The 114,403-nt window shown below is 69.6% G+C and carries 105 protein-coding genes and 2 pseudogenes; 40 read left to right on the forward strand and 67 right to left on the reverse strand.

The window, feature by feature from the left end; all coding sequences use genetic code 11:
* Positions 1-484 precede the first annotated feature (484 nt).
* From tyrS to ABZ552_RS23980, 3 genes are all read right to left on the reverse strand, one after another.
* Positions 485-1,774 (reverse strand): tyrosine--tRNA ligase, encoded by a 1,290-nt coding sequence (gene tyrS / locus ABZ552_RS23970; RefSeq protein WP_281874284.1) that lies wholly within the window; start codon positions 1,772-1,774, stop codon positions 485-487.
* A 659-nt stretch (positions 1,775-2,433) separates the two neighbouring features.
* Positions 2,434-3,075, reverse strand: a complete 642-nt coding sequence (locus ABZ552_RS23975; protein WP_281874285.1) for a DNA-3-methyladenine glycosylase — start codon at positions 3,073-3,075, stop codon at positions 2,434-2,436.
* Positions 3,076-3,276: 201 nt separating this feature from the next.
* Complete coding sequence (locus ABZ552_RS23980) at positions 3,277-4,422, reverse strand: low temperature requirement protein A (protein WP_281874286.1); 1,146 nt, start codon at positions 4,420-4,422, stop codon at positions 3,277-3,279.
* Between the two features lie 202 nt (positions 4,423-4,624).
* Here ABZ552_RS23980 and ABZ552_RS23985 point away from each other — a divergent pair, with 202 nt between their 5' ends.
* The 4 genes from ABZ552_RS23985 to ABZ552_RS24000 all read left to right on the forward strand — a co-directional run bounded on the left by ABZ552_RS23985 (position 4,625) and on the right by ABZ552_RS24000 (position 8,375).
* Entirely contained in the window at positions 4,625-6,139 is a 1,515-nt protein-coding gene (locus ABZ552_RS23985) for a multicopper oxidase domain-containing protein (RefSeq protein WP_281874287.1), read from the forward strand.
* Between the two features lie 87 nt (positions 6,140-6,226).
* Positions 6,227-6,958: an ABC transporter ATP-binding protein gene (locus tag ABZ552_RS23990; RefSeq protein WP_281874288.1), complete on the forward strand. Its 732-nt coding sequence runs from the start codon at positions 6,227-6,229 to the stop codon at positions 6,956-6,958.
* Positions 6,955-7,749 carry an ABC transporter permease gene (locus tag ABZ552_RS23995; protein WP_281874289.1) on the forward strand — a complete coding sequence of 265 codons (795 nt, stop codon included), beginning with the start codon at positions 6,955-6,957 and terminating at the stop codon, positions 7,747-7,749. Before ABZ552_RS23990 ends, ABZ552_RS23995 begins: the two co-directional genes overlap by 4 nt.
* Positions 7,746-8,375 carry a TetR family transcriptional regulator gene (locus ABZ552_RS24000; protein WP_281874290.1) on the forward strand — a complete coding sequence of 210 codons (630 nt, stop codon included), beginning with the start codon at positions 7,746-7,748 and terminating at the stop codon, positions 8,373-8,375. The genes ABZ552_RS23995 and ABZ552_RS24000 overlap by 4 nt, the downstream gene beginning before the upstream one ends.
* 15 nt (positions 8,376-8,390) lie before the next feature.
* On the opposite strand, the gene ABZ552_RS24005 is transcribed toward ABZ552_RS24000, so the two are convergent.
* From ABZ552_RS24005 to ABZ552_RS24030, 6 genes are all read right to left on the reverse strand, one after another.
* Entirely contained in the window at positions 8,391-8,705 is a 315-nt protein-coding gene (locus ABZ552_RS24005) for a L,D-transpeptidase (protein WP_281874291.1), read from the reverse strand.
* A 405-nt stretch (positions 8,706-9,110) separates the two neighbouring features.
* Positions 9,111-9,338, reverse strand: coding sequence for a Trm112 family protein (locus ABZ552_RS24010; protein WP_281874292.1), 228 nt, complete (start codon positions 9,336-9,338; stop codon positions 9,111-9,113).
* Between the two features lie 9 nt (positions 9,339-9,347).
* Positions 9,348-9,884, reverse strand: a complete 537-nt coding sequence (locus ABZ552_RS24015; protein WP_281874294.1) for a GtrA family protein — start codon at positions 9,882-9,884, stop codon at positions 9,348-9,350.
* On the reverse strand, positions 9,881-12,133 hold the full coding sequence (locus ABZ552_RS24020) for a hypothetical protein (RefSeq protein WP_281874296.1): 2,253 nt from the start codon (positions 12,131-12,133) through the stop codon (positions 9,881-9,883). Before ABZ552_RS24020 ends, ABZ552_RS24015 begins: the two co-directional genes overlap by 4 nt.
* A 71-nt stretch (positions 12,134-12,204) precedes the next feature.
* Positions 12,205-12,696 carry a GtrA family protein gene (locus ABZ552_RS24025; RefSeq protein ID WP_281874298.1) on the reverse strand — a complete coding sequence of 164 codons (492 nt, stop codon included), beginning with the start codon at positions 12,694-12,696 and terminating at the stop codon, positions 12,205-12,207.
* Positions 12,693-14,864, reverse strand: a complete 2,172-nt coding sequence (locus ABZ552_RS24030) for a hypothetical protein (protein WP_281881046.1) — start codon at positions 14,862-14,864, stop codon at positions 12,693-12,695. Before ABZ552_RS24030 ends, ABZ552_RS24025 begins: the two co-directional genes overlap by 4 nt.
* Positions 14,865-15,133: 269 nt before the next feature.
* Between ABZ552_RS24030 and ABZ552_RS24035 the strand changes: the two genes are divergently transcribed.
* Positions 15,134-16,234: a glycosyltransferase gene (locus ABZ552_RS24035; protein WP_281874300.1), complete on the forward strand. Its 1,101-nt coding sequence runs from the start codon at positions 15,134-15,136 to the stop codon at positions 16,232-16,234.
* Entirely contained in the window at positions 16,224-17,363 is a 1,140-nt protein-coding gene (rffA, locus tag ABZ552_RS24040) for a dTDP-4-amino-4,6-dideoxygalactose transaminase (RefSeq protein WP_357439843.1), read from the forward strand. Before ABZ552_RS24035 ends, rffA begins: the two co-directional genes overlap by 11 nt.
* On the opposite strand, the gene ABZ552_RS24045 is transcribed toward rffA, so the two are convergent.
* Positions 17,364-17,963, reverse strand: coding sequence for a class I SAM-dependent methyltransferase (locus ABZ552_RS24045; RefSeq protein ID WP_281874303.1), 600 nt, complete (start codon positions 17,961-17,963; stop codon positions 17,364-17,366).
* Between the two features lie 57 nt (positions 17,964-18,020).
* Positions 18,021-20,972 (reverse strand): acyl-CoA synthetase, encoded by a 2,952-nt coding sequence (locus tag ABZ552_RS24050; RefSeq protein ID WP_281874305.1) that lies wholly within the window; start codon positions 20,970-20,972, stop codon positions 18,021-18,023.
* 790 nt (positions 20,973-21,762) lie between these two features.
* On the opposite strand from ABZ552_RS24050, the gene ABZ552_RS24055 reads away from it, so the two are divergent.
* The 5 genes from ABZ552_RS24055 (at position 21,763) to ABZ552_RS24075 (ending at position 26,826) form a co-directional block, all read left to right on the forward strand.
* Positions 21,763-23,169, forward strand: coding sequence for a family 2B encapsulin nanocompartment shell protein (locus ABZ552_RS24055; protein WP_281874306.1), 1,407 nt, complete (start codon positions 21,763-21,765; stop codon positions 23,167-23,169).
* Positions 23,170-23,185: 16 nt separating this feature from the next.
* Positions 23,186-24,694 (forward strand): family 2 encapsulin nanocompartment cargo protein terpene cyclase, encoded by a 1,509-nt coding sequence (locus tag ABZ552_RS24060; RefSeq protein WP_357439848.1) that lies wholly within the window; start codon positions 23,186-23,188, stop codon positions 24,692-24,694.
* Between the two features lie 55 nt (positions 24,695-24,749).
* Positions 24,750-25,622, forward strand: coding sequence for a geranyl diphosphate 2-C-methyltransferase (locus ABZ552_RS24065; protein WP_357439851.1), 873 nt, complete (start codon positions 24,750-24,752; stop codon positions 25,620-25,622).
* The gene (gene idi, locus ABZ552_RS24070) at positions 25,619-26,194 is read left to right on the forward strand and encodes an isopentenyl-diphosphate Delta-isomerase (RefSeq protein WP_281874310.1); all 576 of its coding nucleotides are present in this window, start codon (positions 25,619-25,621) and stop codon (positions 26,192-26,194) included. The genes ABZ552_RS24065 and idi overlap by 4 nt, the downstream gene beginning before the upstream one ends.
* Before the next feature lie 281 nt (positions 26,195-26,475).
* Complete coding sequence (locus ABZ552_RS24075; protein WP_195087953.1) at positions 26,476-26,826, forward strand: hypothetical protein; 351 nt, start codon at positions 26,476-26,478, stop codon at positions 26,824-26,826.
* Positions 26,827-26,833: 7 nt separating this feature from the next.
* Here ABZ552_RS24075 and ABZ552_RS24080 read toward each other — a convergent pair whose 3' ends face one another.
* The 3 genes from ABZ552_RS24080 to ABZ552_RS24090 form a co-directional block, all read right to left on the reverse strand.
* Positions 26,834-27,562 carry an aspartate/glutamate racemase family protein gene (locus tag ABZ552_RS24080; RefSeq protein WP_281874314.1) on the reverse strand — a complete coding sequence of 243 codons (729 nt, stop codon included), beginning with the start codon at positions 27,560-27,562 and terminating at the stop codon, positions 26,834-26,836.
* Positions 27,562-29,049, reverse strand: coding sequence for an NCS1 family nucleobase:cation symporter-1 (locus ABZ552_RS24085; RefSeq protein ID WP_281874316.1), 1,488 nt, complete (start codon positions 29,047-29,049; stop codon positions 27,562-27,564). The genes ABZ552_RS24080 and ABZ552_RS24085 overlap by 1 nt, the downstream gene beginning before the upstream one ends.
* An 87-nt stretch (positions 29,050-29,136) precedes the next feature.
* Complete coding sequence (locus tag ABZ552_RS24090) at positions 29,137-29,859, reverse strand: GntR family transcriptional regulator (RefSeq protein WP_281874318.1); 723 nt, start codon at positions 29,857-29,859, stop codon at positions 29,137-29,139.
* Positions 29,860-30,046: 187 nt separating this feature from the next.
* On the opposite strand from ABZ552_RS24090, the gene ABZ552_RS24095 reads away from it, so the two are divergent.
* Both ABZ552_RS24095 and ilvA read left to right on the forward strand, forming a co-directional pair.
* On the forward strand, positions 30,047-31,216 hold the full coding sequence (locus tag ABZ552_RS24095) for a serine hydrolase domain-containing protein (RefSeq protein ID WP_281874319.1): 1,170 nt from the start codon (positions 30,047-30,049) through the stop codon (positions 31,214-31,216).
* A 30-nt stretch (positions 31,217-31,246) separates the two neighbouring features.
* Positions 31,247-32,467 (forward strand): threonine ammonia-lyase, encoded by a 1,221-nt coding sequence (gene ilvA, locus ABZ552_RS24100; protein WP_357439857.1) that lies wholly within the window; start codon positions 31,247-31,249, stop codon positions 32,465-32,467.
* 96 nt (positions 32,468-32,563) lie between these two features.
* Here ilvA and ABZ552_RS24105 read toward each other — a convergent pair whose 3' ends face one another.
* Positions 32,564-32,887, reverse strand: coding sequence for a multidrug efflux SMR transporter (locus ABZ552_RS24105; protein WP_281874322.1), 324 nt, complete (start codon positions 32,885-32,887; stop codon positions 32,564-32,566).
* Positions 32,888-33,010: 123 nt separating this feature from the next.
* On the opposite strand from ABZ552_RS24105, the gene ABZ552_RS24110 reads away from it, so the two are divergent.
* Positions 33,011-34,273, forward strand: a complete 1,263-nt coding sequence (locus ABZ552_RS24110; RefSeq protein WP_357439860.1) for a hypothetical protein — start codon at positions 33,011-33,013, stop codon at positions 34,271-34,273.
* 31 nt (positions 34,274-34,304) lie between these two features.
* Here the strand turns inward: ABZ552_RS24110 and argH are convergent, their stop codons facing one another.
* The 9 genes from argH to ABZ552_RS24155 all read right to left on the reverse strand — a co-directional run bounded on the left by argH (position 34,305) and on the right by ABZ552_RS24155 (position 44,693).
* Positions 34,305-35,714: an argininosuccinate lyase gene (gene argH / locus ABZ552_RS24115; RefSeq protein WP_281874325.1), complete on the reverse strand. Its 1,410-nt coding sequence runs from the start codon at positions 35,712-35,714 to the stop codon at positions 34,305-34,307.
* A 489-nt stretch (positions 35,715-36,203) separates the two neighbouring features.
* Positions 36,204-37,406 carry an argininosuccinate synthase gene (locus tag ABZ552_RS24120; RefSeq protein ID WP_281874326.1) on the reverse strand — a complete coding sequence of 401 codons (1,203 nt, stop codon included), beginning with the start codon at positions 37,404-37,406 and terminating at the stop codon, positions 36,204-36,206.
* Positions 37,407-37,689: 283 nt separating this feature from the next.
* On the reverse strand, positions 37,690-38,205 hold the full coding sequence (locus ABZ552_RS24125; RefSeq protein WP_281874327.1) for an arginine repressor: 516 nt from the start codon (positions 38,203-38,205) through the stop codon (positions 37,690-37,692).
* Positions 38,206-38,515: 310 nt separating this feature from the next.
* Positions 38,516-39,460 (reverse strand): ornithine carbamoyltransferase, encoded by a 945-nt coding sequence (gene argF / locus ABZ552_RS24130; RefSeq protein ID WP_357439864.1) that lies wholly within the window; start codon positions 39,458-39,460, stop codon positions 38,516-38,518.
* Positions 39,457-40,659 carry an acetylornithine transaminase gene (locus ABZ552_RS24135; protein WP_281874329.1) on the reverse strand — a complete coding sequence of 401 codons (1,203 nt, stop codon included), beginning with the start codon at positions 40,657-40,659 and terminating at the stop codon, positions 39,457-39,459. Before ABZ552_RS24135 ends, argF begins: the two co-directional genes overlap by 4 nt.
* The gene (gene argB / locus ABZ552_RS24140; RefSeq protein WP_357439868.1) at positions 40,656-41,591 is read right to left on the reverse strand and encodes an acetylglutamate kinase; all 936 of its coding nucleotides are present in this window, start codon (positions 41,589-41,591) and stop codon (positions 40,656-40,658) included. Before argB ends, ABZ552_RS24135 begins: the two co-directional genes overlap by 4 nt.
* The gene (argJ, locus tag ABZ552_RS24145; protein WP_281919074.1) at positions 41,588-42,805 is read right to left on the reverse strand and encodes a bifunctional glutamate N-acetyltransferase/amino-acid acetyltransferase ArgJ; all 1,218 of its coding nucleotides are present in this window, start codon (positions 42,803-42,805) and stop codon (positions 41,588-41,590) included. The genes argB and argJ overlap by 4 nt, the downstream gene beginning before the upstream one ends.
* Positions 42,802-43,860 (reverse strand): N-acetyl-gamma-glutamyl-phosphate reductase, encoded by a 1,059-nt coding sequence (gene argC / locus ABZ552_RS24150; protein ID WP_281874333.1) that lies wholly within the window; start codon positions 43,858-43,860, stop codon positions 42,802-42,804. The genes argJ and argC overlap by 4 nt, the downstream gene beginning before the upstream one ends.
* 125 nt (positions 43,861-43,985) lie before the next feature.
* Positions 43,986-44,693, reverse strand: a complete 708-nt coding sequence (locus tag ABZ552_RS24155) for a winged helix-turn-helix domain-containing protein (protein ID WP_281874334.1) — start codon at positions 44,691-44,693, stop codon at positions 43,986-43,988.
* Positions 44,694-44,757: 64 nt separating this feature from the next.
* Here ABZ552_RS24155 and ABZ552_RS24160 point away from each other — a divergent pair, with 64 nt between their 5' ends.
* The 4 genes from ABZ552_RS24160 to ABZ552_RS24175 all read left to right on the forward strand — a co-directional run bounded on the left by ABZ552_RS24160 (position 44,758) and on the right by ABZ552_RS24175 (position 47,873).
* The gene (locus tag ABZ552_RS24160; RefSeq protein ID WP_357439871.1) at positions 44,758-45,576 is read left to right on the forward strand and encodes an isocitrate lyase/phosphoenolpyruvate mutase family protein; all 819 of its coding nucleotides are present in this window, start codon (positions 44,758-44,760) and stop codon (positions 45,574-45,576) included.
* A 113-nt stretch (positions 45,577-45,689) separates the two neighbouring features.
* Positions 45,690-46,274 carry a dihydrofolate reductase family protein gene (locus ABZ552_RS24165; protein WP_357439874.1) on the forward strand — a complete coding sequence of 195 codons (585 nt, stop codon included), beginning with the start codon at positions 45,690-45,692 and terminating at the stop codon, positions 46,272-46,274.
* Between the two features lie 12 nt (positions 46,275-46,286).
* Positions 46,287-46,625, forward strand: a complete 339-nt coding sequence (locus ABZ552_RS24170; RefSeq protein WP_281919076.1) for a YciI family protein — start codon at positions 46,287-46,289, stop codon at positions 46,623-46,625.
* Complete coding sequence (locus ABZ552_RS24175) at positions 46,626-47,873, forward strand: RNA polymerase sigma factor (protein ID WP_357439877.1); 1,248 nt, start codon at positions 46,626-46,628, stop codon at positions 47,871-47,873. It abuts the gene before it with no gap.
* Between the two features lie 76 nt (positions 47,874-47,949).
* Here ABZ552_RS24175 and ABZ552_RS24180 read toward each other — a convergent pair whose 3' ends face one another.
* Positions 47,950-48,441 carry a pyridoxamine 5'-phosphate oxidase family protein gene (locus ABZ552_RS24180; protein ID WP_281874342.1) on the reverse strand — a complete coding sequence of 164 codons (492 nt, stop codon included), beginning with the start codon at positions 48,439-48,441 and terminating at the stop codon, positions 47,950-47,952.
* 63 nt (positions 48,442-48,504) lie between these two features.
* On the opposite strand from ABZ552_RS24180, the gene ABZ552_RS24185 reads away from it, so the two are divergent.
* Positions 48,505-49,536 (forward strand): WYL domain-containing protein, encoded by a 1,032-nt coding sequence (locus ABZ552_RS24185; RefSeq protein WP_357439881.1) that lies wholly within the window; start codon positions 48,505-48,507, stop codon positions 49,534-49,536.
* Positions 49,537-49,741: 205 nt separating this feature from the next.
* On the opposite strand, the gene ABZ552_RS24190 is transcribed toward ABZ552_RS24185, so the two are convergent.
* Positions 49,742-50,926 (reverse strand): epoxide hydrolase family protein, encoded by a 1,185-nt coding sequence (locus ABZ552_RS24190; RefSeq protein WP_281919079.1) that lies wholly within the window; start codon positions 50,924-50,926, stop codon positions 49,742-49,744.
* 62 nt (positions 50,927-50,988) lie between these two features.
* On the opposite strand from ABZ552_RS24190, the gene ABZ552_RS24195 reads away from it, so the two are divergent.
* Positions 50,989-51,957 carry a WYL domain-containing protein gene (locus ABZ552_RS24195; RefSeq protein WP_357439885.1) on the forward strand — a complete coding sequence of 323 codons (969 nt, stop codon included), beginning with the start codon at positions 50,989-50,991 and terminating at the stop codon, positions 51,955-51,957.
* 53 nt (positions 51,958-52,010) lie between these two features.
* Here ABZ552_RS24195 and ABZ552_RS24200 read toward each other — a convergent pair whose 3' ends face one another.
* The 9 genes from ABZ552_RS24200 to ABZ552_RS24240 form a co-directional block, all read right to left on the reverse strand.
* The gene (locus tag ABZ552_RS24200) at positions 52,011-52,274 is read right to left on the reverse strand and encodes a hypothetical protein (protein WP_357439888.1); all 264 of its coding nucleotides are present in this window, start codon (positions 52,272-52,274) and stop codon (positions 52,011-52,013) included.
* Between the two features lie 3 nt (positions 52,275-52,277).
* Positions 52,278-53,576: an amino acid deaminase gene (locus ABZ552_RS24205; protein WP_357439891.1), complete on the reverse strand. Its 1,299-nt coding sequence runs from the start codon at positions 53,574-53,576 to the stop codon at positions 52,278-52,280.
* Positions 53,577-53,612: 36 nt separating this feature from the next.
* Entirely contained in the window at positions 53,613-56,372 is a 2,760-nt protein-coding gene (gene ppc / locus ABZ552_RS24210; protein WP_357440062.1) for a phosphoenolpyruvate carboxylase, read from the reverse strand.
* Positions 56,373-56,450: 78 nt separating this feature from the next.
* Positions 56,451-56,870, reverse strand: a complete 420-nt coding sequence (locus ABZ552_RS24215; RefSeq protein WP_281874355.1) for a VOC family protein — start codon at positions 56,868-56,870, stop codon at positions 56,451-56,453.
* 108 nt (positions 56,871-56,978) lie between these two features.
* A complete protein-coding gene (locus ABZ552_RS24220) occupies positions 56,979-57,548 on the reverse strand; it encodes an ATP/GTP-binding protein (RefSeq protein WP_281881049.1) in 570 nt (189 codons plus the stop codon).
* A 16-nt stretch (positions 57,549-57,564) separates the two neighbouring features.
* Positions 57,565-57,909: a DUF742 domain-containing protein gene (locus tag ABZ552_RS24225; RefSeq protein WP_281874357.1), complete on the reverse strand. Its 345-nt coding sequence runs from the start codon at positions 57,907-57,909 to the stop codon at positions 57,565-57,567.
* On the reverse strand, positions 57,906-58,334 hold the full coding sequence (locus tag ABZ552_RS24230; protein WP_281874359.1) for a roadblock/LC7 domain-containing protein: 429 nt from the start codon (positions 58,332-58,334) through the stop codon (positions 57,906-57,908). Before ABZ552_RS24230 ends, ABZ552_RS24225 begins: the two co-directional genes overlap by 4 nt.
* The gene (locus ABZ552_RS24235; RefSeq protein ID WP_281874360.1) at positions 58,331-60,697 is read right to left on the reverse strand and encodes a nitrate- and nitrite sensing domain-containing protein; all 2,367 of its coding nucleotides are present in this window, start codon (positions 60,695-60,697) and stop codon (positions 58,331-58,333) included. The genes ABZ552_RS24230 and ABZ552_RS24235 overlap by 4 nt, the downstream gene beginning before the upstream one ends.
* A gap of 418 nt (positions 60,698-61,115) precedes the next feature.
* Positions 61,116-61,718 carry an ATP/GTP-binding protein gene (locus ABZ552_RS24240; RefSeq protein WP_281919083.1) on the reverse strand — a complete coding sequence of 201 codons (603 nt, stop codon included), beginning with the start codon at positions 61,716-61,718 and terminating at the stop codon, positions 61,116-61,118.
* A gap of 267 nt (positions 61,719-61,985) precedes the next feature.
* Here ABZ552_RS24240 and ABZ552_RS24245 point away from each other — a divergent pair, with 267 nt between their 5' ends.
* Positions 61,986-62,486, forward strand: a complete 501-nt coding sequence (locus ABZ552_RS24245) for a DUF3558 domain-containing protein (protein WP_357439897.1) — start codon at positions 61,986-61,988, stop codon at positions 62,484-62,486.
* 13 nt (positions 62,487-62,499) lie between these two features.
* Here ABZ552_RS24245 and ABZ552_RS24250 read toward each other — a convergent pair whose 3' ends face one another.
* The 6 genes from ABZ552_RS24250 to ABZ552_RS24275 form a co-directional block, all read right to left on the reverse strand.
* Positions 62,500-63,522 (reverse strand): hypothetical protein, encoded by a 1,023-nt coding sequence (locus ABZ552_RS24250; protein ID WP_281874364.1) that lies wholly within the window; start codon positions 63,520-63,522, stop codon positions 62,500-62,502.
* A 42-nt stretch (positions 63,523-63,564) separates the two neighbouring features.
* Positions 63,565-64,083: a hypothetical protein gene (locus tag ABZ552_RS24255; RefSeq protein WP_281874366.1), complete on the reverse strand. Its 519-nt coding sequence runs from the start codon at positions 64,081-64,083 to the stop codon at positions 63,565-63,567.
* A 33-nt stretch (positions 64,084-64,116) separates the two neighbouring features.
* The gene (locus ABZ552_RS24260; protein WP_281874368.1) at positions 64,117-64,884 is read right to left on the reverse strand and encodes an alpha/beta hydrolase; all 768 of its coding nucleotides are present in this window, start codon (positions 64,882-64,884) and stop codon (positions 64,117-64,119) included.
* 531 nt (positions 64,885-65,415) lie between these two features.
* Positions 65,416-67,923, reverse strand: coding sequence for a phenylalanine--tRNA ligase subunit beta (pheT, locus tag ABZ552_RS24265; RefSeq protein WP_357439902.1), 2,508 nt, complete (start codon positions 67,921-67,923; stop codon positions 65,416-65,418).
* A 33-nt stretch (positions 67,924-67,956) separates the two neighbouring features.
* Positions 67,957-69,018: a phenylalanine--tRNA ligase subunit alpha gene (pheS, locus tag ABZ552_RS24270; protein WP_281874371.1), complete on the reverse strand. Its 1,062-nt coding sequence runs from the start codon at positions 69,016-69,018 to the stop codon at positions 67,957-67,959.
* Positions 69,019-69,447: 429 nt separating this feature from the next.
* On the reverse strand, positions 69,448-70,875 hold the full coding sequence (locus tag ABZ552_RS24275; RefSeq protein WP_357439905.1) for a DHA2 family efflux MFS transporter permease subunit: 1,428 nt from the start codon (positions 70,873-70,875) through the stop codon (positions 69,448-69,450).
* A 101-nt stretch (positions 70,876-70,976) separates the two neighbouring features.
* On the opposite strand from ABZ552_RS24275, the gene ABZ552_RS24280 reads away from it, so the two are divergent.
* Positions 70,977-71,552, forward strand: a complete 576-nt coding sequence (locus tag ABZ552_RS24280; protein ID WP_281874373.1) for a TetR/AcrR family transcriptional regulator — start codon at positions 70,977-70,979, stop codon at positions 71,550-71,552.
* A 499-nt stretch (positions 71,553-72,051) separates the two neighbouring features.
* Here ABZ552_RS24280 and ABZ552_RS24285 read toward each other — a convergent pair whose 3' ends face one another.
* The 4 genes from ABZ552_RS24285 to infC all read right to left on the reverse strand — a co-directional run bounded on the left by ABZ552_RS24285 (position 72,052) and on the right by infC (position 74,283).
* Positions 72,052-72,843, reverse strand: a complete 792-nt coding sequence (locus tag ABZ552_RS24285) for an RNA methyltransferase (protein WP_281874374.1) — start codon at positions 72,841-72,843, stop codon at positions 72,052-72,054.
* Positions 72,844-72,883: 40 nt separating this feature from the next.
* Positions 72,884-73,264 carry a 50S ribosomal protein L20 gene (gene rplT, locus ABZ552_RS24290; protein ID WP_039797323.1) on the reverse strand — a complete coding sequence of 127 codons (381 nt, stop codon included), beginning with the start codon at positions 73,262-73,264 and terminating at the stop codon, positions 72,884-72,886.
* A gap of 111 nt (positions 73,265-73,375) precedes the next feature.
* Entirely contained in the window at positions 73,376-73,570 is a 195-nt protein-coding gene (gene rpmI, locus ABZ552_RS24295) for a 50S ribosomal protein L35 (RefSeq protein ID WP_159845652.1), read from the reverse strand.
* 62 nt (positions 73,571-73,632) lie between these two features.
* Positions 73,633-74,283 (reverse strand): translation initiation factor IF-3, encoded by a 651-nt coding sequence (gene infC, locus ABZ552_RS24300; protein WP_157111996.1) that lies wholly within the window; start codon positions 74,281-74,283, stop codon positions 73,633-73,635.
* Between the two features lie 352 nt (positions 74,284-74,635).
* Between infC and ABZ552_RS24305 the strand changes: the two genes are divergently transcribed.
* The 3 genes from ABZ552_RS24305 to ABZ552_RS24315 all read left to right on the forward strand — a co-directional run bounded on the left by ABZ552_RS24305 (position 74,636) and on the right by ABZ552_RS24315 (position 76,724).
* Positions 74,636-75,163, forward strand: coding sequence for a DinB family protein (locus tag ABZ552_RS24305; protein WP_357439909.1), 528 nt, complete (start codon positions 74,636-74,638; stop codon positions 75,161-75,163).
* A 4-nt stretch (positions 75,164-75,167) separates the two neighbouring features.
* Positions 75,168-75,509: a DUF1844 domain-containing protein gene (locus ABZ552_RS24310; RefSeq protein ID WP_039797319.1), complete on the forward strand. Its 342-nt coding sequence runs from the start codon at positions 75,168-75,170 to the stop codon at positions 75,507-75,509.
* Positions 75,510-76,013: 504 nt separating this feature from the next.
* Positions 76,014-76,724: an alpha/beta hydrolase gene (locus tag ABZ552_RS24315; protein WP_281874376.1), complete on the forward strand. Its 711-nt coding sequence runs from the start codon at positions 76,014-76,016 to the stop codon at positions 76,722-76,724.
* 55 nt (positions 76,725-76,779) lie between these two features.
* Here the strand turns inward: ABZ552_RS24315 and uvrA are convergent, their stop codons facing one another.
* Complete coding sequence (gene uvrA / locus ABZ552_RS24320) at positions 76,780-79,731, reverse strand: excinuclease ABC subunit UvrA (RefSeq protein WP_281874377.1); 2,952 nt, start codon at positions 79,729-79,731, stop codon at positions 76,780-76,782.
* Between the two features lie 622 nt (positions 79,732-80,353).
* Positions 80,354-80,515, reverse strand: coding sequence for a hypothetical protein (locus ABZ552_RS24325; protein WP_357439913.1), 162 nt, complete (start codon positions 80,513-80,515; stop codon positions 80,354-80,356).
* Positions 80,516-80,519: 4 nt separating this feature from the next.
* On the opposite strand from ABZ552_RS24325, the pseudogene ABZ552_RS24330 reads away from it, so the two are divergent.
* Positions 80,520-80,642 (forward strand): annotated as a pseudogene (locus ABZ552_RS24330) (hypothetical protein); the annotation flags it as partial.
* A gap of 21 nt (positions 80,643-80,663) precedes the next feature.
* Positions 80,664-81,812, forward strand: a complete 1,149-nt coding sequence (locus ABZ552_RS24335; RefSeq protein ID WP_357440067.1) for a histidine kinase — start codon at positions 80,664-80,666, stop codon at positions 81,810-81,812.
* Positions 81,813-81,815: 3 nt separating this feature from the next.
* Here the strand turns inward: ABZ552_RS24335 and ABZ552_RS24340 are convergent, their stop codons facing one another.
* Positions 81,816-82,526 carry a sigma 54 modulation/S30EA ribosomal C-terminal domain-containing protein gene (locus ABZ552_RS24340; RefSeq protein ID WP_357439916.1) on the reverse strand — a complete coding sequence of 237 codons (711 nt, stop codon included), beginning with the start codon at positions 82,524-82,526 and terminating at the stop codon, positions 81,816-81,818.
* Between the two features lie 235 nt (positions 82,527-82,761).
* Positions 82,762-83,910 carry a beta-ketoacyl synthase N-terminal-like domain-containing protein gene (locus tag ABZ552_RS24345; protein ID WP_357440070.1) on the reverse strand — a complete coding sequence of 383 codons (1,149 nt, stop codon included), beginning with the start codon at positions 83,908-83,910 and terminating at the stop codon, positions 82,762-82,764.
* A 276-nt stretch (positions 83,911-84,186) separates the two neighbouring features.
* Between ABZ552_RS24345 and ABZ552_RS24350 the strand changes: the two genes are divergently transcribed.
* From ABZ552_RS24350 to ABZ552_RS24360, 3 genes and pseudogenes are all read left to right on the forward strand, one after another.
* Positions 84,187-85,536 (forward strand): diguanylate cyclase, encoded by a 1,350-nt coding sequence (locus ABZ552_RS24350; protein WP_281874383.1) that lies wholly within the window; start codon positions 84,187-84,189, stop codon positions 85,534-85,536.
* A gap of 11 nt (positions 85,537-85,547) precedes the next feature.
* Positions 85,548-85,832 (forward strand): annotated as a pseudogene (locus ABZ552_RS24355) (antibiotic biosynthesis monooxygenase); the annotation flags it as partial.
* Between the two features lie 170 nt (positions 85,833-86,002).
* Positions 86,003-88,300, forward strand: coding sequence for an ATP-binding domain-containing protein (locus tag ABZ552_RS24360; RefSeq protein WP_357439919.1), 2,298 nt, complete (start codon positions 86,003-86,005; stop codon positions 88,298-88,300).
* Positions 88,301-88,385: 85 nt separating this feature from the next.
* Here ABZ552_RS24360 and ABZ552_RS24365 read toward each other — a convergent pair whose 3' ends face one another.
* From ABZ552_RS24365 to ABZ552_RS24375, 3 genes are all read right to left on the reverse strand, one after another.
* Positions 88,386-88,838, reverse strand: coding sequence for a universal stress protein (locus tag ABZ552_RS24365; RefSeq protein ID WP_159845679.1), 453 nt, complete (start codon positions 88,836-88,838; stop codon positions 88,386-88,388).
* Between the two features lie 489 nt (positions 88,839-89,327).
* Positions 89,328-89,765, reverse strand: coding sequence for a DoxX family membrane protein (locus ABZ552_RS24370; RefSeq protein ID WP_350356340.1), 438 nt, complete (start codon positions 89,763-89,765; stop codon positions 89,328-89,330).
* On the reverse strand, positions 89,766-90,665 hold the full coding sequence (locus tag ABZ552_RS24375; RefSeq protein ID WP_281874388.1) for a helix-turn-helix domain-containing protein: 900 nt from the start codon (positions 90,663-90,665) through the stop codon (positions 89,766-89,768).
* A 52-nt stretch (positions 90,666-90,717) separates the two neighbouring features.
* On the opposite strand from ABZ552_RS24375, the gene ABZ552_RS24380 reads away from it, so the two are divergent.
* Positions 90,718-91,188: a VOC family protein gene (locus ABZ552_RS24380; RefSeq protein WP_357439924.1), complete on the forward strand. Its 471-nt coding sequence runs from the start codon at positions 90,718-90,720 to the stop codon at positions 91,186-91,188.
* A 62-nt stretch (positions 91,189-91,250) separates the two neighbouring features.
* Here the strand turns inward: ABZ552_RS24380 and uvrB are convergent, their stop codons facing one another.
* Positions 91,251-93,440 carry an excinuclease ABC subunit UvrB gene (gene uvrB / locus ABZ552_RS24385; RefSeq protein ID WP_281874392.1) on the reverse strand — a complete coding sequence of 730 codons (2,190 nt, stop codon included), beginning with the start codon at positions 93,438-93,440 and terminating at the stop codon, positions 91,251-91,253.
* Between the two features lie 534 nt (positions 93,441-93,974).
* Between uvrB and ABZ552_RS24390 the strand changes: the two genes are divergently transcribed.
* Together ABZ552_RS24390 and ABZ552_RS24395 are read left to right on the forward strand one after the other, a co-directional pair.
* On the forward strand, positions 93,975-94,625 hold the full coding sequence (locus tag ABZ552_RS24390) for a hypothetical protein (protein WP_281917140.1): 651 nt from the start codon (positions 93,975-93,977) through the stop codon (positions 94,623-94,625).
* A gap of 56 nt (positions 94,626-94,681) precedes the next feature.
* A complete protein-coding gene (locus ABZ552_RS24395) occupies positions 94,682-95,206 on the forward strand; it encodes a DUF402 domain-containing protein (protein ID WP_281874397.1) in 525 nt (174 codons plus the stop codon).
* Between the two features lie 30 nt (positions 95,207-95,236).
* Here the strand turns inward: ABZ552_RS24395 and coaE are convergent, their stop codons facing one another.
* The 3 genes from coaE to ABZ552_RS24410 all read right to left on the reverse strand — a co-directional run bounded on the left by coaE (position 95,237) and on the right by ABZ552_RS24410 (position 98,736).
* On the reverse strand, positions 95,237-96,448 hold the full coding sequence (coaE, locus tag ABZ552_RS24400) for a dephospho-CoA kinase (RefSeq protein WP_281917139.1): 1,212 nt from the start codon (positions 96,446-96,448) through the stop codon (positions 95,237-95,239).
* A 1,065-nt stretch (positions 96,449-97,513) separates the two neighbouring features.
* Positions 97,514-97,771, reverse strand: a complete 258-nt coding sequence (locus ABZ552_RS24405) for a hypothetical protein (protein WP_281874399.1) — start codon at positions 97,769-97,771, stop codon at positions 97,514-97,516.
* A gap of 263 nt (positions 97,772-98,034) precedes the next feature.
* Positions 98,035-98,736, reverse strand: a complete 702-nt coding sequence (locus tag ABZ552_RS24410; protein ID WP_281917137.1) for a TetR/AcrR family transcriptional regulator — start codon at positions 98,734-98,736, stop codon at positions 98,035-98,037.
* A gap of 85 nt (positions 98,737-98,821) precedes the next feature.
* Between ABZ552_RS24410 and ABZ552_RS24415 the strand changes: the two genes are divergently transcribed.
* Together ABZ552_RS24415 and ABZ552_RS24420 are read left to right on the forward strand one after the other, a co-directional pair.
* Positions 98,822-99,499 (forward strand): NAD(P)H-binding protein, encoded by a 678-nt coding sequence (locus ABZ552_RS24415; RefSeq protein ID WP_357439929.1) that lies wholly within the window; start codon positions 98,822-98,824, stop codon positions 99,497-99,499.
* 362 nt (positions 99,500-99,861) lie between these two features.
* On the forward strand, positions 99,862-100,404 hold the full coding sequence (locus ABZ552_RS24420) for a hypothetical protein (RefSeq protein WP_281874403.1): 543 nt from the start codon (positions 99,862-99,864) through the stop codon (positions 100,402-100,404).
* Positions 100,405-100,476: 72 nt separating this feature from the next.
* On the opposite strand, the gene rpsA is transcribed toward ABZ552_RS24420, so the two are convergent.
* Entirely contained in the window at positions 100,477-101,943 is a 1,467-nt protein-coding gene (gene rpsA / locus ABZ552_RS24425; protein ID WP_063022430.1) for a 30S ribosomal protein S1, read from the reverse strand.
* Positions 101,944-102,183: 240 nt separating this feature from the next.
* Here rpsA and ABZ552_RS24430 point away from each other — a divergent pair, with 240 nt between their 5' ends.
* Positions 102,184-103,035 carry a class I SAM-dependent methyltransferase gene (locus tag ABZ552_RS24430; protein WP_281874408.1) on the forward strand — a complete coding sequence of 284 codons (852 nt, stop codon included), beginning with the start codon at positions 102,184-102,186 and terminating at the stop codon, positions 103,033-103,035.
* Here ABZ552_RS24430 and ABZ552_RS24435 read toward each other — a convergent pair.
* The 4 genes from ABZ552_RS24435 to ABZ552_RS24450 form a co-directional block, all read right to left on the reverse strand.
* On the reverse strand, positions 103,013-103,321 hold the full coding sequence (locus tag ABZ552_RS24435; protein ID WP_281874410.1) for a hypothetical protein: 309 nt from the start codon (positions 103,319-103,321) through the stop codon (positions 103,013-103,015). The genes ABZ552_RS24430 and ABZ552_RS24435 overlap by 23 nt on opposite strands.
* Before the next feature lie 100 nt (positions 103,322-103,421).
* Positions 103,422-103,580 (reverse strand): hypothetical protein, encoded by a 159-nt coding sequence (locus tag ABZ552_RS24440; protein ID WP_168434213.1) that lies wholly within the window; start codon positions 103,578-103,580, stop codon positions 103,422-103,424.
* Between the two features lie 12 nt (positions 103,581-103,592).
* Positions 103,593-104,477 carry an SPFH domain-containing protein gene (locus tag ABZ552_RS24445; RefSeq protein ID WP_281874412.1) on the reverse strand — a complete coding sequence of 295 codons (885 nt, stop codon included), beginning with the start codon at positions 104,475-104,477 and terminating at the stop codon, positions 103,593-103,595.
* 79 nt (positions 104,478-104,556) lie between these two features.
* Positions 104,557-105,918, reverse strand: coding sequence for an FAD-binding oxidoreductase (locus ABZ552_RS24450; RefSeq protein ID WP_357439934.1), 1,362 nt, complete (start codon positions 105,916-105,918; stop codon positions 104,557-104,559).
* Between the two features lie 70 nt (positions 105,919-105,988).
* Between ABZ552_RS24450 and ABZ552_RS24455 the strand changes: the two genes are divergently transcribed.
* Complete coding sequence (locus tag ABZ552_RS24455; protein WP_357439937.1) at positions 105,989-106,888, forward strand: LysR family transcriptional regulator; 900 nt, start codon at positions 105,989-105,991, stop codon at positions 106,886-106,888.
* A 420-nt stretch (positions 106,889-107,308) separates the two neighbouring features.
* Here ABZ552_RS24455 and ABZ552_RS24460 read toward each other — a convergent pair whose 3' ends face one another.
* The 4 genes from ABZ552_RS24460 to ABZ552_RS24475 form a co-directional block, all read right to left on the reverse strand.
* Positions 107,309-108,061 (reverse strand): amino acid ABC transporter ATP-binding protein, encoded by a 753-nt coding sequence (locus tag ABZ552_RS24460; RefSeq protein WP_063022517.1) that lies wholly within the window; start codon positions 108,059-108,061, stop codon positions 107,309-107,311.
* Between the two features lie 32 nt (positions 108,062-108,093).
* Positions 108,094-109,053: an amino acid ABC transporter permease gene (locus ABZ552_RS24465; RefSeq protein ID WP_357439940.1), complete on the reverse strand. Its 960-nt coding sequence runs from the start codon at positions 109,051-109,053 to the stop codon at positions 108,094-108,096.
* A 3-nt stretch (positions 109,054-109,056) separates the two neighbouring features.
* Positions 109,057-109,977: an ABC transporter substrate-binding protein gene (locus tag ABZ552_RS24470; protein WP_281874418.1), complete on the reverse strand. Its 921-nt coding sequence runs from the start codon at positions 109,975-109,977 to the stop codon at positions 109,057-109,059.
* 263 nt (positions 109,978-110,240) lie between these two features.
* The gene (locus tag ABZ552_RS24475; protein ID WP_357439944.1) at positions 110,241-111,335 is read right to left on the reverse strand and encodes an isocitrate/isopropylmalate family dehydrogenase; all 1,095 of its coding nucleotides are present in this window, start codon (positions 111,333-111,335) and stop codon (positions 110,241-110,243) included.
* 79 nt (positions 111,336-111,414) lie between these two features.
* Between ABZ552_RS24475 and ABZ552_RS24480 the strand changes: the two genes are divergently transcribed.
* Both ABZ552_RS24480 and trxA read left to right on the forward strand, forming a co-directional pair.
* Positions 111,415-111,945 (forward strand): 2'-5' RNA ligase family protein, encoded by a 531-nt coding sequence (locus ABZ552_RS24480; protein ID WP_281917131.1) that lies wholly within the window; start codon positions 111,415-111,417, stop codon positions 111,943-111,945.
* A 47-nt stretch (positions 111,946-111,992) separates the two neighbouring features.
* Entirely contained in the window at positions 111,993-112,364 is a 372-nt protein-coding gene (trxA, locus tag ABZ552_RS24485) for a thioredoxin (RefSeq protein WP_063022420.1), read from the forward strand.
* A 131-nt stretch (positions 112,365-112,495) separates the two neighbouring features.
* Here trxA and ABZ552_RS24490 read toward each other — a convergent pair whose 3' ends face one another.
* Positions 112,496-112,933: an alpha-isopropylmalate synthase regulatory domain-containing protein gene (locus ABZ552_RS24490; RefSeq protein ID WP_281874423.1), complete on the reverse strand. Its 438-nt coding sequence runs from the start codon at positions 112,931-112,933 to the stop codon at positions 112,496-112,498.
* A gap of 426 nt (positions 112,934-113,359) precedes the next feature.
* On the opposite strand from ABZ552_RS24490, the gene ABZ552_RS24495 reads away from it, so the two are divergent.
* Complete coding sequence (locus ABZ552_RS24495; protein WP_281874425.1) at positions 113,360-113,674, forward strand: DUF6191 domain-containing protein; 315 nt, start codon at positions 113,360-113,362, stop codon at positions 113,672-113,674.
* Between the two features lie 72 nt (positions 113,675-113,746).
* On the opposite strand, the gene ABZ552_RS24500 is transcribed toward ABZ552_RS24495, so the two are convergent.
* Positions 113,747-114,241: a carbonic anhydrase gene (locus ABZ552_RS24500; RefSeq protein WP_281874427.1), complete on the reverse strand. Its 495-nt coding sequence runs from the start codon at positions 114,239-114,241 to the stop codon at positions 113,747-113,749.
* Positions 114,242-114,403: the final 162 nt, after the last annotated feature.

The raw sequence follows: 114,403 nt of genomic DNA on the forward strand, positions 1-114,403 counted from the left end.
CCGAAAACCTAGCAAAACAATCGCCAGCCGGAAAATTAGCTGACAAAAAATGCCCGACCCTCCACACGGGGAGCGGAAGAGCCGGAACCAAAAAAACATTTGGCACTGACATTCATCGACACACTATTGAGTTCTCAAAGAACACACGCACACACATCCGGGCCAGTGTTGACCGGACCTTCTGTGAGGCAACTTTCCCAGCCTAACCAAGCAGCCTACCGAAGTCAAGACCATCGGAAGATCCGCGTTGAACTGGGCTACCAGGCGCTCCTCGTCCTACCTCGTTTCCCGGTCCTGCTCGGCGTCTCCGCCTCGCTTCGGCTCCGGGTTGGTGTCCGTGTCGCTCTGACTTGGACTAAGTTACGCGGCGGAAAACGCTACGTCAAATCGCCTGAACGAACCGGCGTTTCCGCAGGTCAGCGGCGCGCTCTCGCAGTGAAGAAGGGCTTGAATCACACGGATGTGATTCAAGCCACCGGGATCGTCACGCACCTGCCCGCAGCACGCCGGCGAGGTTCTTCTTGCCGCGCCGCAGCACGAGCCAGCGTCCGTGCAGGTAGTCGGCGTCCTCCGGGGTCCATTCGATATCGGAGATCTTCACGTTGTTCACCGCGGCGCCGCCTTCGTTCACCGCGCGCCGAGCGGCGCCGCGGCTCTCGGACAGACCGGTCGCGACGAGCAGATCCACGATGGTGTTCGGCTCGCCGGCCTTGATCTGCGCGACCTCGCCGTCGATCGCCGCTTCGCGCAATGCCGCGCCGAGGGTCGCCTCGTCGAGTTCGCGCAGTTCACCGCGACCGAACAACGCCTGGCTGGCCCGTTGGACCGCGCGGGTGTGGGACTCCCCGTGCACCAGGGTGGTCATCTCGGCGGCGAGCCTGCGCTGCGCCTCCCTGGCGTGCGGGCGCTCCGCGGTCGCGCGCTCGAGTTCGTCGAGTTCCGCGCGGGACAAGAAGGTGAACCAGCGCAGGTAGCGCACCACGTCGGCGTCCGCCGTGTTCACGAAGTACTGGTACCAGGCGTACGGGCTGGTCATCTCGGGATCGAGCCACAGGCTGCCGCCGCCGGTGGACTTGCCGAACTTCTTGCCGTCCGCGGAGGTCACCAGTGGAACGGTCAGGGCGTGCACGGACGCGCCGTCCACCCGGCGGTTGAGTTCGACCCCCGCGATGATGTTGCCCCACTGGTCGGAGCCGCCCACCTGCAGGGTGCAGCCGTAGTTGCGGCGCAACTGCAAGTAGTCGTTGGCCTGCAGCAGCATGTAGCTGAACTCGGTGTACGAGATGCCCTCGCCGTCCAGACGCCGCTTGACGGTGTCGCGCGCCAGCATGACGTTCACCGAGAAGTGCTTGCCGATATCGCGCAGGAAGTCGACGGCGCTCAGCGGGCCGGTCCAGTCCATGTTGTTCGCGATGACCGCGCCGGTCGGCGAGTCGTCCAGGTCCACGAAACGCTCCAGCTGGGAGCGAATGCGATCGGCCCAGCTCGCCACCGTGTCGGTGGAGTTCATGGTCCGCTCGCCGACGTCGCGCGGGTCGCCGATGAGCCCGGTGGCGCCACCGGCCAGCACGATCGGGCGGTGGCCGGCGCGCTGGAACCTTTTCAGCGCGAGCAACGGCACCAGGTGACCCGCGTGCAGGCTGGCCGCGGTGGGATCGAAACCGGCATACAAGGTCAGCGGCCCGGCGGCCGCCGCCGCACGCAAGGCATCCAGGTCGGTGGACTGCGCGATCAGACCGCGCCAGGTCAGTTCGTCGATGATGTCGCCGCTCACGATGTCCTATCTTTCCGCACGAGGTCCGGGGCCTCGTGTGCACCTCAGTGTCGTGGTGCGGTGCGGGTGGGTCGAACGATTTCGGCGAGTCGTTCCGCGAGGTCGGCAGGAATCGTTCGCACAGTCGACACGAGGGCGCGATCGCGCTCGAGGACAGCCGTCGAGACGGCGCAAGGCTGCCAACGAGCGGGACAGCAGCGATCAGGACATCGGGACACTGTTGCGCGAGCCGAAGTGCGCCGGTGGACGACAACCTCGGTCACCCGTCGCGGCCTCGTCTGGGCAGGTCGCGGCCATGCGCTCGCCCGGGTTCGATACGACCGAGCGCCGAACAGCGAGCTCGGCGCACGACCTCCACGAGTGCTCGGCAGGCACACCGACCCGAACGTCCCAGGTGTCTGCGGATCGCCCCGCAACGCCGGTGACCGAAGTCCACCGGCCGTCCGCGGTGCACGTGCGGTCAGTCAGCTCGACAGCGTTTCCCCCACCACAGACAGGCCGTAAGGGTGCGATCGAGCACCCTGCCGGGACGAACTACTGCGATGCGTTTCCGGCGATGGCGGGTCATCCCTCAGTGCTTCAGGTCGATGGCGCGTTCCTCCGATGGAACGGGCCGCCGGGGAACACTCGTCGCGCGGCGGCGGAGTTCCTCCGCGTCGTCAGGCCGACTTCGTGGCGGGCAGCGGAGCGCGCGGGCTGCGCCGGTAGACCGACACCGCCCGCGAATCCGGCAGCCAGAAACGCCACGGCACATCCGCCGCGCTGCTGACGCCGACCCGCGGACCGCTGGCGATCTCGGCCGTCCGCACCGGACTGCGCAACTCCAGCCGGATCGGTGACGACGGGTCGAACAGGCGAGTTCCGTAGTCGTTCAACGTGATGCCCAGCGCACTGCCGAGATTGCCCGGCCCCCGGGCCAAGTCGAGATCGGATCGAGCGCCCGGCCGTCGCGCACGCACCGCTTCCAGGCCCTCGATGACCTCGCCGGAGCGGATCAGCGCCGCACTGGCGACTCCGTCCGGCCCGCTGGTCACATTGATGCAGGTGTGCATGCCGTAGCTGAGATAGACGTACAGCACACCGGCCGGGCCGAACATCACGTCGTTGCGCTTGGTCCGGCCACGACCGGAATGCGAAGCCGGATCGGGCCACGGCCCCGCCGGGTCTCCCCCGTAGGCCTCTACTTCGACGATCCGCACGCCGACCGGACCCGACCACAAGGTCGCCCCGAGCAAGCGCCGGGCGGCGGCTGGAGGTTCGACGGCAAGTTCCTCGACAGAGTGGGCACACACAGCCGCCATTGTCCTCGACGGCTACGACAAGGGTTCGCCCAGCCGTTCGGCGACCGCTCCCCTTTCGGCGCGGCCGGTCGCGCATCGAGGCGCGACGCCGGGGTACGACGCACCCGTGGTCGACCTCTGCTGTCGGCATGATCGGTCGCGCCACGAGAAGCGACGCCGCACCCGTGTTCGATCTCGCTACCGGTACATCGGCGAAACCGGTCAGAAGTACGCGCTGTGCTCACCGGATCGCAGCGTGAGCAGATCGTCGGCGATCACGGCGACGTAGCCCACGACGACGATCGCGGCCAATTGCGCCCAGGACACCCAGTAGACGCCGATCGGAGTGGTCGCCGCCACCGCGAGTGCGGCGAGCAGGCGTGCCCAGGGGCGCGGCAGCCGCAGCACGAGGCGGAACGAGAACTGGCCGACGAAGTACAGCGCGACGCCGCCGGAGAGCGCCGCGGCCACGGCGACCGAGGTCGCTTCGTGACCGTGGGCGATGCTCATCTGGATGCCCGCCGCGGCCACGATGACGCCGATCAGCAGCGGGTACAGGGCGTAGCCGTAGGCCAGCACGGCAGGCCGGGAGCGTTCCCGGTCCGGCACCGCGGCCAGTGCGTGCTCGCCCCGCTCGTCGTCGACGCCGAAGTACGCCCACCACAGGACGTAGGCCAGGCCGAGGCCCAGCCCCACCGTGGCGATGAGCTGCACGGTGATCTGTTCGCCGGCCAGACCGGCGCCGATGGCGACGATGGATTCACCGATCGCGACGATCACGACCAGTCCGTGCCGCTCGCAGAAGTGACTGGCGCGGACCACGAAGTCCCCAGTGTCGACGAGGTAGGGGCTGATCACCTGGACCGCGAAGGCGGCCCCCCAGCACGCGTACTGCGCCCAGCCGTGCACGAATCCGCCCGCCAGCACCAGCGCGGCGGCCACCGCGTTCAGGGGACCGATCCGCCGGATGGCGTTCGTCGCCGATGCGCCGCCCGCCGAGGCGAACAGCGCGGTATGCACGGCGTTGACCAGGACGTATCCGAACCCGAAGGCGATGCCGGTGCCGTGGAACGCGTCGGGGATCGCCAGGGCCAGCACGAAGAACGCGAACATGCCGACCAGCAACCAGGTGCGCCGAGTCGTACTGTTCGGCGCGACCTCGTTGGTGAGCCAGACATAGCCGGAGTACATCCACCAGATCAGCCCGAACAACAGCGCCACCTGCCCGAGCGCCGGCCAGCCCGGATGGTGTGTGTAGACATGCGACAGCTGAGTGATGGTGAGGACGAAGACGAGATCGAAGAACAGTTCGAGCGTCGAGGCCCGCACCTGACCACCGTCGGCGGACAGGGTGCTCTGGTTGGTCACGGCTGGAGCCTAGAGCGGCCACCGCCACGCCGCTGGAAGACCGGCCAGTCTGTTCCATTTGGCAGGAGATCACCCGACGGTGCCGGCGGTTCGGCCGCCCGCACACCCTGAAGGTCACGACACCGGCCTCGGGGGCGGATCGGGGAGGAAATCGGGATGGTTCCGGATGTGTTGCGGCACTGCGGATTTCTACCGTCGGTCCATGTCTTCGGATGCCCGGCCGCGCAGGCGGCTGCTCGTGGTCGCCGTCTGCCTCGCGACTTTGCCGGTCCTGATCATCGGAGGGGTCGCCTGGATATACGCCGGTGCGGTCGTATCCACCGTCGGCAAGACGGAATTCCGGGACGAACTCGCCATCCCTCCGCTGGCGCCGTCGCGGGTCGGCGCCGACGGCACGCGCACGTTCGAACTCGACATGCGCGCCGGGCAGCGCGAATTCCTACCCGGCCGCGCCACGCGGACCTGGGGGTTCAACGGCGACTACCTCGGTCCGACGCTGCGGGCGCGGCGCGGGGAGACGGTGGCGGTCACCGTGCGCAACACGCTGCCGGAGGCCTCCACCGTGCACTGGCACGGCATGCATCTGCCCGCGGCGATGGACGGCGGCCCGCACCAGATGGTGGCGCCGGGCGCCGCTTGGACGCCGCAGTGGACCGTCGACCAACCCGCCGCGACCCTGTGGTATCACCCCCATCCGCACGGCGCGACCGAAGCCCACGTGCGCCGCGGGCTGGCGGGCATGTTCCTGCTCGACGACGACGTATCCAGCACGCTCACCCTTCCCTCGCATTACGGGGTGGACGATCTGCCGGTGATCGTGCAGGACGTGAAATTCGACGGCGCGGAGTTCGACTCCACGCACGGGATTTTCCGCGACATCGGATTCCTCGGCGATCGGACCATGGTCAACGGAACGCTCGCGCCGTACCGGAACGTCGGCGACGAGCTCGTCCGGCTGCGCCTGCTCAACGCATCCACCGCACGGGTCTACACCTTCGAATTCGCCGACGGGCGACCGTTCGCGCTCGTCGCCACCGACGGCGGCCTGCTGGAACGGCCGAGCACGCAGGACCGGTTGCGGCTGTCGCCGGGTGAGCGGGCCGAGATCGTGGTACGGATGCGCCCGGGCGAGCGCACCGTGCTGCGCAGCGGCGAACTCGACGCCGGGCTCGATTTCTGGACCCAGCGTTTCGCCGGCGGCGACGACACCTTCGACGTCCTCGAATTACGCGCGGCCGATACGTTGCGTCCCTCACCGGAACTGCCCGCGTTCCTGGCCTCGTCCGCGACGCCGGACGGCGGCGACGCGGTCCGGGAACGGCATTTCGACCTGGATCTCGGCGGGATCAACGGCACCCCGATGGCCATGGATCGCATCGACTTCGCGGTCACGCGCGGCACCACGGAGATCTGGGTGGTGCGCAACAACGACGGCATGCCGCACAACTTCCACATCCACGACGTGCGATTCCGCGTGATCGCGGTGGACGACGGCCCGGTACCCGCGGCGTCGACCGGTCCGAAGGACACCGTTTTCCTGCCGCCGAACAGCACGGTGCGACTGGCCATGCGGTTCGACGGCCCGGCCGATCCGGACGCACCGTACATGTATCACTGCCATCTGCTCTGGCACGAGGACCTCGGAATGATGGGCCAATTCGTGGTGGTGGAGCCCGGGCAGACCGCGGGAACGCCACCCGCGCACCACGGTCACTGATTCCACGCGCACCGCTCTTGCCTGTTCCGGGTGGGCGCGCTAAATTCATCACACAGTGAATTCAACACTCGATGAATTGAGGCGACCGTGTCGCAATCCACCCCATCTCCCGCCGTCGAGGTAAGGAATCTGCGGGTCCACCGCGGCGGCCGCGAAGTACTGCACGACGTCTCGCTCACCATCCCGCGCGGATCGATCACCGGTCTGCTCGGCCCGTCCGGATGCGGCAAGACCACGCTGATGCGTGCCATCGTCGGCACTCAGATCATCGAATCGGGCGACGTCAGCGCGCTCGGGCGCCCGGCGGGCTCGGCCGCGCTGCGCCACTTGATCGGCTATGTCACCCAGGCGCCGAGCATCTACAACGACATCAGCGTCCGTGAGAACGTCGCGTACTTCGCCGCGCTCTACGGCCGCGACCGCGCCGACGTCGACGACGCGATCACGGCGGTCGGTCTGACCGACCACGCCCAGCAGCGCGGTGACGAGCTGTCCGGCGGGCAGAAGACGCGCGCGTCCCTGGCGTGCGCGCTGGTCGCCCAGCCGCAACTGCTGGTGCTGGACGAGCCGACGGTCGGCCTGGATCCGGTGCTGCGCGTCGAGCTGTGGAAGCAGTTCCACGAGCTGGCGGCGAACGGGACGACGTTGCTGGTGTCCAGTCACGTCATGGACGAGGCCGAGCACTGCGACCGGCTGCTGCTGATGCGCGAGGGGCAGTTGCTCGCCCAGCTCAGCCCCGACGAACTGCGCACGCGGACCGGTGAGCAGAACCTGGAGACCGCCTTCCTCACCCTGATCACGATGGGACAGAACGCATGACCGCCCTTTCCGAAGCCACGCCCCGGCGGACGCCGACGGTGCGCCCCTACGCCGCGACCACCGGCCGCATCCTGCGGCAGCTGCGCAACGACCACCGCACCGTCGCCATGATCCTCGTGGTCCCCGCACTGCTGATGGCGCTGCTGTATTTCATCTACAAGGACACTCCGACCAATCCGCTGAACCCCGTCTCGCTGTTCGACCGGGTGGGCATCAGCATGCTCGGCATCCTGCCGTTCATCGTGATGTTCCTGATCACCGCGATCGCGATGCAACGCGAACGGACCTCGGGCACGCTGGAGCGGCTGCTGTCCACGCCGCTGACGAAACTCGACCTGCTCGCCGGATACGGCACCGCGTTCTCGCTGGCCGCCGCCGCGCAGGCGATCGTCGCCTGCCTGGTCTCGTTCGGGTTGCTCGGGCTCGACGCTGCGGGCAGCCCCAGCTGGGTGGTGCTGATCGCGGTGATCGACGCGGTGTGCGGTGTGGCGCTGGGGCTGCTGGCAAGCGCGTTCGCGCGCACCGAATTCCAGGCCGTACAGTTCATGCCGGTCGTGGTCGCGCCGCAAATCTTCCTGTGCGGCTTGCTCGTTCCCCGCGGCCAGCTGCCCGATTGGCTGGAGGTGATCAGCAACGTGATGCCGCTGAGCTACGCGGTCGACGCGCTGCAACAAGTTTCGACGCATCCGGAGGTCACCGGCGAGATGTGGCGCGATCTGGCCATCGTCGCCGGATTCGCGATCGTCGCCTTGTGCCTGGGCGCGGCCACGCTACGACGGCGGACCACGTGACGGCAGGAAACGGTTCCGGCGGCGCCGAGCGGCCTGCCCGCACCGGCCGCCGACCGGGGCAATCGGGCGCCCGCGAGGCCATCCTCGCGGCCGCCCGCGCGCGTTTCGCCGACGCGGGCTTCGACAAGACCTCGGTGCGCGCCGTCGCCACCGACGCCGGGGTCGATCCCGCCCTGGTGCACCACTACTTCGGCACCAAGCAACAGCTCTTCGCCGCGGTGGTGGAGCTGCCGGTCGATCCGGAGGCGACCCTGCGCATCATCGAGGCCGCGCCACTGGATCAGCTGGGCGAGACGATCATTCGCGCGGTGATCGGGGTGTGGGACTCCCCCGCAGGACCCGGTGTGGTGGCGGTGGTGCGCAGCATCCTGGCCGGCAGCGACGACCCGTCTCTGGCCAGGACATTCTTGTTGGAAGTGGTGCTGGAACGCGTGCGCTCGCGTATCGCCACCCCGCAGGACGACGGCCGGGTCCGGATCGGCCTGGTCGCGTCCCAGATGATCGGCGTGCTGGTGGGACGCAAGATCGTCGGGGTGGAACCCCTGGCCTCGATGCCCGCCGCCGACCTGGTCGCCGCCGTGGGCCCGACGCTGCAGCGCTATCTGACCGGCGACATCGGACAGTGAACGCCGACCGGGCCGTCACTCCACGACTTCGACGACGTCGCCCGGCCACAGATACTCGTAGAAAGCCTTGGCTCCCTCGTGGGTCATCCGGACGCAGCCGTGCGACTTCTTCTCGATCGGGCCGACGTGGAAGGCGATGTCACCGTTGAAGAAGGTCGCGTACGGCATCGGAGCGTTGTGCATGGTGCTCCAATGGAACTCCTTCTTGAACGACACGCGGAAGACTCCCGGCGGCGTCTCGTATCCCGGCATCCCGTGCGAAATCGGCGTGGGGCCGTAGACCACCTTGCCCTCGTCCATCAGCCACGCTTCGTCGGTGGACAGCCGCATGCACGCACGGGCCGCCGTGGAGCACGGCGCGACGGGAGGCGGGGGCGGAATCAACGCGGGCATCCCGGGGATGTCCGGACCACCGGGCCAAAGAGGTTCGGCCTGTGCGGGCGCCGCCATGGTGAATCCCGCCGCCGCGACTCCGAAGGCAATCGCACACCGAGCTGTCCAGTTACGTAAACGCGTATCGCTCATTACGTTCCCGACCTCTCTCCCATACGCCACTCGGTGCCGCTCGTCAGGCCGGCCGCGTCACCCCTTCGCTGGAGCGAGCGGACCGTTCCGAGGTGCAAATGATCATGGCGGAGCCGGTTCGGAACGGTCAATGGAGGCAAAACGACCGTGACGGATCCGTTGCCGGGCGACGGGCGAGTCGTGCGGAAGCCGGACGGCAGGGCGGGTAGGTCAGGCGTCGGCCTGCGCGGTGAACACGTCGTGCTCGGCGTCGGTGACATCCCTGGCCTCGTCGACGAGCAGGACCGGGATGCCGTTCTCGATCGGGTATGCCCGGCGCAGGCGCGGGTTGTAGAGCAGCGCGCTGCCGTCGGCGGCACGGACCAGGCGCAGCGGGCCTTTGTCCTGCGGGCAGGCCAGCAGGCTCAGCAATGTGGCATCCAAGGTGGGCTCAGGCATACGAGAAACCTACCTTCCGGCCGGGCCGGGCCGGGAACCGTCCGTATCGAGTGCGGGTGTCCGGCGGAACGAGATGTGGCGATGACCGAAGAAGCTCGCGCCCGCCACCAGCGCCATCACCGCGACCGCCGACGGAATGCTCGGCAGGTGCAGCAGCGAGACCCCCAGCTGGAGCAGCACCATGTTCAGCACCAAGCCGCCGGAATTCACCGCGACGAACGCGAGGAAGTCCCGCGCCAGGCGGCCGCGCACCCGGAACACGAGGGTTCGGTGCAGGACGAACGCCACGACCACGCTGATGCTGTAGGCCAGGGCGGGCGCGAGCGCGGCGGGCGCCCGGTTGCCGAGCACCGCCAGCCACAGCACCGTCAGGGCCATGCCCAGGCCGGTGTTCACCACGCCGACGATCGCGAACGCGATCTCCTGGCGGCGCACCACGCGCAGCAGCGGGCCGGGGTCGGCGGGAAGCGCCGCGGACTCCACGCCTTCGGCATCCGTCTCGAAGGCCCGGGCCGCACCCGGTCGATCCGCCGCGCCCGCGCTCATCGGACGGCGTCGGCCAAATCGGTGTCCGGGGTCACGGCCGGGTCGGGCGGCGACGGCGCGTCACTCGGTTCGGCCGACCCGTCGAGCCGCCGCCTGCCGCGCAGGTAGGCCCACTCCAGCGCACCGACGCCGAGCAGCCCGGCCAGTGCCGCTGCGACGCCGATCCGCCAGCCCGGGGGTTGCCAGGACAGTACCAGCTCACCGGAGCTACCGGCCGGAATATCCACAGCCACAAAGGTTTTGGCGACCAGCGTGGAGGGGATCGCACGGCCGTCGATGGTCACCCGGTAACCGGGCCAGCCGAGCCGGGCGAACACGACCCGCCCACCTTCCGGGGAGTTCACCCGTACCCGGCTCGTCGTGTCCGATTCGGCGACCGACGTGGCCGTCACTCCCTGGGTGGCCGCGATCCGGCCGTCACGCGCCGAGATCAGGCCGTCGACGCGTTCGAGCACGGAGATGTACTTCTCGTGCCCCGGGTAATCGACCCACCTCCAGCCGGAGGGCGCGGGTCGGTCGCGCGCGTCCGGGTGCAGAGCGCGCTGCAGCACGACCCGGTCGACCTTCATCAGGTCGACGATGGTCCGGCCGGTGGTCGGCTCGGTCGCGAACGCCCGCCGGTAGGCATCGGGGCAGACACTGGTGTCCCAGCGCATGCACAACGTCTCGCCGAACCAGTAGTGCCCGTTGGGGGTGTACCCGCTGACGTAGGTCAGCTCGAGATCTTTCGCGTAGTTGCCGAAGACGAGCGATCCGTACGCGCCGGAAAGATTGCGTTCCGCCGGCGGGATCAGCATTCGGTCCGCCAGTTGCAGCGTAGTGCCGGGGAAATCGGGGAACGCGGCCTTCATCTCCGACCGGTTCTCCGGCAGATTCCAGCCCATCGGGGTCGGTTGCGCCGCCCACACCTGCAGATACGCGATCGGGAACACCGAAACGACGATCAGCGCGCACGCGGCGGCCGCGCCACGGCTGCGCCCCAGCCATACCGCGACGGCGCCGAGCGCCGCCACACCGAGCGCCGCCACGACATGCCAGATCACCTCGTGCGGCGCGGCCGAGAAGGAACGCGCCCACAACAGACCGATGAGCACCGCGGCCGCGACGCCACGCCGCCGCCAGTCCTGGACGGTGGCGAAGCGGCCCAGCAGCACGCACACCAGCACCAGCAGGCCCAAAGCCACCATCGGGAGCACCCGCGCAGGCCAGCGCAACGGGCCGACAGCGCCGGGACCGGCCGTCCACATCAACGCCATCACCGCGAACAGCGCGGGCGCGACGAACTCGCGCGCCGAGCCGAGCGCCTTGCGCCAGTCGACGAAGGCCAGCGCCGGGACCAGGAACCAGGCGATGTAGACCACCGGCATCGGCTGCACGTAGCCCCACCAGGAGCTGAACGCGGGCAGTGTGCTGGGCAGGCTGGCGTTCAGCGACTCCGACCACGGCACCGTGAGGAACTGGTCGTTGTTGATCTGCGCGGTGCCTCGCCAGGTCACCTTCGCCGACAGCATCGACGGCAGGTAGGTCGCCAACCCGGCCAGCGCGGCACACGCGGCGACCGTCAGCAGGCGCAGCGCCGGACGCCACGCCTTCTGATACACGAGTTCGCCGATCACGACGGCGCCCACCATCAGACCGGCTTCCACCGCGGGGAAGATGTACTGCACCGAGATGGCCAGATAAAGGAAGACGAAGGTGGGGATCGGCCCGCTGCGCCCACGGGCGTAGCGCACGCCGGAGGCCCACGCGTGGGCCAGCCAGGCGGTGCCGGTGAAGGCGGTCATCCAGCTGGCCTCGTCGAAGAACAGCAGCCATCCGGTGAACGGTATGGCGGCGCCCGCGACCGCCGCCCAGGGCGCCTTCGCGCCGTAGGCCAGGCAGATCCGGTAGACGCCGAGCGCGAGGACGATGGCGAAGATCAGTTTCACCACCGTGGCGTACAGCGCGAGGTTGTCCACCGACGGCGCGATCAGATCGATCAGCAGTTGCGGTGGATTGAGCAGTCCGGCTTCTTCGATGGTGTAGTTGCCCGCCATCCAGTGCTCGGGCACGAGTGCCGGGAGCCGTCCTTCGCGCAGGTACCGGCCGAGCATCACCCACAGCGGCGCGTACTGCGATTCGGTGTCGTCGGTGTAGAAATGCCGGACGTTGGCGAGTAGCACCGCACCGTATCCCGCGACCACCCCGAGCGCCGTGATGACGCCCCATGTCCAGACTTCGCGTGAAGGGAAGGTGCTACGTTCGGCCACGAGTCCCAGACCCTACCGTCAACGCGGTGCCGCGCGGGCATGCCAGTGCCGGAACGCCGTCCGGGAAGGCGCTATCGCGCGGCGCCTCGGGCCCCGGCCTCGGGCTCACGGTGGAACGAGATGTAGCGGTGGCCGAAGAAGCTGGCGACGGCCACCAGGCCCATCACCACGACCGCCGACGGAATCCGCGGCAGGTGCAGCACCGCGACGGCCAGCGACAACAGCACCGTATTCAGCAGCAGCCCACCCGAATTCACCACCACGAAGCCCGCGAAGTCGCGCAGCAGGCGGCCACGGACCCGGAACACGAGCGTGCGGTGCAAGACGAAGGCGACGACGATGCCGACGGCGTAGGCCAGCACCACCGCGACCGCGGGCGGCCACGCGTCGCCCAGCACCGCCAGCCACGCGACGGTCAGCGCGATGCCGAGCAGGGTGTTGCCCGCGCCGACCACCGCGAACGCGACCTCTTGTCGCCGGAACACCCGCACCAGGAGTCCCGGCGCGGGCCCGTCACCCACGGCCGCGGCCGCCGCGGCGTCCGGGCGCGCGTTCGTCTTCACGAAACGACGTCCGCCAGCTCACGATCCGGCTCGGTGCGCTCGGCGTCGCCCGCCTCCTCCGGCTCCTCGCGGCGCCGGGACCGGACATGCAGCCACTGCAGCACCCCGAGCCCGAGCACGCCCGCCACGGCGGCGGCGATGCCGATCTTCCAGCCGGGCGGACGCCAGGTCAGCACGAGTTCGGCGTTCTGGGTGCCCGCGGGGACGTCGACGGCGATGAAGGACTTGGCGACCGTGGTGATCGGAAGCGACTTGCCGTCCAGCGTGACCCGGTATCCAGGCCAGCCCAGCCGAGCGAACACCACCCGGCCGCCTTCGGCGGAGGACACGCGCACCCGGCTGGTGGTGTCGGTTTCGGAGATCGAGGTCGCGCTCACCTTCTCGGCATCGGTGACGCGGCCGTTCGTGGTCGAGATGAGTCCGCCCACGCGTTCCAGCACCGCGATGTAACGCTCGTGCCCGGGGTAGTCCACCCACTTCCACCCCTCGGGCGCCGGTTGGCCGGGCGCGTCGGGGAACAGCGCCCGCTGCAGCACCACGCGATCCAGATTCATCAGATCGACCAGCGGCCGCCCGGTGGTCGGCTCGGGCGCGAACATCCGCCGGTAGGCGTCGGGGCAGACGCTGCCGTCCCAGCGCATGCACAGCAGTTCACCGAAGTAGAAGTGGCCGCTGGGGGTGTACCCGTTGACGTAGTCGAGCTCGAGACCCCGGGCGTAGTTGCCGAAGACGAGCGAGCCGTACGCGCCCTCGATGCTCTTGTCCTGCGGCTGCAGCAGTCCTCGATCGCCCAGCTGGATGGTGTTGCCCGCGAAATCCGGGAACGCCGCCTTCGCTTGCGAACGCTTCGCGGGCAGATTCCACGACATCGGCGTCGGTTGCGCCGCGTCGACCTGGAAGTAGGCGATCGGGAACATCGCGACGATGGTCAGCGCGCACGCCGCCGCGGTTCCCTTGGTGCGCCCGAGCCACACCGCCGCCGCGACCAGCGCGGCCAGCGCGAGGGCCGCGATCACGTGCCAGATCACGTCGTGCGGGTCGGCGGAGAACGAGCGCACCCACAGCAGCAGGATCAGCACGCCCGCCGCGATGCCGCGGCTCTTCGGATCCCGCACCGTGCCGTACCGCCCCAGCAGCACGCACACCAGGATCAGCAGGCCGATGGCCAGCATCGGCAGCACGCGCGCGGGCCAGCGCAGCGGACCGACCGAACCGGGGCCCGCGGTCCACATCAGCATCATCATCGCGAAGATTGCGATCGCGCTCAGCTCCCGCCACGCCTCCCGGGCGCGACGCCAATCGACGAACGCGAGGGCGGGGATCAGGAACCACGCGATGTAGGTGACCGGCAGCGGCTGCACGTAACCCCACCACGACGTGAAGGCGGGCAGCGAGCTGGGCAGGCTGGCGTTCAGCGACTCCGACCACGGCACGGTGAGGAACTGGTCGTTGTTGATCTGCGCGGTGCCCCGCCAGGTCACCTTCGCCGACAGCATCGACGGCAAGAAGGTCAGCAGGCCCGCTAGCCCCGCGCAGCCCGCCGCGAGCGTCAGCCGCAGCACCGGCTGCCACTTGCGCTGGTACACCAGCTCGCCCACGGCCACGGCCAGCAGCATCAGCACGGCTTCCACCGCGGGAAAGATGTACTGCGTCGAGATGGTCAGGTAGAGGTAGACGAACACCGGGATCGGCCCGCCGAGACCTCGCGTGTAGCGCACCGACGCGGCCCAGGCGTGCACCATCCAGGCGGTGCCGGTGAGCGCGGTCATCCAGCTGGCTTCGTCGAAGAAGAGGAAGAAGCCCGACAGCGGCAGCGCGATGCCCGCCACCGCCGACCAGGCGGGCCTGCCGCCGTAGGCGAGGCAGACGCGATACACGCCGAGCGCGGCGATGATCGAGAAGATCAGCTTCACGACGGTCGCGTACAGCGCGACGTTGTCCACCGAGGGCGCGATCAGATCGATCAGCAGCTGCGGTGGGTTGAACAGGCCCGCGTCGTCCATGGTGTTGTTGCCCGACATCCACTGCTCGGGCACCATGACCGGGAACTCGCCCGCGCGCAGCGCACGGCCGAGACCGACCCACAGCGAGGTGTACTGGGATTCGGTGTCGTCGGTGAAGAAATGCCGGGCGTTGGCGAGCAGGACAGCGAGGTAACCCGCGATCACTCCGAGCGCGGTGATGACCCCCCACCGGTAGACATCTCGCCGCGAATAGACATCCGGCCGCGAGCCGGGCACTGCACTGTCCGTCACGAGTTCCAAACCCTACAGGGCAGCCCTCCGCTTGGCATCGGTCGCGGACGCCACCAAGATGAGGGCATGATCAGCTGCTCCGGTAGCCGCCCTGCGCCCCGTGCTAGAGTCCACACCGGTTCGGGCTCTGCAGTCCTGCGCCGAGTACCGGCACGCACCGTCATCGAAAGTCGAACCAGCTGATGCCGATTCCCCCCGCCCGCACACTCCGTTCCGGCGCCCCCGCGACGAACGGTGCATCGGCGCGGCCCGGCGTGGACCGGCCGCACACGGTGTCGGTGGTCGTGCCGGTGTACCGGGGCGAGGACACGATCGCCGGCCTGGTCGCCGAGCTGCACGATCTCACGCGCTCCTCCGAGACTCCCGGCGGCACGGCGTTCACCGTCACCGAGATCATCCTGGTGCACGATCACGGCCCGGACCGCTCCGATGTGGTCCTGCAGGAATTGCAGCGGACCTACCCCGCGGTGCGCACCGTCTGGCTCAGCCGGAACTTCGGCCAGGATGCCGCCACGATCGCCGGAATGTCGGTCGCCGCCGGTGACTGGATCGTCACCATGGACGAGGACGGCCAGCACGATCCCCGCTTCATCAGCACGTTCCTGGACACGGCGCTGGCGCAGCGCGCCGATCTCGTCTACTCCAAGCCCAGCAACACCCGGCCGCACGGATTCCTGCGCAATCTGACCTCGCGCGGAGCGAAGCTGGTGCTCGCGACGCTGTTCGCGTTCCCGGATTCCACCCGGTTCGAGAGCTACCGGCTGATCCGCGGGGACATCGGCAGGCAGCTCGCCGAGGTCGCCTCCAACGGCGTCTACCTGGACGTCGCGCTGACCTGGGTGGTCGGCGCCGTCGCGCAGGCGCCGGTGGTGCTGCGCGCCGAAGGCCGGGAGGAGTCCGGCTACAACTACCGCCGCCTGTTCTCCCTGTTCTGGAAGATGGTGCTGTGCAGTGGCACCCGCGGTCTGCGGTTGGTCAGCCTGCTCGGCGTCACCCTGGCGCTGGCCGGCGGGGTGATGGCCGCGATCGTCGTCTTCGAAGCGCTGACCACCGACGGCTGGGCGCCCGAAGGCTGGGCCTCCACCATCGTGGTACTGCTGCTGTGCTCCGGCGCCATCCTGTTCTCACTCGGGCTCATCGCCGAGTATCTGGGCGTGGCCCTGCACATCCTGGTGGGCAAGCCCCTCTATCTGACCGTCGAGACGCCGACACCGCGTCCGGCGGACGCTTCGGAACCGACCGCCACCACCGCCAGCAGGGGGACCGACCGGGTTGAGCACTGACCGCGTCATCTTCAGCCGCCCGTACCGGGCGCGCCGGGAACTAGCGAACCTGGAGGCGGTGCTGGCCTCCGACCACAGCCATGGCGACGGACAGTTCACCGCGTCGGCCACCGCGAAGCTGAAGGCGATCACGGGCGCGCCGCACGCCCTGCTCACCACGTCCTGCACGTCCGCGCTGGAAATGGCGGGCCTGCTGCTGGAGCTGGGCCCCGACGACGAAGTGATCGTGCCCAGTTTCGCCTTCACCTCCACCGCCACCTCGATGGCACTGCGCGGAGCGATCTGTGTCTTCGCCGACATCGATCCGGCCACCGGGAACCTCGATCCGGAGTCGGTGGCGGCCGTGCTCACCGAGCGCACGAAGGCCGTGGTGGTCATCCACTACGGCGGCGTCGCCGCCGACATGGCCGGACTGCTGGAGTTGGCGAACGCGCACGGTGTCGCCGTCGTGGAGGACAACGCGCACGGGCTCGGCGGCACCTGGCGCGGCCGGAAGCTCGGCACCATCGGCACGATGGGCACGCTCAGCTTCCACGACACGAAGAACGTGCACTGCGGCGAGGGCGGCGCGCTGCTGCTCACCGACGAGATCCTGATGGCGCGCGCCGAGATCATCCGGGAGAAGGGCACCGACCGGGCCCGGTTCCTGCGCGGAGCCGTGGACAAGTACTCCTGGCAGGACATCGGTTCCAGCTACTTGCCGAGCGAGCTGAACGCGGCCGTGCTGGACGCGCAGCTGGACGAGTTCGACGCCATCCAGGCCGGACGGCACCGGGTGTGGGACGCCTACGCCGCCGCCCTGCCGGACTGGGCCCGGCGCAACGACGTGCGCCTGATGTCGGTGCCCGCCGATCGCGAGCACACCGCGCACCTGTACTACCTGCGCACCCCGACCGAGCGCCGCCGCGACGACCTCATCGCATACCTGGCCGAGCAGGGCATCTCCGCGCCCTTCCACTACATTCCACTGGATTCCAGCCCGGCCGGCTTCAAGCTCGGCCGCACGCCGCGCGCGTGCGCCCGCAGCGCCGAGTTCTCCGCGACCGTCGTGCGCCTGCCGCTCTGGCCGGATCTCACCGACGCGCAGGTGGCCCGGGTGGTGGACGCGGTCACCGCGTTCACCGTCTGATCACGCGGTGAGCACGTAGAGCTTCTCCCGGCCGCCCGCGATCAGCGACCGCCGGGCCACCCGTGGTCCGTACGCCGTGAAGAGCTCGTCCAGCGTCCGCTCGGTGAAGCGGTGCGCCTGCTCGCCGTCGCCCGCGTCGGTGAACCGTCTGCCGATCGTCGCGAGAACCGGATTGTCGCTGGTCGCCAAGTTGCGAACGGGCTCGGCGACGATGACCTGTTCGGTGGCCGCCGCGAGCATCCGATCGAGGAGGGGGCGCGGCTCGGGCAGGAAGTGATAGAGACTGGCCTGCATGATGACGTAGTCGGCCTCGGGCAGCGCGTCGCCGGAACGCAGGTTCCACACTCTGCCTCGCCCGCCCGCTTCGTTCACGCGCGCGACGAAACGCTCGTTCAGATCGAGCCCCGTGTAGTCGACCGACTTGTGGCGCAAGTAGCGGGTGTAGAGCGTCGCGGGCCCGCAGCACAGATCGACCACACTCGCACCCGCGGGCACGAGTTCCGCGATCGCGCGATACCGAGCCGTGTAGTGCCTGCCGTACAACCCGCGCATCAGAACCTCGTAGACGGTCCCGTTGCGGTAGATGAGGCTCGTTCTCACAGGCACTCACTATGCCATCGGTCGGTGAATCCGGTGCTTCGGCAATGTGAATCGCGTTCAGTCACCGAACAGCGTGCGCGCCTGGTCCGCGGTGAGGATCTCGTAGGCGTCCGACGCCCGGTTGTACCACCACGTGTCCGGTCCCGGCTCCGGCCGCCCGGCCGCCTGCACCGCGCGGGACGACGGACGGAACGACGGGCTGCGCGGGATGTCGTCCACCACGTACACCACATCAGGGCGCTGATCCGGATCCAGTACCCGCAACGCCTCGGTGACGTCCTTGGGGTCGAGACGGAAGCCTTTGCGCACGCTCACCGCGGCCACCGCTATGCAGTGGTCGCCGACGTTGAGCCCGTAGGCGACTTCCATGTCGACGGCGGTGACATCGTTGAGCACGTCGACCATCGGCTGGCCGAAGACCGGCCCGCGCCGGGTGTGGATCACCGTGTCGGTGCGATCGATCAGCCAGTAGTCGCCGTCACTGTCGCGACGGAACAGGTTCTCCGTCGGCATCCAGGAGTCACCCGCCGCGAAGACGCCGCGCAGCCCGCCCGCGGAGAGGTCGACGCCGTCGGACGCTTTGCCGATCAGTAGGCCCACCTCGTTGTCCGCGCAGCGGCGGGCGAAGCCGGAGCCGTCGACCAGGATGCGTTCGGTCAACGGATCGAAGGCGACCAACTCCACCTTCGCGGTGCCGGGGACCGGCCTGCCTTTGCAGCCGCGCTTCACTCCGGCCACATTGGCCAGTACCACGTCGCCCTCGATCGAGGCGTAGAACTCCACCACGCGGGCCGGGTCGAACTGCTCGACGGTGCGCCGCCACAGTCCGGCGGGCATACCGGAGCCGATGAACAACCGGATCGGGTGGCGATGACCGGCCGGGAACACCTCGGCGTCGAGAATGTCGCGCAACATGGTCCAGGTATAGGTGACCACGGTGACGCCGTAGCGGTGCACCTCCTCGGCGAAGCGCTCCGGATCCAGCGACCGGGCCAGCGCGATCCGGCTCCCGCCCGCGACCGCCCCGCCGAGACTGACCAGCAGCCCGGACGAATGGTGCAGCGGCGCAAGGCAGTACACGGTGTCCCTACGGTTGAGATCGGCCGTGGTCGCGGTGCCGAACGCGGACAGCGCCCAGCGATGGTTGCTGATGTACTTGGTCTCCAGCCGCTCGCCGGTTCCGGTGACGAGCACGAACGCCAGCTCCCGGGCGAGGCCGGGGTCGGGCCGGTACCACGCGGGCACGTGCACCCGCGCCGGATCGATCTGTTCCAGGTCGATCAAGCGGTCGCTCATCGGCAGCGCCAGCTCGCGCGTGTCGCCACCGCCGAGCACCAGCACCCTGGCGCCGGTCGCGGCGGCCTGCCGCAGGTTCTCCGGATCGGAGATCAGCGTCTCCACGCCGGTCAGTTCGATCGCACGGCTCAAATCGCTGTTCGGGGCCAGCAGGACCGCCACCGCGCCCAGCCGCGACAGCGCCGCGACGGAGGCCAGCGCGCTCGGCCGGGTCTCCATCACCACGCCGATCCGCATGGCGGGGCGCACACCGACCGAGATCAGGCCGCGCACCACGTTGTCGATGCGCTCGTTGACCGCCGCGTTGGTGTGCACGCGGTCGTCGAACAAGAACAGGTCCCGCTGCGGCGCGCGCCGCGCCTGCTCGGCGAGCAATCGGCCGAGCGAAATGCGTGTGTGCGGCTGGATCATGCCCAGCCGGGTCAGCCTGGGCAGCGCCCGCGCCGCTTCGCCTGCCAGTTCGATCGAACCCCGCACGGTGTTGTTCGCGATGCCCTCGAGCGCCTTGCCCACCCCGGTGCCCGCCTCCGCCAGTGTCGCGGCCGTGTGCACCACCCGGGTCGCCGCCGACCGAGGGCGATTGTTCGCCACGTGCTCGGCCATCGGCACGATCTCCGGGGGAAGCGGTTTGTCGCCGTTCATCCACTCGACCCACTGCCGCACCAGCGGCCAGGTGTGGTTGGTGGCCATGCTTCCGGCCACCAAGCCGAAGTGGCCCGCGACCAGCGTCGCCTCGTAGACCTCCGCGTTCGGCGCGGCCCGCACGATACCGCGCACCGCGGCGGGTTGCCCGATGTCGTCGACCTCGCCGACGAACGCCAGGATCGGGCACTTCAGCTCGGCCAGCGAGATCGGGTGGTCCCGGATCACGAAACCGCCGAGCATCAGCCGGTTGTGCGCGACGAACTGCTTGAGCAGGTCCGCCGCGGCCGGTCCGGCGTAACCGACCCAGCCGTCGCTGTTGAGGAAGCGACGCTGCCGCTCCTTCGGCAGCAGCGCCTCCCGGTCGTGCAGCTGACGGAGGAAATCGATCCTGGACTTGGCCGTCTTCACCGGGTCGAGCAGCTGGAAGCCGATCCGCACCATCGAGTCGGTGATCGGCAGCCGGGTGACCACGTGATCGGCCAGGAAGTCCGCGACGTCGGAGACCATGCCGTAGGGCAGCCCGAACGGCATGCCCGCGACGATGTCGACCGGGCTGCCGAAGGTGACGATGCTGTCCACGCCCTTGCCGTAGCGGTAGGCGGCGGTCTGATAGGCGAACATCCCGCCCTGCGAGTAGCCCATCAGGTGCACGCCGGAGCCGGTGGCCTCGTTGACGGTGTCGATGGCGCTGTTGACGGCCAGCACGTGGTCGGCGAGGTCGCGCTGCCAGCCGCCCTCCTCGCTCGCGGGCGAGCCGAAGTCCACCACCCAGCAGTCCACGCCGCCGCGGTGCAGGATCCCCACGGCGCCGTCCTCGGCGTTCACGTCCCAGATGTCGGCGTTGACCATGAGCGGCGGGACCAGCAGGGCCACCGGCCGCCCCGGGGTCGCGTCGTCGGGGAAGTAATGGCGCAGCCGGTACATGCGTCTGCGCTCCACGACCTCGAACGGCGAGGACGCGACGTCATGGGTCAGGCCGCCGAAGCGGATGACCTCCAGGCCGTTCTGCGCGGTCGCCATCAACCGCTGCACCGAGCCCACCACAACCTTCGCATTCAACTTCACCATCGCTCCTGGCCCTACCCTAGAACGTGACCCGCATCACACACCGCGAGGTGTTCGAACGAGCTTCCCACACCATCTGTCCATTATGTGTCCGCTGTGACACGTCACATGCCAGGATGCCGCGGTCGGCTTCCCGGACGTCCACCTATCGGCTCGAGTACGTCGTCGGTCGATGCTCCGGCAACGAGAAGCCGAGCAGCCCGATCCCCGACGTCGACCGCACCACCTGGCACAGGCGTCCGGGGCGGACATGGTCGTGCCTCCGATCGGAGTCACGGCACGGAGTTCCTCCGCTCGGCTCAGCGTAGGCGACCCGGCGCGGAACACAGCGCGCCCGGCACGGCGGCGTCGGCGAACATCGGTCGCGGCGCAGCCCGGTTCCGGTGGATGAGGGCGGCCCCCGGCCGCGGTGAACGCACGAGGAGCACCGAACCGCCCGGCGCGAATGAGCACCCCGGGACAGCTAATCCTTCGCGACCAGAAGGCAATCCGAAGACCGCCCCAGCGACGCCACCCACCGTTTCCGGAATCGACCGCGTGTCGTGACCATCCGCCGGGCCACGGGACGATCTTCGAAATTTTCCTGCGCTCAGCCGCTTTCGGCGTCTACCATCGATCGTGTCTGGAACGCCATGGCGCGTAGGCAATTTCGTTCGATGAGCTCTGTGCGGGCATACCCGCTGCTGTTTGATGTGAACACCCAGCGACTCTGAACTATCGGCGACCCTCAATTCCACCCTGCTCCACAACCCGTCACCATGTCCCGGTGGCCGTCTCGAGGTGAGGACCACGCATGACCATTGAAATGCCAGTCCAAACGGAAAACAACGTGCGCAAGAGCCTGAGCACCAGCACGGCGGGGCTGCTCGCGCACACCACCAAATCCGAACCGCAGATGCAGGGCATCAGCTCCCGGTGGCTCACTCGCGCCCTCCCGTGGACGCAGGTCAACGGCGGTGTGTACCGGGTCAATCGCCGCCTGACGCACACCGTGGGCAACGGCGAGGTGGAATTCGTCATCGACGGTTCCACCGCGCGGGTGATTCCGCTGGAATTGCAAGAACTTCCGGCACTTCGCGGATTCGACGACGAGGAAGTCCTGCGCGGCCTCGCCGATCGTTTCGAACAACGCGATCTCGGACCCGGCACCGTGGTGGCGGAATTCGGTAATGCCATGGATCAAGTCGTGCTGATCGTGCACGGCAAATTGAGCAAGATCGGATCGGGTGAATACGGCGAGCAGACGAAGCTCGGCATCCTGGGCGGTGGCGATTTCTTCGGCGACACCCTGCTCACCGAGCCCTCGGCGATCTGGCCGGTCACCATCAAGACGGTCACGCGGACGACCGTCCTGGCCCTGCCGCGGCAATCGCTGACGGAATTCCTCGACAACACTCCGGCGCTGCGGGAGCAACTCGACCGCGTCGCCGCAGCGCCCAGTCGTCCGCAGAACAACAAGGGCGAGGCCGACATCACGATCTCCTCCGGCCACGCCGGCGAACCGCTGCTGGAAGGGACGTTCGTCGACTACGACGCCGCGCCGCGCCAATACGAACTCAGCCTCGCGCAGAGCGTGCTGCGGGTGCACACCCGGGTCGCCGATTTGTTCAACGACCCGATGAATCAGGTCGAGCAGCAATTGCGCCTGACCATCGAAGCTCTCTACGAACGGCGCGAATACGACCTGGTCAACAATCCTGATTTCGGTCTGCTGCACAACTGCGATCTGAAACAGCGCATCTACACCGAGTCCGGCGCGCCCACCCCGGACGACTTCGACGAACTGCTCAGCATGCGCCGCAGCACGAAATTGTTCCTCGCTCACCCGAAGGCGATCGCCGCGTTCGGACGCGAATGCACCAAGCGCGGGATCTACCCGGATCCGGTCGAGGTGGACGGGCACCGTGTGCCCGCATGGCGTGGCGTACCGATATTCCCGTGCGGCAAGATCCCGGTCAGCGACACCCAGACCACCTCGATCCTGGCCATGCGCACCGGCGAGAAGGATCAGGGCGTGATCGGCCTGCACCAGACCGGGATCCCGGACGAGTACGAGCCGAGCCTGAACGTGCGCTTCAAGGGCATCGATGACCAGTCGATCATCTCCTACCTGATCAGCTGCTACTACTCGGCGGCCGTGCTGGTGCCGGATGCCCTCGGAGTGCTCGACAACGTCTCGGTCGCCCGGCAAGCCGACTGACCCGGGGGTGATGGGCATGTCGGTGCTCTCCCGCGCCGGGGCGGCGCATGCCACCGATGAGGTGGCCGCCGCCGTCGTGGCGCTACTCACCAACACCCGGACGTCCGCTCCGGCCGAGCTTTTCACATCCGAAAAGGTTGAGGCGCACGGTATTTCGCTGCCGCGCGAAAAGGGCGGGAAGCCCGGCCGGTTGCTCGGGCCCTCCGGGCTGGGTGCCGCAGCACTACTGCTTCCGGATCGTGGAACCACGTCCACCAGCGCGACATCCTCCCCCGCCCATGGCGGCACCAGCACTCCGTCGCCTACCTTCGGCAGCGCTCGAGTGCCGACCCCGGCGGCGGGGAGAACGCAGTCGCCGACAGCGTCACGCGTCCCCGCCGGACCCACCGGGCTCGGCACGGCGTCGGCGTTATCGGGAATCCACGGCTTGGCCACGCTGCCACGCACGCCCGAGCCCATGCCGCTGCAGCGAACCCGATCGGACGGCGCGGCTGTGGTGGCCGGATCGGGCACGGCCACCGAGTACCGCGATCGCGAGGACCCGATCCCGCCGCTGTACTGCCCGCCGCCGCTGCGCGACGATCCGGCGCTCGCCGAGGCCGTCAACACCGGCATCGTCGAGTGGGCCAGGGACATCGGGCTGTACGAAGGCCGGCTGGACGAATTGCGCGACGCCGATTTCGGCCGGTTGATCATGCTCGCCCACCCGGACTGCGACAACGCCGACCTGCTGCTGGCGGCGGCGAAGTGCGCGGTCTCGGAATGGTCCGTGGACGACTACTACTGCGAGGAGGACGCCGACGACCGGGCTCCGGACGGCACCCCCTCCAGCGCCGAGGCGGAGCTGGGTCCCCGGCTCGAATTGGCGGCCGCCGCCATGGACCCGGTGCACCTTCCCGCGCGGTACGTCGCGCAGCTCGAGGCGGCCCTCGACGCCGACCCGATCCTGCGCGCTTTCCGCACGTCCTTCGAGCATCTCGCCCGCTATGCGCGTCCGGCGCAACTGGCCCGGCTGCGCACCGAGATCGCGGGCTGGTTCATCGCGCTCGGCGCGGAGGCGGGCTGGCGGGCCGCGGGGCGGATGCCGCCGGTATGGGAGTACCTGACCAACCGGCAACCGCACAGTTTCCTGCCGTGCATGGCGCCGACCGACGTGGTCGGCGGCTACGAGTTGCAGGCCGCGGAATACACCGACCCCGCGGTCCGCCGCGTGGTCACCACGGCGGCGCTGGCCAGCCAGATGGTGAACGACCTGTACTCGATGGCGCGTGAGGACCTCTCCAACGGCAGAGAGTTCAATCTGCCGACCGTCCTGGCCGCAGAGGAGCGCTGCTCGCGCCGCGAGGCCGTGCTGCGCACCGCCGAGGTACACGACGAACTGGTGCACCGGTTCGAACGGGAGGCGGCGCCCTTGGCCGCGCTGGGCTCACCGGAATTACGCCGCTTCCTCACCGGCCTGTGGGCCTGGATGGGAGGCAACCGCGCCTGGCACGCCGACAGCAAACGCTATCGCGACCCGCACTGAAGCTACCCGCAAGTGAGCAATGAAGCAGTACCGCACCGAGAGAGGATGATCGCGCATGACCATGCTCAACCCGGAGACCGGGACCGTTCTGCGTACCAGCTACCAGAAATCCGTCGCCGCGTACTGGAACAACAACCCGAACGACGACCGGGTCAACACCAAACTCGGTGAAGTCGACGGGCTCTACCACCACCACTACGGCATCGGCGACCCGGACCCGTCCGTGCTGACCGGCCCGGAGGACACCCGCGAGGAGCGCATCGTCACCGAACTGCACCGGCTGGAGACCGCGCAGGCGGATTTCCTGCTCGACCACCTCGGCGACATCCGTCCCGGCGACCGGCTGATGGACGGCGGCTCCGGTCGCGGCGGCACCAGCTTCATGGCCAACCAGCGCTTCGGCTGCCAGGTCGACGGCGTCACCATCTCCGAGTACCAGGTCGGCTTCGCCAACGATCAGGCCGTCCGCCGCGGCGTCGCGGACAAGGTGCGGTTCCACTTCCGCAACATGCTGGACACCGGATTCGAGAGCGGCTCCATGCGCGGGATCTGGACCAACGAGACCACCATGTACGTGGACCTGTTCGACCTGTTCCGCGAGTTCTCCCGCCTCTTGGAGCCGGGCGGGCGCTACGTGTGCATCACCGGTTGCTCCAATGACGTGACCGGCGGCCGCTCGTCCTCGGTGAGCTGGATCGACGCGCACTACGGCTGCATGATCCATCCGCGCAGCGAGTACTTCCGCGCCATGGCCGAGAACGACCTCGTGCCCATCGCCGTGACCGAACTCACCGCGGCGACCATCCCGTACTGGGAGCTGCGCACGAAATCCGAGCTCGCCACGGGTGTCGAGAAGCCGTTCCTGACCGCGTACCGGGAGGGCAGCTTCCACTACCTGCTCATCGCCGCCGATAAGGTGGGCAGGTGACCGACACCCTCGTCCAGCCGTACACCGACCGCGAGGCCCTGCCCGTCGAGCTCGTCGACGACGCGGGCCGCGCGGTCGGCGCGTGCTCGGTCGCCGAGGCCCACCTGGCCCCGGGACTACTGCACCGCGCGTTCTCCGTGTTGCTGTTCGACTCGGCCGGCCGGGTCCTGTTACAGCAGCGCGCGGCGGTGAAGACCAGGTTTCCGTCGCTGTGGGCCAACACCTGCTGCGGCCACCCCGCCCCGGGCGAACCCGTCGCAACCGCGGCGGGGCTGCGCTTGGCCGAGGAGATGGGCCTGACGATCGCGCTCACCGAGGCGGGCGTCTACCGCTACCACGCGGCGGACCTCCGCACCGGCCGCGTGGAGTCCGAATGGGATCACGTGCTGATCGGGCGGCTGGACATCGGCACGCCTCGGCCGGACCCGGCCGAAGTCGCCGACTTCGCCTGGATCCAACCGGACGCACTACGCGACGCCCTGGCCGACAATCCGGATGCCTACACGCCGTGGCTGGCGGGTGTGCTCGACATCGCGGAGCACGCGCACGTCACCCGCGCTACGGCACCCTGAGCGTCGCGTTCGCTCGATCTCCCTGGAGCGAGGCGGCGAAGCGCAGCATCGACTGCACCGCTGCCTCGATCCGGCCCGCAATGGGTTCTCTTCTCGGCTGTAGTGCGGCTCGACATACCTGCTCGTCACTGCGGTCACTAGTGGATCACATGATTGGATGCGCATATCCATGTAACACCATGGAGCCAACCTGAGAGAACTCATAGGAACGGCACAGGCTGCGGCCAGGACCGTTCTGCATCGTTGATGTTGTAAGAGTTCTCGGTGAAGTGAGGTGCGTGATGGTCGAATTCGAGGTCACCGGAACGAGGGTGACGGTGCACGTGCTCGGCGCACATCAAGTGCTGGCACTGCGCGACCACCTGACCTTCGATTTGTCGGACATCACCGCGCTCGGCCTGGCCGGGGTAGACCGCCGCCCGCCGTGGGTGCGCGCGCCCGGCGCCTTCTTCCCCGGCGTGATCGCGGCCGGGACATTTCGCGGCAAGGGCCGCAAGGAATTCTGGGACACACGCTTCGACGGACACGCCATCCGTATCGACTTGGCGGGCGCCGATGTCACACGCCTGGTGGTCGACGTCGCCGACCCGGACGCCGAGCTGCGCAAGCTCGCCATCGCGGTAGCCGCCTGAGCCTCGCTCAGGTGCCGAACGATCGCAGCGAGCCGGTGAACGGCTTCGGCGGCGGCGCGGCGAATTCGCCCCGTCCGGACTTGCGCAGACCGAGCGTGAGCAGCGATTGGACGGTCAGGGTCGCCGCCGCAACACCGTCCACCACCGGCACGCCGACCTTGGCGCGCACCTGCGCGGACAGATCGGCCATCCCCGCGCAGCCCAGAACGATCGCATCGGACCGATCCGCCTCGACCGCTTCCCTGCACGCTTCGGTGACGATCTCGCGCGCGTCCGGATCGCTGTCGAGGGCGAGCACGGGAATCTCACAGGCGTGGATACCGCGGCAGAAGCGCCGCATCCCGTAGCGCTCCGCCAGATCGGCCGCCCGGCCGACGGTCCGGCCCAGGGTGGTGACCACGCTGAACCCACGACCGAGATGAGCGGCGGTACGCATGGCGGCCTCGGCGATCCCGATCACCGGTCCCCCGGCCAGCTCGCGCGCGGCGTCGAGACCGGGGTCGCCGAAGCAGGCCAGCACGTAGCCGTCGACCCCCTCGGCCTCCCCGCGCCGGATCGCGGCGAGCAGGCCGGGAACGCTGAGCGCTTCGTCGTAGTGACTTTCGATCGAGGCCGGTCCCATCTCCGAGGTCACCGCGTCGAGCAGGGTGCCAGGACCAGCGACGGCCCTGGCACACCGCTCGATCGTGTCGGTCATCGCCCGGGAGGTATTGGGGTTGACCACGCGAATACGCATCAGGCCGCGCTCTCCCGCACCGCCGGCCGGGTGCGCGTGGCCAGGACGTAGTAGGCCACGAAGCCGAGTCCGCAACCGACGAACCAGCTGTACTGGGCCGCGGTGTACATACCGGTGACGTCCTTGGCCAGCACGGGGATCACCGCGACCAGCGCGCCGACGACCGTCGCGATCACCGCGGCCGGGTTGTATCCGCCGCGATACCAATAGCGCCCGCTGCTGGACATCGTGAACAGGTCGTCCACCGCCACGCGTTGCTTGCGCACGAGGTAGTAATCGGCGATGAGCACCCCGAACAGAGGGCCGATGAAGGCGCCGAGCACCTCCAGCGTGTAGTGGATGACCTCCGGGTTGTTGTAGAGATTCCACGGCGTGATCAGCACCGAGCCCACCGCGGCGATCATGCCGCCCGCGCGCCAGCTGACGCGCTGCGGACTCACATGCGAGAAGTCGAAGGCCGGCGAGATGAAGTTCGCGACGATGTTGATGCCGATGGTGGCGACAGTGAAGGTCAGTGCGCCGAGCACGATCGCGAAGGTGCTGTCGATGCGCGCCACCGTGGCGACCGGGTCGGTGATCAGCTCGCCGTAGACCGGCACCGTCAGCGAGGCGGTGATCACCACCAGCAACGAGAACAGCAGGAAGTTCAGCGGGAGACCGAGCAGGTTGCCCCGGCGAACCACGGCGAAGGACTTGCCGTACCGGGAGAAGTCGCCGAAATTCAACATCGGCCCGGAGAAGTAGGAGACCACGAGCGCGATGGCGCCCAGCATCACCGGCACCGAGTCCCATCCGGTGTACCGCACCGCGCCCAGGTTCAGATCGATCGCGCCCCAGCCGGCCTTCGCGATCAGGTAACCGCACAACAGGAACATCACCACGTACACCGCGGGCCCGCAGAAGTCGATGAACCGGCGAATGGACTCCATGCCCTGCCAGAAAACACAGGCCTGCACCACCCACAGCGTCAAATAGCTGCCCCAGCCGAGCAGCGACAGACCGAGGAACCCGTAGTCGCCTGCCACCGCGTAGGGCCCGAGGGACGGAAACAGCTTCACCAATACGACATCCAGTGCCGCCGAAGCGAGAAACGTCTGAATGCCGTACCAGGCCACCGCGATCAGCCCGCGGATGATCGCGGGTATATTGGCGCCGAGCACGCCGAACGCACTGCGGCAGATGACCGGGTACGGCACGCCGGTCATCTGACTCGGCTTGGCGACCAGATTGCAGAAGAAATACACCAGGGTGATCCCGATCAGCAGGGCCACCAGTACCTGCCAGCTGGCCAAGCCGAGCGCGAACAAGCTGCCCGCGGTGACATAGCCACCGACGCTGTGCACGTCCGACATCCAGAACGCGAAGATGTTGTAAGAGCCCCAGTTCTGCTTGCGCAGCGGCGCGAGATCGTCGTTGGTCAGCCGTGGGTCGTAGCCGACGGGGGCGATCCGCTCGGGAGCGGCTGCCGCGGCGATGGTTTCGGTCATGGTGTTTCCCATCCGAAGGGTGAAAACGGTGATCGAAACGACGGTAGGAATCTGCTATTGCCCGTCCATTGCGCGGTTATTGCCCGGCTATTGCGCGGCAGATATATCTTCCGGCGCGAGCAGACCAGTATCGGTGGGCAAGGTCGCGATCACGGACTCCAGCCTGCGATGGTGATGTTCGGCGACGAGCAGCAGGCGCTCGACATCCCGGGCCAGGAACGCGTCCAGCATCAACGCGTGGTCGGTGTGCAGCCGCACTCGGTCGGCCCGGCCGATGTGCACCATCGACTGCACCGGCTCGGTGACGTTCCACGCCGCTTCTAACATGTGCAGCAGTCGAAACATGCGTGACGGCCGGGTCAGCGCCACATGGAAGGCACGCGACCCACGGTGGTAGGCGGCCGGGTCGTCGTCGCGAATCGCCTGTTCCAGGGCCTCGGTCACATCCAGCAGTTCGGCGCGGTCGGCGGCGGAGTGGTTCATGGCGGCCGCGGCGAGCGAGGCCGTCTCCAAGGTCTGCCGCGCGATGTACATCTCGCGCAACTCGGCGGCGGTCAGTTGCGCCACCGTGTACCCCGCGTGCGGCTCGTGGGTGACCAGCCCCTCCCCGATCAGTGTCTTGAGCGCTTCGCGCACCGGAATATGGCTCACGCCGAACAGTTCCGCCACCTCGCGCAGCGGGATGACGGTGCGGGGCGGCACCGCCCCGTCGAGGATCACCCGGCGCAGTTCGCCGAGGATGATCTGCGGGCGGCCGGGTGTGTCGACGACCAACCTCGCGAGCAGCGCCGAACGTCGTCTCGGGGGCATGGCAACACGCTAGGGGCAGCGTGTTGCGTTCCCGGTCACCCGTGTGACGGTCAGGAAACGTCTTCTCACAGTACCGACCGGTCGCGTGGTGGGTGCGGGTCCCGGCCACCGGTCTCGAGCGAAACGAGACACCTAGCATGGGATTGTTCGCGACGCCGCAGGCGCTGAAAGACAGGCACAGGTTCCGATGACAGTTTCGGCAGGGCAGTTCGTAGATCGCCGTTTCGCGCGACTGGTGGCGGAGTTCGACCGGCTGTTCCGGCGTCCGTCCGACGGCGGCGGCGCGCTGGCGGTCTACCTGCACGGCGAGCCGGTGGTCGACGTGTGGGCCGGATACGCGCACCCCCACGTCCCGTGGGCGCACGACACGATCGCGATGGCCTACTCCACCGGCAAGGGGATCGCCAGCACACTCGTGCATCGTCTGGCCGAGCGCGGCCTGATCGACTACGACGAGCCGGTCGCGACGTACTGGCCGGAGTTCGCGGCGGCGGGCAAGGAACACATCAGCGTGCGAGCGATGCTGACGCACCGGGCCGGGCTGCACCGGCTGCGCGGTCTGCTGCCCGGGCCCGTCGAGCGATTCTTCGACGACGCCGCGGTCACCGCGGCGCTCGCGGCCGCCGCGCCCGATCCGCGCCACAGGGTGACCAGCGGCTACCACGGCATCACCTATGGGCACCTCACCGCCGAACTGGTGCGGCGGGTGACCGGAGCGGAATTCACCGATGTGCTGCGCACCGAGATCGCGGAGCCGCTTGCGGCCGAGGACCTCTGGTTCCGGGTCCCGGCCTCCGAACGCGGGCGTATCGCCACCAATTTCCCGCGCCTGACGGTGGCGGGCATGAGCTGGGAGCGCAGCTCGCGGCTGCTCGCCCGGACCCGTTTCGCGGCCGCCGCCGATACCACCCCGGTGGGATTCGCCGAGCTGGTAGCGGATCCGCGCCTGTACGACTCGGTGATGCCCGGCCTCAACGGCGTCTTCTCCGCCCGCGCGCTGGCCCGCGTGTACGGCGCGCTCGCCAACGGCGGCCGGCTGGACGGCTACCGGCTGCTGAGCCCGGACACCATCGAGCGGATGACCCGGCGGCAGGTGTTCACCCCGGACTACGTGCTGGCCTTCCGCATCCCTTGGGCCCTCGGTTACCACGGCGTGCCGATGAAGCCGTCCAAGGCCGAACCGATCTCGGCTTTCGGCCATTTCGGCCTCGGCGGCTCCGGCGGTTTCGCCGACCCGGTGACCGGGATGTCGCTCGGCTTCGTCACCAATCGCCTGGGCAGCAGGATCACACCGCTCGGTGACGCGCGCCTGGCACGATTGGGCGCGCTGGCGCACAACCTCGCCAGAGCGGCCTGACCTCCCCGGCCCGAGTGGCAGCATGGCGGTATGGAATCGGTCGACATGGTCCGGATCGAGGCGGCCGCGCGGCTGCTCGCCCCGGTGATCCGGCGCACGCCGCTGCTGGCCTCGAGGGTGCTGTCCGAACGCGTGGGCGCCGAGGTGTGGCTGAAGTGCGAGAACTTGCAGCGCACCGGTTCGTTCAAGCCACGCGGCGCCTACAACCGGATCGCGAATCTGCCGCGGGAAGCGCGGGAGCGCGGCGTCGTGGCCGCGAGCGCCGGTAACCATGCGCAGGGCGTCGCGTGGTCGGCGGCGTCGCTCGGCATCGCCTCGACGGTGTTCATGCCGGTCGGGGCGTCGCTGCCGAAACTGATGGCGACCAAGGCGTACGGCGCGCAGGTCCGCCAGGTCGGCGAAACCATCGACGAGTCGCTGGAGGCCGCCTTGGATTTCGCCGACCGGACCGGGGCGACACTGATCCACCCGTTCGACCATCCCGATATCGTGGCCGGTCAGGCCACCGTCGGCACGGAGATCGCGGAGCAGTTGCCCCAGGTGGGCACGGTGCTCGTGCCCACCGGCGGCGGAGGGCTCTTGGCGGGAGTCGCGGTCGCGCTGCAGCAGCTGGCGCCGGACGCGCGCGTCATCGGGGTGCAAGCGGCGGAAGCCGCCGCCTGGCCGGACTCGCTGGCGGCCGGCCGCCCGGTGCGGGTCGATCGGATGGCGACGATGGCCGACGGCATCGCGGTCGGGCGTCCCGGCATCGTGCCGTTCGATCATGTGGCGCAGCATGTTTCGCGCATCGTCACGGTGGACGAGGAAGCGCTGTCGCAGGCGTTGCTGCTGTGCCTGGAACGCGCGAAGCTGATCGTCGAGCCCGCGGGCGCCGCCGCGGTCGCCGCCCTGACCAGTCACGCGCCGGAGGAACTCGGCCTGCGCGGGCCGGTCTGCGCGATCCTGTCCGGCGGCAACATCGACCCGCTGCTGCTGACCCGGGTGATCGGGCACGGCCTGAGCGCGGCAGGCCGTTATCTGGCCGTGCGGGTGACCATTTCCGATCGCCCCGGCGCACTGGGGGCGCTGCTCGCGGTGATCGGGAAGACGGGCGCCAGTGTGGTCGACGTGGCGCATTCGCGGACCGGGACCTGGCTGGCGGTCGACGAGGTCGAGGTGGCCCTCACCCTGGAAACACGAGGCCGCGACCACCGCGACGACGTGCTCACCGCCCTCGCGAACGCGGGATACGCGGTCCGCGACTCGGATTGACCGATGCCGCTGTCCGGGCTTCATCGAGTGGCACACCACCGAGGAACCTACTCGCGAAATGCCGCAACCAGGTGCCGCTCGTGCGTGTGGTCGGCGTCAGTGCGCGCCGCCTAGTTCCAGGGCGAGTACGCCGAGGATCACGAGGGCGATGCCGCCGACCTGTACCAAGGTCAGCCGCTCCTCGAGGAAAAGCACGCCGATCACCGCGATCGCGGCGACGCCGACCGCCGACCAGATGCCGTAGGCGACCCCGATCGGCATGCCCCGCTTCAACGCCTGGGCCAGGAAGAAGAACGCCGCGCAATAGCCGACGACCACCACGATGGAGGGGACGAGCTTGGCGAATCCGTCGGACAATTTCAGCGAAACGGTGGCGGTCACCTCGGAAGCGATGGCCATAGCGAGCAGGAACAAGGTCATTTTCGCAGCGTAGCCACAGCCGTGCGGGCGCGCACCGGTCCGCGATCGCCTCCCGCGGCCGCTCCCCAGCACCGGGGATTCGCGGCACGGCGACCTCGGCCGATGCGTCGATACCATCGCGCCATGCGTAGCTCAGACGTTGCGGTAACCGATTTTCCCTTCGATGAAGTGACGTGCAACGAGTTGCCGTACGCCGAGCGCGACGAGCGGTATCGGCGGTTGCACGAGTGGCCCGAGCCGACTTATGCGCACCGCTGCGGGCTGCGCATGATCTGGAAGTACGCCGACGTGCGCGAGGTGCTGGACGCGACGACGCCCGGGATTTCCAATACGAATTCGCTCGACCCGCTGGTCGGTTACGCGCGCATCGCGGCGACACCGCAAGCCATCCCGCATTTCGTCCGGCATTTGGTTCCGCCACCCGCGAAGGCCACCGCCAACCTGGCCGACGATCGGCTGCACAAGCGCGTGTGGAACACCATGGCCGGGCCGGAGGGGCATTTCACGATTTCCGCGGCGGATCGGCCCGCTCGGGCCGCGCAGATGGCCGAGCACTTCCACGAGGCGGTGCGAGACGCGGGATTCCGCGCCGGGTCGCCGTTGGACGTGACCGCCCTGTCCATCGGCTACGCCGCCCGGACCGTCTGCGCGGCGGTCGGCCTGCCCGCAGCGGACTGGCCGCACGTGGCCGCGTGGAGCGGAGCGCAATCGGGGCTGCTCGGCCGGGTGATGCGTGGACGCGAACTGGCCGACGCGGTGAGCGCGCTGGGGTGGTTGTTCACGGTGAGCGGCAGAGCGGTGCGAGAAGGCCGGGGCAGCGAGGCGGCCGGGTTCGCGCGCAAGCTCCGCGACGCCGGGCTCTCCCATCGGATCGCGGTGTCGGCCATGGCGAATTCGCTCGCCGCCGGAGTGCACACGGTGAGCGGCAGCATCCAGCAAGGCGTACAGCGGTTGCTCGGCGATCCGGACCGGAACTGGTGGAACCTCCTGACCGAACCGGAGGGCGGAACACGGGTCGCCGCGAAAATCCTGCAACTGGATCCCGGGCTGGTGGCATGGAAGCGCCGAACCAGGACGCCGGTCGTGCTCTCCAGTGGCACGCGGCTGCCCGCCGGACCGCTGCTCGTGCTGTTCGCCGCGGCCAACCGCGATCCGGAAGCCTTCCCCGACTGCCTGGCGCTGGACGGGACCGGCAAGATGCCGTTGACCTTCGGCTTCGGCAGGCACGTCTGCCCCGGCAAGAGCATGGCCACGCTGGCCGTCGAGGTATTCCTCCGGCAGTTGCGCGAGCTGGCGCCGGAGGCCGAACCGATGGCGGAGGCCCGGGGCATCCGGCGCCGCGGCGATCTGCTGTTCAGCGGCGCCGACATCACCATCGTCGGCTAGGCCGATTCACCCGCTGGTCAGCGAAACGGGTTCAGTCCAGCCAGGCCCGCGCCGCGGCCGCCGCCTCGCGCACCTCCGCGAGCTGCGCCGCGACCTGCACACCGGCCGTACCGCCCCGGGCGTCGCGGGACGCGATGGACCCTTGCACGGTGAGCACCTCGCGCACCTTCCCGGTCAGCGCCGGGTCGACCGCGGCGAACTCCTCGTCGGTGAGTTCGTCCAGGCCGACGCCGCGGGATTCCGCGACGCGCACGCACGCACCCGCCGCCTCGTGCGCGACCCGGAACGGAACACCCTGGCGGACTAGCCATTCGGCGATGTCGGTGGCCAGCGTGAAACCGGCGGGCGCGAGTTCGGCCATGCGATCGGTGTGGAAAGTCAGTGTCGAGACCAGGCCGGCGATCGCCGGGAGCAGCAGTTCGAGTTGCGCGACCGAATCGAACAGCGGCTCCTTGTCCTCCTGCAGGTCACGGTTGTAGGCCAGCGGTTGCGCCTTGAGCGTGGCCAGCAGGCCGGTGAGGTTGCCGATCAACCGGCCCGCCTTGCCGCGAGTCAGCTCGGAGACGTCCGGATTCTTCTTCTGCGGCATGATCGACGACCCCGTCGACCAGGCGTCCGCCAGGGTGACGTAACCGAACTCCGGTGTGCTCCAGACAATGACCTCTTCGGCCATCCGGCTCAGGTCGACGCCGATCATGGCGAGCACGAACGCGGCCTCGGCGGCGAAGTCCCGCGCCGAGGTGGCGTCGATCGAGTTGGCGGCGGCCGAGTCGAAATCCAGTTCCGCCGCGATCGCCTCCGGGTCGAGCCCGAGCGAGGAACCCGCCAGCGCACCGGAACCGTAGGGCGACACCGCCGCGCGGCGATCGAAATCACGCAGCCGGTCCAGGTCGCGCAGCAGCGGGTGGGCGTGCGCGAGCAGATGATGGGCCAGCAGCACCGGCTGCGCCGCCTGCAGATGGGTCTTGCCCGGCATGACCGCGTCCGGATGCGCGGCGGCCTGCTGCACCAGCGCGTCGACCACCGCGAGCACGCCGGCGGCCACCCGGCGCACGCCGTCGCGCAGCCACATCCGGAACAGCGTGGCCACCTGGTCGTTGCGCGAACGCCCCGCCCGCAACCGGCCACCGAGCTCCGGACCGACCCGTTCGATCAGGCCGCGTTCCAGCGCGCCGTGCACGTCCTCGTCCGATTCGGCCGGGCCGAACGCGCCGGAAGCCACGTCCGCCGCGAGGCGGTCCAACCCGTCGAGCATGCCGGACAGATCGGCGTCGGACAGCAGCCCCGCCTTGTGCAGCACCCGTGCGTGCGCCTTCGAGGCGCGGATGTCATAGGGGGCCAGTGCCCAATCGAAGTGCGTCGACTTGCTCAGCGCGGCCATGGCCTCGGCCGGGCCGGAGGCGAATCGGCCGCCCCAAAGCGCGCCTTGGTTCGTGCTCATGCTGTTCCGCCTCTCCGGATATTCAGGCTCCCCGCCTCGCCGGGCCTCGAGGCCGTGCAAGTCGGGGACGGGGGCTGTTTCACGTTCAGGTCCTGCGTTGGGTGACCGTCGGGTTCTGGGCGTACCCGGTGAGTTACCCATGTTCTTGCGAAATCAGTTCGTGCGTTGATTCGTGAGATCGGTTGTGCGCTGGCTTGGGGATCAGGTCGGCGTGGCTTACGACCCAGTCGTTCCGTTGGCTCGCGGAACCAGTTGTTGCGTCGGCGCGAGGTCGAGTCGTTTCTGCTCGACGCGGCTGGGCCGTTCGGTGGTTGCTCGACGCATCCGCCGACAGCGGCCTCATGCGCCGGGGCGAAGGCGTTCGCAGGTGGCTGTCAGTCAGGGCGCACTGCTGCCCTGTCAGCGCGCTCCGAACGCCGACTCGAGACTACGACCTCGCGGCAGGCGTTCGCGTGCCGGTGCTCGTTTCGGCGCCGGCACGCCTGCGGCCTACTTCTGGTTCAGGTCGCGGCGGGCGGCGACCTTGGAGGACAGGCCGTGGATCTGGACGAAGCCCTTGGCCAGCGACTGGTCGAAGGTATCGCCCTCATCGTAGGTGGCCAGGTTGAAGTCGTAGAGCGACTGCTCCGAGCGGCGGCCGTTGACCACGGCCGAGCCGCCGTGCAGGACCATCCGGATGTCACCGGAGACGTGCTGCTGCGTGTCGAGGACGAAGGCGTCCAGCGCGCGCTTGAGCGGGGAGAACCACAGGCCGTCGTAGGCCAGCTCGCCCCAGCGCTGCTCGACCTGCCGCTTGTAGCGGCCCAGTTCGCGCTCGATGGTGACGTGCTCCAGCGCCTGATGCGCGGTGATCAGCGCGATGGCGCCGGGCGCCTCGTAGATCTCGCGGCTCTTGATGCCCACCAAGCGGTCCTCGACCATGTCCAGGCGGCCGACGCCCTGGCGGCCCGCGCGCTTGTTCAGCTCGACGATCGCTTCCAGCACGCTGACCTGGCGGCCGTCGATCGCCACCGGCACACCCTTGTCGAAGGTGATGATCAGTTCGTCCGGCGCCTCGAAGTTCACCGTCGGGTCGGAGGTGTAGTCGTAGACGTCCTTGGTCGGGGCGTTCCACAGGTCCTCGAGGAACCCGGTCTCCACCGCGCGGCCCCAGACGTTCTGGTCGATGGAGAACGGCGACTTCTTGGTGACGTTGATCGGCAGCGCGTTCTCCTCGGCGAAGGCGATGGCCTTCTCCCGGGTCCAGGCGTAGTCACGCACCGGTGCGATCACGTTCAGGTCGGGCGCGAGCGCGCCGATGCCCACCTCGAAACGGACCTGGTCGTTGCCCTTGCCGGTGCAGCCGTGCGCGACGGTGGTCGCGCCGTGGAATTTGGCGGCCTCGACCAGGTGCTTGACGATGAGCGGGCGGCTGATCGCCGACACCAGCGGGTACTGGCCCATGTACAGCGCGTTGGCCTGGATGGTGGGCAGGCAGTACTGGTCGGCGAATTCGTCGCGGGCGTCGATCACGATCGCCTCGACCGCGCCGCAGTCCAGGGCGCGCTGGCGCACCACGTTCATGTCCTCGCCGCCCTGGCCGAGGTCGATGGCCACGGCCACCACTTCGGCGCCGGTCTCCTTGCCGATCCAGCTGATCGCGACGGAGGTGTCCAGCCCACCGGAGTAGGCGAGTACGACGCGCTCGGACATGTTCTGTGTGCTCCTCGATGTTTCGGTGCTCGTCTGCGTGATACGGACCGGCTTCCCGCCACAGCGGCCCGCACGTCCTGCAAATGATTATGCACGACGATGCAAGCCCATTCATAATCGGGTGTGGCCAACCCTGAGCTGGGCCGACACCCTCCCCTCTACCCTCTCAGAAGCACGGGCGCACCGTCTGCCCACAGCAGGAAACACGCCCGTTCGTCACGCGTTCCGGCATCCCGGCGAGTCACCCGTATTCGTACGAGATCGGTTGTCCCGTGCGCGACGATCAGGCTAGTTGTTCGATCTTCGCCGCCACTTCCGCCCCGGTCAGCGGTTCGCGGGCGATGACGGCGATGGTGTCGTCGCCCGCGATGGTGCCCACGATGTACGGGAGGGCGGCGCGGTCCAAGGCGCTGGCGAGGTAGTGGGCCGCGCCGGGTGGGGTGCGCAAGACGGCGATGTTGCCGCTGGCGTCGGTGGAGACCAGCAGGTCGCCGAGCAGTTTGGACAGGCGGTCGGTGCCGCCGGTCACGCCGCGCACGGGGCTGCCGTCCTCGGGCACCACGTAGACGCCCGCGCCGCCGTCCGCCGCGCGCAGCTTCACCGCCCCGAGTTCGTCGAGATCGCGCGACAATGTCGCCTGCGTGGTTTCGATGCCTTCGGCCGCGAGCAGCGCCGCCAGCTCGGTCTGGCTGCGGACCGCGTGCGCCGACAGCAGTTCGACGATGCGCGACTGCCGCCCGGCGCGGGTGCGGGCGATGGCGGGGCCGCTTCGTCCCGACTCCGACTGCGAGATGCTCATGACCGCGCCTCGCCGGGGCATGTGATCGTCGTACGCGGCTGGGCGCGGCGCAGGCGCTGACACCGGCTCACCGCCGCACCTCGCTGGTCCAGCGCGGGCCGAGGCGTCGAGGACCGATTCGCTCGCTGGGCACAGATGAACACGGGCCATGCCGGGTGATACGCACGTCCTCGCTCACGCTGCGCCTTCCGGCACGAGCGGAGCCGGTTACGCTCCGCCGCCGCCTTCCGGCCTGAACGCTCCCGCTGCGCCTTCCGGCACGAGCGAAGGCGGTCAGGCACCGCTGCCGCCTTCCGGCCCGACCGCCCGCTCACGCCGCTCCCCCATATCGTCGCTCCAGCAGCCAGGCCAGCAGCGCTTTCTGCGCGTGCAGGCGGTTCTCCGCCTCGTCCCACACCACGCTGTGCGGCCCGTCGAGCACCTCGTCGGTGATCTCTTCGCCGCGATGCGCGGGCAGGCAGTGCAGCACGACCGCGTCCGGCTTGGCGTGGGCGAGCAAGTCGGCGTTGAGCTGGAACGGGCGGAACGGGCCCACCCGGTCCAGGCCGTCGTTCTCCTGGCCCATGGAGGTCCAGGTATCGGTGACCAGCGCGTCGGCGCCCCACGCGGCGGCGACCGGGTCGCCGGTCACGGTGACGGTGGCGCCCGTTTCGGCGGCCCGCTTGCGCGCGGCCTCCACGACCCACGGCTGCGGCTCGAATCCGGTGGGCGCGGCGATGGTCACGTTCAGCCCCGCCGTGACGCCGCCGAGCAGCAGCGAATGCGCCATGTTGTTCGCGCCGTCGCCGAAGTAGGCCAGTTCGCGTCCGGTCAGCTCTCCCTTGTGCTCGGCGAGGGTCTGGAGGTCGGCGAGCACCTGACAGGGATGGAACTCGTTGGACAGCGCGTTGACCACCGGCACCGTGGCGGTGGCGGCCATCTCGTCGAGCCGGGACTGCTCGAAGGTGCGCCACACGATGGCGTCCACGTACCGGGACAGCACCCGGCCGGTGTCGCCGAGCGTCTCCTCCCGGCCCAGCTGGGTGTCGCGGCCGTCCACGACCACCGCGTGCCCGCCGAGCTGGGCGATGCCCATCTCGAAGGAGAACCGGGTGCGGGTGGAGTTCTTCTCGAAGATCACGCCGACGCCGCGCGGGCCCTCCAGCGGTCGCCGCGCGAACGGCGATTTCTTGAGTTCGGCCGCGAGCGCGAGGATCTCGGCCTGCTCGGCCGGGCTGACGTCGTCGTCACGCAGGAAATGCCGCACGGAGGTCATTGCGCCGCAGCCCCTTTCGCGTCCGCCAGCGCGGCGTCGAGGATCTCCGGCAGGTCGGCGACGAAATTGTCGGCTTGGGTCTCGGTGAGCACCAGCGGCGGTGCCAGCCGGATCACGTCGGGCTTGGCCGGGTTGACCAGGTAGCCCGCCTCCCGCGCCCGCGCCTCGACCAGCGCGGACACCTCGTCGGTGAGCACGATGCCCAGCAGCAGGCCCGCACCGCGCACCTGATCGATGAGCGGATGCTGCAGCAGTTCGATGCCGTCGCTGAGCCGCTTGCCCACCGACTCGACGTGCGAGAGCAGGTCGGTCTCGTCGATGGTGCGCAGCACCGCGAGCGCCGCCGCCGCGCAGACCGGGTTGCCGCCGAACGTGGTGCCGTGCAGGCCGGGGGTGAGCAGTTCGGCCGCCCGCCCGTTGGCCAGCACCGCGCCGATGGGCATCCCGCCGCCGAGGCCCTTGGCCAGCGTGATGACGTCGGGCACGATGCCGACGGCCTGGTGGGCGTAGAACTTCCCGGTCCGTCCGATGCCGGTCTGCACCTCGTCGAGCACCAGCAGCGCCCCGTTGCGCGCGGTGATCCGGCGCGCCTTGGCGAGGTAGTCGAACGGCGGGACCACGACGCCGCTCTCCCCCATCATCGGCTCCAGGAACACCGCGGCGGTGTCCTCGTCGACCACGGCTTCCAGCGCCGCGGCGTCGCCGTAGGGCACGTGCACGACGCCAGGGGGCATCGGTTCGAACGGGGTCCGCTTGGACGGCTGCCCGGTGAGGGCCAGCGCGCCCATGGTGCGGCCGTGGAACGCCTCCTCGCAGGCGACGATCTTGGGCCGCCCGGTCAACCGCGCGATCTTGAACGCCGCTTCGACCGCCTCGGTGCCGGAGTTGCAGAAGAACGCCCGGCCCTCCCCGTCGCCGAAGTGCGCGAGCAGCCGCTCGGCCAGCTCCACGACCGGCTCGCTGGCGTACAGGTTCGACACATGCCCGAGCGTGCCGAGCTGCTGGGTGACCGCCTCCAGGATCGCCGGGTGGGCGTGGCCGAGGCTGTTGACCGCGATGCCGCCGAGGAAATCGACGTAGCGCTTGCCGTCCGCGTCGTAGACCACGGCCCCCGCGCCGCGCACCAGCGCGACCTTCGGTGTGCCGTAGTTGTTCATCAGCGCGGCAGACCACCGCTTCTGCAGTTCAGCTGTGCTCATTGTTTCGTTCCGTTCGGTGCGCCGGACCCGTTCGGGATGAGCGGGGCGGGAGTCACCATCGTTCCGATTCCTTCTCCGGTGAACAGTTCCAGCAGCACGGCGTGCGGGACCCGGCCGTCGATGACATGCGCGGTCGGCACCCCGGCCGTCACGGCGCGCAGGCAGGCTTCCATCTTGGGCACCATGCCCGCATCGAGGCGGGGGAGCAACTCGGCCAGTGCGGTCGTATCGATGCTGGAGGTGAGCGAGGACCGGTCCGGCCAGTTGGTGTAGAGGCCCTCCACGTCGGTGAGCATCACCAGCTTCTCGGCGCCGATGCCCTCGGCCAGCGCCGCGGCGGCGGTGTCGGCGTTGATGTTGTGCACCACGCCTTCGGCGTCCGGCGCGATGGTCGACACCACGGGGATACGGCCCGCGCCGATCAGGTCGAGCACCGCGTCCGGGTTCACCTCGGTGACGTCGCCGACCAGGCCGATGTCGGTGGGCTCGCCGTCGACCTCGACGGTGCGGCGGGTGGCGGTGAACAGTCCGGCGTCTTCACCGGAGATGCCGACCGCGTACGGGCCGTGCGTGTTGATCAAGCCGACCAGCTCGCGGCCGACCTGGCCGAACAGCACCATCCGCACCACGTCCATCACCTCGGGCGTGGTCACCCGGAAGCCGCCTCGGAATTCGCCTTGCAAGCCGAGCTTTTTCAGCATCGCGCTGATCTGCGGGCCGCCGCCGTGCACCACCACCGGGTGCACGCCGACCGTGCGCAGGAACGCCATGTCGGCGGCGAAGGCCTGCTTGAGGTCGTCGTCGACCATGGCGTTGCCGCCGTACTTCACGACGACGATCTTGTCCCGGAACTTCTGCAACCACGGCAGGGCGCCGGCCAGGACGTGCGCCTTGTCCAGCGCGGAAAGCGTGTGCAGCACCTCGCTGGTCATGAGCTGTAGGCCGAGTTCTCTTCGACGTAACCGTGTGAGAGGTCGGTGGTGCGGATGGTCGCGCGCGCCGAGCCGACGTTCAGCTCGATCAGCACCTCGATGTCGGTGCCGGACAGATCGACCGCCCGTGCGCCGGGCGCGCCGACACCGTCGACGCACACCGGCTTGCCGTTGAACGACACCGAGATCCGGTTCGGATCCAGCGTCACCGGCGCCATGCCGACCGCCGCCAGCACCCGGCCCCAGTTCGGGTCGGAACCGAACAGCGCCGTCTTGACCAGGCTGTCGCGGGCGACGGTGCGGGCCGCGGCCACGGCCTCGTCCTCGGTGGCCGCGCCCGCGACGGTGACGAGCACCCGCTTGGTGACGCCCTCGGCGTCGGCCATCAACTGGGCGGCCAGGTCGTCGCAGACCGCGAGCACGGCCGCGTCCAGCTCCTCCTGGCTCGGGGTGACCTCGCTGGCGCCGTTGGCCAGCAGCAGCACGGTGTCGTTGGTGGAGCAGGAGCCGTCCACGTCGAGCCGGTCGAAGGTGCGCGCGGTGGCGTTGCGCAGCGCCTGGTCGAGCTGATCGGCGGTGACCGCCGCGTCGGTGGTGAGCACCACCAGCATGGTCGCCAGCGACGGGGCCAGCATCCCCGCGCCCTTGGCCATGCCGCCGACGTTCCACTTGTCGCGGTGGTGGAACGCCGCCTCCTTGGGCACGGTGTCGGTGGTCATGATGGCCCAGGCGGCATCCGAGCCGCCGGACAGACCGCCGCCCATCTCGTGCACGATCTCGGTGACTGCGGGGATGAGTTTGTCCATCGGAAGCCGGTCGCCGATCAGTCCGGTCGAGCAGACCGCGATCTCCCCGGCTCCGGTCTCGGTACCCCAGTTGCTCAGCGCGGCGGCGAGTTCCTCGGCGGTCTTGTGCGTGTCCTGGAATCCGCCCGGGCCGGTGCACGCGTTGGCGCCGCCGGAGTTCAGGATCACCGCGCGCAGCCGCTTGCCGGTGAGCACCTGCTGTGACCACAGCACCGGAGCGGCCTTCACCTTGTTGCGGGTGAATACGCCGGCGGCCGGGTATTCCGGTCCCTCGTTGAACACCAGCGCCAGATCCGGCTTGCCGCTGGCCTTGATGCCCGCGGCGATGCCCGCCGCGCGGAAGCCGAGCGGTGCGGTCACGCCCTGGGTGCGGACCAGCTTGCCGCTGGCGATGTCGGCTGTCGTCACGGTGCCACTCCTACGGTGGAAAGTCCTGCGGTCTCCTCGAATCCGAGGGCCAGGTTCATCGACTGCACCGCGGCGCCCGCGGTGCCCTTGGTCAAGTTGTCGATCGCGCCGATCACCACGAGCAGGCCCGCGTCGGCGTCCACCGCGACCTGCAGGGTGACGGCGTTGGAGCCGAGCACCGAACCGGTCTGCGGCAGCACGCCTTCCGGCAGCAGGTGCACGAAAGGCTCGTCCGCGTAAGCCTTTTCGTAGACGGCGCGCGCCTGCGCGGCGTCTACGCGGGTCGGCGCGGTGCAGGTGGCGAGGATGCCGCGCGGCATCGGCGCGAGCACCGGCGTGAACGACACCGCGACGTCCGTGCCGCCCGCCGCCGTGAGGTTCTGCGCGATCTCCGGGGTGTGCCGGTGCGCGCCCGCGATGCCGTAGGCCCGCGCCGAGCCCATCACCTCCGAGCCCAGCAGACCGATGTCCAGTTTGCGGCCGGCGCCGGAGGCACCGCTCACCGCGACCACGTGCACGGTGGGCTCGACGATGCCCGCGGCGACGGCGGGAGCCAGCGCGAGGCTGGCGACGGTGGGATAGCAGCCGGGAACCGCGATCCGCGTCGCGGCGCGCAGCTTCTCGCGGCCGCCGGGCAGCTCGGGCAGTCCGTAGGGCCAGCTGCCCGCGTGCGGGCTACCGTAGTATTTCTCCCAGGCCTTCGGGTCGGTGAGCCGGAAGTCGGCGCCGCAGTCGATGATCACCGTGGACTCGGGCAGCTCGGCGGCGATGGCCGCGGACTGGCCGTGCGGCAGGCCGAGGAAGACCACGTCGTGGCCGGCCAGTTCGGCCGCCGTGGTGGGCGCCAGCACCCGATCGGCCAGCGGCAGCAGATGCGGCTGCAACTCTCCCAGCGCGGTGCCCGCGTTCGAGCCCGCGGTCAGCGCCCCGATGACGAGGCGCCCGGTTCGGTAGGCGGGATGCCCCAGCAGCAGTCGCAACACTTCGCCGCCCGCGTACCCGCTGGCACCGGCTACCGCGACCCGCACGACGGGTCCGACCGAGGAATCAACCATGTGATGATTATGCATGACTGTGCAAGCTCATTCACAGCCTGGTCGCCGCGAGCGTGGTCACGAGCACCTGATACCCGTCACGTCTGCGCGCAAACGACGGGCCGCGCGGCCGGGTGCGGGACAGCTCAGCGCAGTGCCGAACAGTCGATGTGCAGCGTCTCAGCCAGCCCGGCTTCGCCCAGCGCGGTGACGCGCACCGCGCGCCCGCTGCCGACGCCTTCGATCCACCTGAGATCCTTCAGGCGGCGGCACAGCTGCGCGCCCGCCGAGCCCCCCAGGTGGACTCGCCGTTCCGTCCAATCCAGACACGGCCGGGCCACCGGCCGCCGCGTGCCGCGCAGCGCGGCCGGGTCCACGCCCATCGGTCCGGTGAGCCACGCCAGACCGGGCTCGGTCAGCGCGAAACCGCCGTCGGCGTTCATCAGGCCGCGCGCGATCATCGCGTCGGTGACGGCCACGCCCAACCGGCCCGCGAGATGGTCGTAGCAGGTGCGGCCGCGGGCCAGCGCTGCCGCGACGGTGGCGGTACGCAGCCCGGTCGCCGGGGCGGCGGGCAGGTCGAGCTGGGCGACCATGGTTTCGAGCAGGTCCGCCACGTGCGGGCCCGCCAGCCGCAGATAGCGATGCCTGCCCTGCCGGTGCTCGACCACCAGTCCGCCGTCGCGCAGGCGGTCCAGATGCTCGGTCGCGGTGGACGGCGCGACCCCGGTGTGGCGGGCGAGCTCGCCCGCGGTCCAGGCCCGTCCGTCCACCAGCGCCAGGCAGATGTCGGCGCGGGTACGGTCGGCGAGCAGAGCGGCCAAGCCCGCCAGTTGGGCTCCTCTGGTCGGCATCCCACCATGATGGCGCGTCGTCGTTTCGGCGGTCGCCGAAACGTCCCGTCGCTACGGTCGCGGCATGACTTCGCCTTCTGCGGTGACGCCGCCGCCGACCGATTTCGACATCTTCCGCGGTCTGCATCACCGCGACAGTCCCCTGGTCCTGCCGAACGCCTGGGACTTCGCCTCGGCCGCCCTGCTGGCCGACGAAGGATTCCCGGCGATCGGCACCACCAGCCTGGGCGTCGCCGCCGCGGCCGGACGCACCGACGGCGCGGGTGTCACCAAGGCGGAGACCTTCGCGGCCGCTCGCCGCATCGCGGGGCTACCGGTCCCGGTCACCGTCGATATCGAGGGCGGTTTCGACGAGCGGCCCGGCGCGGTCGCGGATTTCGCCGAACAGCTCGCCGCCTGCGGCATCGCGGGCGTCAACCTGGAAGACGGCCGACGCGGGTCGGCGCTGGCCGCACCGGAGCAGCAGGCCGCGCTGATCGCCGCGGTCAAGGAACGCACGCCGGAACTGTTCGTCAATGCCCGCGTTGACACGCATTGGCTGGGCCTGGATCACGGCTCTACCCACGACCGCGCGCGGCGGTACGCCGCTGCCGGAGCCGACGGCGTCTTCGTCCCCGGCCTGACCGACCCGGCGCGTATCGAGCAGGTCGTAGCGTGCAGTGAAGTACCGGTCAACGTCCTCTATTCGCCCACGGGACCGAGCCTAACGACACTGACCGAGCTCGGCGTACGCCGGATCAGCACCGGATCGCTGCTGTACCGCGCGGCGCTGTCGGCCGCCCTGGACGTCGCGCGCGCCGTACGGCAGGACGCTGCCGTTCCGTCGGGCATCGTGAGCTATCCCGAGATCCAACGCCTCTTGCCCGCCCAGCTGCCGTCCTGATCGGGAGCCGCCGGAATATCCGCCCGAAAATCTCGGCGATGCTGTCGATCCGCCGGAGGCCCGTTCGTGTAGGTGGTGAGGCCGGCGCCGAGCCGGTCGCGGAAGGAGCGGAGATGAGCAAGATCATCGCGGTGGAGCACCTGACCTTGGACGGCGTCATGCAGGCGCCGGGGCGGGCGGACGAGGACAGCAGGGACGGATTCGCCCACGGCGGCTGGGCGCACCGGCACGACGATCCGGTGCAGGCCGAGGTTTTGGGCAGGCACATGGCAGCGCACCGCGGCGCGCTGCTGCTCGGCAGGCGCACCTACGAGGACTTCGCGGGATACTGGCCGCGGCAAGTCGGCAATCCGATGGCCGAGGCGCTGGACAAGACCGAGAAGATCGTCGCCTCCCGCACCGGAGGCGGACCGCTGCCCTGGCAGAACTCGACCTGGCTCGGCGGCGACGCGGTGACCGCGGTGCCCGAGTTGCGGCGGCGGCAACCGGAGCGGAATCTGGTGGTTCTGGGCAGCGGTGACCTGTTGCGCTCGCTGATGCGCCACGATCTGGTGGACGAGTTCCTGTTGCTGATCCACCCCTTGGTGCTCGGCACGGGTCGCCGCCTGTTCGACGGCGTGGCGTTGGGCCGGCTGCGGTCGGCCGAAACCGTGACGACCGGTACCGGTGTCGTCATCACCACCTACCGGCGCGGATGAGGAGGACGAGCGATGAAGCACTACCTGCTCAGCATCTACCAGCCCGATGAAGGCGTGCCGGAGAACCTGGACGAGATCATGCGTGAGCTCGCCGCGCTGAACGACGAGATGCGGGCGGCAGGGGCCTGGGTGTTCGCCGCGGGTTTGCACGCGCCCGGCACCGCGACCGTGCTGCGCGCTCATGACGACGACGTGCTCATCACCGACGGCCCCTACGTCGAGGGCAAGGAGCACATCGGCGGGTTCACCGTCATCCGCGCCGCCGATCTGGACGAGGCGCTGGAGTGGGGCCGCAAGCTCACCGCCGTGGTCGGCCTGCCCATCGAAGTCCGTCCGATCCAGGACGAGTAGATGGGCGAACCCGTGACCGGCTCGGTGATCGAAGCGGTCTTCGCCGAGCACTACGGCCGGGCGGTCGCCAGTCTCATCCGCGTCTTCGGTGACATCGGCGTCGCCGAGGACGCGGTGCAGGACGCGTTCACCGCCGCCGTCCAGCGCTGGCCCGCCGACGGTCTCCCGCCGAGCCCGCCCGGCTGGATCATCACCACCGCTCGGAACCGGGCGATCGACCGCCTGCGCCGCGAGGCCTCCCGCGCGGACCGGCACGCGCAGGCCGCCCTCCTGCGCGCCGAGAACGAGCCGGAAGAGGCGGTGAGCGGCGTGCGTGACGACCGTCTCCGGTTGATCTTCACCTGCTGCCACCCCGCGCTCGCGCCGCAGGCGCAGGTCGCGCTGACCCTCCGGCTGCTCGGCGGACTGAGTACCCCGGAAATCGCCCGGGCCTTCCTGGTCTCGGAAACGACCATGGCGCAACGCTTGGTCCGCGCCAAAGGCAAGATTCGCGACGCCCGCATTCCCTACCGGGTGCCCGCCGACGCGGAGCTGCCCGGCCGGCTGCGCGCGGTGCTGGCCGTGGTGTACCTGATCTTCACCGAGGGGCACACCGCCTCCTCCGGCGCGCGGCTGGTCCGGACCGACCTCTGTGCCGAGGCGATTCGCCTGGGCCGTCTCCTGGCCGAGCTGATGCCGGACGAGCCCGAGGTGACCGGCCTGCTCGCGCTGATGCTGCTGAGCGAGTCCCGCCGGGCGGCCCGTACCGGCACCGACGGCTCCCTGATCCCCCTCGCGGACCAGGATCGCAGGCGCTGGGACCGCGACCTGATCGCCGAAGGGCACGCCCTGGTCCGGCAGTGCCTGCGCCGCGACCGGCCGGGGCCGTACCAGATCCAGGCGGCGATCAACGCGGTGCATGCCGACGCTCCCGTCGCCGCGGCTACCGACTGGGGTCAGATCGTGCGGCTCTACGACCAGCTGGCCGCGCTCACGCCGAACCCGGTGGTCGCGCTCAATCGCGCGGTGGCGGTCGCCGAAGTATGCGGTCCCGCAATGGCATTGGAACAGGTGGACGCACTGCCGCTGGCGGGGTACCACTTGTTCCATGCCATCCGCGCCGACCTGCTGACCCGCCTCGGCCGCACCGAGGAGGCCGTTGCCGCCCACGACGCCGCCATCGCCCGCACGGGGAATGTGGCCGAACGGAACTTTCTGATGCGCAGGCGCGCCGAGCTCGGCGGACAGCAGCCGCGCCGGTGCCATTGACGGCCCGTGCTCACGCCAGGCGACCTCCGCGGCTTCCCGAGCCAGTTGACGGCCCTGGAGTGCGAGTGGCGTCGGCTCAGTGCTTGCGCACCACGCGCTCGCCCTCGCCCGGCTTCCAGATGGTGATGTCGAGATGGTCACCGGCTACCTCCACCGTCGAGGCCCCGGTGAGATCGGCGACGTAGAAGTGGTCGAACTCCTGGCCCCGGATGTCGAAGCCCGTCTCGTCGAAAAGGTGCTGGGCGAAACGGGCGTGCACGTCGCGGTCGGGATTGTCGACGACGGCGCCGAAGAGTTTGGCGTCGCCGTCGGAGACGTTGGTGTCGACGGTGGCGGTATGCAGGCAGAAGCGCGGGTCCCGGGCGAGGTCGCGGAACTTGGTCGTGCCCGGCATTCCCGCGATCACGAGCGACTCCTCGAAGACCCGCGGCTCGATCGGACTGATCCGCGGGGATCCGTCGGATCGGATCGTGCCGAGCATGCAGAGATTGCCCGCCGCGCGATGCCTGCGCAGGAAGACCTCGGCGATGTGCGGTGCTTCGTCGGTGAATCGGCTCCAAGTGGTCATGCCGAGGACGGTACGGCGAAAACTTGCCGTCTCCTGTCAAGGTTTGCCGCTAGTGTCGCGTGCATGCGGGCTAGTCGACTGGTGCAACTGCTGCTGCTGTTGCAGACCCGGGGCCGGCTCACCGCACCCGAGCTGGCCCGGGAACTGGAGGTGTCGGTGCGCACCGTCTACCGCGACGTCGAGGCCCTCTCGGCGGCCGGCGTCCCGGTCTACAGCGAGCCGGGCCGGGCCGGTGGCGTGCGGCTGGTGGACGGCTATCGCACCAGGCTCACCGGCCTCACCACCGACGAGGCCGACGCGGTGCTGCTGACCGGCCTGCCCGGCGCCGCCGCCGATCTCGGGCTCGGCACCGTGCTGGCCACCGCGCAGCTGAAGGTGCTCGCCGCGCTGCCACCGGAACTGCGCGGGCGAGCGACGCGCATCGCCGAGCGGGTGCACGTCGACGCCCCGGGCTGGTTCCACCAGCCGGACGAGACGCCGACGCTCGCGACGATCGCCGACGCGCTCTGGCACGACCGTCGGTTGCGCGTGCGCTACGGCCGCAAGGACAAGGTGGTCGAGCGCTTGCTCGACCCGCTCGGCCTGGTGCTCAAGGCGGGCACCTGGTACCTCGTCGCCCGCAGCGGGTCCACTCCGCGCTCGTACCGGGTGGGTCGGCTCGTCGCCGCCGAACCGACCGGCGAAATCTTCGTTCGCCCAGCCGAATTCGACCTGCGGGCGCACTGGGCCGAGGCCGCCGACGAGTTCGCGCGATCCATGCTGCGTGTGCGGGCGCGCTGCCGGATCGCCGCCACCCATCTGCGCCTGCTACGGCTGACGAACGATCCGGCGGCGGTGGCGGAGGCGCTGGCCTCCGCCGGGCCGCCCGACGCCGAGGGATGGGTGGAGGTGGTGGTGCCGTCGGAGTCCTACGAAGTGCTGGCCCACGGCCTGCTGCCGCTCGGCGAGCACGTCGAAGTGCTGGAACCGCCGCACCTGCGCGCGCGACTCGCGGCGACCGCCGCCGCCATGCACGCGCGGTACTCGGGAAACCAGGCCCCCCACACACCTACCCAGGCAGCCCGAGACCCGGCGCGACCACGATCGACCCGCTGATCGCGCCGACTCACCGACCGCAGGACGATTCACCCCGGGCGTCGTCCGCTCAGCGATACGGTTCGACGACCGACCACAGCCTCGGCGCCATTATCGAACGCACTGATCGCGGGCCGCTCGCGGCGCAGCGGCCCCCGCCGGCGGGCGAGGTTCTGTCGCAGCCAGTTCAGTACTGCCCCCGGCGTACAGCTGGCAGGCATATCGCTCAACGCAACGTGCGGAAGAACTCCCGCACGTCCGCGATCAACAGATCCGGCGCCTCCATCGCCGCGAAATGCCCGCCGCGGTCGTACTCGGTCCACCGGACGATGTTGTGCGCGTCCTCGGCGAGTTTGCGCACGGACATGTCGCCGGGAAAGATCGCCGCCGCGGTCGGCACCTCGGACTTCTGCACCGGCGCGCCCCATACCGCGGATTCGCTGTAGAGCCGCAGCGAGGAGGCGAACGTTCCGGTGAACCAATACAGGCTGACGTTGGTCAGCAGCGCGTCCCGGCCCACCGCGTCCTCCGGCGCCTCGATCGCCGGGTTGGTGAACTGCCGGAACAGGTCGGCGATCCAGGACAGCAATCCGGCGGGCGAGTCCTGGAGGCCGATGGCCAGCGTCTGCGGACGGTGCGCCTGCACGGTCGCGTAGTCGTAGCGGGAGTAGCTCTCCGCGCCGGTCAGCGTGGCCAGTTTCGCCTGGTCCTCCGCAGACCACTGCGCCTCGGATCCGTCCGCGCCGCCCCAGGATTCGCCGTCTTCGCCGTCCCAGGAAGGAATCGTGATCGGGCCGTTCACGTGTAGGCCGACCACGTGTTCGCGGGCGATATGGCCCAGCCGAGCGGCGATGAAGTATCCCGCGTCGCCGCCCTGTACGCCGTAGCGGTCGTAGCCCAGGCGCGCCATGAGTGCCGCGACCACGTCCGCGAACCGCTCGGTCGAACCCGCACCCGGTTCCGGGGACACCTCGGAGAACGCGAACCCCGGCAGCGAGGGCACGACGAGGTGGAAAGCGTCGGCCGGATCGCCCCCGTGCGCCCGCGGATCGCTGAGCGGTCCGAGCACCTCCAGGAACTCGGCGAAAGATGCGGGCCAGCCGTGCCCGAGCACCAGCGGCAGAGCCTCCGGCTCCGGCGAGCGGACGTGCAGGAAGTGCACCTGCCGCCCGTCGATCGCGGTGACGAACTGCGGCAGCTCGTTCAGCCTCGCTTCCACGGCACGCCAATCGAATTCGGTACGCCAGTATTCGGCCAGCGGCCGCAGGTGGGACACGCGCATGCCCTTGTCCCACCCGACGCCGGGCAGGTCGCTCGGCCACACCGTGGCGGCGAGACGGCGGCGCAGATCGTCGATCTTCTCCTGCGGGATGGCGATGCGAAACGGGCTGATGTCGGATGCGGTAGTCATGCCCGCCACGGTAGGAAGCGCTTAGGACGAGATCGTTCCTAACTTTCCGGCATGCTGGCGGCATGCTGGAAACGTCGGCCCGCCTGCTGGAACTGCTGACCCTGCTGCAGACCCGCCCCGACTGGACGGGGCCCGAGTTGGCGGCGCGGCTCGGCGTCACCGGCCGTACGGTTCGCCGCGATATCGATCGGCTGCGCGAACTCGGCTACCCGGTGCACGCCACCCGGGGCGCCGCGGGGTACCGCCTCGGTGCGAGAGCCGCGCTGCCGCCGCTGTTGCTCGACGACGAGGAAGCGGTCGCGGTGGCGGTCGGGTTGCGCGGCGCCTCCGGCGGCGCCGCGACCGGGCTCGAAGAGGCGTCGTTGCGCGCGCTGACCAAGCTGGAGCAGGTGTTGCCGTCCCGCTTGCGGCATCGGGTGCGCACCCTGCGCGGCGCCACCTTGCGGGTCGGCGCGCCGGTGCCGCAGGTTCGTCCGGACACGCTCATGGCCATCGCCGAGACGTGCCAACGCCACGAACGACTGCGGTTCGACTATCGCGCGCACGGCGGCGCGCTCGGCCCGCGCACGGTGGAGCCGCACACCCTCGTGCACTTCAGCAGGCACTGGTACCTGGTCGGGTGGGACGTGGATCGCGCCGACTGGCGCACCTTCCGGGTGGACCGGATCACCCCCCGGATCCCGACCGGACCACGCTTCACACCCCGTGAGCCGCCGGAAGGCGATGTCGCGGCATATCTTTCGATGCGGCTGTCGGCGCGCGCCTGGCCAGAGCAGGCGACGGTGCTGTTGCACCGTTCGGCCGACGACGCCGCCGACCGGGTGTGGCCCGGGATGGGCGTCCTGGAAGCGGTCGACGAGCACAGCTGCCGCCTGCACGTCGGCAGCGACTCGCCCGAGCAGCTGGTGTGGATGATCACGTCGGTCGACCTGGACTTCACCTTGCTCACGGGTCCGCCGGAACTCGTCGACGCCCTCCGCGCCCAAGCCGTCCGCTGCGAGCGAGCCGTGCGTGCCTTCCCCGCGCCGTGAACGTCGGCTAGCAGCGTCAGGACGCCGGCCAGCGATCGGACTTGCATCGAGTGCTACCGCTCCGGACGATCGACGTAGGAATTCCTGGGCGTCCATGCCGTGACGGCAGTGGCGTACATGGTGTTCTCGATCGCGGCGAGGGTGGCGGGATCTTCGCCGCCGAGCGGCGCAGCGGCGCTGACAGGCAGATCGGATTGGAGCCGACCACACCGCCCGCGCGCGAGCGTCCGCATCGCCATAGGCGCGATGCGCATGCCAGAACTCGGAGGCAGCCGCGCATTGCCGGGCACGTAGTCGAACCCGAACGCGGTCAGCAAGCATCAGAAGAACGTGTGCAGCAGATCCACCACCCGCGGTGTCGGGGCGTCGGCGTCATCGATCACCGGGATCAGCCGCCATTTGTCGAAGGCGGTGCACGGATGGGAGAGACCGAGCCGTACGACCGAGCCGAGGGGCAACTCGGCGTCGTCCGGCAACCGAAGGAAAGCGTGCTGGTCGTTGAGCGCGGAGACCGTCGCGTCCGGGGCCGGCGCACCGCCGTGCGGTCCCGCGACGCGCTGCGGAATCGGAAGTCCCTCGTCGAACGGCAGATCGCGTTTGCCGGCATCCAGCAACACGAGCCCGGGCTCCGGGCGCGAGAGGGCACGGGCCCAACCGTGCATCGCCGAGCGCAGCGGCCGCGCGCACTCGGGATCCGCCAGCGGCGACATGCTCGCGTAGAAGCCGTCGTCGTGGATGACATACGCGCCCGAGCGCAGCACGACGGTCGTCGCGACACCCTGCCTGCCCTGTTCGTCGGACAACGGGGCGAGGTATTCCAGCGCCAGTTCCGGATAGGCGCTGCCGCCCGCGGTGACGACGGCCGGACCGCGGTATCGCCCCGCCGCCAGCAGTTCCCGGTGCAGGCGGGCGAGTTCGCCGAGGTAATCGCGCACCGCGCGGACACCGGCTGCCGTGCGGTCGTGGGCGAGCGCTCCTTCGTAACCGCCGACCCCGGCGAGCGTCAGCCGCGCCGCCGCGTCGATAGCCGCCGCCACGGCATGCGCCTGTTCCACCGTGCGTGCGCCGGTTCTGCCGTGCGCGCCGCCGAGTTCCACCAGGACCCTGATCGGCTTCGCGTCCGGGGCGCTGCGCAGATGCGCGTCCATCAGAGCGACCGTTTCGACGCTGTCGGCCCAGCAGAGGAACTCGAACGACGGGTCACGCGCCGATTCCGCCGCCACCCAGCGCAATCCGACCGGATCGACCAGCGCGTTGGCCAGCAACACCCGCGCGACGCCGAAGGACCGCGCCACCTGCGTCTGCCAGATGGTCGCCAGGGTGATGCCCCACGAGCCCGCGGCCAGCTGCTCGGCCCACACCTGCGGCGCCATCGTGGTCTTGCCGTGCGGCGCCAGCCGCACCCCGGCCGCGCGCACCCAGTCGGCCATGACCGCGATGTTCGCCGACAGGGCCGCGCGGTCCACCGTGAGCACCGGCGTCTCCAGCTCGTCGAGCGCCGGTGCGGCACCGCGGAATTCCCGCACGGTCCGCCCCCAGAACGCGGGTGACATGCCCTTGTGTTCGGGACCGATGCGGCGGTCCGCGAGCGCCGCCACCGCTGCTTCGTCGATCGACACGACCTTCCTTCCTCCCGGCCCGGGGCCGTTCGAAGGCTAACCCGAGTTACGCAGGGCGGTGGCCAATCCGTTCATGGTCAGCAGGATGCCGCGCTTCACCAGTTCGGAGTCGTCCCCGGCGCGCAGGCGGCGCAGCAGCTCCACCTGCATCTGGTTCAGCGGCTCCAGGTAGGGGAAACGGTTGTGGATGGACTCGGCCAGCGACGGATTGTCCGCGAGCAGATGGTCGTTTCCGGTGATCGCGGCATGCATGCGCACGGTCCGGGCGTGCTCGTCGCGGATCATGCCGAAGATCTGCTCGCGCAACGCCACGTCGTCCACCAATTCGGCGTAGCGGGCGGCGATGTCCAGATCGCTCTTGGCCATCACCTGCGCCAGGTTGGACAGCACCGTGCGGAAGAAGGGCCACCGCCGGTAGAGATCCGCCAGGGTGGCCAGGCGCTCCGGGTCACCGCCGATCCACTCCTCGAGCGCGGTTCCGGTGCCGTACCAGCCCGGCAGCATCACCCGCGCCTGGCTCCACGACATCACCCATGGGATGGCGCGCAGGTCCGCGACCGTATTCGTCGGCTTGCGCGAGGCGGGCCTGCTGCCGATGTTCAGGTCGCCCACCTCGGCGACCGGCGTGGACTGCCGGAAATACTCGACGAAACCGGGTGTCTCGTGCACCAGCCGCGCGTACGCGGCGCGGGCACGGGCGGCCAGGTCGTCCATGATGCCGTAGGACGGCTCGGCGTCGGCGCCGAGCCCCTCCACGTCCAGCAAGGTCGACTCCAGGGTGCCCGCGATCAGCGACTCCAGATTGCGGTGCGCGGTACCGGGTTCGGCGTATTTCGCGGCGATCACCTCACCCTGCTCGGTCAGCCGCAACGAGCCGCGCACCGCGCCCGCCGGTTGGGCGAGGATCGCGTCGTAGCTGCGGCCGCCGCCGCGGCCGACCGTGCCGCCGCGGCCGTGGAACAGCCGCAGCCGGATTCCGGTCTTGCGAGCGACCTCGACCAGATCCAATTCGGCCCGGTACAGCGCCCAGTTCGCCGCCAGATACCCGCCGTCCTTGTTGGAGTCGGAATAGCCGAGCATCACCTCTTGGCGCATGCCCTGCGCGGCCACCAGATCGTGATAGACACCCACCTCCAGCGCCGCGGACAACGTGGCCGCCCCGGCGCCCAGATCCTCGATGGTCTCGAACAGCGGGACGATGCCCACCGGGCAGCTCGGCGGCCCGTCCGGCTCCCCGGGGTCGAGCAGTCCGCCTTCCTTCAAGAGCAGGGCGGCTTCGAGCAGATCGCTGACCGACGTGCACATGCTGATGATGTAGGTCGGCACCGCCGCCGCGCCGAGCGTGTCCACCACCTCGCGCGCGGCGCGGACGATGTCGAGTTCCTTGACGGCCAGTTCGCTCAGTCGTGCGTGCGGGCCGAGCAACGGGCGGCGGGTCCGCAGCTCGGCCGCGAGCAGCTCCACCCGGCGTGACTCCGGCAGGCTCGCGTAGTCGGGATGCACGCCTGCCCAAGCCAGCAGTTCGGCGACGACCTGCTCGTGCACCTCGGAGTTCTGCCGCATGTCCAGACTCTGCAAGTGGAAGCCGAAGGTCTCCAGGGCGTGGCGCAGCGCGGCCAGCCGATCGTCGGCGAGCAAGCCGTCGCCGCTGCGCCGCAGTGAGGCGTCGATCGCGTCCAGGTCGTCCAGCACCGCCTGCGGAGTCGGGTAGGGGCGCGCCCCGGCGTCCAGTCCGTTCGGCGGAACCTCGCCGAGCGCGGCCAGCGCGGTGGCGGTCAACCGGGCCCGGACATGGTGCAGCGCACGGCGATACGGTTCGTCGGCGTGCGCGGCCGGATCGGGATATCCGGTCTCGGCGAGCGCGGCGACCTCGGGCGTCACAGCGACCAGCCGAGCCGACAGCGAGAGCGTCTTCTCCAGTTCCACCAGCTCGCGCAGGTAACGCTCGAACGCGACGCCCGCCGCGCGGTAGGCGGCCTGACGCACCACCTCGGCGGTGACGTAGGGATTTCCGTCGCGGTCGCCGCCGATCCACGAGCCGGGACGCAGCATCGGGCGCGGCAGCAACTCCACGCCCGGCCAGCGCGAGCGCAGCGCCGCGCGCACCTCGGCGTTGATCGCCGGAATCACGTCGAACAGGGTGAGGTCGTAGTAGCGCAGACCCACCGAGATCTCGTCCTGGATCCGCAAGCGCGCCAGGCGGATCAGCGCGGTCCGCCACAGGCTCAGCACCTGGCGGCGGATCCGCAGTTCCAGGTCGGCCCGTTCGCGCTCGTTCTCGGCATAGCGCTGACGCAGGCGCATCAACTCGGTGATCCGGGCCTGCGCGTCGAAGACGGTGCGCCGGCGCGTCTCCGTCGGGTGCGCGGTGATCACCGGCGACACCAGTGCGTCGGCCAGCAGATCGGCGACCCGCGTCCCGTCCAGCGCCGCCGCGTCCAGCTTGCGGTAGGTGGCCGCCAGCGACGAGTCCTGCGGCGGTTCGCCCGCCGCCTCGTGGGCGGCGCGGCGGCGATCGCGTTGGATGTCCTCGGCCAGATTGGCCAGCAGCACGAAGTAGCTGAACGCGCGGATGAGCGGCAGGGCCACCGCGATGTCCACACGGTCCAGCATCTCCGCGACGGCGCTGCGCTCGACCTCCTCGCGGCGCACCCGGAACGCTTCGATCCGCACCCGCTCGATGAGGTCGAAGACCTCCGGTCCCTCGTGGTCGCGAATGGTGTCACCGAGCACGCCGCCGAGAAATCGGATGTCGTCGCGCAGCGGCCGGATGGCGTCCTGTTCGGTCTCGCTCATCGATTCGCCCATGATCAGACAGTATTGCCCGCCGGGCCGCCGGGGTATGCGACGCGGCCCACACCGGCCGCGATCGGCTCAGCCGGGAAGCTGGGAGAAGCGCAGGTGATTGCCCCACGGGTCGCGGAAGCCGCAGTCGCGCACGCCGTACGGCTGGGAGATCGGCTCCTGCGTCACCTCGACACCGGCGTCGCGCAGCCGGGCGAAGGTGGCGTCCACGGCGTCGGTGGTGAAGATCAGCGTGCCCTGCGCGCCGTTGGCCAGCCGCGCCCGCGCCGCCGCACCGGCCGCCTCGTCCGGCACCATCTCCGGGGTTTCCAGGATGAACTCGATGCCCGGCTGCTTCGCCGGGCCGACGGTCAGCCAGCGCCCACCGGCGAACGGCAGGTCGGCCCGCACCTCGAGGCCGATCACGTCGCGGTAGAACTCCAGTGCCTTGTCCTGGTCGGCGACCAGGACGCCGATGTGGGTGAGGGCGAGATCCGCGCCGTTGCTCATGCTGCTGCTCCTTCTGTTCGTCAGGGTCGGGCAACAGTACAGACGACGCACGCGCGGCGAATTCATCGGCGGCCCGGGGCACTGTCGCAGTCGCCGATCGACCCGATTTCAGCCCGCGTCTCGGGCGGTGAGGTGATCCGCACGGTGCGACAGGACCTGTTCGAGCAGCGACACCAGCACCTGCTTCACCGAATCACGTCGCCTTGCATCGCATTCCAGCACCGGGATCCACGTCTCGAGCTCGAGTGCCTCACGGACCTCGTCGAGATCGAAGCGAGTGCCGCCGTCGAAGCGGTTGACCGCCACGACGAAGGGCGTGCCGCGCGCCTCGAAGTAGTCCAGCACCGGATAGCAGTCGTCGACGCGACTGGTGTCCACCACGATCACCGCGCCGAGCGCGCCGTCTACCAGGTCGTCCCACAGGAAGACGAAACGGTCCTGTCCCGGCGTGCCGAACAGGTACAGCAGCAGTGCGCTGTCCAGGGTGATGCGCCCGAAGTCGAGCGCGACGGTGGTCTGCGTCTTGTCCGCCCCGTGCCCCGCGTCGTCCACGCCGACCGCCACCTCGGTCATCGCCGCCTCGGTCACCAGGGGCTCGATTTCCGATATGGCCCCGATGAACGTCGTCTTCCCGACGCCGAATCCGCCGCTGACCACGATTTTCACCGAGGACGGCATGGTCGGCGCGCGTGTGTCAGAGTGCCCGGACAAGGTCCCTGATCCTCTCGATGGCGGCGGCGGTGAGCTGATCGGCGGCGCGCACGGTCACGTGTCCGGTGGCGGCCAGATCGCTAACGACGACCTTGGCGACCCCGATCGGGACGCCGAGCGCGGTGCCGATCTCGGCGATGGAATGCGGCCGCTGGCACAACCGCACGAGGGTGCGCTGCTCGAAGCGCAGCGGTGCGGACAGCGCGGCGGGCTCGGCCCGCACCAGCGTCTCGACGCGCAGTCCGCCCAACAGCGGTGTGGTGCGTCCGGCGGTGACCACGAAGGGACGCACGAATCGGTCGTCGCCCCGAGCCGGTTCGTATCTCATCGCCGCAGCGACTCACGCAGCTCGGCGATGAGCGCGGGATCCAGCAGCGCACCCGCGCGGTCGGCGAGCACCGCCATCTCGTAGCCGACCAGTCCGACATCGCAGCCGCTGTCGGCGATCACGCCGAGACAGCTGCCGCCGCCCATGGCGGACACCAGCAGGAATCCGCGTTTCATCTCGATCATGATCAGCTTCAAGCCGTCGAAGGAATAACTGCGCGAAGCGCTTCTGGAGAGCCCGACCAGCCCGGACACCATGGCGGCGAGCCGGTCGGCGGAGGCGCGGTCCAAGCCGTCGGACATGGCGATGAGCAGCCCGTCGGAGGAGACCGCGACCGCCTCTCGCACACCGTCCGTGTCTCGGACGAAGTTGGCCAGCAGCCAGTCGAACGTGTGCTGGTCGGCGCTCGGTATGGGGGTGGTCACCGGATCTCCTCTGCCATGGTCGCTGCGGATCGGAATTCGTTCGCCGCGCCGCCCGCGCGGAAGCGGTCGTCGCATTCGGCGGCGCGCCGTGCGGGCGCGCCACGCTGATGTCCTGACCGGAAGGCCGACAGCATGCCGCGGATCTGCTCGGGTGAGCGCTCGACCGCGGGGGTCGGCTCCGGCCGGGGTACCGGGTCGGGACGAACGCCGGTGGTGGCGGCGCGGGCCTTCTTGTTACGTTTGACCAGGCCGTTCGCGGTGTGTCGCACGGATGCTTCGTCCGCCTCGGATCCCGCTGCCGCGCGGGGTGCTTCGGCGGCGCCGACGCTCGCCGCCGGCTCGGATCGTGCGGAACCGAACTGGGTGCCGTCCGACGACCCTGCCGGAACCGTTGTGTGAACTCGGGCAGTCGCGGTCATGCGCGACATCGGCGAACTCGAATCGCTGTGCCTGGCGGAGCGGGGCGCGGGCGCACGCGGGTCGCCGCGCTGTTCCTGCTCCGCCTCGAGCATCCCCGGCGGCAGCGTCAGGCGCGCCACGATGCCGCTCACCGGCGAGACGCTCAGTTCGACCCTGATGCCGAGCCGCTCGGCGAGCCTGCCGACCACGTAGTGACCGAGATTGCGGGTCGGCGCGACGACGAAATCCTGCTCGCCGCGCAGTCGCGCGTTGGCCTGGGCCAAGTGGCCCGGGGGCATGCCGACACCGTGGTCGACCACCGCCAGCAGATATCCGTTCGGTCCGGCACGGCCGTAGATCTCCACCTCGAGATCCGGCGGGGAGAACGCCAGCCCGTTCTCGATCAGCTCGGCGAGCATGTGGGCCAGCTCGCTCGCCGCGGCACCCGCGACCAGGGCATCGTCCATCCGGCGCAGCACCACCCTGCGGTAGTCGTCGACCTCGGACAAACCGGCGCGGATCACGTCGCTGAGCGGAATCGGTTCCGCCCAGCTGCGCGGACTGGCCTCGCCGACCAGCACGAGCAGGCTCTCGGCGTTGCGGCGCATCCTGGTGGCGAGATGGTCGAGTTCGAACAGATTCGACAGCGCCTTGGGATCGAGCTCTTCGCGCTCGAATTCGCTGATCAGGCCGAGCTGGCGGCGCACGAGGTTCTGACTGCGGCGGGCGAGGCTGACCATCGACTCGGTGGTGTTGCGGCGCACCAGCGCCTGCTCCGACGCGAGGTCGAACGCGGTGGATTGCACCCGATCCAGCGCTCGGGCCACGGCGGCGATCTCGACGCCCGCGCCCGGCGGCGCTCGCACCGGGGCGGGCGGGTCCGGCGGCCGGGTGTCATCGCCGGTGCGCCAGGCGGAAATCACCTCGGGCAGCCGTCTGCTCGACACGTCGTCGGCGTCCGCGGCCAGCGTGGCCAGCGGCCGCACGATCGCGCGCACCGCGGCGACGACCAGCGCCACCTCCAGCGCGATCGCCGCCAGCGCGGCGAGCACGAACGCGCCGAGGATCAGAGCGGCGTTGCGGCGCAGCGCCTCCGCCCGCTGCCGGACGTCGTCGCCGACCGCCTGCTGCACGGTGCGCTGCTCGTCGATGACCGCGGTCATCCGCGCCCACCAGGTGATCGGATCGACCGGTCGTGCCAGCGGTCCGGCGCTGGAGGCGATCGCGATGTTCTCCGACTCGGCGGCCGCGACCGCGTCCGCGCCGTCCAGCACGGCGTCCAGGCGCGCCTGTTGGGCCGAGGTCGCGTCGCGGGCGAACGCGGCCAGACCGGCCAGCTTGGCCGCCCGGATGTCGAGGAACTGCGCGTACTCGCCCGGCCCGAAGGCATCCGAGGCGAAGACGCCGTTCAGGAAGCCGCGTTCGCGGGCCGTCTGCTCCTTCGCCTCACCCAGCGCGTGCAGCGCTTGCAGCCCGTGCCGGATCGCCGGGTCGGCGGCCTGGTCGAGGCCGAGGGACAAGCGGTTCAGCCCATCGATGGCGTCGGTGTAGAACTGGAACGCCGCCTGCCGGGATGTGCGCCGCTCATCGATCCCCGAGCGGGTCAGGTCCAAGTCGGTGAGCGGCCGAGCGGCCGCCCGCACCCGCTCCGCGCCGGGCGGACCGTCCGCCGAAGCCTGCCGCAACGTGCGCAGGGCGCGGTCGACCGCGCCGCGCTGGTCGTCGACCGGCTGCCGCAAGCGCTGGTCACCGCCGAGCAAGCCATTGGTCAGGCCGCGCTCGCGCTGCGTCTCGTGCACGAGATCCGCCACCGCCAGCGCCAGCGACACCGCGGCCACCGTGTCCCGGCTCTTGCGGTACGCGTCTACCTCACGCGCGACCATCCCGCCGAGAAGGGCGAGCACCAGAACGAGCGAGACGACGAGGATGCGAGCCAGCTGCCCGCGGATGGTCCGCGGACGCACGATTCCACTGCCCGGTACGCGGCGTGCACCGTCGGGAGCGCGGAGCGGGACAACTGTTGTGCCCCCGGAATTCTCCGGTCGTCCAGGTGACCGCACCACCCTCTGCTCCTCCGATCAGCCGCCGCGCCTGCTCCACAGCGAGCACACGGAAATCAAGGGCAAACTGTCACAGGGCCACCGCGCCGTCAACGCGAGAATCAGACAAATCAGACAGTGTGCGGACTTCTAAACACACTGGCAACGAAGAGTTACGAGCACGACAAACCGACACCCGTGCGCACGCGAGCGGACGCCGAACCCGTTGGCTCGTATCCACCTTCGCCCGCCGCGAACCTTCGGGCGACTCCGATAGAACGGGCGCGCGGCGAATTCGTCGGCGGCGAGACCCGAGTTTCCGGCCGCCGCCGAAGCACTCCGCTCAGCCCGCGTTTCTGGCGACGAGGTGATCCGCCCGGTGCGCCAGCACCTGTTCGAGCAGTGCGACCAAAACGTCTTTCACCGAATCCCGTCGCTTCGCATCGCATTCCAGGACGGGGATCCAGTCCGCGAGTGCGAGCGCCGCACGCACCTCGCCGAGGTCGGCGTGGGCGCCGCCGCGGGCGTGGTTGACCGCGACCACGAAGGGCGTGCCGTGTCGCGCGCAATAGTCCAGCACGGGATGGCAGTCGTGGACGCGGCCGGTGTCCACCATGATGACCGCGCCGAGCGCGCCGTCGGCCAAATCGTCCCAGAGCCAGGCGAGATCACCCGCCCCCGGCGCGCCGAACAGGTACAGCAGTAGGGAGCTGTCCAGGTCGATCCGCCCCACGTCGACGGGGACGGTGGTCGGCTTCCAGTCCGCCCGGCGCTCCGGATCGTCCAGGACGACGATCGGCTCGGCCGTCTCCGCCTGGGTCACCAGCGGGCCGATCTCGGAGGCGGCCCCGACGAACGTCGTCTTCCCGGCGCCGAGTCCGCCGCTCACCACGATCTTCACCGAGGACGGCATGGTCTGCTTTCGCGTGTCGCAGTGCCAGGACAATGGCGCTGATCCTCTCGATGGCAACGGCGACGCGCACATCACGTGTCGGGCGGCCCGGTCGCGGACGACGGCTTGCCGACCCCGATCGAGACTTCCAGCGCGGTACCGATTTCGGCGATGGAAATGCGACCGCCGGCACAGCCGCACGAGAAACGTGGTACCCGTCCTCGCCCGCCGCGAAACCTCGCGGTGCGACTCTGATACAGTCCGGCGCGACACACCGGAGGGCAAGAGGGCTGGATGGCGCACCGAATCACGTTGGTTCCCTTGGCAATAGCACTTGTGCTCGGAGCGGCCGCGTGCGGCGACGAGTCCGGCGGGGCACCGGCGACCACCACCACGCAGGCCGCGAGCACCGCCACCCAGCTGTTCGATCCCTGCACCGGCATCCCCGACTCCGCGCTGACGAGCGCGGGCCTCGATCCGGCGAGCAAGCAGGTCGGCGTCGGCGGGGTCGAGCAGCCCGGCTGGGAGATCTGCGGCTGGAAGGGCGCCGACTTCACCCTCGGCGTGTTCTCCAACGGCATGTCCGTGGCCGAGTTCGAACGCAAACCGGGCAATGTCGATTTCCGGGACGTCACGATCGGCGGGCGCACCGGACGGCAGTTCCGCGTCGACGACGCCGCCAAGGACCAGATGTGCGACGTGCTCTTCCCCGCTCGCCAGGGCCTGCTGCAACTGACGCTGGTCAACAAGACCGCCGAGCAGAACCCCTGCGAACGCCTCGCGACCGTCGGCGAAGCGATCGTCCCCACCCTGCCGAGATGACCGGTATGCGACCTCAGCCACCGAGGATGTCGAGCACCTTGTCGGAGGTGTAGAAGGGGGCGAGGCGCTCACGGATCAACCCGGCAAGCACTCCCTCCCGCTTCGCGCCCTCGATGACCGCCGGTCCGTACCGGAGGATCTCCTGCATGATGTCGTCACCGGTGAGGCCGAGTTCGGGCAGCATGGCCGCCAAGGTGTAATCCCCGTACTTGGTGAAGAACACCTCCACACACTCGTCCAGGAGCAGGCCGAAGTATTCCTTCTCGCGGGTGGTGACGGCGATCTCGTAGCACAGCAGCACCAGCTCGTTGAGGTCCTTCCGGCTGAGGTATTCGCGCAGGCCGCTGACCGGTTCGTCGGCGTGCAGATCCCAGAACTCCATCGCGGCGGCGTGCACCGGCGCGTCGCGCAGCATCTCGCGAATGGCGTTGTTGGTGCGCTTGAGCGCGAACAGCGCGCCTTTGCCCGCCAGATCGCCGACGAACGTGCTGTCGGCGGCGACCTTCTTGGCGCGATTGGCCGCCGACTGGCCCAGCGACATCAGCGAGGAGACGCCGGGGATCTTCTCGGCGCGCTCCCGGTTGGCCTGCATGAAGTCGTTGATCAGCTTGTCCACGAACTTCGACGCGACGGTGGCCACCAGCGGGCTCTCGGTGAGCCGGTCCAGAATGCGCTCCTGCGCCTGGTGCATGCCGAAGATCTTCTCCAGCAGTGCCTCGACCGGCTCGCGATCGACCACCTCGCCGAGGGTGTACTCGTCGTTGGCGGCGATGTGGTCGTAGATGGAGTCGGCGAATACGCCGACCATGTCGGCGAACACCGGACTGCCGCCGATCAGCTCGACGACGGTGCGGACGGTCTGCTTGGCCTGCTCGATCTCCACGACGTCCCGGAAAACGAGCGTGTCGGCGACTCCGAGCACGGCCTCGGTATCGCGCGCGATCACCTCGGCGAAACGTTCGCCGGTCACCTCCGCGAGCAGGAATTCCACCTGGGCGTCCAGTAACCGTTCGGCGATCTCACGCGGCTCGCTCATCGCATTCCACCCATCACTGTTGTCCGGCGCGCCCGGCCCGGCTCACGGCTGGTGCGGGTCGATGTCGTTGCCGTGCAACGATTTCCGGATCCGATCCAGGCGCTCACGCGCGGCCTTCTCGCGTGCCTGCCATTGTTCGTCCACGCTGCGGCCCGCTGGAGTCTGCCGGTCGAGTTCGCCCATCCCCTGCGCGGTGCCGTAGCGCTGCTCGACCTTATCGCGAACTGACTCGAAAGTAGGAACACCGGAAGCCGAATATCCGCCGCTCGCGGGGTCTCCGGCGATACCCGGCGGCGGTACCGGTACCGCCGGTACCGCAGAACTGCCGCCTACCTGGCCGGATACGTCCGGAGCTCGCCGAGCGGACGCACCGGCATCAGCGGAGGTGGTAGGAGTCACATCCTCGGCGGCCCGCGCATCACCAGCCTCCGACAATCCGGTCAGCGCCGCGTGGACCGCCGCGAAACCGGGACGCCCCGCCGTGGCGACCAGCAGGACCCCGGCCAGCTCCGCGTCGGACAGCCCCGCCAACCGGCTCACGATTTCGCTGTTGTCGCTCATACCGCCAGGCTACGCAGGCGCACCGCCCGCCGTTCACGACCGCACGAGCGCACCCGCCCACGCACGCACCAGGTCGTACCAGGCCGAGCCGCCGACGACGATCAGATCGTTGTGCCCGGCCCCGGGGAAGACGACGAGCCGTTTCGGCTCCGGCGCGGCGGCGTAGAGCCGGTGCGCGTGCCGCAGCGGCAGCAGTTCGTCCTGGTCGCCGTGCATGATCAGCACCGGGGCGCGCAGCGCGCGGATGCGGCGTTCGTTCGGGTAGGCGTTCGGCACCAGCGGGGCGGGCAGGAACGGATACACCGACCGAGCCGCATCGCGCAGGCCGCTGAAGGTGGACATCAGCATCACCCCGGCGGGCGGATGATGCTGCGCCAGCTCGAGCACGACCCCGCCGCCGAGGGATTTGCCCAGGTACAGCACCCGGTTCGGATCGACGCCCGGCTGGGCGAGCAACGCCCGTCGCGCGGCGTGCGCGTCCAGGTAGGTGCCGTGCTCGGTCGGTCTGCCGGTGCTGCGCCCGTATCCGCGGTAATCGAAGGCCAGCACGTCGAATCCGGCCTCGGTGAGCAACGCGAAGATCGGCACCCGGTCACCGAGATTGCCCGCGTTGCCGTGCGCGAACAGGATGTGCCCGACCGAATGCGCGGCGGGCATCCACCACGCGTGCAGCGTTTCCCCGTCCGGGGTGCGCAGGGACAGGTCGGTGTACGCCATGCCGAGCAGCGCCGGGGTCTGCAGCAGCGTCCGTTCCGGCAGATACGTCAGCGCGTTGAGGATCGGACGGGCTGGATGTCGCATGCCCACGTTCTTACTCCTGGGGAGCAGAGACCGGGTCCGGCGGGTGCTGGGACACCGGCGGGTCACCGCGCTTCGATCTCATGACCGAGGCGACGGCGACACCGGAAGATCGGCTCGAAGCGGCGGCCGACCGTCGAGCCTCACGGGCGACGCTTTCGACCGGCGGCGACGATTCATGCCCGGGCCTGGCCGGATGCGTTCGGCATCGGCGAACGCGGGCGCGTTCGCCGCCGCACGCCGCTCGTCGCCTCGGCCGGGCGACCCAGCCGCGACCGGCGGACACCCGCGCCAACTAGACCGTCCGACAACGAGCGCCGGAAGACGGCGGGCGGGTAACAACGAGGCCGTACGCGCTCAGCCGCACGGCCTCTGTCGCTACGAGAACTCGGTCTCAGCCACACAGCACCGCGACCACGGCGTCACCCGCGCAGCACCGCGACCACGGCGTCACCCGCGCAGCACCGCGCCCACGGCCTCACCCGCGCAGCACCGCGCCCACGGCCTCACCCGCGCAGCACCGCGCCCACGGCCTCACCCGCGCAGCACCGCGCCCACGGCGTCAGCCGCCGCCGCGACCGCCGCGTCGCGCGCCGCACTGGCCTCGTCCTCGGTGAGGGTCCGGTCGGCGGCGCGGAAACGCAGGGCATAGGTGAGCGACTTGCGTCCCTCGCCCGCCTGAGCGCCCTCGTACACGTCGAACAGTGCGATGTCCTCCAGCAGTTCGCCGCCGCCGGTGCGCAGCGCGGCCTGCACCGACGCCGCGGGAACCGTCTTCTCGACGCTCACCGAGACGTCCTGGAGCACCGCCGGGAACGGCGACACGGTCGGAACCGGCCGGGCCTCCCGCAGCGGCAACGCGTCCAGGTCGAGTTCGACGGCGCAGGTGCGCGGCGGCAGACCGGAACGTTCCAGCACGGCGGGGTGCAGTTCGCCCGCGTAGCCGACGACCGTGCCGTCCACCACCAGTTCGGCGCAGCGGCCGGGGTGCCAGGGCAGGTGTGCCGCCGCACGGCGCTCGATGGTCACCCCGGCCGCGTCCGCGACGGCGTCGGCGAGAGCGAACGCGTCGGCGGCCTCGACCGGACGGCCCGGTCCCCACGGCCCGCGCGGCTCGCGGCGGCCGGTCAGGACGGCGGCCACGTGCACCGGCTGTTCGGGCAGCGAGTCGAGCAGCTCGGCGATCTCCTCGTCGGTGGGGCGACGGTCCACCGGCAGCGGATCGATCGCCCTGGTCCTCGCTCCGGGCAGCACGACCTGCGCGATGCCGTAGATCGCCAGATCACGCGCGCCCCGCGAGATATTGCGGGCGGCCACCTCGAGCAGACCGGGCAGCAAGGTGGTGGCCAGCTCGGCGCGCTCCACGTCCAGCGGATTGAGCACCTTCGTGGTGGCGCGGCGCGGGTCGTCGGCATCCAGGCCCCAGGTGTCGAACACCCCGGCGGGCAGGAACACCGGCGGCGGGACCTCCACAGCGCCCGCGAACGCCAGCGCCCGGCTGACGGCGCGGCGACGACGCTGGGTGGCCGTGAGTCCCCGCCCGGCCGGTGCGGCGGGCAGCACGGACGGGATCTGCTCCAGACCCTCCAGCCGCAGCACCTCTTCCACCAGGTCGGCGGGCTGAGCGAGGTCCGGCCGCCAGCTCGGCGGGGTCACCACCAGCTGGCCGTGCCCGGCCTCGCTGACGCCGACCTCGACGGTGCAGCCGATCTGGGCCAAGCGGCGCGCCGAGGTCCCCGTCGGGTACGTAACGCCCGCGACGCGGTCGGCCAGGTCGATGTCGATCCGGATGGGCTCGGGCACCGGAAGCGGGGCCCGGACGTCGGTCAGCACGGGTTCGACGGTGCCGCCGGCGATCTCGGCCAGCAGCGTGGCCGCCCGGTCGAGCGCGGCGACGTTGATCTCCGGATCGACGACCCGCTCGTACCGCTTACCCGCCTCGGACACCAGCTTGTGCCTGCGCGCGGTGCGGTAGATCTGCAGCGGGTTCCAGGTGGCCGCCTCGAGCAGGATGTCGGCGCTGTCCGCGCCGACCTCGGTGCTCGCCCCGCCCATCACGCCGGCCAGCGAGATGACGCCGGAATCGTCGGCGATCACCACGTCCTCGGCGTCGAGCGTGCGCTCCACGTCGTCCAGGGTGCGCAACGTTTCGCCCGCGTGCGCGGCACGGACCACCAGCCCGCCCGCCACCCTGGCGGCGTCGAAGGCGTGCAGCGGCTGCCCCAGTTCGAGCATCACGTAGTTGGTGACGTCCACCGCGGGCGAGATCGGACGCACGCCCGACAACAGCAGCCTGCGCTGCAACCACCACGGGCTCACCGCGTTCGGGTCGATGCCGGTGACCCGGCGCGCCGCGAAACGGGTGCACTTCGAATCCGGCTCGACCCGGATCGACCAGGCTTCCCGCTCGTGGTCGGGCAGGGTCCGCACCGCCGGGTCGGCGTATTCGAGATCGAAACCGCAGGCCAATTCGCGGGCCAGGCCGCGCACCGAGAAGCAGTAGCCCCGGTCGGGCGTGATGTTCAGCTCGATGACCGTGTCGTCCAGGCCGAGCAGCGCGTTGGCGTCGGCGCCCGGCTCGGCGGTGCCCGGCTCCAGCACCAGGATGCCGGAATGGTCCTTGCCGATGCCGAGTTCGGCGACCGAGCAGATCATCCCGTTGGAGACGTGGCCGTAGGTCTTGCGCGAGGTGATCTCGAACCCGCCGGGCAGCACGCCGCCGGGCAGCACCACCACCACCAGGTCACCGACCTGGAAGTTCCGTGCGCCGCAGATGATCTCCTGCAGCTCGGGCTTGCCGATGTCCACCTTGCAGAAGCGGATCGGCTTCTTGAACTCGGTGAGTTCGGTGATCTCGGCGACCCGGCCGACCACCAGCGGCGGCTCCCCGCCCTCCGGGCCCGCGACCCGCCGGAGCTCGTCGACCTCTTCGACTTCAAGCCCGACCCGGACGAATCCCGCGTCGAGCTCCTCCGGCGTCACCGACCACTCCGGGTTGGTGCGCTGGATGATGTCGGTCAGCCAGGACTGCGCTACTCGCACTTGTCGTTTCGCTCTCTCGATCGAAGGGTGGGGTCAGGACCGGACGCCGAAGGGCAGCGTGAAACGCACGTCGCCCTCGACGATGTCGCGCATGTCCGGGATGCCGTTGCGGAACTGCAGCGTCCGCTCCAGGCCCATGCCGAACGCGAACCCGCTGTACACCTCGGGATCGATGCCGCTGGCGATCAGCACCTTCGGGTTCACCATGCCGCAGCCGCCCCATTCGACCCAGCCGGGACCGCCCTTCTTGTCCGGGAACCACACGTCGACCTCGGCGGAGGGCTCGGTGAACGGGAAGTAGTTGGGGCGCATGCGCGTCCGGGTCTCCGGGCCGAACAGCGCCCTGGCGAACGCGTCCAGCGTGCCGCGCAGATGCGCCATGGTCAGGCCCTTGTCCACCGCCAGGCCCTCGACCTGCGAGAACACCGGCGTGTGCGTGGCGTCCAGCTCGTCGGTGCGGAAGGTGCGGCCCGGGCAGACCACGTAGATCGGCAGTTCGCGTTCCAGCATCGAGCGCACCTGCACCGGAGAGGTGTGCGTACGCAGCACCTGGCGCGACCCCTCCGGGGCGATGTGGAAGGTGTCCTGCATGGTGCGGGCCGGATGGTCGGGCAGGAAGTTCAGCGCGTCGAAGTTGAAGTGCTCGGTCTCCACCTCGGGACCTTCGGCGACTTCCCAGCCCATCGCGACGAACACGTCGGCGACCTGCTCGGAGATGACGGTGATCGGGTGCCGGGCGCCCACGGCGGCGCGGCCGGCGGGCAGCGTCACGTCGATGGTCTCGGCGACCAGCACCGCGGCGTCGCGCTCGGCCAGCAACGTGGCACGGCGGGCCTCGAACGCCTCCGACACCCGGGCTCTGGCGACGTTGACGCGCTTGCCCGCGTCGGCCTTCTCCGACTTGGGCAGGCTGCCCAGCGCCCGCTGCGCCAGAGCCAGCGGCGCCTTGCCGCCGAGGTGCTCGGTTTTCGCGACCGCGAGCGCATCCAGGTCGGCGGCAGCGGCGAACGCCTTCTCGGCGGCCGCCGCGGCCGCGGCCAGTGCCTCCTCGGTCAGCGCTGCGTTCTGCTCGCCTGCGTCGATGTCGTCGGCCACGATGCTCCGTCTCTCCCCTTCGGTTCGCGGGCACAGCTGATCGCCTGCCCGCCCTGCTGCTGGTGAACGGCCTAGCGTTCACGGAACACTATTGCGTCGACTACACACTATTGGATCGGCCGCAGGCCCTTCACGTGGATTACCCTCGACACGGCGCAGGCCCCGGTGTTCGTCGCCGCACTGCCGTGGCGCACCGAGTGATGTGCCGGCTACTCCCGCAGGGTTTCCTCCGCACGATGAGCGGAACCGGCCGCCGCGCAGCGTACGACGCGCCGATGGTCATCCGCCCCGAGCCGCGGAGCGGGCACGTCATCGGGCCTACTGCGCATGGCGGTGACGCGCGCGGGACGACTGTGGCGCGGTCGCGGCGCGCAGGCAGACGACGAACCCTGTCCGCGCACAGCACGGACAGGGACGCACGGATCGGGCTCAGCTCGCCGCAGTGACCCGCCGCGGCAGCAGCAGCGAGGTCAGCGCCCCCGCCCCGACGATCGCCGCCCCCACCCAGACCGCGGGCACGAGACCGTCCACGAAGCTCTGCGGATCCAGGTAGGAGCCCGACGAGGCGAACACCGACGCCAGCACCGCGACACCCATCGCGACACCCACCTCCCGGATGGTGTTGTTGGTGCCCGAGGCCATCGCCTGGTCCTCCGGAGCCGCGCTGGCCATCACGATGGTCGACGCTGGCGCGAAGGTCAGCCCCATGCCCACGCCCGCCAGTACGAACGGTGCGACGTACGAGCCATAGCCGATGTCCACCGTGGTGATGGCGGCCATCCAGGCCAGCGCGACGGCCAGCAGCACCTGCCCGGTGGTGATCAAGGTGCGCGCGCCGATTCGGTCGACCAGCAGGCCCGCGATCGGCGCGACCACCATCGGCGCCATGGTCCACGGCATGGTGCGCACGCCCGATTCCAGCGGACTGTAGCCCTGCACCACCTGGAAGTACTGGGCGAGCAGGAAGATCGAGCCGAACACGCCGACCGAGAAGGCGAAGCCGACCACGTTGCTCACGCTGAAAGCCCGGGAGCGGAACAACCGCAGCGGCAGCATCGGCTCGGGCACGCGCAGTTCCCAGACGAGCAGGGCGGCCAGCAGCACGGCGCCGCCGATCAGCGCGGACAGCACGCTCGCCGAGGTCCAGCCGTCGTCGGCGCCGTGGATGACGCCCCACACGATCGCGAGCACGCCGCCCGCCGACAGCAGCAGGCCGACCGGATCGAGGCGGCGGCCACGGCCGTGCGATTCGGCGAGCACCCGCGCCGCGAACGGCAGGACGACCAACCCGATGGGCACGTTCAGCCAGAAGATCCACTGCCAGCTCAGCCCGTCGACCACCGCGCCGCCGATCAGCGGCCCGAGCGCGACACCGAGGCCGGCGATGCCGCCCCAGATGCCGATGGCCGCGTTGCGCATCCGCTCCGGGACGGCCGCCGACAGCAAGGTCAGCGACAGCGGCATCACCGCGGCCGCGCCGAATCCTTGCACCGCCCGCGCCGCGATGAGCAGGCCCGGCCCGGTCGCCAGCGCGCACGCCGCCGACGCCAGCGTGAACAGGGCGATGCCGAGCAGGAAGATCCGGCGCCTGCCGAGCCGGTCGCCGACGGCGGACGCGGTGAGCAGCAGCGAGGCGAACGACAGCGTGTAGGCGTTGACGAACCATTGCAGGTCGGCCAGCGAGGCGCCCAGCTCGGTGCGGATCACCGGCAGCGCGTTCGTCACGACCAGGTTGTCCAGCGTGACCATGAACATCGGGATGCCGACCGCGGCCAGCACGGCGGCGAGTCTGCGGCCGCCGATCGTGGCCGCGGGCGCGCCGACGGGCGGCGCGGTGGTGGGGAGAGTCTCGGTCATGTCCAGTCCTTGTTGTAATCGACTGATAACTTATCTGGAGAACGGTATGCATCGACTGATAACATGTCAAGCGAAAGTACGATTACCTGCGGAAACGGAGCATGATGGCGACCAGAACCAGGATGACGGCCTCCGAACGGGGCGAGCAGGTGCTGCGGGCAGCGGTGTCCGCGTTCGCTGAATCCGGTTACGCCGCTACCCGCACCGACGAGATCGCCCGGCGCTCCGGCGTGTCACAGCCGTACGTCATCCGGCTGTTCGGCACCAAGCAGAACCTGTTCCGTGCGGCCCTGCATCGCGTATGCGACCGGATCGAGGAAATCTTCCGCACCGCGCGGGCCGAGGCGGAGCCGGAGGCGGACCCCGAGGCGGCGATGGCCGCCCTCGGCAACGGCTACCACCACTTCCTCGCCGAACGAGAATTGCTCCAGGTGCTGCTGCACGGATTCGCCGCCAGCGCGGATCCGGAGATCGGCGACGAGGTCCGGAGCCGATTCGGCGACATCTACCACCTGATCCGGGACCTGACGGGCGCATCGGAAACCGAGGCGCGGCGCTTCCTCGCCACCGGAATGCTCCTCACCGTGATGAGCGCGATGCGGGTAGCGGGCCCGGACGCGGTGCCCGCCGCATGGGCGACGGAGATCATGGAAGACCTGATCGCCCGAGGCGACTGACGACCTCGGCCACGTCATGAGCGGCACAACCCGAAGGCGACGCCACTGAAGGCGAGCGGTCACCCCATAGGAGCGGCGCGAACAGGCAATGCCGCATACGCTGGAGAATCAACCCGCTGGCACCAGTAGTCACAGGAGTACCGGCGGCACATCACCGAGCACCGTATCGGCGACCGCCGTGCGGACGAAGTAGTACACAACCGTCATGTATCGCAGGATCTCTTCGACGGCTTCGGGAATGTGACTCGGATCCCCGCGGTCAGATCGAATTGGGCCGGCACCGCGCGCACCCCGTTCCGAGCCGGCATCCCCACGCGCCCGGCGTACCTCGACTACGTCTTTCGAGCGAAGCGAGACCGAGCATCCGCCGTTCGCGGCCCGGCTCGCGTGTGCGCGGCCGCCGCGTCAGCGACGAAGGAGCAAGCGGCGGTCGCGCACACGCGAGCCACAAAGGGGCCGCGAACACGCCGCGCCGAAGGCGCGGCAAATCGAACACAGCTCAATACCGGACGCGCGAATTCGCGTAGAGGCAGATCGCGGCGGCCGTCGCCAGATTCAGGCTTTCGGCGCGGCCGCGGATGGGGATTCGGATGCGGTGGTCGGCGCGGCGTGCGACGGCCGGGTCGAGACCGTGCGCCTCGTTGCCGAACAGCCAGGCCACCGGCCGGGTGAACAGTTCATCGGCGTCGTCGAGGTCGACTTCGCCGTTCGCCGCGGTCGCGAGGATCGTGATTCCCGCCGCCGCGATCGAGTCGAGCGTCTCGGCGACGTCGCGGTGCCGCGCGATCGGCACATGGAAGATGCTGCCCGCGCTGGCCCGCACACACTTGCCGTTGTGTGGATCGACCGCATCGCCGGCCAGCACCACGCCGTCGGCGCCGACGGAATCCGCCACCCGCACGAGCGTGCCCGCGTTACCGGGCTCGGCGATCTCGACGGGAACGGCCAGCATGCGCGGCCGAGCCTCGAGAATCCGGGACAAGGGCACGTCGAGCAGATCGCACACCGCCACCAGTCCCGGTGCGGTGACGGTCTCGGCGAGATGCTGTGCCGCTCGATCACTGACCAGCGTGGTGCGAACGCCCGTCGCGGCCGCCCCCGCGATCAGCGCGTGATCGCGTTCGGCGGCTGTCTTCGAATAGAACAGCTCATGCACGCGCGTGGTCTCCAGCGCGGCGGCTACGGCATTGGCGCCTTCGGCGAGGAATCGGCCCGCCTTGCGACGCTGCGCTCCGCGCTGCAGCTTGACAGCGGAAACGACCCGCGGATTGCGCTCACTGAGCGCTTCCACGGGTCGTTCCGAAAAGTGTCCGTGTGCCAACGACTGCGACTCAGGCGGCCGGCGCGTTGACATCCTGCGGCAGGGCGGCCTTGGCGACCGCGACGAGACCGGCGAACGCCTCGGCGTCCGACACCGCGAGCTCGGCGAGGATCTTGCGGTCCACCTCCACACCGGCGGCCTTCAGGCCCTGGATGAAGCGGTTGTAGGTGATGTCGTTGATCCGCGCGGCGGCGTTGATGCGCGCGATCCACAGCTTGCGGAAGTCACCCTTGCGCGCCCGGCGGTCCCGGTAGGCGTAGGTGAGCGAGTGCAGCTGCTGCTCCTTGGCCTTGCGGTACAGCCGCGAGCGCTGGCCGCGGTAGCCCTTGGAGGCCTCGAGGATGGAACGGCGCTTCTTCTGAGCGTTGACGGCCCTTTTGACGCGTGCCACTGGTCAGTCCTGTTCGATCTGGGGGCGCGGGGCGGCGCCCGGAAATGGGTCGGGGGTGGCGACGGAGATGCTCCGGTCGCGGTGTGCTTGCCGGTCTGCGCGGGGACGCGATCAGAGACCGAGCAGCTTCTTCACGCGACGGACGTCGGCGGCGGCGACGACCTCCACGCCGTCCAGACGACGCGTCCGGCGGGTGGGCTTGTGCTCGAACAGGTGGCGACGGTTCGCCTGCTGGCGCAGCAGCTTGCCTTTGCCGGACACCTTGAATCGCTTCGAGGCGCCGCTGTGCGTCTTCATCTTCGGCATGGATGGATTCCTCTATCTGTCGTCCCGGCGGTCGGGGCGGACCGCCGGTGTTCTGATCGGTGTTACTGCGGGCCGGCCGTCTCGGCCTGCTCCGCAGCGGGCTGACCGGCCGGGGCGGCGCTGGGGGCCGGGCGCGGGGCCGACTCCTGCTGCGCCTTCACCCGGGTCTTCGCACCCTTGTGGGGGGCGAGAACCATGGTCATGTTGCGACCGTCCTGCTTGGCCGAGGTTTCCACGAAGCCGAGGTCGGCGACGTCGGACGCCAGCCGCTGCAGCAGCCGGAAGCCGAGTTCGGGGCGGGACTGCTCGCGTCCACGGAACATGATCGTCACCTTGACCTTGGACCCGGCCTCGAGGAAGCGAACGACGTTGCGCTTCTTGGTCTCGTAGTCGTGGTCATCGATCTTCGGGCGGAGCTTCTGCTCCTTGATCACCGTCTGCTGCTGGTTCTTCCGAGACTCGCGCGCCTTCTGCGCCGTCTCGTACTTGAACTTGCCGTAGTCCATGATCTTGCAGACCGGCGGACGGGCATCGGGTGCCACCTCGACCAGATCGAGGTCGGCTTCGAGGGCGACGCGTAGTGCATCTTCAACACGCACGATCCCAACCTGCTCGCCGCCAGGCCCGATGAGCCGGACCTCGGGAACACGGATGCGATCGTTGATGCGGGTCTCAGTGCTGATGGGGCCTCCTAGGTCAAGCGGTGTCGTCAGACGACCGCGCGCAATAACTGCAACCCCTGTTCAACACGAAGGCCCCGGTGCGGTATTCCGCGCACGGGGCCCGATGTCGACCGATCGCCGACCACGAGAGAACTCGGATCGACTCTCGTGGCCGGGTTCTCCGCGAGAACCACGACACGAGAAACCCGCCCTCGGAGGGCGGGCGACCGGACCGCTGGACCGTACGATTACTCGTCGGCAACGGTGGGAGTCGGGCTCCACTTATCAGCCCCAGGGCAAGCCCGGGGCGGTCGTCAGCGGAAAGTCTAACATTCCGTTCGGCTATCGCCGAATCGGCACAAAATCGGTTGCCCGGCCGCCGTCCCCGTGCCAGGCTCCCCCGGTGCGTTCACCCCGCCGCGACCTGCTGCGATGGCAGTTCGACCTGACCTGGGCCCTCGCCGGTATCCACCTCGACGCCCTCACGCCGAAGGACTTCCTCTGGGAACCCGCCGACCTCGCCTGGACGGTACGCCCCGACGCCGAGGGCGTGTGGCGCCCGGATTGGGCCGACACCGAACCCGACCCCGTGCCCGTCCCGACGATCGGTTGGCTGACCTGGCACATCGGCTGGTGGTGGGGCGCGGCCATCGACCACGCCGAGGGTCGCACCCCACCCGCACGGGAGGATGTGCACTGGCCCGGCGACGGAGCCGCGGCCATCGCCCGGCTGCGCGAGCTGCACACCGAGTGGTCGCGCGTGCTGGACGGTTTCGACGAGAGCGAGTTGGACCGCCCGTCCGCCTACCCGTGGCCCGCCGACGCGGGATTGACCATCGCCCACCTGGCGGGCTGGGTGAACGCGGAGCTGATGAAGAATGTCGCGGAGATCGGCCACCTCCGGATGCTGCGGGCGGCGTCGCTAGCCTGAAGACATGACTGACGAGCTCGACGCCTCCGTCCGCGAACTGGCCGACATCCCCGCGGTCGAGGTGATCAGCCGCGCCGCCGTGATGTTGATGAGCTCGGCGGCCGAGAAGCTGGGGCTGGCCGACGAGGACCCGGACACCAGCCCGCGCCGCGACCTGGACGAGGCGCGCCGCGTGATCACGGCGCTGGCCGGGCTCGTCACGGCGTCGGTGGAGTACCTGGGCCCGCACGCCGGGCCGATTCGCGAAGGCTTGCAGTCGCTGCAACGCGCCTTCCGCGAGTCCTCCGCGCATCCGGACGAGCCGGGCAAGGGGCCGGGCGAGAAGTACACCGGCCCGGTCTACTGATCGGCTCGGCTGCGGGTCGTGTGAGGACCGCGCCCACCGGACCTCGGTCGCGGTGGTGGGCGACGATGGCCGGAATCGCACAGTGATGAGCCGCCGACCGCGAGCGTTCGTCGGTGTGCGTCGGGACACGCGCGACCGGATCCACCGCCTGCGCCTCGGTGACGGTCAGCGGGGCGGCGCCGTGGGCGAGGTCCCGCGCGCACCTCGCGACGCACGCGGGCACGCCGGGCCGTGCGGCGTCCGTGCGAGCATCGCTGCCGCGACGGGGACCGGGTGCTGTTCGAGGCGCTCGCCGAGCCACGCCCGCCTCGGCGTAAACCCCTGCGGCAGTGCCACCGCGGCCCGCGTCGCGTGCCACTGCCAGCGGGATGCCGGAGGTGCCGCAGGACCGAGAATCCCCGTCGCCCTATGGAATTCCGAAGCGCGGCCGGAGATTGTGCGCGAATCACACCTCGAGACAACGATGTTTAGGAAATTTCCCAACGGGTAGGGCACAGTGAGCCCATGGCTACTCGGATTCTGCTCGCTCCCGGATTCTGGCTCGGCGCATGGGCGTGGGACGAGGTCGCACCCGATCTGCGGCAGCGCGGCAACGAGGTATCGGCGCTGACGCTGCCGGGTCTGGACGCCACCGATCCCGACCGGTTGTCGGCAACCCTGGAATCCCAAGCGCAAGCGATCATCGACGCGGCGTCCGCGGGCGAGCCCGTCGTGCTCGTCGCGCACTCCGGCGGCGCGGCGCCCGCGTATCTCGCGATCGACCGCGCACCCGGCTTGTTCCGCCGGGCGATCTACGTCGACAGCGCGCCGCTGCCGAACGGTTTCGTCATCAATTCCGCACTGGACATCGCCGCGCGCGAGTGGACCCTGCCGGACTGGCCGGAGCTGGAGGCCGCGGGCAACAGCTTGGCGGGCCTGGACGACGCCGTCCTGACGCGGTTCCGCGAGCGCGCGGTGCCGCAGCCCGCGTCCGTCGCGGCCGCCCCGCTGCGCTTGAGCGACTCACCAGCCCGGCTGGCGGTCCCGACCACCGTGATCTGCAGCAGTATGACCGCCGATCTGGTCAAGAAGCTGCGCGACAACGGGGAGGCCCCACTGTTCGCCGAACTGGCCCGCATCGATGCGGAATACGTCGACCTCCCCACGGGGCATTGGCCGATGTGGTCCAAGCCGAAGGAACTCGCCGAACTGATCCACGCCATCGCCAACCGCTGAGGCGAGCAGCGGCGCGGTCCGCAGCATCCGGAACCGCGCCGCATCGGACGACGGATCAGCCGACCGCCGCGGCCTTCTTCACCGGACGCTTGGCGGCCTTCGCCGCGGCCTTCTTCACCGGAGCCTTCTTCGCGGCGCTCCGTGGCGCGGGTGGCTGGTCCAGCACCTCCTTCAGGAACTGGCCGGTGTAGCTGTGCGCGACGGCGGCGACCTCCTCCGGCGTGCCTTCCGCCACGACGGTGCCGCCGCCGGAGCCACCCTCGGGGCCCATATCGATCACCCAGTCGGAGGTCTTGATGACGTCCAAGTTGTGTTCGATGACGATCACCGTGTTGCCCTTGTCCACAAGACCGTTGATGACGTTGAGCAGCTTGCGGATGTCCTCGAAATGCAGGCCGGTGGTCGGCTCGTCGAGGATGTACACGGTGCGGCCGGTGGACCGCTTCTGCAACTCGGCGGCGAGTTTCACCCGCTGCGCCTCGCCGCCGGAGAGGGTGGGAGCGCTCTGGCCGAGGCGCACATAGCCGAGCCCCACGTCCACCAGTGTCTTGAGGTAGCGGTGGATCGAGGTGACCGGCTCGAAGAACTCGGCCGCCTCCTCGATGGACATGTCCAGCACCTCGGCGATGGTCTTGCCCTTGTAGTGGACCTCGAGGGTTTCCCGGTTGTAGCGGGCGCCGTGGCAGACCTCGCAGGGGACGTAGACGTCCGGCAGGAAGTTCATCTCGATCTTCAGCGTGCCGTCACCGGAGCATGCCTCGCAGCGACCGCCCTTGACGTTGAACGAGAACCGGCCCGGCTGGTACCCGCGCACCTTCGCCTCGGTGGTGGCCGCGAACAGCGTGCGGATCTTGTCGAAGACGCCGGTATACGTGGCCGGGTTGGACCGCGGCGTGCGGCCGATCGGCGACTGGTCCACCTGCACCAGCTTGTCCAGGTGGTCGAGCCCGTTGACCCGGGTGTGCCTGCCGGGCACCTGCCGAGCGCCGTTGAGCCGGTTCGCCAGCACGGTGGCCAGGATGTCGTTCACCAGGGTCGACTTGCCCGAGCCGGAGACGCCGGTCACCGAGGTCAGCACGCCGAGCGGGAAGGCGACGTCGATGCCCTTGAGATTGTGCTCGTTCGCTCCCACGACGGTGAGCTGCCGCTTCTTGGTGACCGGACGGCGCACCAGCGGCACCTCGATCCGCTCCCGGCCCGACAGGTACGCCCCGGTCAGCGAGTTCGGATCGGTGAGCAGCTCTTCGTAGGGCCCGCTGTGCACCACCGTGCCGCCGTGCTCACCGGCGAACGGGCCGATGTCGACCACCCAGTCCGAGGCACGGATGGTGTCCTCGTCGTGCTCGACCACGATCAACGTGTTGCCGAGATTGCGCAGGCGCGTGAGGGTTTCGATGAGCCTGCGGTTGTCCCGCTGGTGCAGGCCGATGGACGGCTCGTCGAGCACGTAGAGCACGCCGACCAGACCGGAGCCGATCTGGGTGGCGAGCCGGATCCGCTGCGCCTCGCCGCCGGAGAGCGTGGCGGCCGCGCGCGACAGCGTGAGGTACTCCAGGCCGACGTCGAGCAGGAAGCCCAGCCGCGCCTGCACCTCCTTGAGCACCTGCCCGGCGATGGCGGCTTCGCGCTCGCCGAGGGTGAGCGAATTCAGGAACGCCGAGCATTCGCCGATGGACAGGTCGCTGACGTCGGCGATGGACTTCTTGTCGCCGTTCGCGGCGATGGTGACGGCGAGGATCTCCGGGCGCAGCCGGGCGCCGTTGCACACCGGGCACGGGATGTCGCGCATGTACCCGTCGTAGTGCTCTTTCATCTGCTCGGACTCGGTGCTCTCCATGCGCCGCTGCAGGAACGGCATCACGCCCTCGAAGTCCGCGTAGTACGAGCGCTTGCGGCCGTAGCGGTTGGTGTAGGACACGTGCACCTGGTCGGCGCTGCCCTCGAGCACCGCCTTGCGCGCCTTGAGGGGCAGATCCTGCCACGGGGTGTCCATGGAGAAACCGATGGAATCCGCCAGGCCGGACAGCAGCCGGGTGAAGTACTCGGCGGTCTGCCCGCGCGACCACGGCGCGATGGCGCCCTCGTTCAGGCTCAGCGCCGGATCGGGCACCACCAGTTCCGGGTCGACCTCCTTGCGGATGCCGAGGCCGGTGCAGTCCGGGCAGGCGCCGTAGGGCGAGTTGAACGAGAACGAGCGCGGCTCCAGGTCCTCGATGTCGAGCGGGTGACCGTTCGGGCAGGCGAGACGCTCGGAGAAGCGGCGCTCCCGGTCGTGCGCGTGCTCGTCGCGGTCGACGAAGTCGAGGACCACGATGCCGTCGGCGAGCCGCAGGGCGGTCTCGATCGAATCGGTCAGGCGCTGTTTGGAGGTCGGCTTGACCGCCAGCCGGTCGACGACGACCTCGACGTCGTGCTTCTCCTGCTTCTTCAGCTTCGGCGGATCGGTGAGCGGATACACCACGCCGTCGACCCGCACGCGGGAGTAGCCCTGCGTGTTGAGCTGGTCGAAGAGGTCGACGAACTCACCCTTGCGGGTGCGCACCACCGGAGCGAGCACCTGGAAGCGGATGCCCTCCTCCATGGCCAGCACCTGGTCGACGATCTGCTGCGGCGTCTGCTTGGCGATCAGCTCGCCGCACACCGGACAGTGCGGCGTGCCCGCCCGCGCGTAGAGCAGCCGCAGATAGTCGTAGACCTCGGTGATGGTGCCCACGGTCGAGCGCGGATTGCGGTTGGTCGACTTCTGGTCGATGGACACCGCGGGCGACAGGCCCTCGATGAAGTCGACGTCGGGCTTGTCCATCTGCCCGAGGAACTGCCGCGCGTACGCCGACAGCGACTCGACATAGCGCCGCTGCCCCTCCGCGAAGATCGTGTCGAAGGCCAGGCTCGACTTGCCGGAGCCGGACAGGCCGGTGAACACGATGAGGCTGTCGCGGGGCAGGTCGAGATCGACACCCTTGAGGTTGTGCTCCCGAGCTCCGCGCACAGTGAGGCGTTCCGCCACAGGCCGTCCCTTCTCCTTCGTGTTCGGCGTCCAGACATACCCCCGGCCGCCATGCTAGGCATGGGCACCGACAAGTTTCGCGGACCGCCCGTCACCTCGACGAACGGCGGGAACACCGGCGGGTGGACGGTACGGATGGGGCCGGGAAACAGGCCAGGACGCCTCCGTAGCATCGCCCTCCCGGCACCACTGGTCAACAGCGCGGCAGCGCCGGTCATTCCCCCTGGCCGCCGTCGCACCGCAGGCCGCGGCAGCCGGTATCCCTACCGACAAGGTACCGGCAGCAGGGCCGCCAGGGTGCCGCGGGCAGGTGGTACTCGAGTTCACATTGCGTCCGTGTGACGGAACACGGCGCGCACCGGGGTGATCGACCTGGTCGGACCGGGGGCCGGCTCGGGGGCCGATACCTCCGGCAACGCCTGCTCCCGGCCCCTGAAAGCTGTGCGCAATCCGCGCCGTACGCACCGGCCGCCGACTACACTGAGCCCGCTGTGCGCACCCCATCGGCCTCCCCGACTCCGCCATGACGCACCTCATCCCCCATCTCCCGGCTACGGTGCTCGACACGTTGCGCGCCCTTCTGCGGACCGCGACCCGCCTGGTCGACGCCCGATACGGGGCGCTAGGCGTCCGCGGACACGACGAGCGGCCGGTCGAGTTCCTCTTCGAGGGCGTCGACGACGCGACGCATACCCACATCGGCCGCTCTCCCGCGGGGCAGGGCGTACTCGGACTGTTGCTGGCGCACCCGCGACCGATCCGGCTGGACGACCTGTCGGAACACCCCTGCCTCCGTGGGTTTCCCGCCCAACCATCCCGGGATGGGCAGCTTCCTCGGGGTGCCGGTGCGGATCGGCGAGGAGATCTTCGGCAATCTCTACCTCACCGAGAAGACAGGGGGACAACCCTTCACCGAGGACGACGAGGCCATCGTGCTGGCGCTGGCCGCCGCGGCGGGCATCGCCATCGAGAACGCCAGGCTGTACGAGTCCGCGCGGACCAGGCAAGCCTGGATCGAGGCGACCCGCGACATCGCGACCGAATTCCTCGCGGGCACGGCGCCGGACCTGGTGCTGGCGCAGGTGGTCGCGCGCGCCCGCGCGCTGACCGGCTCCCAGCAGGCGCTGCTGGCCGTGGTGCCGCCCGCGACGCCACCCGACGAAGCCACCGAACTGGTTGTGGCGCAATGGTTCGGCCCGGGGCCGGGGCCCGAACGGCTGCGCGTCGCGGGCGCCGCGACCGGCACGGTGTTGACGCGGCGCGCGCCGGTTCAGCTGCCCGATGCCGGGCCGGACGATCTCGGCGCCGAGGTCGGCGCGGCAGGGCCCGCGCTGGTGCTGCCGTTGCAGACCGCGGATCTCGTGCTCGGCGTGCTGATCCTCGCGCGTCCGCCCGACGGCGCGCCGTACCCCGGCGAGCTGGTCGAGCTGACCGCCGCGTTCACCGACCAGGCGGCGCTGGCCATGCAATTGACCGAGACCCAGCGCAGGATGCGCGAACTCGACGTGCTGGCCGACCGCGACCGCATCGCGCGCGATCTGCACGATCATGTCGTCCAACGGCTGTTCGCGGTCGGGCTGGGGTTGCGCGCCACGGCGGCGCGCACCGAGGATCCCGAAGTGCGGCGGCGGCTTTCGGCGGAAATGGACGGTTTGCAGGAGGTCGTGCAGGAGATCCGCACGTCGATCTTCGACCTGCACGGCGGCGATCCGCTGCGGCGGCGGCTGGAGGACGCCGTCCGCCAGCAGACCGCGGGCGGCGCGTTCCGGACCAGCATGCGGTTCGCCGGACCGCTGTCGGTGGTGGGCGACGCGCTCGCCGATCACGCCGAGGCCGTGGTGCGCGAATCGGTCAGCAACGCGGTGCGCCACTCCGGCGGCAACCGGCTCGCCGTCGAGATCACCGTCGGCGACGAACTGACCGTCCTCGTCGAGGACAACGGCACGGGCATGCCCGCGGACGTGACACCGAGCGGACTGGCCAACCTCGCGCAGCGCGCAACCATGTCCGACGGCCGCTGCGTAGTGGGGCGGACCGAGAGCGGCGGGACCAGGGTGCACTGGTCCGCGCCGCTTGCCTGACGATCAGGCGGGCGCCACGAGCGCCAGATCGCCGTCGTGGCGCCGGTACAGCAGCCCGCCGCGGCCGCTGCCCGGATCGGTGCAGAACAGGAAAGGCAATCCCTCGCGGCACAACAGATTCGCCGCTTCGACCGGGGCCAGGCAGGCGGCGGGTTCCGCGTCCACGACGATCGGCGGGGCACTCCGGACCGTCTGCGGCGACCGGATCGGCGGATAGGTCGCCCGCTGGCGGATGAGCCGCGCACCCGGCGCCGCCCAGTGCACCACCGCGTCCTCACCGGTCTCGGCGTCGGTGAACAGGTGGGCGTCGTAATCCATGGCGTCCAGCACCGCGACCGCTTCGGCCGGCGTGCAGGTGGACAGGGCGCACCGCTTACGGCGGACGATCGGACGCGGTGCACCGGCACGGGCCAGCGGAGGCCGGGCGGGATCGGGCCAGGCCCGCGCCTCTCGCGCGGCCATCCGGGCGAACCGGCGGTCGAGCCGCTCGGCGGCGAAGGTCACCGCGAACCCGCGCGGCCCGGTGGCCTGGACCCGGATGACGGCGTCGAGATGGCGCACGTCGACCTGCACCACCGTCGGCGCCTCCGGGTCGGGCGGCGCGCTCAGGCGCACCCGGGCGGGCGCGTCGAGATGATGTCGGCGCAGTACCCGGGCGACGGCGCGCACCGCCCGCGTGACGTCCACGGCGGCCACCTCCCCTCGCGTGGTCACCACCACTTCCGGACCGGCCGCCGTCGTCCACTGTTCCGATGCGCATCGCAGCCCCGATGAGACCATCTGCATTGCCCCGCTTTCCAGATCGATCCGTCCCGATCCATGCCAGCACCGCCACGGTGCCGCGAACAGGGCCGAAAGTCCCCATCGGCTGGGCACCGGCGGGTCGCGGGCTCGTCGACGACCTGGCGGTTCGATCGCCCTGCGTCGAATGACGCACTGCCCGTGCGCATCACGGTCGAGCGGGGCCGAGCACCACCGCGGAGTTGTTGCCGCCCATGCCGAGCGAGAGTTTCACGGTGATGCCGCCCTCGAACGGCGCCGGGCCGTCGAGCAGCCGCGGATGCGCGGGCGCGACGATCGGGGCCGCGGGCACGATGCCGCGGTCGTAGCCGAGCGCGGCCGCCGCGACCTCGACGGCCGCCGCGGCGCCCTGGCAGTGGCCCGCCAGCGGTTTGAGCGCGTAGATGTGCGGACGGTCGGCGAACACCTGCTCCATCAGATGGTGCTCGGCCACGTCGCACTGCCGGGTCCCGGTGCCGTGCGCGTTGAAGTAACGGACATCCGCGGCGGTGACGCCCGCGGCGGCGAGCGCGCGGCGAGTGCACTCGAGGATCTGCTCGTGCGCCGGATCGACCGATACGACGTGATAGGCGTCGTTGGACATCGCGCCGCCCAGCACCGCGGCGTAAGGCCGATCCGCCGACCGGGTCAGCACGAACGCCACCGAGGCCTCACCCATGCTGAACCCGCGGCTGCCCTCTTGGAAGGGGCGGCAGGCGTCCATCGGTTCGGCGTCGGTGACCGCGGCGCCGAGCCGGACGAAACTCGCCAGCATGTCGGGGGTGGCGGACAGGTCGGTCGCGACGAAGATCACGTCGTCGGCCATGCCCGCGTCCAGCCAGAGCTTCGCGGTGATCAGCGCCACGTTGGCGGAACTGCACGCGGCCGAGACGTTCATCGCCGGACCGTGGAAGCCGAATTCCTGCATCAGCATCGACACCGGCGTCGAAGGCAACAGCCGCAGGTACTCCCTGGACCGGCGGTTGCCCCCGTCGACGAGGTAGAAGTCGCGCCAGTTCGCCACGTCCCCCAGCACGATGGCGTGCAGCAGGCCCACCGTGCGACCGGGCCGCCAGCCACGGTCGCGGGCATCCGCGACCGCCTCCCGCGCCGCCTCGTGCACGGCCCGGCCGTACCGGCTCGTGCTCACCTCGGGGTCGCCGCCGTCGGGCACCAGCGCGACCCACGCGTCCTCGTCACGGCCGGGCCCGTAGCCCGAGCGCAGGGCCGCCGCCGACTTGCCGCTGAGCAAGCCGTCCCACAGGCGCTCCCGCCCCCATCCGTAGCCGGTGATCGCGCCGATCCCGGCGATGGTCATCTGATTTCCGTGCCCCGGCGGAGTAGGCACCCGCGCGGCGGTATTCGGGTCGGCACCCGGCATGTATCGCTCCTTCGCCGGCTGCCCGGGACGCTAGAGCGGTTCGCCCCTTCTCGACGCGGCAACCGGTCTCTGCCATGATCGCCGGATCCAGGCCGGGAACGTGCCGGTACTGTGATCGAAGCAATAGCGTGGACGGTGTGATCTTGTCCACGTCGATACCAGAATAATCCCGTGTTCCAATGACCATAATTGGGTCGATGATCGGGGGTTCGAGTGGGTGACGACAAGCTAGCCGCCGCGGTCGACGCCGCCGAACAGCTGGCTGCGCGCTACCGCTCCCTGGTCGAACACACCCCGGACGGGATCTGCGTGCACGAGCGCGGCCGGGTCGTCTACGTCAACCCGGCGACCGTCCGCCTGCTCGCCGCGGAGGACGCCGATGAGATCGTCGGCCGTCCGCTGACCGACTTCGTCCACCCCGCGTCGGTTCCCGCGATGCTCGACCGGATCAGCACCCTCACCACCGCGGGCGCGGCCTCCGTCCCGACCGAGATGACCTTGATGCGGGTGGACGGCGGCACCGTCCCGGTGGAGACGGTGTCGGTGCTGACCGCCTGGCACGACCGCCTCGCCTACCAGGTGGTCATCCACGACCTCACCGCCCAGCGCCACGCCGAGGCCGCGCAGCGCCGAGCCGAGCACTACTTCACCACGGTCGTCTCCCAGTTGGAGGAGGGCGTCGTGGTGATCGATCCGGAGGGCCGGATCGAATCGATGAATCCGGCCGCCAAGCGCATCTTCGGCACCGAGGGGCCCGACCGCCAGGTGATCGGGCGCACCATCCAGTCGCTGCCGCTGGTGCTGCTGGACGCGAACGCCCAGCCCCTGCCGCCGAGCCGCCATCCGGTGGCGCGCACGCTGGCCACGGGCGAGACCATCACCGGCTACGTCTTCGGCGTCGACCGGGTGGACGGCCAGCGCCGCTGGCTGTCGGGCAGCAGCCGGCTGCTCAATCCCGGCGACCCGCGTTCGTCGGCGGTGTCCTCCTTCGCCGACATCACCGAGTTCCGCGCCAGCAGAAGACAATTGGAATACCAGGCCACGCACGACTCGCTCACCGGGCTGGCCAACCGCTCGCTGATCCTGTCCCAGCTGGCCGCCGCGCTGGCCAGCACCGAGGAACTGCTGCCGGTGTCCACCGTGCTGTTCATCGACTTGGACGGGTTCAAAGCGATCAACGACACCCTCGGGCACGCGATCGGCGACACCGTGCTGCAGATCGTCGCCCAGCGGTTGCAGCGCGCGCTGCGCGGTGACGACATCGTCGGCAGGCTCGGCGGCGACGAGTTCCTGGTCCTGCTGTCCGGCCGTACCCGCCGCGTCGACATCGAAGCACTGGTGAACAGGCTGCGCTCCACCATGGCCGAGCCGATCATCGCGCGCGGGCACCGGATCGAGGTGAACGCCTCGATCGGCGTCACCGAACTCGAGGTGGGCGACCGGCGCAGCCCGGAGGCCGTGCTGCACGACGCGGATCTGGCGATGTACCGGGCCAAACCGCCCGGGCGGCGGGAAGGCACCGTCACCAAGGGCCGCAGGCCGAACAGCACGCACGCGTCCTGACGAGCCCGCGCATGATCATCGAACACGCCCTGCTGCCGGTTCGCCCCGAGCGCGCGGCCGATTTCGAAGCCGCCTTCGCCGCGGCGCGGCCGATCATCGCGAGCATGCCCGGCTTCCGGTCGCTGTCGCTGTCGCGCGGGGTGGAGTCGCCGGGCAGCTACCTGCTCCGGGTGGAATGGGACCACATCGACGATCACGTCGTCGGATTCCGCGGCTCGCCGGAATATCAGCGCTGGAAGGACCTGTTACATCACTTCTACGAGCCGTTCCCGGCGGTCGAGCACTTCGCGCCGGTCCCCCTCACAGCGTCCGACAACCCCGTCCCCGTTTCCCCGCAGGGGGCCTCACCTGGGCTTACGGCGAGCCCGCCGCAACCCCAGTAGACTCGACAACTCTGCTTTCCGCGCGTGTGCCTACCCGGTCGGGTGGTGTGCTCGCGCCTGTTCGCGGTGACAAGGAGTTCAGTTTGCCCGATCTCACTCAGGACCGTGCCGCCCACGACGGCGCTCCCGAGCGGACCCGCGAGACCGAGCAGGAGCAGGCATACCTGTCGGTGCTCTACGAGCGGCTCGACGAGATGCGCGACTACGCGCGCAACCGGCTGCGCACCGTGCTGCTGGAGACCGGCGGCACCCCGCAGGCCCGCAGCGAGCGGGAGTCCTTCAGCCAGCTCTACACCGAGGACCTGGCGAAATACGACGCCGCCGAACACGGCCTGTGTTTCGGCCGCATCGATCTCGACGGCGCGCAGGAGGAGTACCGCTACATCGGCAGGCTCGGCATCCTCGACGAGAAGGACGACTACGAGAGCCTGCTGCTGGACTGGCGCGCCCCGCTGGCGCGGCCGTTCTACCTGGCCACCACCGCGGCGCCGGACGGCGTGACCCGGCGCAGGCACATCCGCTCGCGCAACCGCAAGGTCACCGCGATCAACGACGAATACCTCGATCTCGAGGCCGCGCGCCGGGCAGGCGTCACCGGCGCCGACGGCGGGGTCGGCAGCGAGAGCGCGCTGCTGTCCGCGCTGAACGCCGCCCGCACCGGCCACATGAACGACATCGTCGAGACCATCCAGCACGAGCAGGATGCGATCATCCGCTCCGAGCACAAGAGCGTGCTCGTCGTCCAGGGCGGGCCGGGCACGGGCAAGACCGCCGTCGCGCTGCACCGCGCGGCGTATCTGCTCTACACCTATCGCCAGCAGCTCGCCAAGAGCGGCGTGCTGATCATCGGACCGAACGCCACCTTCCTGGACTACATCGGGCAGGTGCTGCCGTCCCTCGGCGAGACCGGCGTGCTGCTGTCCACCATCGGCGATCTCTATCCAGGGGTGCGGGCGGCCCGCGAGGACTCGCTGCGGGCCGGCGAGATCAAGGGATCGCTGACCATTCTGGAAGTGCTCAAGCAGGCGGTGCGCGACCGGCAAGAGGTGCCCGCCGAACCGATCCGGCTGAGCTTCGACGGCTATCCGGTCACGCTGGATCGCAAGATCGCCACCAAGGCCCGCGGGCGCGCCCGGTCCTCGCGCCGCCCGCACAATCTGGCCCGCCCGATCTTCGCCGCGTCGGTGATCGACGCGCTGACCGATCAGCTCGCCCAGACCATGGGCGCCGATCTGTCCGGCGGCCCCAGCCTGCTCAGCTCGGCCGATCTCACCGAGATCCGCGACGAGATGCGCGCCGACCCGCAGATCCAGACGGCCATCGCGAAACTCTGGCCGATCCTGTCCCCGCAGGACGTGCTGGCCGACCTGCTCGCCGACCCCGAGCGGCTGGACCGGGCCGCGCGCTCGCTCGACCCCGCCGACCGGGCCGAGCTGCTGCGGCCGGACGACGGGCAGTTCAGCGCCGCGGACGCGCCGCTGCTGGACGAACTGGCCGAACTGCTCGGCGTGGACGACACCGAGGAACGCGAACGCGCCCGCCGCCGCTGGCGCACCCAGATCGCCGAGGCGCAGGACGCCCTCGACATCCTCACCGGCTCGGCGCCCCAGGATCTGGAGGACGACCTCGATCCCGAGATCCTGATGGCCTACGACCTGATCGACGCGAGCCAGCTGGCCGAACGCCAGGACTTCCGCACCCGCCAGACCACCGCCGAGCGCGCCGCCGGCGATCGCACCTGGACCTACGGTCACGTGATCGTGGACGAGGCGCAGGAGCTGTCGGAGATGGCCTGGCGCATGGTGATGCGGCGCATTCCGAACCGGTGGGTCACCGTGGTCGGCGACGTCGCGCAGACCGGCGACCCGGCGGGCGCGTCCTCCTGGCAGCGGATGCTGGAGCCGTACGTCGCGTCCCGGTGGAAGCTCACCGAACTCACCGTCAACTACCGCACGCCCGCGGAGATCATGGACGTCGCCGCTGACGTCCTCGCCGCCATCGATCCGGCGGCGACCGCGCCGCGCTCGGTCCGCGAGACCGGCGTCGCGCCGCGTGCGTACCGGGTCGCGCCCGGCGACGTGCACGACGAGGTGGCCCGGCGGGTCGCCACCGAGACCGGGCCGGGCACCACGGCGGTGATCGCGCCGCAGGCGCTGACGGCCGGGCTGGCCGACCTCGCAGGCCAGGCCGTTCGGGTGCTGACCGTGCACGAGGTGAAGGGCTTGGAGTTCGACGCGGTCTACCTGGTGGAACCGCAGGCCATCCTCGACGAATCACCGCGGGGGCTCAACGATCTGTACGTCGCGCTGACTCGCGCCACCCAGCGGCTCGGCGTGGTGCACAGTGCGGACCTGCCCGGCGTGCTCGCCCGGCTGCGCTGAACGGACGCCACCCGCCGAAACGACGAAAGGCTCCGTGCCATCTCGCGCTCGGCGAGAACACGGAGCCTTTCGACCGTCGCGGGACTCAGCGCACGGTGTGCACGATCAGGACGTCGGAGCGGGACTTGCGCGCCACGTCGGAGGGCACCGAACCGAGCAGCCGCCCGGCCAGCGTGTTCAGGCCCCGGTTGCCGACGACCAGCAGGTCGGCGTCGACCTCCTTGACCAGCGCCAGCAGCGACTCGACCGGCTCGCCGACGATGGCGCGCTCGACGATGTCGGCCGCACCCGCCGCGATCGCCTTGTCCCGGGCGATGCGCAGGATCTCGTTGGTCGGCGCGGAACCGCGTACCTGGTATGCCTCCTCCTTGAGCACGTCGGCCGCGGCGGCGACGTCGCGGTCGTCGGTCGGGTAGTACGCGCAGGCCACGATCAGGGTCGCGCCGGACACGCCGGCCAGAGCGCCTGCCTTCTCGACGGCGACATACGACGAGTCCGAGCCATCGGTACCGACGACAATGGTCCGGTAGGCGGTCATTCTCTCCTCCAACTATGCGGTGGGTCGGGTGCCGCGCGCGGGTTCGTCCCGGCTCGACCGGGGCGTCGGCGCGGCGACTGGGGTCGACCATAGCGGCAAACGGTGCGGAAATTTCAGAAATCGCAAGACATCACACTGGGGGTGCTCGACCATTCCCGCCGCGGATTCGCCAGGGAATGCGAGAAAGGCCGGACCAACCAGGGCAGACTCAATTCCAGGGAACTAAACCTGTGAGGTGCCACAACCGCTTCGAACCCCATTGCGGGCCTGGGATATTCATCACAGAGCCAGGTCCGTCACACGAAGACCGGCCCGTCCCGCACGTGAATCCACGCGCCCGGAACGGGCCGATCGGCGCCGGAGCACCGTGCAGCCAGGGCCACTGCCGAAGGTTTGCCCAGAATATGCCGAGAATCGCTCCTGCGCCGTCTATGGCTTCGCCTTCCTGCGGCGAAAAGGACGCGCAGAATTAGCGCGCGGGGCCGCGGCCTACAGGTCGAAAAGCGGTCCGGTGATGGTCAATCCGAGTTCGTCGACATGGGCGAAGAACGCGAACAACATCAGGGCGGCGCCGGCCAGGGCCACGTCCTTGCTGAACTGGATCAGCTCGGTCTGCTTGGCCTCGCCATCGGTCTCCTGCCAGAACCGGTGCATCACGAAAGCGGTCGGCAGCAGCCCGAGGACGAGCAGCAGCGATCCGAGGTCGGCCCAAATGCCCAGCAGCACGCTCAGACCGCCGAGGGCGAACAGCGCGCCCGAGCCGAACACGGCGGCCTTGGCCATCGGCACGCCTTTACTCTGCGCATACCCCGCCATCGCTTCGGTGCGGGTGAAATGGCCGAGGGCGGAGGTCAGGAACAGCATCGCGAACAACACGCGTCCGATCAGCACCACGACATCCATGTCCAGCTCCTCGCTGTCGGGCAACTACGTCCTCGTCGGCATGACCTTGGCGGTGACCTCGTTGCGGAAACGTAGCGAATTCTTGGCGTATTCCAGGGGGGCCATACCCACTTCCGTGGTGAACTCACGCGAGAAGTGCGCTTGGTCGAAATATCCGAGATCCGCGGCCAACGCGGCGAGGTCTTCGGTACGGCCTTTCGCGAGCAGTTCGGCGCCGTCCTGCAACCGGTAACGCCGCAGCACCCATTTCGGTCCCGCGCCGACGTACCGGCGGAACATGCGCTGCAGCGTGCGGGCGGGCACGCCGAACCGCTCGGCGATCTGATCCACCCTGGTCAGCTCCTGGTCGGTGGCCATGGCATCGACGATGCGCAGCACCAGCCGGTAGGTCGGGTCCTCGACCGCGGGACGGTCCGCGAGGTACTCCTCGACGACGCGGCAGCGCTGGTCGACCGTCGGCGCGTCGAGCACCCGCTCGGTCAGGCGCGCGCCTTCGGGCAGCACGTCGGCGACGGGCACCGCGCGGTCGCGCAACGAACCGACGTCCACGCCGGTGAACGCGCCGAATCCGCCCGCCCGGAAACGGATTCCGAACGTCTCACCGAGCCCGCCGAGTTCGCGCGTGAACTTCGTGGTGACCACACCGTTGACGAATCCGCCGGTCCGCGACTCCGACCGTTCGAAGGTGACGTTCACGCTCGGATACGACAGCACCTCCGCCCGGTACGGCGGCCTGCCGCGCAGGTCCCAGCGCACTGCCCAGTACCACTCGACGTAGCGGTCCACCACGGAGCCCGGCGGCACACGGACCAGGGACCGGTGCCTCGCCTGCTCGTCCGGATGCAGGATTCCCTTGGTGTCGGTGGGCGCGAGGGGATTGCGGGCCTGCGGCGGCTCGGCGGCGGGTTCGGCGCTACGCGGCACGATGTCGCTTTCTTACAAGACCCGCCGGCCGCGACCGGCAAAAGTAGTGGCCATGACGAACACAGTGAATCCCATCGCCGACGGCTACCACTCGATCACCTGTTTCCTCGCGGTCGGTGACGGCAACAAGGCTATCGATTTCTACACCGCCGTTTTCGAGGCCGAGGTGATCACTCGCAACGACCTGCCCGACGGCCAGCCGGCCCACGCGGAACTGAAGATCGGCGACTCGACCCTGCAGCTGGGAATGCCCATGCCGGACAACGGCGTGCTGGCGCCGAACGGCGAGTGGGTGCACACCTCGATCGTGCACTACTGCCCCGACGTCGACGCGGTGGTGCGGCGCGCCGTCGAACACGGCGCTCGCAAGGTCGAGGAGCCGCAGACCTTCGTGACCGGCGACCGGTTCGGCGTGGTGATCGATCCCTTCGGCCACCGCTGGGCGGTGCTCACCAAAGTGGAGGATGTCTCGCGCGAAGAGGCCGAGCGCCGGGTGAACGAATGGCTGGCCACCCAGGCCTGACGGCTCGGCTGCCTCCGCGGTCGTTCTAGGGACGGCCTGCGGAGGCGGCGGCGCGCCCCGGGTCAACTCAACCCGGCGGCGTCCATGCCGCGCAGTTCCTTCTTGAGATCCGCGATCTCGTCGCGCAACCGCCCGGCGAGTTCGAACTGCAGCTCGCGGGCCGCGTTCATCATCTGCGCGGTCAGCTCTTTGACCAGATCGGCGAGTTCGGCACGCGGCATCGACTTGACGTCGCGGCCCTCGTAGACACCCGCGCTCACCGCCCGTCCGGGCTCGCCCTGCGCCCGCCTGCCGCGGCTGGCGTTGCGCCCGGAGCCGCCGACCTCGACCTCGGTCTCGTCGGCCTCGCGGTACACCTGGTCGAGGATGTCGGCGATCTTCTTGCGCAGCGGCTGCGGATCGATCCCCATCTCCTCGTTGTAGGCGATCTGTTTCGCGCGGCGGCGCTCGGTTTCGTCGATGGCGAACTGCATGGAGTCGGTGATCTTGTCCGCGTACATGTGCACTTCGCCGGAGACGTTGCGCGCCGCGCGGCCGATGGTCTGGATCAGCGCGGTGGTACTGCGGAGGAATCCTTCCTTGTCCGCGTCGAGGATCGCCACCAGCGACACCTCGGGCAGATCGAGACCTTCGCGCAGCAGGTTGATGCCCACGAGCACGTCGTATTCGCCGAGCCGCAGCTGCCGCAGCAGCTCGACGCGGCGCAGCGTGTCGATCTCGGAGTGCAGGTAGCGCACCCGCACGCCAAGCCCGAGCAGGTAGTCGGTCAGATCCTCGGCCATCTTCTTGGTGAGCGTGGTCACCAGCACCCGCTCGTCGCGCTCGGTGCGTTCCCTGATCTCGTGGATCAGATCGTCGATCTGCCCCTTGGTCGGCTTCACCACGACCTTGGGGTCCACCAGGCCGGTCGGCCGGATGACCTGCTCGACCACCTCACCGCCGGTCTGCCCGAGTTCGTACGGCCCCGGCGTGGCCGACAGGTACACCGTCTGCCCGATCCGGTCGGCGAATTCCTCCCAGGTCAGCGGACGGTTGTCCACCGCGGACGGCAACCGGAAGCCGTACTCCACCAGGTTGCGCTTGCGGGACATGTCGCCTTCGTACATCCCGCCGATCTGCGGGACGGTGTTGTGCGACTCGTCGATGACCAGTAGGAAGTCCTCCGGAAAGTAGTCCAGCAGCGTCGCGGGCGCCGAACCGGCCGGACGGCCGTCGATGTGGCGCGAGTAGTTCTCGATGCCGGAGCAGAACCCGACCTGCCGGATCATCTCCAAGTCGTACTGGGTGCGCATGCGCAGCCGCTGGGCCTCCAGCAGTTTGCCCTGCCGTTCCAACTCGGCGAGCCGATCCTCCAGTTCGGCCTCGATGTCGCGCACCGCGCGTTCCATTCGTTCCGGTCCCGCCACGTAGTGGGTGGCGGGGAAGATCCGCACCATGTCGACCTGGCGGACGACGTCGCCGGTGAGCGGGTGCAGGTAGTACAGCGCCTCGATCTCGTCGCCGAAGAACTCGATGCGAACGGCGAGCTCCTCGTAGGACGGGATGATCTCCACCGTGTCGCCGCGCACCCGGAACGAGCCGCGGGTGAACGCCATGTCGTTGCGCGTGTACTGCACGTCGACCAGCAGCCGTAGCAGCGCGTCCCGGTCGATCTCCGTGCCGACCTCCAGTTGCACCGAGCGGTCGAGATACGACTGCGGCGTGCCGAGGCCGTAGATGCACGACACCGAGGCGACCACCACCACGTCGCGCCGGGACAGCAGGCTGGAGGTCGCCGAATGGCGCAACCGCTCGACGTCGTCGTTGATCGAGCTGTCCTTCTCGATGTAGGTGTCGGTCTGCGCGATGTACGCCTCGGGTTGGTAGTAGTCGTAGTAGGAGACGAAGTACTCGACGGCGTTGTTGGGCAGCATCTCGCGCAGTTCGTTGGCCAGCTGGGCGGCGAGCGTCTTGTTCGGCGCCATCACCAGCGTGGGCCGCTGCAACCGCTCGATCAGCCAGGCCGTGGTGGCCGACTTTCCCGTGCCGGTGGCGCCGAGCAGCACCACGTCGCGCTCCCCCGCCTTGATCCTGCGCTCCAGCTCGGCGATCGCGGCCGGCTGGTCGCCCGCCGGCTGGTGTTCGCTGACCACCTCGAACCGGCCGCCGACGCGCTCGATCTCGCCGACGGGGCGGAACTCCGAGTGCGCGAGCGGCTGCTCGGCGGCCCTGTCCTCGAAGCCCTCCGCCGGAATCTCGGTTGCGAATGCCATGCTCACCAGCCTAGGCCCACCCACCGACAGGTTCCCGGGTGCAGTCGGACGGTCACCGACCGGCACCGACCGAGTAACCGTCACTGTGATCTCGATCACGTCGAGGCGGCGGCGTCTCACCGCGCCGACGAGGCGTCGGGGTGCGCCGCCGAGCCGCCCGCCACTTCCCGAAGACGCCGCCGATCGGCGAGCCGACCGGCCCGGGCGGCCGCCGCAGGCAACGAGGAATGCGCGAAAGCCGATAGGGGTATACCGAAAACAACCGGCCCGCAACACTTTCGCCGAGCACCCGCAGTCAGGCGCCGCGATCATCCCCGGGGGGCCGGACAGTTACCGCGGACGGCCGCGCGAGCGCGTGCCCGCCGACGCATCGCACAACCGCGTCGAGGCCACTGCGAGCGGACCGTTACATGTCCGAAATGTCCGTTGCCGCAACAGGTTTCGTGCGGGCGAACACCTTATCGCGAACCGCGCGGCGACCCCGCGCCAGGTGTAACCTGATCTGGTTGTTCGGACGTGGTGAAGGACAAAGCCATGAGCGGTCTGCTTCCATTGCTCGTCGCCGTGCCGGCCGTGACCGGCCTCGCCGGGTACGTCGCCAGGGATATCCGCGCGGTGGTTCCCTCCGTCACCGGCGCCGCCACGGCCGCCCCACCGGGGTCGATCGCCGCGGCCACACCGGCGCCGCACCGGCCCAGGGTGGAGTTCTTCAATCTGGCCGAATTGACCAATACCGACGCCAAGGGCTTCGTCCGCCCGGTCGATCGTTTCCACGCCGAGCCGTGGGGCCTGTACATGGCCCGCCGGGTCGGCGGAACGGATTCGCACTACCTCGAATCCTGGTTGCTGCCGCAACTCTCACTGCGGGCGACGCTGGCGCGGACCAACCCGGCACACCACCGGGAACCGGTCTACCGCCTCGACGTCGGGGAGTTCACCCGCGTCGGCCAGAAGCGCTGGAAGGCGGTGGACCAGTACTTGTCCATCGCCGTGCGCCGCGGGCGCACCGCCGAACTACTCGGGGTCGACGAGCTGCTCGCCGCGCACGCCGCCGGGCTGGTCGACACGGCGCAGGCGCACCGGGCGTTCGAGCGGGCCACGGCCGTGCTGGACGGGCTGGCCGCGCACGAGCACCGCGTGGAGAGCTGGCTGGCCACCCACGGCATCGTCCTCACGTGGATGTAGCCCGCGGATTACTGCCCCGGCTCGACGCGTCGAGAACGGCGGTAGATCCTTGATACATGACGCAGGCACCCATCGTCGACGTGCACCGGCCCAAAGTGGAGTACTTCAACATCGCGGATCTGACGAATACGGATCCGAAAGGCTTCGTGCGCCCGGTCGAGAAGTACCACGTCGAGCCGTGGGGCCTGTACATGGCCCGCACCTCGGATCATCCGCAGTTCCACTACATCGAGTCGTGGTTGCTGCCCAAGCTGCACCTGCGCGCGACGATCTTCCACTATCTTCCGGCGCATCGGCGCGACCAGGACTTCTACCTCGACATCGGTGATTTCACGGCGGTCGCCCCGAAGAAGTGGAAGTCCGTCGATCACTACCTCGACATCGTCGTGCGCTCCGCGCGCGAGACCCAACTGCTCGACGTCGACGAGCTGATCGCCGCCCACGCCGCCGGGCTGATCAGCCTCGCCGACGCCGAGGCCGCCGTGCAGCACGCGACCGCCGCCATCGACGGCATCGCCGCCAACGGCCACACCTTCGAGGGCTGGCTGGAAACCATGGACATCACCTTGACCTGGCTGTAGCCCAAGCCGTGTGGCACACTCGCCGGTCCGCTAGGGCGCCGACGAATCCCGCCAAGCGAGCGCCCTGGGATAAGCGGCGTCGAACCAGGGCTCCTTGACCCCGAGATAGACCGCGGTCGCCTCCGCGCCGCTCAGTCCAGCCGCCTTGGCTTCGCCCTCGCGCTTGACGGCGACATACTCCGCGCGGGCCTCGGCGTCGGCCCGCAGCCAGTCCCGCAGCAGGAGCGCGTACTGCTGCCCGGGCGAACCGTCGACGCGCACGTGCACGTTGGCCAACCGGCCCGGATCGGCGCTCTGATGGAAGCGCTTGGTCCACAGCGTGAGGTCTACACCCGCGGGGTCCTGCGGCGTCGGCTTGGGATTGTCCTGGGTGTTCTCCGGCCGCACGGGGAATCCCGCCGCACCGAGGGCGTCGCGCAGGCCGTCGGCGGCGGCCAGATCGGCGACGGTGATCTGCAGATCGATCACATCCTTGGCGGGCAACCCCGGCACCGAGGTGGAACCGATGTGATCGATCCGGGACGCGGCGCCGCCGCAGGCCACCCACAACCGGGCGATCAGCCGCTGCGCGTGCGCCGGCCAGGACGGATCGGCGGGCACGAGCCGGATGTCGCCGCGGCGCGCGGGCGTCCCGGCCCGCAGGTTCCGCTCGAACGGCACCAAACGCTCGGCCCACAGCCTGCGTACCTCGGCCTCGACCGCACCCGGCTCGCCGCTGTTGTCCAGCAATACATCGGCAACGGCCCGGCGCTGTTCGTCGGTGGCTTGTGCGGAAATACGCGCGCGCGCATCGGCTTCGGCGACGCCACGGAATTCCACCAGACGGCGGATACGCGTTTCGGCATCGACGTCGACAATGAGCACGAGATTCATCAGCGGCGCCAGACCGTTTTCCACCAGAAGCGGAATATCCTGCACCACAACGGCGTCCGCGGGCGCGGCGGCGATCAATTCCGCCGTGCGTTTTCCGACGAGTGGGTGGGTGATCGAATTCAGTTTCGCGCGCGCCGCGTCGTCACCGAAGGCCTTGGCCGCCAAGGCCGGCCGATCGAGGCTGCCGTCCGCCGCGAGGATGTCGGCGCCGAACGCATCCACCAGCGCGGCCAGGCCCTCGGTGCCCGGCTCCACCACCTCCCGGGCGATCAGGTCGGAATCGATGACCACCGCGCCGAGGTCGGCGAGCGCCCGGGCCACCGTCGACTTCCCCGCTCCCATGCCTCCGGTGAGGCCGATTCGTAACATTCGACCAGTCTCGCATCCGGACCGGGCTCGGGCGTCCGCCGCCCCGATCGCGTCCACCCGGCCACGAAGCCGATTCGGTCGATTACCCGATGGGCCCGCGCATTCCACCACTCGCGGCGCCATTTGCCCGTTCCGTGACAACGCCGAGACCGATTCGCAACAATTCCGGATGTTTGCCGTTGCGCGGCGGCGACTTTCCGACACGCCGAGGCAATTACTCGGGCAAAATACTCTGCCGAGCACTTTCGTTCCGCTAATCTTCGCCGTGGCGATCCAGGCCGACACCAGCGAAGCAAAGGAACACCATTGGGCACCAGAATCAACCAGACGGGTCGCCACCGCCTGGGCATGGCGGGGCGAGTGCACTGCATTCAGATCCCCGCTGTCGCGGCGGCGCTCGCCGAGCACCGCCGCTCTTGGTTCACCGCGTTCATCAGTCCCGCGCGGCACAGTTTCGCTGCCATGCGGAACCGTCCGGCCGCACCCGCGGTCCGGTGGGTACCTGCTACCGCAAGCTGAACCCGAGTTCGAAGTGGCCCAGCCTCTCGCCAAGGCTGGGCCACTGTTTTGCGCGCCCGGTTTCGCTGTGCGGCACGATGATCCGTCCACCGCATCACCCCTTGCGCAACCCGAAATGCAAGTACAGATGCAAGGTCGCTTACCCGCGGGACCGCCCAGCGCTCCGGTAGGCACAGCACCCCACGATGGTTGCGGTCGCAGTAAAACCTCGAGTCGTGCGACGAACGACACCCTCGGTCCGTGTCGTGTGGAGGAATGTTTCCCGAATTCCGGGTGATTTTTCGCGCACGTCCGAGCGGGCGGTGCAGTGGTCAATCCCGAGCCGAGCCGTGCCGCCGTCCCCGGCAATGGACGGACCCGCGGTAAGGAAGACACAGCGCCGAAATACCGATACAGCAAAACGGTGACGGTGTTGGCGACGTGTACAGCGGCGTAATATCCGCCACATTCGAGCCCTACGGATTATCGATCCGGCGCATCTCCGGCAATCTCGGGTTACGACGCCAAAGACCGGCGATCCGCGCCTGCCACGGGGCATCGGCCGGGTCACGCGGTCGCGGAAGGGCGCCGCCGAGCCGGATTCGGCAGCCCCAGGGCGGTGTTGAGCCGGTAGGCCCCGCCCAACCCGTGGAAGATCGCCATGCTCAGACCGCCGACGCCGATGCTCACCGCGCCGGCCCACGGATGATCGGCCAAGTCGGCCCAGTACACGATCAGCGCCGTCAGCAGCAGTCCGAGGAATCCGGCCACGGAATTGCGCACGGGCGCGTTACCCGTCACGTTCGGGAACTCCTCCCCCATCATCCCTTTCACTCTCGAGCTCGAGGGCTGGCGGGACGCGCCGCCGCAGCGCGTCGTCGCCTTGCTGCGCCACGCTTTTCACGACATCGCGCACGGGCCCGCGGAGCCGGGCTCCCGCGCGACGACGCCACCGGCACGCTAGACCGGCACCAGCCCCGCGCCGCCGGAACAGGGCGTCCGGCGTCGCCGTCGATTACGGCTTCCCAGCCGCCCTGCACATCCACGCAGAGCCGACGCCGCTGCGGAAGCACCGCGGCGGCTCGTACCTAAAAGCCGAGAGACCGGACCAGGTCACGCATCTCGACGCGGAAAAGCTTGGCCGGGTCCTGTGATTGCGGATACAGGTGGCCGTACACCTCGAGCGCGATCGGTCCATGCATGCGGCCCCACATACGCAGTGCGAGGGCGAGCGCGTCGGGAGGCAGCTCCGGGAACTCGGACCGGACATGCTCGGCCAAGCCCGCGTCGAAGTCGGACCACGCGCAGTCCTCCACGGACTGCGTCGCCGCGGCTTGGGGCCACGCGGCGGCCGCGAGACCGACCAGGCCGGTGCAGGCGCGCAATTCGGCCGCGGCGGCGGCCCCGCCCGGCGGCGGCCGATAACCGGCGACCGGATCGCCGTAGATGAGCCGGAATTCGGCGGGCCGCTCGACCGCCCATGCACGCACTGCTTCCGCCCAGGCGACGATGCGCCCTGCCGGATCGTCGACCGGAACGGCGTCGCGCGCGGCTTCCAGCCGGTCGACCAAAGCGGTGTAGACGTCCGAGATGAGCGTGGAGATCAATTCGTCGCGAGTGGCGAAGTAGCCGTAGATCGCGCCCGCCGTCATCCCCATCTCACGGGCGATGGCCCGCAGCGAGATCGCGTCCGGGCCGCCCTCGGCCAGGAGCCGCATCGCGATCGTCTCGATGTCCTCCAGCGTCTGGGCGCGCAGGCGCTCCCGGCGACTTCTCACGATCTCGGCCACGGTTGACACCCTACAGTGTTCGGCTACTATCTGCCGTATTCTTACTGAACGCCGTGTAGTAAATGAATAGCGTTAAGGAGTGGTCATGGATATCGGTGTGTTCGGCGCGACCGGCATCATCGGATCGCGCGTCGTCAGCGAAGCGCTGCGCCGGGGGCACCGGGTCACCGCCTTCACCCGCGATGCGGCGCGGTTTCCGGCCCGGCGCGGGGACGAGGCGTGGGCGGTGGCCGACTGGCTCGACGCCGGCAGCATCGCCGAGGCGATCACCGGCCGCGACGTCGTCGTAAGCGCTGTGAACGCCGGCCACGGCATCGCCGACACCATCGCCAGGGCGGACGATTTCGTGGTGGGCGCGCGGGCGATGGTCGCCGCGCTCGACCGGCAGCCGCGCGTGCGCCTGATCGCGGTGGGCGGGGCGGGCAGCCTCGAGGTGGCACCCGGCGTGCAGCTGCTGGACACCGGAGAGGAGTTCACCCGCACCCTCACCGAGGTGCTCGACGTGCCCGCTGAGTACGCCCGCGTCGTGCGCGCATTACGCGACGCGTTGAACATCTATCGGCTGTCCAACCGCAAGTGGACCTATCTGAGCCCCTCCTCCGGACGGATCAATCCCGGCGAGCGCACCGGCCGCTTCCGGATCGGCGGTGATCAACTCCTGGTCGGCGGCCCGGACATCACCGCGGAAGACGTGGCCGTCGCCCTCCTCGACGAAGTCGAACTGCCGCGCTTCGTCCAGCGCCGCTTCACCGTCGGATACTGAGCGGACGCACCAGGCGGAAGCCGCGCTCCACCACGATCGCCACGTCTGCGGGACCTGGCCTCGGCCAGGTGGCCGGCGCGAACGCCGACCGAGCGCGGCTCGCAGCGGCTGCCGCGATGGGGTCGGCAGCGTGCGAATGATCACCGGCGCCCTGCGCGCCGCACCGCTGTCGCGTGCCCGACCGCTGCACATGTCCACAGCACGGGCCCGATCATCGACCACCGCCCGCTTGCAAGAGCTGACCATCGGGACCGGTGCCGGGCACGCGGTTTCTGTCGGACCCCTCCGGCACAATACGAAGTGTCGGACGTCGATCTGGTTGCCACACAAAGTAATCCGCAACCCGAGAGATAGGGGTCCTCATGCCCGACGTCAAAGCTTCGACGCCCGACCGACGCGCCGTGGACCACGAAGAGCCCGTGGCCTTCACGGCGGAAATCGACCGGCACCGGTCCCTGCTGCGCCCCGCTGCGCAGGATTACCGGTGGCGCGTGGCCCAGCGGATCGAGCACCTGGATCCGTCGGACCAGGAGCCGTGGCTGCGGCAGGCGGACCAACTGGTCGAGTCGCTGATGATCGACCCGGTCCGGCACAGCGATTTGGACTTGGATGCTTACCGAGCCATCCGGGACGGCATCCCCGTCCACTACGACACCGAACGCAGAACGTACGTCTTGCGTCGCCCGGGGCAGGACCCGCTGGTGATCCGCCCCGGATTGCCCGAGCATCGACTCGGCGTCATCGCACGGCTGGCCTCGCGCGGATTGCGGCTCGAACAGATACAGGTCGTCGCGCTCACCACGGCTCAGATGGTGGCGCCGCACGAGGCGGCACGGCGACCCGCGCACGCGCCACAAGTCGAACGCGGCGGTACCACGAAGACCTCGCGCACCGGGAAGGTCTGAAGGCGCTCAGCGAAAACGACTGTGCCCCAACCGAACCGCCGGTTGGGGCACAGTCGTTCGAACTATTGCCTATCAGGCGTTGCCGGACAGCTTCTCCCGCAGCGCCGCCAGCTGGGCGTCGCTGGCCAGCGAACCACCGGCGGGCTCGGCCTGGCTGGCGGAGGACTGCGAACCGCTCTCGGAGGAGTAGTTCGACGCGCCGCCACCGTTCGCGGCCTCGGCCGCGGCGTCGGCCGCCATCTTCTCCATCTGCGCGGTGTGCATCTTGTGGCGACGCTCCGCCTCGGCGTAGCGGCCTTCCCACTCCTCGCGCTGCTTGTCGAAGCCCTCGAGCCACTCGTTGGTGTCGGGGTCGAAGCCCTCGGGGAAGATGTAGTTGCCCTGCTCGTCGTAGCTGTCGGCCATGCCGTACTTCGACGGGTCGAACTCGGCGTGGTAGTCCTCGTTGGCCTGCTTGAGGCTCAGCGAGATCCGGCGACGCTCCAGGTCGATGTCGATGACCTTGACCATCGCGTCGTCGCCGACGGCCACGACCTGGTCCGGCACCTCGACGTGGCGCTCGGCCAGCTCGGAGATGTGCACCAGGCCCTCGATGCCCTCCTCGACGCGGACGAACGCGCCGAACGGAACGAGCTTGGTGACCTTGCCCGGCACGATCTGGCCGATCGCGTGGGTGCGGGCGAACTGACGCCACGGGTCTTCCTGGGTCGCCTTGAGCGACAGCGAGACGCGCTCGCGGTCCAGGTCGACGTCGAGCACCTCGACGGTGACCTCGTTGCCCACCTCGACGACCTCGGACGGGTGGTCGATGTGCTTCCAGGACAGCTCGGAGACGTGCACCAGACCGTCCACGCCGCCCAGGTCGACGAAGGCGCCGAAGTTGACGATCGAGGAGACCACACCCTTGCGGACCTGGCCCTTCTGCAGCTGGTGCAGGAACTCGCTGCGGACCTCGGACTGGGTCTGCTCCAGCCAGGCGCGGCGGGACAGCACCACGTTGTTGCGGTTCTTGTCCAGCTCGATGATCTTGGCCTCGATCTCCTTGCCGACGTACGGCTGGAGATCGCGGACCCGCCGCATCTCGACCAGCGACGCGGGCAGGAAGCCGCGCAGGCCGATGTCGAGGATCAGGCCGCCCTTGACGACCTCGATGACGGTGCCCTTGACGGCCTCGTCCTTCTCCTTGAGCTCCTCGATGGTGCCCCACGCACGCTCGTACTGCGCCCGCTTCTTCGACAGGATCAGGCGGCCTTCCTTGTCCTCCTTGGTGAGAACAAGGGCCTCGACCTCATCGCCCACGGAAACGACCTCGTTGGGGTCGACGTCGTGCTTGATGGAGAGTTCGCGAGAGGGGATGACGCCTTCGGTCTTGTAACCGATGTCGAGCAGGACCTCGTCGCGATCGACCTTGACGATGGTTCCTTCGACGATGTCGCCGTCGTTGAAGTACTTGATCGTGGCGTCGATGGCGGCGAGGAAATCCTCGGCGGAGCCGATGTCGTTGACGGCTACCTGCGGCGAGGTGACGGTGGTGGGCATATGTCGGTTTGCTCCGGACGGATTGTGGTCGGTTGCGGACATTGGAACTTTCGGTACGCTGCGATCTCACCGCGAGGTGTGAAGACGGACACTTAGGAACGTACCGCACGCGACGCGCGTGAAACTCAGCACGGGTTGAACTCCGGTACGGTTGTACGGAAGACACTCGCGCGTTCAGCGTACGCGACCTCGGTCCGGGCGGGCAAACCGTCGGGTCGCCACGCCGATAGTCTGATCGGCGTGTCGGAAGATCGCCATGCGCAAGCAAACGCACTGCTCGGAACGGCGGGCACGGCGCGGACCCGGATCGGATCGGCGGCCAGCAGGGTGGCCAGCCGACGGTGGTGGGACGCCGATGCCGCCCAATACCACGAGACGCACGGGGATTTCCTCGGCGTCGACTCCGCCGGCGGCGAGTTCGTGTGGTGCCCCGAGGGTCTCCACGAGGGCGATATGCGATTCCTCGGGGACGTCTCCGGCAAGCGGGTGCTGGAGATCGGCTGCGGCTCGGCCCCGTGCTCGCGCTGGCTGGCGGGACAAGGCGCGCGTCCGGTCGGGCTCGATCTGTCGCGCGGCATGCTGGAGCGGGGCCTGGCGGTGATGGCGCGCGGCGGTCCGCGGGTGCCGCTGGTCCAGGCGGACGCCGAGGCCCTTCCGTTCGCGGAGGCGTCGTTCGATCTGGCCTGCTCGGCATTCGGCGCGGTGCCGTTCGTCGCCGATTCGGGGTTGGTGATGCGCGAGGTGGCGCGCGTGCTGCGGCCGGGTGGACGCTGGGTCTTCTCCGTGAACCACCCGATGCGCTGGATCTTCCCGGACGATCCCGGCCCGGCGGGGCTGACCGCCACCATCCCGTACTTCGATCGCACGCCTTACGTCGAGCTCGACGGCGACGACGTGCCCGTCTACGTCGAGCACCACCGCACCATCGGCGACCGGGTCCGGGAGATCGTCGCGGCGGGACTGGTGGTGGAGGACATCGTCGAACCGGAATGGCCGGAGTGGCTCGAGCGCGAATGGGGGCAGTGGAGCCCGCTGCGCGGCGAGTTGTTCCCCGGTACGGCCATCTTCGTCACGAGGAAGCCCGGACCGTGAGGTGCCGGTCGTCGATCAGCTCGAGGAGGGATACCTCGTGGCTGACCAGCAGCATCTGCGTTCGGGGCAGGTCGATGAGCTTGTGCAGGCTGTCCCGGAAGGCTTCGGCCTCCGCCATGGTGTCGAAATCCAGCTCCACGAGCACCCGGTTCGGGTTGTGCGTGAATCGGGCCACCCGGCAGTTGCGAGCTCCGGCCTCCGCGAAGAACTGCTCCAGACCGTCGAAGGCGGGCTTCCACGTCTCGTAGTCACGCACGGTGTCGTCGATGTGCACGATCGTGGTCATCATTTCCCCTTTCGGTGCCGATGGCCGGACATTTGCTGACACCTTGCAGTCTTCGCGCCCTCGAGCCAGGGCACCATCTCTGATCGGTATCGAGGTCGTGTCACTGCGACTTCGGTTTGCGCCCCGCCTGCTCCAGCGCCAGACGCAGCGCGTATTCGATCTGGGCGTTGATACTGCGCAGGTCGTCGGCCGCCCACTTCGCGATGGCGTCGTGGACGGCCGGGTCCAGGCGTAGCAGCAGTTTCTTGCGCTCGGCCATGGGCAGTCCGCCTCAGGAGTAGAGCGAACCGGCGTTGACGACGGGCTGGGTGGGACGGTCACCGCACAGGACGACGAGCAGGTTCGACACCATCGCCGCCTTGCGCTCCTCGTCCAGTTCCACCATGCCCTCCTGGGTGAGCCGCTCCAGCGCCAGGCCGACCATTCCGACCGCGCCTTCGACGATCCTGGTCCGCGCCGCGACCACCTGGGCGGCCTGCTGGCGAACCAGCATCGCCTGGGCGATCTCGGGCGCGTAGGCGAGGTGGGTGATCCGCGCCTCCAGCACCTCGATACCCGCCATCTCGGTGCGTTCCCGCAGTTCGACGGTCAGTTCCTCGGCCACCTCGGCGCCGTCGCGCAGGCTGGTGGTGTCGGCCTCGTGCGCGTCGTACGGGTGCGTCGTGGCCAGGTGCCGGACGGCCGCTTCGGACTGGGTCTCGACGTACTCCTCGTAGTCGTCGACGGCGAAGGCGGCCTTGAAGCTGTCCACCACCCGGTAGACGACCACCGCGGCGATCTCCACGGGGTTGCCGTCGGCGTCGTTGACCTTCAGCTTCTGCGTCTCGAAGTTGCGCACGCGCAGCGAGATGCTCTTGCGGTCGGTCAACGGGAGCACCGAGAAGAAGCCCGGTTCGCTCACCGAGCCGACGTAGCGGCCGAAGAACTGGACCACCTTGGCCTCGTTCGGGTTCACCACCGTCAGCCCGGTCGCGAGCAGCAGCAGGACGACGACCACGACGGTCGCCGCCACCGCGCCGCCCACGGCGAGGGCGTTGCCGTCCCGGGCGCCCACGACGAAACCGAGCGCCGCGCCGCCGCCGAACAAGACCGTGAGCACGAACCACCCCAGCAGCACCAGGAAGCCGTTGACGTGGAACGCGGGTCGAAACTGCATGACATCCTCCCAATATCAGAGTGATATCACGAAGATAGCATGCTGCCGCCGCGCCCGGCCAGAGCGCGGCGGCGGCGAATCACCCGGCGTCCGGCCGGATATTGCGGTTGAAGCGGAACAGATTGCGGGGATCGTGCCGAGCCTTGAGCGCGGCCAGCCGGGCGTAGGTGTCCGGCCGATACCCCGCTCGGGTCTGTGCCTCGTCCGCTTCGGCGCCCGCGCCGTAGAGGAAATTCAGGCTGTGGCCGAGCGTCCACGGCGCCAGCGCTGCGCGGATTCCCGCCCGGGTCGCGGTGTCGGCCGGATCGGTGATGATCCGCACGATGTACGCCGCGTCGCGATGGTCCACCGCGATCCCGGCGTCGCCGGTGCGGGCCAGCGCGCCACCGAGATGACGCACGTCGACGACCGCCCCGGCGCCGGATTCCGGGCCGGCGACGTCGAGCAGGGCCGCGGCAGTCTCCGCGGTGAACTCGCCGAGCAGGGCGTTGGTGGCCGCGTAGGCGTGCGGGTGGTCGGGGTCGCTGTGAATGGTGTGCGACTCGGTGTACGGCATCGCGCGCAGGTCGTCCTTCAGGCGTTCCCCGACCGCCCGCAACGGCGCGACCAGTCGTTCACCTTCCTCGGCGGGCCCGTTGTACGCGATCCGGACCGAGGCGACGTACCGTCCCCGCAGCGGCGCGGGCACCTGCGGGATGTCCGGGAAGGCCAGCATGGTGACCGTCGAGGTCACTTCGTCCGGCACGGTCGCGGTCCACCGCCGCCACGCCTCCAGCGCCCGCTCGACCAGCGGCGTGTCGAAGACCAGCTGTCCGCCGTACACCGTTTTCACCGGAACCAGGCCGACCTCCAGCCCCGTCACGACGCCGAAGTTGCCGCCGCTGCCGAGCACCGCGCCGAACAACTCGTCCTCCGGCGTCAGAGTGCGCACCCGGCCGTCGGCGGTGACCAGCTCGATCGTCCGCACGTGCTCGGCCGCGTAGCCGAACTGACGCGCCAGCAGCCCGACGCCGCCGCCGAGCAGATAGCCCACCACGCCGACCGACGGCGACGAACCGTTCAGCGGCGCCAATCCGTGCTCGGCCGCCGCCTCGACCAGCGCGCCGGCACGCACCCCCGCGCCGACGTACGCGGTCCGGCGGGCCGGGTCGATCCGGACGCCCGTCATCCGCCGGGTGCTGATCAGCAACCCACCGTCCGTGGCGACGGACAGCCCGTGGCCGGTGGCCTGCACGGCGATCGGCAGATCGTGGCGCGCGGCGTACTCCACGGCGGCGCGCACGTCCTCGGCGTGCACCGCCCCGACGACCAGCGCGGGCCGGTGCGTATAGGCGGTTTGGAAGCCGGCGATCTCCGCGTCGTAGCCCTCGTCCCCGGGGCGGAAGACCGGACCGGTGAAGATATCGAGCTTTTCCGTGGTCTGTGCTGCGTTGTTTCCCATGCTTCGACCATGCTCCACCAGGCGTCAGAAGTAAAACAGATACTTCTTCTGAACGTTATAATGATTAGTTATGGAATTGCGGCAACTCCGCTACTTCGTCACCGTCGCGCAGGAGGCGAGCTTCACGCGCGCCGCGGCACGGCTGCACTTGGCTCAGCCGGGGCTCAGCGCCCAAATCCGGCAATTGGAGCGCGAACTCGGCCATCCGCTGCTCGACCGCGGCGGGCGCGGCGTCACCCTGACCGAAGTCGGCGCCGCCGTCCTGCCGCACGCGCGAGCGGCGCTGGCCGCCGCCGAGCGAGTCACCCACACGGTGGACGAGTTCACCGGCCTGCTGCGGGGTCAAGTCCGGATGGGCCTCATCTCGGGGGCGGCGGTCGAGGAGTTCGACGTCGCCGCCGTGCTCGCGGACTTCCATCACGACCATCCGCAGGTCGGCATCAGCCTCACCGAGGACACCTCGGAGCGGATGCTCGCCGCCCTCGGCCGGGGTGAGCTGGACATGGCCCTGATCGGCCTGACCGGCGCGGAGCTCGATCCTGCCATCGGCATCGAAGTAGTGCTGGAGACCGCGCTGGTGGCCGCGGTCGCGGCGGCGGAGCCCAGCTGCGGTCCCGAGTTGCCGCTCATCGCACTGCGCGATCGTCCGCTGATCTGCCTGACACCGGGCACCGGCATTCGCGGCGTCTTCGAGCGAGCCTGCGCGGCGGCCGGATTCGAGCCCGGCATCGCCTACGAGGCGGCGGCGCCCGCGCTGCTGCTGCGCCTGGCCGCACGCGGTCTCGGCGTGGCCGTCGTGCCCGAGCTCACCGCCGCGGAGGCCGCGGCCTTCGGGGTGCGGACCATTCGCATCGTCGAGCCGGAACCGCGTGGGCGGCTCGCCCTGGCCTGGCGCACCGACCGCCCGGCGAGCCCGGCTGCCAAGGTGCTGCTGGGACAGTTGCGCCTCGCCTTGCGCACCGATACCTGAGCCCAGCGACCACCCACCCGGGCGTCGCGACCGAACTGCTGCTCGCGCGGCCGGACAGCGCAGCCCTGCCCACCCACCGCCCACCCCGCGTCATGCGACCCGACGCCCAATGTCCAGCTCGGGCAGGTGTGCACCGCCCTCCGCGCCGACAGGAAGCAGGGCTTCGAGCCTCGCCACGAGAACCGTGGAAAGGCACCCTGCGCGAAATCACCCGAGAATGGCGGAACGCGAAGCGGGCGATCGCACCCGCGACCGAGGCGTTGCCCGGGCAGCGGGCGCATCGCCTACGCGCTGAGCGGTTGCCCGCACCGAATCGCGCACCGGAGCGGCCACCTCGGCCCGGGTGGCGGATCACAGGTCCGGTCCAGCCGACGGTTAGTCGCCACGGTTGCGGGCGTCCGGCAGGATCGGTGATCCGGCTCAGAGCAGTCGGGACAGAAACGCCTTGGTGCGCTCGTGCCGTGGATCGGCCAGCAGCTGCCGCGGCGCTCCCGCCTCGACCACCACACCGCCGTCCATGAACACCAGCTGGTCGGCGACCTCACGGGCGAACCCCATCTCGTGGGTAACCACCACCATCGTCATGCCCGATCGGGCGAGTTCCCGCATGACCGTCAGCACCTCCCCGACCAGCTCCGGGTCCAGCGCGGAGGTCGGCTCGTCGAACAGCATGAGCTTCGGGTCCATGGCCAGCGCGCGGGCGATCGCGACGCGCTGCTGCTGCCCGCCGGACAGCTGCGCCGGGTAGGCGTTCGCCTTGTCCGCCAGGCCGACGCGATCCAGCAGTTCCCGCGCCCTGGTCACCGCGTCCGCCTTGCGCACCTTCTTGACCTGGGTGGGCGCCTCGATGATGTTCTCCAGCGCGGTGCGGTGCGGGAACAGGTTGAAGTGCTGGAACACCATGCCGATCTCGCGGCGCTGCTTGGCCGCGTCGCGCGGGTGCATCTCGTAGAGCTTGCCGTTCTTCTCCCGGTAGCCCACGATCTCGCCGTCCACGTACAGCCGGCCCGCGTTCACCTGTTCCAGGTGATTGATGCAGCGCAGGAAGGTGGACTTACCGGAGCCGGACGGCCCGATCAGGCACAGCACCTCCCCGCGGCCCACCTCCAGGGAGACGCCCTTGAGCACCTGCAGCGCGCCGAAGTTCTTGCAGACGCGGTCCGCGACGATCATCGGAGCGGCGGCGGTCTTCGCCACGTCCACGCTCATTTCGCCTTCTCCACCTGCTGGGCGTCGGCGAGTTCCTGCAGCTGCTTGGCGGTCAGCCGGCGGGAGACGCCGCGCGAGTAGTAGCGCTCCAAGTAGTACTGCCCGATCATGAGCACGCTCGTGATCGCCAAGTACCAGGTGGCGGCGACCAGCAACAGCGGAATGGGCTGGAAGTTCACGCCGTAGATGTCACGCGCCCGGCCGAACAGGTCGGTGCTCAGCGGGATGCCGGTGACCAGCGAGGTGGTCTTCAGCATGCCGATGAGCTCGTTGCCGGTCGGCGGGATGATCACGCGCATGGCCTGCGGCAGCACGGTGCGGCGCATGGTCTGGCTCCAGGACATGCCGAGCGCGAACGACGCCTCCCGCTGTCCCTCGCCCACGGAGTTGATTCCGGCCCGGACGATCTCGGCCATGTAGGCGGCTTCATTGAGACCGAGTCCGAGTACGGCGAAGGCGAACGCGGCCTGCAACTGCTGCACGTCGAGATGGAAGAACTGCGGTCCGAACGGGACGCCGAGCTGGATCTTGCTGTACAGCGACGGGACCAGGCCCCAGAACACCAGCTGCACGAACACCGGGGTACCGCGGAAGATCCAGAGATACACCCACGACGTGGCGCGCAGCACCGGATTCGGCGACAGCCGCATCACCGCGAGCATCGTTCCGAGCCCGACCGCGATCGCCATCGCGCACACGGTCAGTTCGAGCGTGACGACCGCGCCTGCCATGATCCGGGTGTCGAAGAGGTACTTGCCATAGGTGTCCCAGCGATACGCCGGGTTCGTCGCGGCGCCGTAGACGAACAGCGCCACCAGGATCAGAATCACCGCCGCCGCTATCCAACGGCCCGGCCTGCGCAGCGGAACCGCTTTGATCGGCTCCGGCTCCCGCGTCGAGTCCGCTCCGCCGGGCCCGGGATCGCCGGGCGCAGGCCGAGTGTCGTTGTCCACCATCGATCAGCTCACGGCGCCGTTGACGACCGACTTGGTGATGGCGCCTTCCTGGACGCCCCAGTTCTTCGTGATCTCGAGGTATTTGCCGTTGTCCATCAGGTGCTGGACCGCCTTCTGCAGCACGGCGGCCAGCGGCGCGCCCTTGGGCACCGCCCAGCCGTAGGGCGCGGAGTCGAACACCGGGCCCGCGGTCTCGATCTTGCCGTTGCTCTGCTTGATCGCGTACGCCGTCACGGGGGAGTCGGCCGACATCGCGTCGACCTGGCCGAGCACCAGCGCGTTGGTCGCGGCGCTCTGCTCGTCGAACGGCTTGATGTCGATGGCGGGCTTGCCCTCGGCGACGCACTTGGCGCTCTTGGCGGGCACCTCGTCGGTGTGCTCCACGGTCGTGGCCTGCACGGCGACCTTCTTGCCGCAGGCGTTCTCCGGGTCGATCGGCTTGCCCTTCTGCTGGGCCCACTGGACGCCCGCGTTGAAGTAGGTGGTGAAGTCGACCTGCTGCTCGCGTTCCTTGGAGTCGGTGATCGAGGACATGCCCACGTCGTAGGTACCGGCCTGGATCGAGGGGATGATCTTCTCGAACGCGGACTCGACGTATTCGGCCTTCACGCCGAGCACGGAGGCGACCGCGTCCATCAGATCCACGTCGAAGCCGACGATCCGGCCACTCGCGTCCTTGTACTCGTTCGGCTGGTAGGGAATGTTCACGCCGACGACGAGCTTGCCGGACTGCTTGATCTTGTCGGGGAGCTGGGCGGCGAGCTCGTCGACCTTGTCCACCTGCACCTTGGCCGCCGAGGGGCCGGTTTCCTCGGTGTTGGTACACCCGGTCAGCACCAGTGCGCCCGCGGCGAGCGCACCCAGGGTGGCTCGCAGGGCGCGCCTGCCGAGAAACGAACGATCAGACACTGCAGCCCTCCACATTTTGGCTCCACGCAACCCGGGCGTCATCACCCGTTTGGCAATCTAAGCGACCCGGCCGCTCCGCGCTGGACAGTAATGCAACAGCAACACGAACTCCTGGCGCGAATTCGTGCCGGGCGCATCGGCGGGACACCCTACCCCGGGCCGGACCCGGCCTCCTGTGCCTGGTCGAGCAGCCGGACGCGGCACCGCGGCCCGCTCGGGCAGAGACATCGACCACCGGGGCGGATATCCCTGTGCCACAAGACTTCTGGGCATCGGGGCTACCTGCGATGCACCCTGGCGCACACCTGCTCGGTGAATTCACCGGTGGAGGCCTGTCCTCCGAGATCGGCGGTGGCGATGCCGGCCGCGAAGGTCGCGGCGACCGCCCGCTCGATCCGCTCACCCGCCCGCGCGAAGGCGACCTCGGCGTCCCGAGTCGCCAGCCAGCGCAGCAGCATCGCCGCCGACAGCTGCAACGCCGCCGGGTTGGCCCGGTTGTGCCCGGCCAGCGCGGGCGCGGCGCCGTGCACCGCCTGGGCCATCGCCGTGGTGGCCGAGCAGTTGAGCGACGCGGCCAGCCCGAGCGAGCCGCTCAACTCCCCGGCCAAGTCGGACAGGATGTCGCCGAACAAGTTCTCGGTGACCAGGACGTCGTAATCGGCGGCGGCACGCACCAGGTGCGCGGCCGCCGCGTCGACGTGTTCGTCATCGACCTCGACCCCGGGATACGCCCGGCCGACCTCGTGGCAGACGTCCCGGAACAGCCCCATCGTCAGCGGCAGCACGTTGGCTTTGTGCACGATGGTCACCCGCTTGCGCCGGGTCGCGGCCAGCCGGAACGCCTCGTGCGCGATCCGCTCGCAGGCGGCCCTGGTCACCAGCCCCACCGACATCGCGATATCCGGCGTCGGCCGGAACTCCCCCGAGCCCGCGAACATGTTGCGGTCGGCGTAGAACCCTTCGCTGTTCTCCCGGACGATCACCAGGTCGATATCCGGCGCCGCCGCGTGCACGCCCGCGAAGGCCCGCGCGGGACGGATGTTGGCGTAGAGGTCGAAGTGCTTGCGGATCACGCCGCCCGGCGCGACGCGGTGTTCGGCCGGATAGGACGCGTTGTCGTGCGGACCGAGAATCCAGGCGTCCACCCCGGACAGCTCCTCGAGCGTCTGCTCGGGCAGCGGAGTGCCGAACTCGGCGATGGCGCGGTGCCCCATCACCAAGGGCACCCATTCCACCGGCGCGGCTCCCGCGGCCGACAGCGCCTCGTCAACCACTTGCCTGGCGGCTCGCACCACCTCCGGGCCGATGCCGTCGCCGTCGATCAGGCCGAGCCGCAATGCCCGCGTCGTCCGGGGCCGATTCGCGTCGTTCACCGGGACATCCTCCCGCCGAGGGGCCCGGCCGCCGGAACCGGCCCGCGGACACGCCGGTTGCGGTTACCTTCGGTGGACCATGGTGCAGTCGGTCGAACTACTCCTCGACGAGGCCGCCGACACGGAGATCCGCCGGCAATGGCAGATGCTCGCGGAGGCCGGCGTGCGCAGCCTCGCCGCGCGCACCGACGAGTCCAACCGCCCGCACATCACCGCCGCCGTGGCCAGGCAGATCTGGCCGCGCATCGAGCAAGCGCTGGACGAACAGGCCTTCGCGCCGATCCCGGTGCGCCTGGGTGGACTGGTGGTCTTCGGGGCGCGCCGTCCCATCCTGGTGCGGCTGGTGGTGCCGTCCGAGGCGCTGCTCGCGCTGCACCGCCGGATCTTCCACACGGTCTCCCCGTGCCCCGGCGTCCCGGCCAATGTGCACCCGGACGCGTGGACTCCGCACATCACCCTGGCCAGGCGGCTGCCACCGAACCAGCTCGGCGAGGCCATCCACGCCGTAGCGCGGGACCGGGATTTTCCGGCGACGGTGCTGGGTATCCGTCGATGGGACGGGGATCAGCGGCGCGAGTGGCCGGTCGGCCGGATCCGCCGTGGAAGATAACCGAGGAAGCCCGCGTTATAGCAGGCACACCGAAACGAGAGGACGTCATGGCCACCCAGACGCTGACCCAGCACAATTTCGATGAGATCGTCACCGGAAACGACGTGGTACTCGTCGACTTCTGGGCCGATTGGTGCGGTCCGTGCAAGAGCTTCGCACCGACTTTCGAGGCCTCCTCCGACAAGCACCCCGACGTGGTGCACGGGAAGGTCGACACCGAATCCGAGCAGGGCCTCGCGGCGGCTGCCAACATCCGCTCCATCCCGACCATCATGGCGTTCCGGGAAGGTGTGCTGGTGTTCGCCCAGCCCGGCGCGCTGCCGCCCGCGGCGCTCGAGGATCTGGTGACCCAGGTCAAGGCGCTGGATATGGACGAGGTGCGCAAGCAGCTCGCCGAGCAGCAGCAGGCCGGACAGTAATGCGCGCGGCGCGGTGAGACACTGCGCCGCAACGAGTTTCGTTCGGGCCCGGAGACGGACACGCGGAAGCGGCAGTCCGTGTCCGGGCCCGCTGTGCGTCCGGGGTCTGCCGACGCGGTTCGGTGCTCGATTCAGGAGGCGCCGAGCAGGTTGACGCCCGCGATCATGGCGCGGACCGTCGACTCGGCGCCGTCATCGGCGATGGCCGCCCCCCAGCCGCGCCTGCCGTTGCATTCGCACTGCACGAAGGTGGCGGTGCCGTCCGCGGTGCGCCGCTGATGGAATTGCAGGATCTCCACGGGGTAGCCCTCGTCGTAAAGGGCCGACGTCATCGCCGCGACGGGGTTGCCCGTGGCGACCACGGTGCGCAGGTGACCGGCGAATTCCAGCGTGGCGGTGAACGCCGCGGTTCCGGCGCCCGCGGGCGACCATTCCCCGAGGCGGATAGCACCGCCGTGCGCGCAGTAACGGCTGTGGAACTCCGCCGAGGTCAGCCCCGCGGCTTCGGCGCGTAGGCCCTTGGGAGCGGCGGCGTGGAACATGTCTGTATCAAGAGTCAGGATGGTCATTGAAAGTAGGTCTTCCCGAAGTATGTCGTGGCTCAGTTGACAGAGGGGACCAGCACTAACAAGTGGAAAAGCCCGCAGCGAGGGGGCCGGCCCGGATCAGACCCCGCTACGGCGGGGTACTACGAGAACGCGGGGACGCGGCGCCACCATCGCGGTGAGCGGAAGTAGCTCGGCGCGAACCTCGGGCTCGGAGGCGGTAGCCTGCGCAGCCACGGAGGGCCCGGTGAGCGACGCCGAAAGCAGAGCGCTGTCGCGGTCTGCGACAAGGAGCGCTGTGCTGCGGCGGTCGGCGGGATTCGGCACGGCATCGAGGATAGGGACATCGCGACGCAATAGCAACCACATTCGATGCCCGATTTGTCTACTGACGAGTACTGTTCGCGCAGTTCAGAGCTGTGCGGCCACGCGGAAGGTAGCGTCGGTGACATGGGTCTCCTCGTGGCCATGACCATCCCGGGCCTAGCCGTCCTGCTCATCCTGTTCGCCTTCGCCGAAGTGGCCTGGAACAAGATCACCGGCGCCCGCGCGCTGCCCTGGACCCGCAAGCGGTCCGGCCATCCGGTGGCGGCCGCGGGCTTCGAAGAAGTCACGGCGGTTTTCCAAGGCGGCAAACACCACGAGTTCGAGCAGCGGATGACGACGCTGATGCACCGGGAGGATCCCTCCGACGGCGCTCCGCCCCGTGACGAGGTGGATCTCACCACCGGCTCGGCGCGCCTGGTCACGCGCCGGCCTTCGTGAAACACACCACTACGCAGTGGGATACAGGTGATCGCACCCGGATCCCACTGAGTCGCAGTGCGTCTGGATTCCCTACTGGGGAAGGACCTCGTTCAGCTTGCCGGTGGCGACGTCGAAGACGAAGCCGCGGATCGAGTCCTTGTGCGGCACGAACGGGCTGGCGACGATGCGCGCGATCGATTGGCGCACATCGGTTTCCAGGTCCGTGAACGCCTCCGCCGCCCACTCGGGCTTGATTCCGGTCTCCTGTTGGATGCTCGCCTTGAAGTCGTCGTCGGTGAAGGTGAGCATGCCGCAATCGGTGTGATGGATCAGGATGATCTCCCTGGTCCCGAGCAGCCGCTGGCTGATGGCCAGCGAGCGGATCTCGTCGGCGGTGACCACGCCGCCCGCGTTGCGGATCACGTGCGCCTCGCCCTCGGCGAGGCCGAGCGCGCCGTACACGTTGAGCCGCGCGTCCATGCACGCGACCACGGCCACGCCCTTCGAGGGCGGCAGCGGCAGCGGACCCTGGAAGGTGCTCGCATAAGCCGCGTTGTTCTGCAGGTACTCATCGGTGACAGTCATGGGCCATCCCTGAGCTCGGTATGCGTGAATCCCTATGTATGACCAGCCCCACGGTAGGTCGCCACGCGGCACGGGACATCCGTCCCGTTCACCGTGATTCGTTTACTTGCACGCGGCGGCCCGATGATAGCTCTCGGGATGCCGTACGCCGGGCCCCTGCGG

It is taken from the genome of Nocardia sp. NPDC019219 (assembly GCF_040632645.1).
Lineage (GTDB): Bacteria > Actinomycetota > Actinomycetes > Mycobacteriales > Mycobacteriaceae > Nocardia > Nocardia sputorum.

Bases quoted from the DNA above. Each gene is read 5' to 3' on its own strand.
- ABZ552_RS24215 (WP_281874355.1), bottom strand. From the start codon at position 56,870: ATGAGCAACGGCGCGGATCTCGCCCTCACCCACATCGGCGTCCTGGTC.
- ABZ552_RS24120 (WP_281874326.1), bottom strand. From the start codon at position 37,406: ATGTCCGAGCGCGTCGTACTCGCCTACTCCGGTGGGCTGGACACCTCC.
- ABZ552_RS24255 (WP_281874366.1), bottom strand. From the start codon at position 64,083: ATGAGCGACAACAGCGAAATCGTGAGCCGGTTGGCGGGGCTGTCCGAC.
- ABZ552_RS24440 (WP_168434213.1), bottom strand. From the start codon at position 103,580: ATGGCCGAGCGCAAGAAACTGCTGCTACGCCTGGACCCGGCCGTCCAC.
- ABZ552_RS24480 (WP_281917131.1), top strand. From the start codon at position 111,415: ATGGTGCAGTCGGTCGAACTACTCCTCGACGAGGCCGCCGACACGGAG.
- ABZ552_RS24075 (WP_195087953.1), top strand. From the start codon at position 26,476: ATGGTCGAATTCGAGGTCACCGGAACGAGGGTGACGGTGCACGTGCTC.
- coaE (WP_281917139.1), bottom strand. From the start codon at position 96,448: ATGTTACGAATCGGCCTCACCGGAGGCATGGGAGCGGGGAAGTCGACG.
- ABZ552_RS24005 (WP_281874291.1), bottom strand. From the start codon at position 8,705: ATGCGGCTGTCCACCGACGAAGCGTGGCTGATGGACGAGGGCAAGGTG.
- ABZ552_RS24490 (WP_281874423.1), bottom strand. From the start codon at position 112,933: ATGACCATCCTGACTCTTGATACAGACATGTTCCACGCCGCCGCTCCC.
- ABZ552_RS24065 (WP_357439851.1), top strand. From the start codon at position 24,750: ATGACCATGCTCAACCCGGAGACCGGGACCGTTCTGCGTACCAGCTAC.
- ABZ552_RS24435 (WP_281874410.1), bottom strand. From the start codon at position 103,321: ATGACCACGATCGTGCACATCGACGACACCGTGCGTGACTACGAGACG.
- ABZ552_RS24170 (WP_281919076.1), top strand. From the start codon at position 46,287: ATGAAGCACTACCTGCTCAGCATCTACCAGCCCGATGAAGGCGTGCCG.
- argC (WP_281874333.1), bottom strand. From the start codon at position 43,860: ATGGTTGATTCCTCGGTCGGACCCGTCGTGCGGGTCGCGGTAGCCGGT.
- ABZ552_RS24015 (WP_281874294.1), bottom strand. From the start codon at position 9,884: ATGAGCGCGGGCGCGGCGGATCGACCGGGTGCGGCCCGGGCCTTCGAG.
- ABZ552_RS24195 (WP_357439885.1), top strand. From the start codon at position 50,989: ATGCTGGAAACGTCGGCCCGCCTGCTGGAACTGCTGACCCTGCTGCAG.
- ABZ552_RS24450 (WP_357439934.1), bottom strand. From the start codon at position 105,918: ATGGGAAACAACGCAGCACAGACCACGGAAAAGCTCGATATCTTCACC.
- ABZ552_RS24095 (WP_281874319.1), top strand. From the start codon at position 30,047: ATGACAGTTTCGGCAGGGCAGTTCGTAGATCGCCGTTTCGCGCGACTG.
- ABZ552_RS24280 (WP_281874373.1), top strand. From the start codon at position 70,977: ATGATGGCGACCAGAACCAGGATGACGGCCTCCGAACGGGGCGAGCAG.
- rpmI (WP_159845652.1), bottom strand. From the start codon at position 73,570: ATGCCGAAGATGAAGACGCACAGCGGCGCCTCGAAGCGATTCAAGGTG.
- ABZ552_RS24105 (WP_281874322.1), bottom strand. From the start codon at position 32,887: ATGACCTTGTTCCTGCTCGCTATGGCCATCGCTTCCGAGGTGACCGCC.
- ABZ552_RS24080 (WP_281874314.1), bottom strand. From the start codon at position 27,562: ATGCGTATTCGCGTGGTCAACCCCAATACCTCCCGGGCGATGACCGAC.
- ABZ552_RS23995 (WP_281874289.1), top strand. From the start codon at position 6,955: ATGACCGCCCTTTCCGAAGCCACGCCCCGGCGGACGCCGACGGTGCGC.
- ABZ552_RS24260 (WP_281874368.1), bottom strand. From the start codon at position 64,884: ATGCGACATCCAGCCCGTCCGATCCTCAACGCGCTGACGTATCTGCCG.
- argF (WP_357439864.1), bottom strand. From the start codon at position 39,460: ATGACCTCCGTGCGGCATTTCCTGCGTGACGACGACGTCAGCCCGGCC.
- ABZ552_RS24085 (WP_281874316.1), bottom strand. From the start codon at position 29,049: ATGACCGAAACCATCGCCGCGGCAGCCGCTCCCGAGCGGATCGCCCCC.
- ABZ552_RS24310 (WP_039797319.1), top strand. From the start codon at position 75,168: ATGACTGACGAGCTCGACGCCTCCGTCCGCGAACTGGCCGACATCCCC.
- ABZ552_RS24110 (WP_357439860.1), top strand. From the start codon at position 33,011: ATGCGTAGCTCAGACGTTGCGGTAACCGATTTTCCCTTCGATGAAGTG.
- ABZ552_RS24165 (WP_357439874.1), top strand. From the start codon at position 45,690: ATGAGCAAGATCATCGCGGTGGAGCACCTGACCTTGGACGGCGTCATG.
- trxA (WP_063022420.1), top strand. From the start codon at position 111,993: ATGGCCACCCAGACGCTGACCCAGCACAATTTCGATGAGATCGTCACC.
- ABZ552_RS24390 (WP_281917140.1), top strand. From the start codon at position 93,975: ATGAGCGGTCTGCTTCCATTGCTCGTCGCCGTGCCGGCCGTGACCGGC.
- ABZ552_RS24455 (WP_357439937.1), top strand. From the start codon at position 105,989: ATGGAATTGCGGCAACTCCGCTACTTCGTCACCGTCGCGCAGGAGGCG.
- ABZ552_RS24420 (WP_281874403.1), top strand. From the start codon at position 99,862: ATGCCCGACGTCAAAGCTTCGACGCCCGACCGACGCGCCGTGGACCAC.
- ABZ552_RS24055 (WP_281874306.1), top strand. From the start codon at position 21,763: ATGACCATTGAAATGCCAGTCCAAACGGAAAACAACGTGCGCAAGAGC.
- ABZ552_RS24035 (WP_281874300.1), top strand. From the start codon at position 15,134: ATGCCGATTCCCCCCGCCCGCACACTCCGTTCCGGCGCCCCCGCGACG.
- ppc (WP_357440062.1), bottom strand. From the start codon at position 56,372: ATGAGCGAGACCGAACAGGACGCCATCCGGCCGCTGCGCGACGACATC.
- ABZ552_RS23985 (WP_281874287.1), top strand. From the start codon at position 4,625: ATGTCTTCGGATGCCCGGCCGCGCAGGCGGCTGCTCGTGGTCGCCGTC.
- ABZ552_RS24465 (WP_357439940.1), bottom strand. From the start codon at position 109,053: ATGGTGGACAACGACACTCGGCCTGCGCCCGGCGATCCCGGGCCCGGC.
- ABZ552_RS24365 (WP_159845679.1), bottom strand. From the start codon at position 88,838: ATGACCGCCTACCGGACCATTGTCGTCGGTACCGATGGCTCGGACTCG.
- ABZ552_RS24050 (WP_281874305.1), bottom strand. From the start codon at position 20,972: ATGGTGAAGTTGAATGCGAAGGTTGTGGTGGGCTCGGTGCAGCGGTTG.
- ABZ552_RS24190 (WP_281919079.1), bottom strand. From the start codon at position 50,926: ATGACTACCGCATCCGACATCAGCCCGTTTCGCATCGCCATCCCGCAG.
- ABZ552_RS24460 (WP_063022517.1), bottom strand. From the start codon at position 108,061: ATGATCGTCGCGGACCGCGTCTGCAAGAACTTCGGCGCGCTGCAGGTG.
- ABZ552_RS24275 (WP_357439905.1), bottom strand. From the start codon at position 70,875: ATGACCGAGACTCTCCCCACCACCGCGCCGCCCGTCGGCGCGCCCGCG.
- ABZ552_RS24060 (WP_357439848.1), top strand. From the start codon at position 23,186: ATGTCGGTGCTCTCCCGCGCCGGGGCGGCGCATGCCACCGATGAGGTG.
- ABZ552_RS24185 (WP_357439881.1), top strand. From the start codon at position 48,505: ATGCGGGCTAGTCGACTGGTGCAACTGCTGCTGCTGTTGCAGACCCGG.
- ABZ552_RS24495 (WP_281874425.1), top strand. From the start codon at position 113,360: ATGGGTCTCCTCGTGGCCATGACCATCCCGGGCCTAGCCGTCCTGCTC.
- argH (WP_281874325.1), bottom strand. From the start codon at position 35,714: ATGAGCACGAACCAAGGCGCGCTTTGGGGCGGCCGATTCGCCTCCGGC.
- ABZ552_RS24160 (WP_357439871.1), top strand. From the start codon at position 44,758: ATGACTTCGCCTTCTGCGGTGACGCCGCCGCCGACCGATTTCGACATC.
- ABZ552_RS24315 (WP_281874376.1), top strand. From the start codon at position 76,014: ATGGCTACTCGGATTCTGCTCGCTCCCGGATTCTGGCTCGGCGCATGG.
- ABZ552_RS24155 (WP_281874334.1), bottom strand. From the start codon at position 44,693: ATGCCGACCAGAGGAGCCCAACTGGCGGGCTTGGCCGCTCTGCTCGCC.
- ABZ552_RS24125 (WP_281874327.1), bottom strand. From the start codon at position 38,205: ATGAGCATCTCGCAGTCGGAGTCGGGACGAAGCGGCCCCGCCATCGCC.
- ilvA (WP_357439857.1), top strand. From the start codon at position 31,247: ATGGAATCGGTCGACATGGTCCGGATCGAGGCGGCCGCGCGGCTGCTC.
- ABZ552_RS23975 (WP_281874285.1), bottom strand. From the start codon at position 3,075: ATGGCGGCTGTGTGTGCCCACTCTGTCGAGGAACTTGCCGTCGAACCT.
- ABZ552_RS24415 (WP_357439929.1), top strand. From the start codon at position 98,822: ATGGATATCGGTGTGTTCGGCGCGACCGGCATCATCGGATCGCGCGTC.
- uvrB (WP_281874392.1), bottom strand. From the start codon at position 93,440: ATGGCATTCGCAACCGAGATTCCGGCGGAGGGCTTCGAGGACAGGGCC.
- ABZ552_RS24405 (WP_281874399.1), bottom strand. From the start codon at position 97,771: ATGATGGGGGAGGAGTTCCCGAACGTGACGGGTAACGCGCCCGTGCGC.
- ABZ552_RS24010 (WP_281874292.1), bottom strand. From the start codon at position 9,338: ATGCCTGAGCCCACCTTGGATGCCACATTGCTGAGCCTGCTGGCCTGC.
- ABZ552_RS24470 (WP_281874418.1), bottom strand. From the start codon at position 109,977: ATGTGGAGGGCTGCAGTGTCTGATCGTTCGTTTCTCGGCAGGCGCGCC.
- rpsA (WP_063022430.1), bottom strand. From the start codon at position 101,943: ATGCCCACCACCGTCACCTCGCCGCAGGTAGCCGTCAACGACATCGGC.
- ABZ552_RS24180 (WP_281874342.1), bottom strand. From the start codon at position 48,441: ATGACCACTTGGAGCCGATTCACCGACGAAGCACCGCACATCGCCGAG.
- ABZ552_RS24220 (WP_281881049.1), bottom strand. From the start codon at position 57,548: ATGCCGTCCTCGGTGAAAATCGTGGTCAGCGGCGGATTCGGCGTCGGG.
- ABZ552_RS24090 (WP_281874318.1), bottom strand. From the start codon at position 29,859: ATGCCCCCGAGACGACGTTCGGCGCTGCTCGCGAGGTTGGTCGTCGAC.
- argB (WP_357439868.1), bottom strand. From the start codon at position 41,591: ATGACCAGCGAGGTGCTGCACACGCTTTCCGCGCTGGACAAGGCGCAC.
- ABZ552_RS24380 (WP_357439924.1), top strand. From the start codon at position 90,718: ATGACGAACACAGTGAATCCCATCGCCGACGGCTACCACTCGATCACC.
- ABZ552_RS24445 (WP_281874412.1), bottom strand. From the start codon at position 104,477: ATGCAGTTTCGACCCGCGTTCCACGTCAACGGCTTCCTGGTGCTGCTG.
- ABZ552_RS24250 (WP_281874364.1), bottom strand. From the start codon at position 63,522: ATGAGCGAGCCGCGTGAGATCGCCGAACGGTTACTGGACGCCCAGGTG.
- ABZ552_RS24500 (WP_281874427.1), bottom strand. From the start codon at position 114,241: ATGACTGTCACCGATGAGTACCTGCAGAACAACGCGGCTTATGCGAGC.
- ABZ552_RS24175 (WP_357439877.1), top strand. From the start codon at position 46,626: ATGGGCGAACCCGTGACCGGCTCGGTGATCGAAGCGGTCTTCGCCGAG.
- ABZ552_RS24135 (WP_281874329.1), bottom strand. From the start codon at position 40,659: ATGAGCACAGCTGAACTGCAGAAGCGGTGGTCTGCCGCGCTGATGAAC.
- ABZ552_RS24225 (WP_281874357.1), bottom strand. From the start codon at position 57,909: ATGAGATACGAACCGGCTCGGGGCGACGACCGATTCGTGCGTCCCTTC.
- ABZ552_RS24345 (WP_357440070.1), bottom strand. From the start codon at position 83,910: ATGACCATCGCCGGGATCGGCGCGATCACCGGCTACGGATGGGGGCGG.
- ABZ552_RS24395 (WP_281874397.1), top strand. From the start codon at position 94,682: ATGACGCAGGCACCCATCGTCGACGTGCACCGGCCCAAAGTGGAGTAC.